The sequence below is a fragment of the Snodgrassella sp. B3882 genome (assembly GCF_026535915.1).
Classification (GTDB): Bacteria; Pseudomonadota; Gammaproteobacteria; order Burkholderiales; family Neisseriaceae; genus Snodgrassella.
This window is the reverse complement of record NZ_JAFNPF010000001.1, coordinates 1,245,295-1,360,637: the sequence shown is the minus strand read 5'-3', so window position 1 is coordinate 1,360,637 and position 115,343 is coordinate 1,245,295. Positions and strand designations below refer to the sequence as shown.

General features: G+C 40.2%; 98 protein-coding genes (1 of these 98 running past the window's edge). 35 read left to right on the top strand and 63 right to left on the bottom strand.

The features are described 5' to 3' along the window. From ubiD to gatC, 9 genes are all read right to left on the bottom strand, one after another. Positions 1 to 1,271, bottom strand: partial view of a 4-hydroxy-3-polyprenylbenzoate decarboxylase gene (gene ubiD, locus J3U68_RS05780; RefSeq protein ID WP_267375434.1) — the 5' portion only. The gene continues 211 nt to the left of window position 1, outside the view; only the first 1,271 of its 1,482 coding nucleotides appear in the window; its start codon is at positions 1,269 to 1,271; its stop codon lies off the left edge, out of view. 16 nt (positions 1,272 to 1,287) lie between these two features. Further along, complete coding sequence (gene pth, locus J3U68_RS05775) at positions 1,288 to 1,863, bottom strand: aminoacyl-tRNA hydrolase (RefSeq protein ID WP_267375433.1); 576 nt, start codon at positions 1,861 to 1,863, stop codon at positions 1,288 to 1,290. 52 nt (positions 1,864 to 1,915) lie between these two features. Continuing rightward, positions 1,916 to 2,200, bottom strand: a complete 285-nt coding sequence (locus J3U68_RS05770) for an RnfH family protein (protein ID WP_267375432.1) — start codon at positions 2,198 to 2,200, stop codon at positions 1,916 to 1,918. Then, on the bottom strand, positions 2,190 to 2,624 hold the full coding sequence (locus J3U68_RS05765) for a type II toxin-antitoxin system RatA family toxin (RefSeq protein WP_267375431.1): 435 nt from the start codon (positions 2,622 to 2,624) through the stop codon (positions 2,190 to 2,192). Before J3U68_RS05765 ends, J3U68_RS05770 begins: the two co-directional genes overlap by 11 nt. Before the next feature lie 57 nt (positions 2,625 to 2,681). Next, entirely contained in the window at positions 2,682 to 3,665 is a 984-nt protein-coding gene (holA, locus tag J3U68_RS05760; protein WP_267375429.1) for a DNA polymerase III subunit delta, read from the bottom strand. Beyond that, the gene (lptE, locus tag J3U68_RS05755) at positions 3,662 to 4,147 is read right to left on the bottom strand and encodes an LPS assembly lipoprotein LptE (RefSeq protein ID WP_267375428.1); all 486 of its coding nucleotides are present in this window, start codon (positions 4,145 to 4,147) and stop codon (positions 3,662 to 3,664) included. Before lptE ends, holA begins: the two co-directional genes overlap by 4 nt. Before the next feature lie 53 nt (positions 4,148 to 4,200). Then, positions 4,201 to 5,628: an Asp-tRNA(Asn)/Glu-tRNA(Gln) amidotransferase subunit GatB gene (gatB, locus tag J3U68_RS05750; RefSeq protein WP_267375427.1), complete on the bottom strand. Its 1,428-nt coding sequence runs from the start codon at positions 5,626 to 5,628 to the stop codon at positions 4,201 to 4,203. 30 nt (positions 5,629 to 5,658) lie between these two features. Next, positions 5,659 to 7,116 (bottom strand): Asp-tRNA(Asn)/Glu-tRNA(Gln) amidotransferase subunit GatA, encoded by a 1,458-nt coding sequence (gene gatA / locus J3U68_RS05745; RefSeq protein ID WP_267375426.1) that lies wholly within the window; start codon positions 7,114 to 7,116, stop codon positions 5,659 to 5,661. 85 nt (positions 7,117 to 7,201) lie between these two features. After that, a complete protein-coding gene (gene gatC / locus J3U68_RS05740; protein WP_267375425.1) occupies positions 7,202 to 7,489 on the bottom strand; it encodes an Asp-tRNA(Asn)/Glu-tRNA(Gln) amidotransferase subunit GatC in 288 nt (95 codons plus the stop codon). 188 nt (positions 7,490 to 7,677) lie between these two features. Here gatC and J3U68_RS05735 point away from each other — a divergent pair, with 188 nt between their 5' ends. The 5 genes from J3U68_RS05735 to rodA are packed head-to-tail and all read left to right on the top strand — an operon-like array spanning position 7,678 to position 13,274. Then, a complete protein-coding gene (locus J3U68_RS05735; protein ID WP_267375424.1) occupies positions 7,678 to 8,715 on the top strand; it encodes a rod shape-determining protein in 1,038 nt (345 codons plus the stop codon). A gap of 30 nt (positions 8,716 to 8,745) precedes the next feature. Further along, the gene (gene mreC, locus J3U68_RS05730) at positions 8,746 to 9,633 is read left to right on the top strand and encodes a rod shape-determining protein MreC (RefSeq protein ID WP_267375423.1); all 888 of its coding nucleotides are present in this window, start codon (positions 8,746 to 8,748) and stop codon (positions 9,631 to 9,633) included. Further along, complete coding sequence (mreD, locus tag J3U68_RS05725; protein WP_267375422.1) at positions 9,626 to 10,123, top strand: rod shape-determining protein MreD; 498 nt, start codon at positions 9,626 to 9,628, stop codon at positions 10,121 to 10,123. The genes mreC and mreD overlap by 8 nt, the downstream gene beginning before the upstream one ends. Then, on the top strand, positions 10,120 to 12,171 hold the full coding sequence (gene mrdA, locus J3U68_RS05720; RefSeq protein WP_267375421.1) for a penicillin-binding protein 2: 2,052 nt from the start codon (positions 10,120 to 10,122) through the stop codon (positions 12,169 to 12,171). The genes mreD and mrdA overlap by 4 nt, the downstream gene beginning before the upstream one ends. After that, entirely contained in the window at positions 12,168 to 13,274 is a 1,107-nt protein-coding gene (rodA, locus tag J3U68_RS05715; protein WP_267375420.1) for a rod shape-determining protein RodA, read from the top strand. The genes mrdA and rodA overlap by 4 nt, the downstream gene beginning before the upstream one ends. Positions 13,275 to 13,617: 343 nt before the next feature. Here the strand turns inward: rodA and clpP are convergent, their stop codons facing one another. The 5 genes from clpP to J3U68_RS05690 all read right to left on the bottom strand — a co-directional run bounded on the left by clpP (position 13,618) and on the right by J3U68_RS05690 (position 19,151). After that, a complete protein-coding gene (gene clpP / locus J3U68_RS05710; protein WP_267375419.1) occupies positions 13,618 to 14,229 on the bottom strand; it encodes an ATP-dependent Clp endopeptidase proteolytic subunit ClpP in 612 nt (203 codons plus the stop codon). An 83-nt stretch (positions 14,230 to 14,312) separates the two neighbouring features. Further along, entirely contained in the window at positions 14,313 to 15,632 is a 1,320-nt protein-coding gene (tig, locus tag J3U68_RS05705) for a trigger factor (protein WP_267375418.1), read from the bottom strand. Between the two features lie 170 nt (positions 15,633 to 15,802). Then, entirely contained in the window at positions 15,803 to 16,681 is an 879-nt protein-coding gene (locus J3U68_RS05700) for a DUF1853 family protein (RefSeq protein WP_267375416.1), read from the bottom strand. Positions 16,682 to 16,717: 36 nt separating this feature from the next. Next, the gene (locus tag J3U68_RS05695; protein WP_416384630.1) at positions 16,718 to 17,530 is read right to left on the bottom strand and encodes an RNA methyltransferase; all 813 of its coding nucleotides are present in this window, start codon (positions 17,528 to 17,530) and stop codon (positions 16,718 to 16,720) included. Positions 17,531 to 18,029: 499 nt separating this feature from the next. After that, positions 18,030 to 19,151 (bottom strand): hypothetical protein, encoded by a 1,122-nt coding sequence (locus tag J3U68_RS05690; RefSeq protein WP_267375414.1) that lies wholly within the window; start codon positions 19,149 to 19,151, stop codon positions 18,030 to 18,032. A gap of 783 nt (positions 19,152 to 19,934) precedes the next feature. Here J3U68_RS05690 and J3U68_RS05685 point away from each other — a divergent pair. The 8 genes from J3U68_RS05685 to lolA all read left to right on the top strand — a co-directional run bounded on the left by J3U68_RS05685 (position 19,935) and on the right by lolA (position 29,226). Continuing rightward, positions 19,935 to 20,726: an inositol monophosphatase family protein gene (locus J3U68_RS05685; RefSeq protein ID WP_267375412.1), complete on the top strand. Its 792-nt coding sequence runs from the start codon at positions 19,935 to 19,937 to the stop codon at positions 20,724 to 20,726. Between the two features lie 808 nt (positions 20,727 to 21,534). Then, on the top strand, positions 21,535 to 23,700 hold the full coding sequence (locus tag J3U68_RS05680) for an AsmA family protein (RefSeq protein ID WP_267375411.1): 2,166 nt from the start codon (positions 21,535 to 21,537) through the stop codon (positions 23,698 to 23,700). Further along, positions 23,697 to 25,238, top strand: coding sequence for an FAD-dependent 5-carboxymethylaminomethyl-2-thiouridine(34) oxidoreductase MnmC (gene mnmC / locus J3U68_RS05675; RefSeq protein WP_267375410.1), 1,542 nt, complete (start codon positions 23,697 to 23,699; stop codon positions 25,236 to 25,238). Before J3U68_RS05680 ends, mnmC begins: the two co-directional genes overlap by 4 nt. Positions 25,239 to 25,444: 206 nt before the next feature. After that, entirely contained in the window at positions 25,445 to 26,173 is a 729-nt protein-coding gene (locus J3U68_RS05670) for a metal ABC transporter ATP-binding protein (protein WP_267375409.1), read from the top strand. A 5-nt stretch (positions 26,174 to 26,178) separates the two neighbouring features. Then, positions 26,179 to 27,054 carry a metal ABC transporter permease gene (locus tag J3U68_RS05665; RefSeq protein WP_267375408.1) on the top strand — a complete coding sequence of 292 codons (876 nt, stop codon included), beginning with the start codon at positions 26,179 to 26,181 and terminating at the stop codon, positions 27,052 to 27,054. Positions 27,055 to 27,084: 30 nt separating this feature from the next. After that, positions 27,085 to 27,966 carry a metal ABC transporter solute-binding protein, Zn/Mn family gene (locus J3U68_RS05660; RefSeq protein WP_267375407.1) on the top strand — a complete coding sequence of 294 codons (882 nt, stop codon included), beginning with the start codon at positions 27,085 to 27,087 and terminating at the stop codon, positions 27,964 to 27,966. 138 nt (positions 27,967 to 28,104) lie between these two features. Beyond that, positions 28,105 to 28,515 (top strand): DUF1090 domain-containing protein, encoded by a 411-nt coding sequence (locus J3U68_RS05655; RefSeq protein ID WP_267375406.1) that lies wholly within the window; start codon positions 28,105 to 28,107, stop codon positions 28,513 to 28,515. A gap of 96 nt (positions 28,516 to 28,611) precedes the next feature. Further along, entirely contained in the window at positions 28,612 to 29,226 is a 615-nt protein-coding gene (gene lolA / locus J3U68_RS05650; protein ID WP_267375405.1) for an outer membrane lipoprotein chaperone LolA, read from the top strand. 672 nt (positions 29,227 to 29,898) lie between these two features. Here the strand turns inward: lolA and J3U68_RS05645 are convergent. From J3U68_RS05645 to J3U68_RS05630, 4 genes are all read right to left on the bottom strand, one after another. Continuing rightward, positions 29,899 to 30,387 (bottom strand): hypothetical protein, encoded by a 489-nt coding sequence (locus J3U68_RS05645; protein ID WP_267375403.1) that lies wholly within the window; start codon positions 30,385 to 30,387, stop codon positions 29,899 to 29,901. A 107-nt stretch (positions 30,388 to 30,494) separates the two neighbouring features. Next, positions 30,495 to 30,926, bottom strand: coding sequence for a hypothetical protein (locus J3U68_RS05640; RefSeq protein ID WP_267375402.1), 432 nt, complete (start codon positions 30,924 to 30,926; stop codon positions 30,495 to 30,497). A 389-nt stretch (positions 30,927 to 31,315) separates the two neighbouring features. After that, positions 31,316 to 31,675 (bottom strand): hypothetical protein, encoded by a 360-nt coding sequence (locus J3U68_RS05635; RefSeq protein WP_267375400.1) that lies wholly within the window; start codon positions 31,673 to 31,675, stop codon positions 31,316 to 31,318. 95 nt (positions 31,676 to 31,770) lie between these two features. Continuing rightward, entirely contained in the window at positions 31,771 to 34,062 is a 2,292-nt protein-coding gene (locus tag J3U68_RS05630; RefSeq protein ID WP_267375398.1) for a DNA internalization-related competence protein ComEC/Rec2, read from the bottom strand. Positions 34,063 to 34,426: 364 nt separating this feature from the next. Between J3U68_RS05630 and J3U68_RS05625 the strand changes: the two genes are divergently transcribed. Both J3U68_RS05625 and aspS read left to right on the top strand, forming a co-directional pair. Continuing rightward, complete coding sequence (locus tag J3U68_RS05625; RefSeq protein WP_267375397.1) at positions 34,427 to 35,143, top strand: DUF502 domain-containing protein; 717 nt, start codon at positions 34,427 to 34,429, stop codon at positions 35,141 to 35,143. A 61-nt stretch (positions 35,144 to 35,204) separates the two neighbouring features. Further along, on the top strand, positions 35,205 to 37,007 hold the full coding sequence (aspS, locus tag J3U68_RS05620; RefSeq protein WP_267375395.1) for an aspartate--tRNA ligase: 1,803 nt from the start codon (positions 35,205 to 35,207) through the stop codon (positions 37,005 to 37,007). 96 nt (positions 37,008 to 37,103) lie between these two features. Here the strand turns inward: aspS and trmA are convergent, their stop codons facing one another. Beyond that, positions 37,104 to 38,195, bottom strand: coding sequence for a tRNA (uridine(54)-C5)-methyltransferase TrmA (trmA, locus tag J3U68_RS05615; protein WP_267375394.1), 1,092 nt, complete (start codon positions 38,193 to 38,195; stop codon positions 37,104 to 37,106). 49 nt (positions 38,196 to 38,244) lie between these two features. Then, positions 38,245 to 38,961: an SDR family NAD(P)-dependent oxidoreductase gene (locus tag J3U68_RS05610; RefSeq protein ID WP_267375393.1), complete on the bottom strand. Its 717-nt coding sequence runs from the start codon at positions 38,959 to 38,961 to the stop codon at positions 38,245 to 38,247. A 465-nt stretch (positions 38,962 to 39,426) separates the two neighbouring features. On the opposite strand from J3U68_RS05610, the gene bioB reads away from it, so the two are divergent. Next, on the top strand, positions 39,427 to 40,455 hold the full coding sequence (gene bioB, locus J3U68_RS05605) for a biotin synthase BioB (protein WP_267375392.1): 1,029 nt from the start codon (positions 39,427 to 39,429) through the stop codon (positions 40,453 to 40,455). Between the two features lie 239 nt (positions 40,456 to 40,694). Then, on the top strand, positions 40,695 to 41,417 hold the full coding sequence (gene tadA / locus J3U68_RS05600) for a tRNA adenosine(34) deaminase TadA (protein ID WP_267375391.1): 723 nt from the start codon (positions 40,695 to 40,697) through the stop codon (positions 41,415 to 41,417). Between the two features lie 164 nt (positions 41,418 to 41,581). Here tadA and J3U68_RS05595 read toward each other — a convergent pair whose 3' ends face one another. From J3U68_RS05595 to lpxK, 6 genes are all read right to left on the bottom strand, one after another. Then, positions 41,582 to 42,358, bottom strand: a complete 777-nt coding sequence (locus J3U68_RS05595) for a sulfite exporter TauE/SafE family protein (RefSeq protein ID WP_267375390.1) — start codon at positions 42,356 to 42,358, stop codon at positions 41,582 to 41,584. Between the two features lie 12 nt (positions 42,359 to 42,370). Continuing rightward, positions 42,371 to 42,901, bottom strand: a complete 531-nt coding sequence (locus tag J3U68_RS05590; RefSeq protein WP_267375389.1) for a CNP1-like family protein — start codon at positions 42,899 to 42,901, stop codon at positions 42,371 to 42,373. Positions 42,902 to 43,036: 135 nt separating this feature from the next. Further along, a complete protein-coding gene (gene adk, locus J3U68_RS05585; protein ID WP_267375388.1) occupies positions 43,037 to 43,684 on the bottom strand; it encodes an adenylate kinase in 648 nt (215 codons plus the stop codon). 57 nt (positions 43,685 to 43,741) lie between these two features. Beyond that, on the bottom strand, positions 43,742 to 44,500 hold the full coding sequence (gene kdsB / locus J3U68_RS05580; protein WP_267375387.1) for a 3-deoxy-manno-octulosonate cytidylyltransferase: 759 nt from the start codon (positions 44,498 to 44,500) through the stop codon (positions 43,742 to 43,744). Then, complete coding sequence (locus tag J3U68_RS05575) at positions 44,497 to 44,682, bottom strand: Trm112 family protein (RefSeq protein ID WP_267375386.1); 186 nt, start codon at positions 44,680 to 44,682, stop codon at positions 44,497 to 44,499. Before J3U68_RS05575 ends, kdsB begins: the two co-directional genes overlap by 4 nt. 216 nt (positions 44,683 to 44,898) lie before the next feature. Continuing rightward, positions 44,899 to 45,927 (bottom strand): tetraacyldisaccharide 4'-kinase, encoded by a 1,029-nt coding sequence (gene lpxK / locus J3U68_RS05570; RefSeq protein ID WP_267375385.1) that lies wholly within the window; start codon positions 45,925 to 45,927, stop codon positions 44,899 to 44,901. 119 nt (positions 45,928 to 46,046) lie between these two features. Here lpxK and xseA point away from each other — a divergent pair, with 119 nt between their 5' ends. Continuing rightward, positions 46,047 to 47,399, top strand: a complete 1,353-nt coding sequence (gene xseA, locus J3U68_RS05565; protein WP_267375383.1) for an exodeoxyribonuclease VII large subunit — start codon at positions 46,047 to 46,049, stop codon at positions 47,397 to 47,399. A gap of 113 nt (positions 47,400 to 47,512) precedes the next feature. Here xseA and J3U68_RS05560 read toward each other — a convergent pair whose 3' ends face one another. From J3U68_RS05560 to lepA, 8 genes are all read right to left on the bottom strand, one after another. Continuing rightward, positions 47,513 to 48,376 (bottom strand): ATP-binding protein, encoded by an 864-nt coding sequence (locus tag J3U68_RS05560; RefSeq protein ID WP_267375382.1) that lies wholly within the window; start codon positions 48,374 to 48,376, stop codon positions 47,513 to 47,515. A gap of 93 nt (positions 48,377 to 48,469) precedes the next feature. Continuing rightward, on the bottom strand, positions 48,470 to 48,976 hold the full coding sequence (locus J3U68_RS05555; RefSeq protein WP_323811428.1) for a tRNA (mnm(5)s(2)U34)-methyltransferase: 507 nt from the start codon (positions 48,974 to 48,976) through the stop codon (positions 48,470 to 48,472). A 278-nt stretch (positions 48,977 to 49,254) separates the two neighbouring features. Beyond that, entirely contained in the window at positions 49,255 to 50,178 is a 924-nt protein-coding gene (gene era, locus J3U68_RS05550; protein WP_267376220.1) for a GTPase Era, read from the bottom strand. A 143-nt stretch (positions 50,179 to 50,321) separates the two neighbouring features. Further along, the gene (locus J3U68_RS05545) at positions 50,322 to 51,164 is read right to left on the bottom strand and encodes a hypothetical protein (RefSeq protein WP_267375380.1); all 843 of its coding nucleotides are present in this window, start codon (positions 51,162 to 51,164) and stop codon (positions 50,322 to 50,324) included. Between the two features lie 201 nt (positions 51,165 to 51,365). Continuing rightward, positions 51,366 to 52,274, bottom strand: coding sequence for a hypothetical protein (locus J3U68_RS05540; protein ID WP_267375379.1), 909 nt, complete (start codon positions 52,272 to 52,274; stop codon positions 51,366 to 51,368). A gap of 22 nt (positions 52,275 to 52,296) precedes the next feature. Further along, on the bottom strand, positions 52,297 to 53,022 hold the full coding sequence (rnc, locus tag J3U68_RS05535) for a ribonuclease III (protein WP_267375377.1): 726 nt from the start codon (positions 53,020 to 53,022) through the stop codon (positions 52,297 to 52,299). 185 nt (positions 53,023 to 53,207) lie between these two features. After that, positions 53,208 to 54,197 (bottom strand): signal peptidase I, encoded by a 990-nt coding sequence (lepB, locus tag J3U68_RS05530; protein ID WP_267375376.1) that lies wholly within the window; start codon positions 54,195 to 54,197, stop codon positions 53,208 to 53,210. A gap of 3 nt (positions 54,198 to 54,200) precedes the next feature. Beyond that, entirely contained in the window at positions 54,201 to 55,991 is a 1,791-nt protein-coding gene (gene lepA / locus J3U68_RS05525) for a translation elongation factor 4 (RefSeq protein ID WP_267375375.1), read from the bottom strand. A 287-nt stretch (positions 55,992 to 56,278) separates the two neighbouring features. Here lepA and J3U68_RS05520 point away from each other — a divergent pair, with 287 nt between their 5' ends. From J3U68_RS05520 to J3U68_RS05495, 6 genes are all read left to right on the top strand, one after another. After that, positions 56,279 to 56,959, top strand: coding sequence for a SanA/YdcF family protein (locus J3U68_RS05520; protein ID WP_267375374.1), 681 nt, complete (start codon positions 56,279 to 56,281; stop codon positions 56,957 to 56,959). A gap of 387 nt (positions 56,960 to 57,346) precedes the next feature. Further along, positions 57,347 to 58,477, top strand: coding sequence for a M14 family metallopeptidase (locus J3U68_RS05515; protein WP_267375372.1), 1,131 nt, complete (start codon positions 57,347 to 57,349; stop codon positions 58,475 to 58,477). A gap of 158 nt (positions 58,478 to 58,635) precedes the next feature. Next, a complete protein-coding gene (locus J3U68_RS05510) occupies positions 58,636 to 59,700 on the top strand; it encodes a lysozyme inhibitor LprI family protein (protein ID WP_267375370.1) in 1,065 nt (354 codons plus the stop codon). 74 nt (positions 59,701 to 59,774) lie between these two features. Beyond that, the gene (dinB, locus tag J3U68_RS05505) at positions 59,775 to 60,863 is read left to right on the top strand and encodes a DNA polymerase IV (RefSeq protein WP_267375368.1); all 1,089 of its coding nucleotides are present in this window, start codon (positions 59,775 to 59,777) and stop codon (positions 60,861 to 60,863) included. Between the two features lie 159 nt (positions 60,864 to 61,022). Then, the gene (gene icd, locus J3U68_RS05500; protein ID WP_267375366.1) at positions 61,023 to 62,261 is read left to right on the top strand and encodes an NADP-dependent isocitrate dehydrogenase; all 1,239 of its coding nucleotides are present in this window, start codon (positions 61,023 to 61,025) and stop codon (positions 62,259 to 62,261) included. A 206-nt stretch (positions 62,262 to 62,467) separates the two neighbouring features. Then, complete coding sequence (locus J3U68_RS05495; protein ID WP_267375364.1) at positions 62,468 to 62,770, top strand: CHY zinc finger protein; 303 nt, start codon at positions 62,468 to 62,470, stop codon at positions 62,768 to 62,770. Positions 62,771 to 62,778: 8 nt separating this feature from the next. On the opposite strand, the gene J3U68_RS05490 is transcribed toward J3U68_RS05495, so the two are convergent. From J3U68_RS05490 to ettA, 6 genes are all read right to left on the bottom strand, one after another. Further along, the gene (locus J3U68_RS05490; protein ID WP_267375363.1) at positions 62,779 to 63,543 is read right to left on the bottom strand and encodes a toxin-antitoxin system YwqK family antitoxin; all 765 of its coding nucleotides are present in this window, start codon (positions 63,541 to 63,543) and stop codon (positions 62,779 to 62,781) included. 107 nt (positions 63,544 to 63,650) lie between these two features. Beyond that, entirely contained in the window at positions 63,651 to 64,991 is a 1,341-nt protein-coding gene (locus tag J3U68_RS05485) for an aldehyde dehydrogenase family protein (protein WP_416384657.1), read from the bottom strand. A 99-nt stretch (positions 64,992 to 65,090) separates the two neighbouring features. Then, positions 65,091 to 66,626 carry a peptidylprolyl isomerase gene (locus J3U68_RS05480; RefSeq protein WP_267375360.1) on the bottom strand — a complete coding sequence of 512 codons (1,536 nt, stop codon included), beginning with the start codon at positions 66,624 to 66,626 and terminating at the stop codon, positions 65,091 to 65,093. Positions 66,627 to 66,780: 154 nt separating this feature from the next. Next, complete coding sequence (locus tag J3U68_RS05475) at positions 66,781 to 67,050, bottom strand: HU family DNA-binding protein (RefSeq protein WP_267375358.1); 270 nt, start codon at positions 67,048 to 67,050, stop codon at positions 66,781 to 66,783. 190 nt (positions 67,051 to 67,240) lie between these two features. Then, a complete protein-coding gene (lon, locus tag J3U68_RS05470) occupies positions 67,241 to 69,643 on the bottom strand; it encodes an endopeptidase La (RefSeq protein WP_267376219.1) in 2,403 nt (800 codons plus the stop codon). Between the two features lie 246 nt (positions 69,644 to 69,889). Further along, positions 69,890 to 71,557, bottom strand: coding sequence for an energy-dependent translational throttle protein EttA (ettA, locus tag J3U68_RS05465; RefSeq protein WP_267375357.1), 1,668 nt, complete (start codon positions 71,555 to 71,557; stop codon positions 69,890 to 69,892). Between the two features lie 141 nt (positions 71,558 to 71,698). Between ettA and J3U68_RS05460 the strand changes: the two genes are divergently transcribed. Beyond that, on the top strand, positions 71,699 to 72,349 hold the full coding sequence (locus tag J3U68_RS05460; RefSeq protein WP_267375356.1) for a DedA family protein: 651 nt from the start codon (positions 71,699 to 71,701) through the stop codon (positions 72,347 to 72,349). Between the two features lie 53 nt (positions 72,350 to 72,402). After that, entirely contained in the window at positions 72,403 to 74,334 is a 1,932-nt protein-coding gene (mutL, locus tag J3U68_RS05455) for a DNA mismatch repair endonuclease MutL (RefSeq protein WP_267375354.1), read from the top strand. Positions 74,335 to 74,637: 303 nt separating this feature from the next. Here mutL and J3U68_RS05450 read toward each other — a convergent pair whose 3' ends face one another. The 12 genes from J3U68_RS05450 to ubiA all read right to left on the bottom strand — a co-directional run bounded on the left by J3U68_RS05450 (position 74,638) and on the right by ubiA (position 85,811). Beyond that, complete coding sequence (locus J3U68_RS05450) at positions 74,638 to 76,218, bottom strand: YdgA family protein (RefSeq protein WP_267375352.1); 1,581 nt, start codon at positions 76,216 to 76,218, stop codon at positions 74,638 to 74,640. 58 nt (positions 76,219 to 76,276) lie between these two features. After that, positions 76,277 to 77,071 (bottom strand): TrmH family RNA methyltransferase, encoded by a 795-nt coding sequence (locus tag J3U68_RS05445; RefSeq protein WP_267375351.1) that lies wholly within the window; start codon positions 77,069 to 77,071, stop codon positions 76,277 to 76,279. A 213-nt stretch (positions 77,072 to 77,284) separates the two neighbouring features. Further along, a complete protein-coding gene (locus tag J3U68_RS05440) occupies positions 77,285 to 78,274 on the bottom strand; it encodes a tRNA dihydrouridine synthase (protein WP_267375350.1) in 990 nt (329 codons plus the stop codon). A gap of 91 nt (positions 78,275 to 78,365) precedes the next feature. Continuing rightward, a complete protein-coding gene (locus J3U68_RS05435; RefSeq protein WP_267375349.1) occupies positions 78,366 to 79,115 on the bottom strand; it encodes a PhnD/SsuA/transferrin family substrate-binding protein in 750 nt (249 codons plus the stop codon). Beyond that, the gene (locus J3U68_RS05430) at positions 79,112 to 79,603 is read right to left on the bottom strand and encodes a PAS domain-containing protein (RefSeq protein ID WP_267375348.1); all 492 of its coding nucleotides are present in this window, start codon (positions 79,601 to 79,603) and stop codon (positions 79,112 to 79,114) included. The genes J3U68_RS05435 and J3U68_RS05430 overlap by 4 nt, the downstream gene beginning before the upstream one ends. A gap of 218 nt (positions 79,604 to 79,821) precedes the next feature. Further along, on the bottom strand, positions 79,822 to 80,835 hold the full coding sequence (locus tag J3U68_RS05425; RefSeq protein ID WP_267375347.1) for a pseudouridine synthase: 1,014 nt from the start codon (positions 80,833 to 80,835) through the stop codon (positions 79,822 to 79,824). A 1-nt stretch (position 80,836) separates the two neighbouring features. Continuing rightward, positions 80,837 to 81,463 carry an SMC-Scp complex subunit ScpB gene (scpB, locus tag J3U68_RS05420; RefSeq protein ID WP_267375345.1) on the bottom strand — a complete coding sequence of 209 codons (627 nt, stop codon included), beginning with the start codon at positions 81,461 to 81,463 and terminating at the stop codon, positions 80,837 to 80,839. Between the two features lie 24 nt (positions 81,464 to 81,487). Then, positions 81,488 to 82,411 carry a ribosome biogenesis GTPase YlqF gene (gene ylqF, locus J3U68_RS05415; protein ID WP_267375344.1) on the bottom strand — a complete coding sequence of 308 codons (924 nt, stop codon included), beginning with the start codon at positions 82,409 to 82,411 and terminating at the stop codon, positions 81,488 to 81,490. Positions 82,412 to 82,502: 91 nt separating this feature from the next. After that, entirely contained in the window at positions 82,503 to 83,363 is an 861-nt protein-coding gene (gene rapZ / locus J3U68_RS05410; RefSeq protein ID WP_267375343.1) for an RNase adapter RapZ, read from the bottom strand. Beyond that, on the bottom strand, positions 83,344 to 84,306 hold the full coding sequence (hprK, locus tag J3U68_RS05405) for an HPr(Ser) kinase/phosphatase (RefSeq protein WP_267375342.1): 963 nt from the start codon (positions 84,304 to 84,306) through the stop codon (positions 83,344 to 83,346). Before hprK ends, rapZ begins: the two co-directional genes overlap by 20 nt. A gap of 16 nt (positions 84,307 to 84,322) precedes the next feature. Beyond that, positions 84,323 to 84,772, bottom strand: a complete 450-nt coding sequence (gene ptsN, locus J3U68_RS05400) for a PTS IIA-like nitrogen regulatory protein PtsN (protein ID WP_267375341.1) — start codon at positions 84,770 to 84,772, stop codon at positions 84,323 to 84,325. A gap of 151 nt (positions 84,773 to 84,923) precedes the next feature. Next, positions 84,924 to 85,811 (bottom strand): 4-hydroxybenzoate octaprenyltransferase, encoded by an 888-nt coding sequence (ubiA, locus tag J3U68_RS05395; RefSeq protein WP_267376218.1) that lies wholly within the window; start codon positions 85,809 to 85,811, stop codon positions 84,924 to 84,926. Between the two features lie 676 nt (positions 85,812 to 86,487). Here ubiA and J3U68_RS05390 point away from each other — a divergent pair. Then, positions 86,488 to 86,955 (top strand): SixA phosphatase family protein, encoded by a 468-nt coding sequence (locus J3U68_RS05390; protein ID WP_267375340.1) that lies wholly within the window; start codon positions 86,488 to 86,490, stop codon positions 86,953 to 86,955. A 42-nt stretch (positions 86,956 to 86,997) separates the two neighbouring features. On the opposite strand, the gene J3U68_RS05385 is transcribed toward J3U68_RS05390, so the two are convergent. Then, entirely contained in the window at positions 86,998 to 87,729 is a 732-nt protein-coding gene (locus J3U68_RS05385; RefSeq protein WP_267375338.1) for a glutamine amidotransferase-related protein, read from the bottom strand. Between the two features lie 1,225 nt (positions 87,730 to 88,954). Between J3U68_RS05385 and J3U68_RS05380 the strand changes: the two genes are divergently transcribed. Beyond that, on the top strand, positions 88,955 to 89,662 hold the full coding sequence (locus J3U68_RS05380) for a tetratricopeptide repeat protein (RefSeq protein WP_267375336.1): 708 nt from the start codon (positions 88,955 to 88,957) through the stop codon (positions 89,660 to 89,662). A gap of 174 nt (positions 89,663 to 89,836) precedes the next feature. On the opposite strand, the gene J3U68_RS05375 is transcribed toward J3U68_RS05380, so the two are convergent. The 7 genes from J3U68_RS05375 to J3U68_RS05345 all read right to left on the bottom strand — a co-directional run bounded on the left by J3U68_RS05375 (position 89,837) and on the right by J3U68_RS05345 (position 101,782). After that, positions 89,837 to 91,429 (bottom strand): bifunctional aspartate transaminase/aspartate 4-decarboxylase, encoded by a 1,593-nt coding sequence (locus tag J3U68_RS05375; protein WP_267375335.1) that lies wholly within the window; start codon positions 91,427 to 91,429, stop codon positions 89,837 to 89,839. 31 nt (positions 91,430 to 91,460) lie between these two features. Further along, the gene (gene aspT / locus J3U68_RS05370; protein WP_267375334.1) at positions 91,461 to 93,161 is read right to left on the bottom strand and encodes an aspartate-alanine antiporter; all 1,701 of its coding nucleotides are present in this window, start codon (positions 93,159 to 93,161) and stop codon (positions 91,461 to 91,463) included. Positions 93,162 to 93,676: 515 nt separating this feature from the next. Beyond that, positions 93,677 to 95,251 (bottom strand): patatin-like phospholipase family protein, encoded by a 1,575-nt coding sequence (locus J3U68_RS05365; protein ID WP_267375333.1) that lies wholly within the window; start codon positions 95,249 to 95,251, stop codon positions 93,677 to 93,679. A 104-nt stretch (positions 95,252 to 95,355) separates the two neighbouring features. Next, positions 95,356 to 96,852 carry a TolC family protein gene (locus J3U68_RS05360; RefSeq protein WP_267375331.1) on the bottom strand — a complete coding sequence of 499 codons (1,497 nt, stop codon included), beginning with the start codon at positions 96,850 to 96,852 and terminating at the stop codon, positions 95,356 to 95,358. Between the two features lie 21 nt (positions 96,853 to 96,873). After that, positions 96,874 to 98,001 carry an ABC transporter permease gene (locus J3U68_RS05355; protein WP_267375330.1) on the bottom strand — a complete coding sequence of 376 codons (1,128 nt, stop codon included), beginning with the start codon at positions 97,999 to 98,001 and terminating at the stop codon, positions 96,874 to 96,876. Continuing rightward, a complete protein-coding gene (gene rbbA / locus J3U68_RS05350) occupies positions 98,002 to 100,782 on the bottom strand; it encodes a ribosome-associated ATPase/putative transporter RbbA (RefSeq protein WP_267375329.1) in 2,781 nt (926 codons plus the stop codon). Position 100,783: 1 nt separating this feature from the next. Further along, entirely contained in the window at positions 100,784 to 101,782 is a 999-nt protein-coding gene (locus tag J3U68_RS05345) for an HlyD family secretion protein (protein WP_267375328.1), read from the bottom strand. Positions 101,783 to 102,191: 409 nt separating this feature from the next. Between J3U68_RS05345 and J3U68_RS05340 the strand changes: the two genes are divergently transcribed. The 7 genes from J3U68_RS05340 (at position 102,192) to J3U68_RS05310 (ending at position 109,353) form a co-directional block, all read left to right on the top strand. Beyond that, positions 102,192 to 103,061 (top strand): chorismate mutase, encoded by an 870-nt coding sequence (locus J3U68_RS05340; RefSeq protein ID WP_267375327.1) that lies wholly within the window; start codon positions 102,192 to 102,194, stop codon positions 103,059 to 103,061. A 389-nt stretch (positions 103,062 to 103,450) separates the two neighbouring features. Continuing rightward, the gene (gene ilvB / locus J3U68_RS05335; RefSeq protein WP_267375326.1) at positions 103,451 to 105,223 is read left to right on the top strand and encodes a biosynthetic-type acetolactate synthase large subunit; all 1,773 of its coding nucleotides are present in this window, start codon (positions 103,451 to 103,453) and stop codon (positions 105,221 to 105,223) included. Continuing rightward, on the top strand, positions 105,220 to 105,711 hold the full coding sequence (gene ilvN / locus J3U68_RS05330) for an acetolactate synthase small subunit (protein ID WP_267375325.1): 492 nt from the start codon (positions 105,220 to 105,222) through the stop codon (positions 105,709 to 105,711). The genes ilvB and ilvN overlap by 4 nt, the downstream gene beginning before the upstream one ends. 85 nt (positions 105,712 to 105,796) lie before the next feature. Further along, complete coding sequence (gene ilvC, locus J3U68_RS05325; protein WP_267375324.1) at positions 105,797 to 106,813, top strand: ketol-acid reductoisomerase; 1,017 nt, start codon at positions 105,797 to 105,799, stop codon at positions 106,811 to 106,813. Between the two features lie 90 nt (positions 106,814 to 106,903). Further along, positions 106,904 to 108,241 carry an MFS transporter gene (locus J3U68_RS05320; protein WP_267375323.1) on the top strand — a complete coding sequence of 446 codons (1,338 nt, stop codon included), beginning with the start codon at positions 106,904 to 106,906 and terminating at the stop codon, positions 108,239 to 108,241. A 121-nt stretch (positions 108,242 to 108,362) separates the two neighbouring features. Then, positions 108,363 to 108,809, top strand: coding sequence for an SsrA-binding protein SmpB (gene smpB / locus J3U68_RS05315; RefSeq protein ID WP_267375322.1), 447 nt, complete (start codon positions 108,363 to 108,365; stop codon positions 108,807 to 108,809). 337 nt (positions 108,810 to 109,146) lie between these two features. Continuing rightward, on the top strand, positions 109,147 to 109,353 hold the full coding sequence (locus J3U68_RS05310; protein ID WP_267375320.1) for a hypothetical protein: 207 nt from the start codon (positions 109,147 to 109,149) through the stop codon (positions 109,351 to 109,353). 319 nt (positions 109,354 to 109,672) lie between these two features. On the opposite strand, the gene J3U68_RS05305 is transcribed toward J3U68_RS05310, so the two are convergent. The 3 genes from J3U68_RS05305 to J3U68_RS05295 all read right to left on the bottom strand — a co-directional run. Then, positions 109,673 to 110,221 (bottom strand): hypothetical protein, encoded by a 549-nt coding sequence (locus J3U68_RS05305; RefSeq protein ID WP_267375319.1) that lies wholly within the window; start codon positions 110,219 to 110,221, stop codon positions 109,673 to 109,675. A 68-nt stretch (positions 110,222 to 110,289) separates the two neighbouring features. After that, positions 110,290 to 110,694, bottom strand: coding sequence for a GNAT family N-acetyltransferase (locus tag J3U68_RS05300; RefSeq protein WP_267375318.1), 405 nt, complete (start codon positions 110,692 to 110,694; stop codon positions 110,290 to 110,292). Between the two features lie 724 nt (positions 110,695 to 111,418). Further along, positions 111,419 to 115,343 (bottom strand): PilC/PilY family type IV pilus protein (locus J3U68_RS05295; RefSeq protein ID WP_267375317.1); only part of this gene is annotated, 3,925 nt, incomplete at its 5' end.

Sequence of the window (115,343 nt, the reverse complement as noted above, 5' to 3'; positions counted from 1 at the left end):
TCCATACGAGTTGTAATGGCCCATATTACTTCTTTCCAATCTCGTACATTGATGTCTTCGTCTACGACGATGATGAATTTTGTGTACATAAATTGGCGCAAATAGCTCCAGCATCCCATCATGACTCTTTTGGCATGTCCTGCGTATTGTTTTTTTATGCTGACTATAGCCATTCGATAGGAACAGCCTTCTGGCGGCAGATAAAAATCGGTAATTTCACTAAACTGTTTTTGTAATATGGGAACAAAAACTTCGTTTAATGCTACTCCTAATATCGCCGGTTCATCAGGTGGCTTGCCGGTATAAGTGCTGTGATAAATGGCATTTTCGCGCATGGTTATGCGTTCAACTGTGAATACCGGAAAATAATCCTGTTCATTATAATATCCGGTATGATCGCCATAAGGTCCTTCTAAAGCCAGCTCATCAGGATGAATAACGCCTTCTAAAATGATTTCTGCTCGGGCTGGAACATGAAGGTCATTACCGATGCATTTTACTAATTCGGTGCGTGATCCGCGGAGTAATCCAGCAAATTGATATTCACTTAAACTATCTGGAACGGGTGTCACTGCGCCGAGTATGGTTGCTGGATCACATCCTAATACGACGCTGACAGGAAATGGTTTTCCAGGGTGTTGTTGTTTGAATGCTTGAAAATCTAATGCACCACCACGATGAGCCAGCCAGCGCATTATGACTTTGTTTCGTGATAGTAGTTGTTGTCGATATATTCCTAGATTTTGACGTTTTTTATCCGGTCCACGTGTCACTGTCAAGCCCCATGTAATCAGCGGGGCAATGTCTTGTGGCCAACACTGTTGGATCGGTAACTGGTACAGATCGACATCATCAGCTTCGATGATGATTTGCTGACAAGGTGCTTTTTTTACGATATGCGGACTCATGCTCCACAAATCTTTCAGCAATGGTAGTTTTGCTAAAGCGTCTTTAAATCCTTTGGGAGGATCCGGCTCTTTAAGATAAGCAAGTGTTTTACCTATTTCTCTTAACTGACTGGTATCGCTGGCACCCATACCCATAGCAACTCTTTCTGCCGTGCCAAATAAGTTGGCCAATACAGGATAATGGTATGGTTTTTGGGACTGGTTTATGGGCTGTTTGAATAATAAAGCTGGTCCCTGTTGACGTAAAACCCGATCAGCAATTTCGGTTATTTCCAGATAAGGAGATACCGGGGTTTCAATACATTTTAATAATTTTTTCTGTTCGAGAACGGTGATAAAGTCTCTTAAATCGCGGTATTTCATAAACCGACTCTCAAGGTTATTTGCTGTGCAGTTTTTGTTGCACAACATTAAATTGACTGGTAAATAGCTCGGGCATGACTGCTAAAGATTTATCAACTGCTTGCGTAATTAAGTTTTTTTGTTGGGTAGTCGGCTTGTTTAGAACATAGTTTATAACTAAATTTCTGTCGCCAGGATGATCGATTCCAATGCGTAATCGATAAAAATCAGCAGAACCCAGACATGACTGGATATCTTTCAGCCCATTATGTCCCCCATTACTTCCCCCTTTTTTGAATCTTACCTGTCCGCAAGGAATGTCTAGTTCATCGTGAACAACCAGTATTTCATCGGGTTTGATTTTGTAGAAGTTTGCTAAGGCTTGAACAGAGGTACCCGATTTATTCATATAGGTTGAGGATTTTAGTAACCATAACTCCCCTTCGGGTAAGATGGTTTTGGCTACCAATCCATAAAATTTTTTTTCTGGTTTGAAATTGGTTTTTAAGGTATAGGCAAGCTCATCAATAAAATCAAATCCGATATTGTGGCGAGTGTGTTCATATTCTGAACCAGGATTACCTAGACCTACTATGAGCTTGATACGTGACATGTTTTTTCCTTGACCGACTTTTTTTGTTGGTTGATTGTTCAGGCTATTGGATTTAAGATTTTTTTAGAGCTCGGCGTCGCCGATTTTCTTTTGGATCGATAAGCAATGGACGATACACTTCGATTCTATCCCATTGACATAAAATATAATCATCGGAAACTTTTTTCCCAAACACTCCTATGGGCGCTAACTGAAAGTTAACATTCGGGAATTGTTTTGGTAATTCGGAGGTTAATAGTGCCTGACGTGCAGTTGTGCCCTTGTCAACTTCTCCTTGCCAAAGAAATTGGTGATCAGGGGAAGCATAGACTGCTTCTATTGAAATTTTATTCGTCATAACGCTTATCTGCTTCTTTGATAAAAGCATCTACCATTGAGTCGGCAATTAAGTTGAATACTGGAGCAATCATCGCTGATAGGATGTTACTGGTAAATTCATATTCAAGTTTAAAGTCGATTTTACAACCAATGGTATCAATGGGTGTGAATTGCCAGCATCCTTCCAATGATTTGAAAGGGCCGTCAAGTAAGCTCATTCGGATTTGATTTGGTCGGATATTCACATTGCGAGTTGACAATGATTGGCGGATTTTTAAATAGTCTATATACATGATGGCATCCAGACTATGCTCATCCTGCTTGAGTATTTCAGTATTGCTACACCATGGTAAAAATGCCGGATAATTTGCAACATCGTTTACCAGATCGAAAATTTGTTCGGTCTGATAAGGAACTAATACGCTTTTTTGGATCGTTTTCATTTACATTTAAATGGTCAATTTTAATGCCAGATCTTTCCATAAAGGAGATTTACAGGTTCAATTAGCTAATGACAGTAACAAATATTTTATTTCGGTCCATGCCTCACCGTTGTCCACTCCTTTGATCTGACGGTCAATACGAGCACAGCTTTGTAATGCACTGAGCAATCGTTTGGCACCAATTCGTTTGGCCGCAATTGGCGCTAAGGTTTGTTTTTCACCCCATAAGCGCAGAGTTTGTCTTAATTCGTTAACGGTTTTTCCCTGTTTTAAAGCTGCCAGTAGGCGTAACAGTGTACGGATATCTTCACTAATTGCCCAAAGCATTAAAACAGGTTCGCCACCTTCTGCTGCTAAACCATCGAGTAAGTGCATAAGACGAGTACTATCCCCCTTCATCCACGTTGCCGCCAGCTGCAATACATCGAAGCGAGCTACATTCGCTACTGCCGATTGGGCATCGGAAAGGGTTATCTGATAACCTTGAGGATGTATGAGAGCAAGTTTATCAATTTCTTGCTGGGCTGCCAGCAAATTTCCTTCAACCTTTTCGACAAATAAGGCTAGTGCTTCATTACTGATAGTCAGGTTCTGAGCTTTTAGACGGCTTTTTACCCATTGTGGTAACGCTGCTGGGCTAACGGTTTTTGCTTCAATCACTGTTGCGACTTTAGACCAGCTTTGAAACCATTTGCTTTGGATTTGTACTCGCTCCATTTTGGGCAAAAGCAGGATGATACACATATCTTCAGGCAAGTTTTCAGCTATTTGTTGCAACATAACGCTGCCTTCTTTGCCTGGTTTGCCTGAGGGTACATGGATTTCCAACAGTTTTTTATCGGCAAACAATCCTACTGATTGAGTGGCTTCTATCAATAAAGACCAATCAAAACCTGTTTCTACTACCAAAACTTGGCGTTCGCTGAAATTTTGGCTTCGTGCTGCTGAGCGTATGGCGTCAGCAGCTTCAATGCGCAGTATATCTTCTTCGCCATGAATCAGATATGCAGCCTTGAGAGGCTGCAATTGAAAATTATTCATTGGTCAGCGACGATGGGTAAGTAGGCCAGTCGGTGCACGATCTGTTCTGCTGCATCGGTTTGAATATCGCGCCAAATAATGCTTCGTTCGTTTTCTTTGGCTAAGACTTCGTGATCGGAATAGTCCATGTACCGTTGAACGTTAACATTAATAGGATCGCCCAATGGTTTTCCATGTCGATAGGCTTGTACTTTAACCGCTAGTACCAGCAAATATTCGCTGGTACTGCCGGATATGTCTACAGCGGAGGTTGACATATTCTGGTCAGCTGAAAGCACTTTAACCACCACATCCGGATTGGTAGCATCAACAATGACGTTGGGTTGTCGACGCAATACGGTCTCCAGAGCGCGTTGCATGCTGCCACCTTCAATTTGCCATGAGCGATATGGCAAAGGGACATCAAATAATGAGGTACCTTTTAGATGAAAACCGCAACTAGTTAGTACTAATGTAATCGCCAGCAATAACCATTTTTTCATAATGTGTCCTTAATTTGGTCGGCGCAAAACCGAGGTGGAGTTGCTCCTATAGGTTATTGAAGTTTGTCTCGTAACAATGACTGTACTTGTTGAGGATTTGCTTTACCACGTGAAGCTTTCATAACCTGACCTACCAAAGCATTGAATGCTTTTTCTTTGCCTGATTTGAATCCTTCGACAGATTTTTGGTTGTTGGTCAAAACTTCATCGATGATTTTTTCGATGGCACCGCTGTCCGTCATTTGTTTTAAGCCATCCCGCTCTATGATGTCATCTGCAGACAAGGCACTGCTCCACATGGCTTCAAAAACTTGTTTAGCCAGTTTATTACTGAGGGTATTGTCGGCAATGCGGCGGATTAAACCAGCTAAGCGCTCAGCATTAATTGGACTTTCTGATATATCTAAGGCGTTTTTATTTAAAGCGGCAGACATTTCACCTAACATCCAGTTAGCAACCAATTTGCCATGACCACTGTTACTTGCTGCTTGTTCAAACCAATCAGCTTGTGTGCGATTTGCGGTGAGTAAGCGAGCATCGTAAGTGGACACTTCGTATTGTTCGATAAAGCGTGCAGCCATTTCTTGCGGTAATTCTGGCATATTGGCTTTAGCTGCATTGAGCATATCGTCTGTAATCAACACAGGCAATAAATCAGGATCTGGGAAGTAACGATAATCGTGCGCATCTTCTTTGCTGCGCATGGCACGGGTTTCGCCTTTGTTTGGATCGAATAAACGGGTCTGCTGGATGACTTTTCCGCCATCTTCGATCAATTCAATTTGCCGTTCAATTTCATAATTTATTGCTTGTTCAAGGAAGCGGAATGAATTGAGGTTTTTAATTTCACAGCGGGTTCCAAATTCCTGTTGTCCTTTAGGACGTACAGAAACGTTGGCGTCGATGCGAAATGAACCTTCAGCCATATTGCCATCACAGATATCCAACCATGTTACGAGAGTATGCATGGCTTTGGCATAAGCGACCGCTTCTGCTGCTGAGCGCATTTCCGGTTCGGAGACTACTTCCAGTAATGGAGTGCCCGCTCGGTTTAAGTCTATTCCGGTATATTCTGCAAATTCGTCATGGATGGATTTACCGGCATCTTCTTCCATATGTGCGCGGGTCACATTAATGGTTTTAATTTCATCACCGACAACAATTTCTAATTGTCCATGTTCAACTATGGGTAAATCCAATTGGCTGATTTGATAGCCCTTGGGCAAATCAGGATAAAAATAATTTTTTCGATCGAAGACGTTTTTACGATTGATTGTAGCGTCTAGGGCCAAACCTAGTTTAATGGCTTTGTTGACTACTTCACGATTCAAAACAGGTAAAGCACCTGGTAAGGCACAATCTACGATATTGGCTTGACTGTTGGGCGATGCTCCAAAAGCGGTAGAAGATCCACTAAATATTTTTGAGCGGGTGTTTAATTGAACGTGAATTTCCAAGCCGATTACGGTTTCCCAATTCATTCTGTATTCTCTCAATTTAAAATCTGACCATTACAATGCAAATGGCGTTTTAGTATGCCAGTCACTGTGTTGTTGGATTTGGTGGGCAATACCGAGCAAGCGGCTTTCTGCAAAATAATTTCCAATCAGCTGTACACCTATTGGTAGCCCTTTGCTGTCAAAGCCTGCCGGTATAGACATACCTGGTAGACCGGCGAGGTTTAAAGACACGGTATAGATGTCGGATAAGTACATTTGTACTGGATCTTGATCATGACTGCCTAAAACTGGTGCGCTGGTGGGTGCAACTGGGGATAAAATAACGTCGCATTGATTCAAGGCGTTCTGAAAATCGTTAGCAACTAAACGACGTAATTTTTGTGCTTTTAGATAATAAGCATCGTAATATCCATGCGATAAAACATAGCTACCGATCATGATGCGACGTTTGACTTCGTTTCCAAAACCTTCTGCTCGAGTATTGCTATACATTTCATCCAGATTGTTAAAATCTTCTGCACGGTGGCCATAACGCACGCCATCATAGCGTGATAAATTGGTACTGGCTTCTGCTGAAGCTAAAACATAATAAGCGGGGATGGAAAGCTCGGTATGCGGTAAAGACACTTCGGTGATGACTGCACCCTGTTTTTTGAGTAAGTCGATGACATTATTAATAGCGGCATGAACGTCGTCAGTTAGCCCTTCTCCGAAAAATTCTTTCGGTATTCCTACTCGTAATCCATTTAATGGCTGATTTAGATCACGGGTATAGTCTTCCGACTGTCGTTCAATGCTGGTTGAGTCGCGTTCATCAAAGCTAGCCATAACATTAAGTAACAAGGCACAATCTTCTGCGGTTTGTGCCATGGGTCCTGCCTGATCAAAGCTAGATGCATAAGCAACCATGCCATAACGGCTAACCACACCATATGTTGGTTTTAAGCCGGTAATACCACAATGTGAGGCTGGCTGACGGATTGAGCCTCCGGTATCAGAACCAAGTGCAACAGGCGCCAATCGTGCCGCAACCACCGCGGCTGAGCCACCAGAAGATCCACCCGGTACGTGCTGATTTTGCCATGGGTTAAGCGTTACACCATAAAAAGATGATTCGGTAGTCGAGCCCATGGCGAATTCATCCATATTGGTGCGACCTAAAGTCACCATACCAGCATTGCGTAAATTTTGTACCACGGTGGCGGTATAAGGTGCCACAAAGCTGTCCAGCATTTTGCTTGAGCATGCGCTGCGCCAACCTTGTTGACAAAAGATGTCTTTATAGGCGATGGGCACACCGGTAAGCAAATTAGAACTGCCCTGAGCTATAAGCTCATCGGCAGCTTTTGCTTCAGCCATGGTTTGCTCATGATTCAATGTTATATAACCATTGATCGCTGCATTATTTTGTTCGATAGAATGTAGATATTCTTGCGCCAACTCGCTTGCGGATATGTGCTTTGATTGCAATAATTCGCTGCATTGTTTTAAAGTGTAATTCTTTAGCATAGTTTTATTTAATTTTTGATGTCCAGAAAGCTGGTTATCGGTTAACCTTTACTTATATAATATGAAAAAGTGATTGGTTAGAATATTATTCGATAACTTTAGGAACCAGATAAAGATCTTTATTAACCAAAGGAGCACAAGCTTGAATGGCTGAATGCTGATCAGTTTCGGTTACGGAATCTGTACGCATACGCAGCGCTAGTTCATGTGGGTGTGCCATAGGCTCTACCCCATCTGTATTGACGCTTTGCATTTTTTCTACCAGTTCAAAGATATGGTTTAGTTCCGAAAGCATATTGTTTCGTTCAGTCTCTGTCAGAGTTAAGCGAGACAGTCGCGCAAGCTTATCAACATCACCTAAAGTTAAAGCCATCAAAAATCCTTAAAATTAATTTAGCAAAACGGGCAAACTGCGGTATCATTGCGCGTTCTGATTTGGTTAATATATTAGCACCGAATTATAACCGAATTCCCTATTTTTTGGCGGATTGATTTATTTATAGTCAATACGCATAACCGTTTTTTATCGAATGTAATTCAAAAGCTCATTAGGACAGGCTCATGTTTCGCTTTTTTACTCAATATTTCTCAAATGATTTAGCTATCGATTTGGGAACAGCTAATACTTTAATTTTTATAAAGAATAAAGGCATTGTTTTGAACGAGCCTTCTGTGGTTGCGGTGCAAAATGATACAGTCAATGCCAAAAATGGCATGCTGGCTGTAGGAACGGCAGCAAAGAAAATGTTGGGTAGAACACCCGGCAGCATTCAGGCCATTCGTCCCATGAAAGATGGTGTGATTGCCGATTTCAACGTTACCGAAAAAATGTTGAAACAGTTTATTAAAAAAGTCAATAACAGCCGTTTTACAGCGCCACGCATTGTTATTTGTGTTCCTTGTGGCTCTACACAGGTAGAACGAAAAGCCATTAGAGATTCTGCTCTGGCTGCAGGCGCTTCGATTGTTAATTTGATTGAAGAGCCAATGGCTGCTGCGATTGGTGCTGGTTTGCCTATTGAGGAGCCAACTGGTTCTATGGTTGTGGACATTGGTGGTGGAACCACTGAGGTGGGCGTGATTTCGCTGTCTGGTGTTGTTTATTCGCACTCTATCCGTGTTGGTGGTGATGCTTTTGATGAAGCGATCATTAATTATGTACGTCGTAATTATGGCATGCTTATTGGTGAGTCAACCTCGGAAGAAATTAAAAAGAATATTGGTTCTGCATTTCCTGGCATGGAAGTGAAAGAAATTGAAGTTAAAGGTCGCAATCTGGCCGAAGGGATACCACGTGCTTTCACCATTAGTTCTAATGAGGTGTTAGAAGCATTGACTGAACCATTAAATCAGATTGTACAAGCAGTGAAAAATGCTTTGGAGCAAACTCCTCCAGAACTGGGTGCTGATATTGCTGATCGTGGATTGGTGCTGACTGGTGGTGGCGCATTACTAAAAGGACTTGATCGCCTGCTTTCAGAAGAAACAGGCCTGCCAGTGATGATTGCAGAGGATCCTCTGACTTGTGTAGCTCGTGGTTCAGGCTATGCACTTGATATGATCGGAAAAATGAATTCTGTATTTGTATCAAATCCATAATTTCCATTTGTTCATGTAAGATCATCCACGATGGCTGAGCCTTCCTTAAATTTCGTCAACAGTGGCCTTCGCAATACCAGCAAGCTTATCGTCTTGTCTTTAGTAGCGGTGGCTTTACTGTTATTGGACAATCGTTACAGTGTCGTCAAGGTGACACGTAATTATTTAGCGACAGCCATGTATCCTTTGCAATGGCTTGCCCAGCAACCGATTAATGCTGTATCCAAATGTTTAACTTATTTGGAAAGCCAGCAACATCTTAGTTTGGATAATAAACAGCTAAAAGAGCAAAATGCGCAATTAAAGCTACGTATTCACTTACAAGAAGTGCAATTGCAGTCTGTTGCTAAGTTGGATCAGTTAACCAGTTTACAAAAAGCCGCGTTGCCTCATGCCCAAGTGGCGCAAATTGTATCCAGCATTTCTAATCCCTTAGCTGATCGTTTTATTATTGATAAAGGTAGTCATGACCATGTTATGGAAGGCGATCCAGTTAGCGATGAGAATGGACTTATTGGTCAAATAACGGCGGTTCAGCCTTTTAGTGCAGAGGTAACGCTGATCACTAATGGTAATTCTGTGATACCGGCCATGGTAATGCGTACTGGTGTGCGCACCTTGGTGTACGGACGATCTGGTAGTCTGGATTTGCGTTTTTTTCCGGCTAACGCTAGTTTGCAGCCCAATGATTTGCTCGTGACTTCAGGCATGGATAGTATTTACCCAGCAGGTATACCCATAGCCACGGTCAAACAAGCTCAAAGTGGCAATGGTTCACCTTATTATCGTGCTCATGTGGAGCCAGTTGCTCATTTGCGTAACAGTAATTTTGTTTTGGTTATTCCGCAGAAAAAAGCGCTTAATCATGCCGTAACCGAATCATCTATAACCAATAATTCACTTAATCGCCATGACTGAATTAGACAGCCTGCATCGCCGTACTAAGAAACGGTTTATTATTTTGAGTCTGGTGATTGCTGTATTGCTAGATATCATTCCTTTTCCACAATCTGTAGCTGGATGTTTTCCAGATTTTGTCGCCATCATGGCGATTTACTGGAGCTTATTCCGCCCGCAATATGTTGGAATTGGAGTGGCTTTTATTTTGGGTTTAATCGTTGATGTTGGTACAGGCTCGCCTTTTGGGCAGCATGCACTTGCCTTAATGGCCGCAGTTTATGTGATTGACAGAAACCGGTTACAAATTCTTGGCTATTCATATGGTTACCAATCATTAATGATTTTTGTCAGCCTATTATTGATGACGCTGATATTAATCGTGGTACATTTCTTTGCTAGCCATCAATTTGCTGGTTGGAGTTTATTTATTGCGCCTGTTATCAGTGCCTTATTGTGGCCTTTGATATCTAAACTGATGCTCTACCTAGCCTATTCAAGACGTTTATGAAAGCATTGCATTTCCGTACCAAAAAAAAACGAGTACCCAAACCTGCACATAATGGCGATTTGTGGCTTAGGATTGTTGTCGCTTTCTTTTTGATTATTATCTGTTTTAGTATTCTGATAGCACGTTTTATTTACTTGCAGGTCATTAAGCATGATGAATATGTGATGGCCGCTACCAATAATCGTATCTCGCAGATACCTACACCACCCATACGTGGGGAAATCGTTGATGTTAATGGTGTGGTTTTAGCCCATAATTACCCAGCTTATTCATTAGAAGTTATTCCTAATGAAGTTCCTGGTAAATTAGATGACACGATTGAAGCCCTAAAAGCTTATGTAGACATCACTGCAGGAGATTTAAAGCGATTCAAAAAATTTCGGGCAGATTATCGTTCTTATGAAAAAGTACCTTTAAAACTCAAACTGACTATGGAAGAAGCCAGTAGGTTAAGCGCTGTACTGTACCGATTCCCAGGTGTTGAAATCAATGCTCGTACTTTTCGCGATTATCCTTATGGCGAATTATTGGCTCATATCGTTGGTTATATTGGTCGTATTAGTGACAAAGATATGGCTGCACTTGATAAGGAAAATTTAACTTCTCTATATCGAGGCAGTACGCATATTGGAAAAATGGGGCTGGAAGACTATTATGAGCGTCAGTTACACGGCATTCCCGGCTATCGAGAAGTTGAAAAGGATGCCCAAGGTCACATTGTGCGAACAATTAAAACAGTTGCTCCTGTGGCTGGACAAACATTACGTTTGGGACTTGATATCCGGGTCCAACAAGAAGCTGACCGCCTAATGGGAGACAAACGCGGTGCTTTAGTGGCCATAAATCCGCAAACTGGTGCCATCCTTGCCATGGTATCTAAGCCCAGTTACAACCCCAATTTGTTCATTGATGGCATCGACACTGAAACATGGAAAGGTCTTAATGAGGATTGGCGACATCCGTTACTCAATCGAGCTACTCAAGGAATGTATCCTCCAGGGTCAACATTCAAACCATTTATGGCCATGGCTGCTTTGGAAAGTGGTAAGTTAACTCAAAGTAGCATCTTACCTGCACCAGGCGCATGGAGTATTCCGGGATCGACTCATTTGTTTCGGGATGCCGCGCGAGGTGGACATGGCTCGGCGGATTTAAGTAAAGCTATACAGGTTTCTTCTGATACGTTCTTTTATCGTCTGGGTTATGAGATGGGTGTCGATCGCATGTCTCCGTATCTGGCTGAGTTTAATCTTGGTCGACAGACCGGTATCGATTTAAATCATGAATATGCTGGTGTTTTACCTACGCGGGAATGGAAAGCCAAGCGTTTTGCAAAATCTAAACCATCCGCCAGAGAATGGCAGCCGGCTGATAGTGTGAGTATGGCTATTGGTCAAGGTTATAATGCTTATACGCCATTACAAATAGCTTTTGCGACAGCTATTTTGGCCAATGATGGCGTAGTATACCGCCCTCATCTGGTGCAAGAGTTATTAGATCATAATACTCAGCAAAAAATCCTCATCGATCCTCAGCCGGTTAGAAAAGTACCGTTTAAATACAGCAATTTTGAATATGTCAAACAAGCGATGCAAAAAGTGTTGAAACCAGGTGGTACTGCTTCTTCTATCGGTTCAGGATTGGCTTATACCATGGGTGGTAAAACTGGTACGGCTCAAGTAGTGCAAATTAAACAAGGTGCTCGTTACAATGCAGCAGCACTGCGGTTGCAGTTGCGAGATCATGCTTGGTTTATTGCCTTTGCACCAGTTGAAAAGCCCCAAATTGCTGTTGCGGTGATCCTCGAAAACAATGGCTGGGGGGCAACGGCTGCGCCGTTGGCGCGAAAATTGGCCGATTTTTATCTTTTAAAACTGAAAAATTTACCTCAAGCATCAGAACCACATCAGTCTTCTGATCAACTTTCTAATGATTTAAGTAATAACGCAACGATGGATGCACAGCAATTCAATGGGCACAATCAGGCTACCATACCGCCCCTCTTGCGCGCTTATCGTCCTCAACCCGATATGCAGGAAACGCAATGAGAATGGAACATAACTGGTTTAAGCGTCTTTGGCACAATCTTTGGGCGCCGATGGATGTATGGATATTTTATGCCATGCTGATTATTTATGTAATGAGTCTGTTTTTGCTGTACTCTGCTGATGGTCAGGATTTTGGTCAGTTAGAAAATAAGACTTTACATACCATTCTAAGTTTTATTTTATTGTGGCTAATTGCTCGTACACCACCACAAATTTTAAGTAATTTTGCTTTGCCAGGTTATGTGTTGGGTGTGTTACTACTGATTGGTGTACACTTTGTGGGTATTACGGTTAATGGTTCGACCCGTTGGCTGAATATTGGTATTGCTCGTATTCAGCCTTCTGAAATTATGAAAATTGCCGTTCCAATGCTAATTGCATGGTTTTTTCAAAAAAATGAGACCAATATTCGCTGGTATCACTATATTATCGCATTTATTCTGATACTTATTCCAGTTGCATTGATTTTAAAACAGCCTGATTTGGGTACGGCGACCATGATCATGGCCTCTGGTCTGTTTGTCATTTTCTTTGCCGGTTTGCCGTGGAAAGTCATTATTACAGCAATTATCGGTTTTCTTGCTATGCTTCCCTTGATTTGGAACTATGGGATGCATGATTATCAGCGTATGCGGGTCATGACGCTACTGGATCCGACCAAAGATCGGCTGGGAGCAGGCTATCATATCCTTCAATCAATGACTGCGATTGGCTCAGGTGGCGTTTGGGGTAAAGGATGGTTGGAAGGTTCGCAGACGCATCTTGATTATATTCCAGAATCAACCACAGATTTTATTTTCGCCGTATTTGGTGAAGAATTTGGCTTAATCGGTAATATATTGCTGGTGTCGGTATACACGTTTATTTTGATGCGTGGGTTGTATATTACTTTTAAAGCCCCTACTCTTTATTGTCGCACATTGGCCGGAGCACTCACTCTAACGTTATTTTGCTATGCATTTGTCAATATGGGCATGGTGAGCGGGATTTTACCGGTTGTTGGCGTGCCCTTGCCTCTGGTCAGCTATGGTGGTACGGCCACGTTATCGGTCATGGTCATTTTGGCGATGTTGATGGGTATCGGAAATCAGCGTCGAAAATAAAGCTATAAATGCATTCGTTGGTTTATTTCTTTATCTTCATAACGGTTGTTGGTGAGAAAATATCTTTTCAATGGTCGAATAAAATAAAACATACACTGGAATAAAACTAAATTCAGTTATGTAACAATATATCCGTTTATAAAAAGTTGATTTGGCAGCTCAGGTGCCTGTTGTGAGCGAGATTTCATGTATTATTTTACTGCCCTGCTCGTTTATCTTTGTTATATAACAGACATTTTTTAATGTTTCCAAGGATTACGCGGATTTGGCCGTTTAAGTTTTTCTAGCAAAAAAAATCGAAACAAAGCTGTTTCGATTTTTTTGGTATGAATTGATTTTGCATCTATTTTGGGCGGTGCGTCAAAACTTCGTCAATCAACCCATAAGCTTTAGCTTCATCTGCTGACATAAAATTATCCCGATCGGTGTCTTTTTCGATCTGAGCTAATTTTTGACCAGTATGATTGGCAAGATGTTCGTTCAGTTGTTTTTTCAGTTTCAACAATTCACGTGCATGTATTTCGATATCGGATGCTTGACCGCCCAAACCACCGCTAATTAACGGTTGATGGATCATAACCCGACTGTTAGGCAAGGCAAAACGTTTGCCTTTTGTTCCAGCTGAAAGTAGAAAAGCGCCCATACTTGCTGCTTGTCCCAAGCATAGTGTAGCTACGTCGGGTTTAATGAAATTCATGGTATCAAATATGGACATACCGGCAGTCACTGAACCACCTGGTGAGTTGATATACAGAGATATATCTTTATCTGGATTTTCACTTTCAAGAAACAAAAGTTGTGCCACAACTAAATTGGCCGTTTCATCTGTTACCGGTCCAACCATAAAAACAATGCGTTCTTTGAGCAAACGAGAATAAATATCATATGCCCGCTCACCACGACCGCTTTGTTCCACCACCATGGGTACCAGACCCAGATTTTCTATATTTGACATGGATAATCCTTAATCAAAATAAAAAGCACCTAAGCAGCTAGCGTACTTTGGTGCTTTTATGTTAGCTGGAATGCCTGTAAAGCTTAAGCTTGCACTTGCTGACCCATTACTTCATCAAAAGACATGGTTTTGTCAGTTACTTTGGCTTTGCTTAAAATATAATCAACTACGTTTTGCTCAATCGCCAGAGAAGTTGGACCTTGCAGGTTTTTTCTATCGCTAAAATACCAATCAATCACTTCTTGTGGATCTTCATAGCTATCAGCAAATTCAGTCACGATTTTTTTGATTTGTTCTTCAGTTGGTTCTAGTTTTTGCTCACGAACCAGTTCACCCATGGCCAGGCTGATGCTAACACGACGTTTAGCCTGATCATTGAACATTTCCAGCGGCAGATTTAGATCTTTATTATCCATTCCCTGAGCGGCAAAATTTTCTTTCATGCGCTCAGCCAGATTTTTAGATTCTTCTGCTACGATCGTGCTGGGTACTTCGATGGGCGTTGCAGCCAATAGTGCATTAATTGCGCTTTCTTTAGTCATTTCATTGACGCGACGATTCACTTCGCGTTCAACATTTTTTTTGATTTCAGCACGCATTTTGCTGACATCTCCGTCAGCTATGCCTAAAGATTTGGCAAATTCTTCGTTGACTTCTGGTAATACTGCTTCAGATACATTCTTCAGCGTAATGGTGAAAACAGCTGTTTTGCCAGCAACATCTTTGCTTTGATAATCCTCTGGGAAGGTCACAGAAACTTCTTTAATGTCATTTTCTTTCATGCCCAATACGCCCGCTTCGAAGTCAGGAAGCATTTGTTCTTTACCCAGCATGAATGCATAATTATCAGCAGTACCACCTGCAAAAGCTTCACCATCAATTTTGCCCGCAAAATCAATGATTACACGGTCATTATTTTGTGCGGCACGTTCAACATGGTTGAAGCGAGTACGCTGTTGACGCAAAATTTCAACAGTTTTATCAATCTCAGCTTCACCAATTTCTGTGCTGACTTTGGTTACTTCCTGAGCGGCTAAGTCACCGATTTTAATTTCTGGATATTCTTCGAATACCACAGCAATTTTGTAAACTTTGTCATCGTCCTGTTCAGCTTCTTCCAATGCTGACAGGCTTTTCAGTCCAGCCACTTTTAGCTTTTCAGCTACGATAAGTTCCTCAAATGCCTTATTGGTCATTTCGTTTAAAACTTCATCACGAATGCCGTAGCCATACATGGCATCAATCATTTTTAACGGCGCTTTACCTGGGCGAAAGCCATCCACGCGGGCGCGCTTCTGTGCTACTTTCATCCGCGCATTGACTTTTGCTTTAATATCATCCCAATTCAGAGACAGTATAACTTTACGCTCCAAATTATCTAGTTTTTCTACCGTTACGCTCATCGTAAACCCTTAATAAGATGTTTAATTGATTCTATTTTGCCCATCGTGGATGTTTTGTTGGTGTATGATAAATACGGCTACTGATACAGATAGACAAAAATTAAATGGTAATTTTACCATAAGCTCTAATAAAAACCTATGTGATGCATCATTTCTTAAGCTAATTATGTTTAATTTTTGTGATTATCTATTTTCATGATGCGCTGAATTTCATGCCAATAGCCATCTTCACGACGTTCTAACACAGCCAAAATGCCCTGATTGATGCTTTTAGCTTGCTGTAAGCTGAGGCTATCTCGCTCATCGATTTTAGCTGGAGCTAATAGAGATAAACGGTGATGTAGCCAAAAACGACTATCAGGATGAATATTTAATGTAGCAGGTATTTGTGCCCAGTCATCTAGCCAGTAACCTTGCCAGCTTAAACGGTTAATCGGTGCTAGTAGCGCAGGCTGGTTTTCTTTTAGAAATAACATGCCGCGCACTATTGAAGCTCGCTGCAGGTGATGTATATCTATACCGAGTTGTTGCAATTGGGAAATGGCTGCTGGATGGTTGGATAAAGCCAGTTGCTGTTCTAATTTCACCACTTTGTTGATTAATTTGTCTTGTGGATTTAAACCGACAAATGCATTCACATCGGCTTGAGCCGCGCCAAAATATTTACAGGTGAGCTCGATATGATAAGGAACATGATTGATCTTAATCAGGAAGTCAATCGATCCAACGGTTTGTTTATTATTGGTAATAGTTAGATTGTTTTGTATAAATTGAATATGCGCCGCTGTTTGGAACCAAAAACTAAGCAATTGTTCTGCATACAAACCGAGCCGATGCTGTTTAAACGGATGGTTATGTAAAAAATCTAATAGCGGTTGAGGATGATCGTCTAAGTCGAGCAATTGCCTAAACCCATGGTTGCCTAAGAGAATGGCTACAGGAAGTTCCGCCGATGAATGCCATGGCACAGGTGCTGTTAATAAAACTGCTAAATCTCTTACTACTGGATTTTTCAGTCGCCACCATAAGGCGTCGAGAGCATAGTTCATAACAGTTGTCTTTCCTTGTGGCTACAGATTGGCGCGTTAATTCTGGCTTTTTTGTAATTGGTGACTGATAGTATTATAAAAACCACGTAGAATATCGATATCCTCTGTTGTTAGGTTGGCACGATCAAACATGGCTGCCATGCGTCGCATCAATCTGTCTTCAGTGCGACGGTGAAAAAATCCCGCTTGGTCCATGAGCTGGCGCAAATGTGCAACCATACTACTAACCTGCTGATGGGTGGCAAGGTTAGGAATTTGTTGTAAATGCGCCATGCTGATATCAACTTGACTAAATAGCTCATAACAGATGACCTGCACAGCTTGAGCCAAATTGAGTGAAAAATAATGAGGATTACCATTAATGGTCATGAGCCGATTGCATTGCTGCACTTCTTCTATACTCAATCCAAATGTTTCATTACCGAACACCAATGCTACTTTTTGCTCTGCCTGTGCTGACTGCAGTAAAGAAGGCGTGAGTTCACGTGGGGTATGCATCGGTGCGGTTAGTTCACGCCGTCGACTGGTTAAGGCGCAGGATAAGGTGGTGTCGGTTAAAGCATCTGCCAGATTCGAAACTATTCTCGCTTGATCTAATACATCTCGTGCGCCTGATGCGAGAATGTAGCTTTCTTCCGGTAAAATAAAACTTTCCGGCTGCTGCACATTAAATTGGGGTGGTTCTGGGGTCATCGGGGTCTGCATCAAGTTTGGCGCAACTAAAACTAAGTGAGTTAATCCCATGGTTTTCATGGCGCGTGCTGCAGAGCCAATATTGGCTGGATGGCTTGTTTTAGAAAGAACGATGGAGATGTTATTGAGATATTCAGGTAGTTCAGGTTTTTTCATAGAGTATCTGGCTAGCTTTGATAGACGAATAAAACCGTCCATGTGCACATAAATAGGCCTATTGTAGCAAATCATGAGTGCAGCTGCTGTAATCGTTTTAGATCAATGAGATTGAGGTATTCGAGGTTCAATTTTAAAATTTGGTTAGACATTTAGCCAAACTCTAAATTTAAGGGCTATGAGAAAAGCTCCGTTATAGTCTGATTAGAATCCATGGAATTATTTGAAGGCATACATTATTTTATTTTTGTGTTTGTATAGACCATAAAATAAATATGGTTTAAAAAATGCGCTAAAAATGTCTATTTTGGCTGTTTAAGCTTAAAAGGAAAGCCTGAGAAAATTATAGTGTTAACAACGAAAAAAATTAAAGCCAACCAAACGTGGCTTTTATATCAAAGGTTATAGGCTCAATCAATAAGCATAATTTTGCAAATGTAAATGTAAAAAGCTGTTGCCCATCAGAACATTTTAAAGAGATATGCTGAACATTTTGCACTTATTGATTATGGTTGAGGTGTCGTAGAAGTACCAATAAATCTTTATTTTTCTCTTCCGTAATGGGATAAAGCACGACGAAGTAACTGTTGTCATTAATGATTTTAATTTGATTTATAGCTAGATTAGCTAGTGGCTCAGATGAAAAATGATGGCTTTCATTAGTCAATAAATCAGTGATGGTGCCGGGCGTTTTCTGATAATAGGCTTCTAGTAAGATACCGTTTCGGATGGTTAGCCACCCATTCCCGCTTTCAGTGGTGAAGGAAGTAATGGATGTATCGTTAGTGATATGTTGAGGTTTATCGGTAAAAAATATTTGTTTGCCAATGTCAATCAATAGTTTGGCGTCAATATTTCCTTCTGATGAGATAGTAATGATGTAGAAAGCACTCTTGGCATAATGATAATCCAAAAGATAGGAATCGTTGACTAAAGATAACTTTAATACTTGTGAAGGATAATATTTATCCATATCTATTGATCTGGAATGAATAATTTTACTTAATTCATTGATCTGGCGATGTAGCCATTGGCGTTTATCTTTGCCCAATAAATGGATTTCGTTGCTTTCTTGATCAATATAAATTCTATTATCTCTAGGCTTGGAAATTTTATTGATACGTTCTTTTTTGATTTGGGTTTGGTGGTATTCTATAGATTTGATTTGATCAGGTTTTGAGTCTGACCACAGGTCTACATCAAAAAAAATAGAATATTGCTTGGTGCAACCAATAAAATCACCTAAAAATGGTTTAGCTGGTTTAGGTAAAGTAATATTGTTGCGATCGAATAAAGGTATCTGAACACACCGTTCTTTTCTAGGATGGTATACCAGTAAATCCACAAAGTATTGACCATTAGGTGATGTAAAAAAGTTAGGCATAATGCCATCTGTTTCGGGATGATAATCGATATTACTTTGTGCAAAATCGATTAGCAGGTAAGCCACATCATAAGTTTCGTTTTCTTTGTAAATGTTACAGGAAATAAGGGGTTTATCTCCATAGGCAATGGCATCTTTACCATTGATGCCATAGCGTGATTTTAAGGTGAGTTTTTCCCCTAAAGGTGTTGAGGTTATTTGAAAAGCTAAATTTTTATTTTGTAATAAAGTCTGCATATTGGTAAGTTGTTGTAATGATATGATTTACGCATTATATAATATTAACATTAACAATACCAAAAATTTAGGCTGATTTCGCATGCAAATATTTAAATTTTAATGTTATGTAGATGAGCATTTTGATTAATCAATGACTAGTAATTGAGTTTTGATTTCACAATTTGTCCTGTTTGCCTCATCAGCACAATCAGATGAGTCTTGATTGTTTATTTTGCCTTGATATGACAGTTGAACTGATGTGATAAAAAGTTGATCTGTTCATTTGTTTTAATACTTTATTTGGGTATGTTGATATTAGGATGATTACCTATTCTCACTAGAAGATAATTAGGTTTGGTTAGGATTTTATCGGTTTTGCAATAGATGAAAGGATAAAAGTTGCATTATGAGTAACATGCTTGTTGGAATTGCAGATTGTATTTGATGTTTCAAAGCAATTATTTGAGTAACAGCAAGATATTTTTTCATTCAACTTTCTGGATATAACTTTAAAATGATGTTTTTTTACCCCATAAGTGCTCATGTAGGTATTGGCTTGGACCTTAAAAGTGTGTTCAGGTGCTATAAAAAATGATCTTAATTTATTCTTTGAGATTTTGACGCTTAAAGTAAATTTTTATTTACTGTTATGGCCAATAAAGTGAATGCTCAATCAAGCTTGAATTTTTAGCGTATAATTAGCTTATTTTGGCGACCCATCTCATTTCGCCTAGTGTTCTTTAAAACTAATTTATTATTTCCACATACCAAGGCTTTTATTGCCCTATCACGAGAATCAGTATGAACCCATTTTTAACTACAGCCTGGAAAGCCGCCCGTAAAGCCGGTCAAATGATGCATCGAGCCAGCAGCAATTTAAATAATATTAAGGTTGATAATAAAGCTGCGAATGATTTTGTTTCGGAGGTAGATCGTGAAGCTGAAAATATTATTATTAATACGATTCAAGAAGTCTACCCTCATCATTCGATTTTGAGTGAAGAAAGTGGTTTTCTCGGAGAGAAACAAGCTGAATATCAATGGATCATTGATCCTTTGGATGGCACGACTAATTATCTTCATGGCCATAAGCAATATGCTATTTCCATGGCCTTAATGCATAAGGGTGTGCTATCTGAAGCATTGGTCTATGCTCCAGAACAAAATGATCTTTATGTGGCCAGTCGTGGTCAGGGGGCGTTATTAAATGATAAACGGATACGGGTTAGTAACCGCATTGAAATGTTACGCAGTCTGATTGCTACAGGTTTTCCAGTAGTCGATCAATCGATTATGGATACTTATTTGGCTATTTTAAAAGATGTGCTGGCGAAAACAGCGGGTGCCAGACGCGAAGGATCGGCGGCATTAGATCTTTGTAATGTGGCTTGTGGACGCGTGGATGGATTTTTTGAATTTAATTTAAAGTCCTGGGACATTGCTGCAGGTGCATTAATTGTTCAAGAAGCTGGCGGTATCGTTACGGATATGCAAGGTGAGCAAACATGGCTCAATACCGGAAATATTGTGGCCGCTAATCCTAAAATTTTGGCGCAATTATTGGCAATACTGGCTCAGCATTTATCTGCTTAGATTGTAATCGCTACTAGGATTGTCATTATTGAATTAAGGCAAATGTGCTTAAGCAGTCAATTTGTTGTGCTATTTAGCCATGAAGTTCATTGACATCCAAAGCCTGTATTTTAGCTAATGATGATATAAAACAGCAGTTGCGGTGGTAACTGCTGTTTTTTTATGAATCAAGTAGTGAAGAAATTACCTATTTCAGTAGTCAATGCGCAAATTGATATTTGATTTTGGATCAATGATGTTATGCGGTTGCGATGTTAGTCTACTTTTTCATTGACGATATTTCTCAATCTTTTTTTTCTGCTATTTAATTTTGCGGTATTTTGTCTACACAATATTTGGTTTTTAACACTCATTTTAATTTAAATATTGAATAATTTTTTATTGTTTATTTGTATTTAATTAAATAATGCTTCATATAATCGTGACGTGATTTATTTTTCCTGTGGCTTTTTTAAGTTTATGCTTTTTATTATCCGAAAATGCTTTTTTTTTAGTTATTCTGTTTGCCGTTGAAGTATTCATTAAGAATGGGAGAAAATTTTTGTTCTATTTGATTGTGCAGTAGAATGTACTGTTAGCTTTTTTTCACAATCTCTGTTGAAAGTATTACTTGGATCTACGTTAAAATATGAGTAGATTTGGTGATGGAATTAATTTTTAAACCAATTTTATTCACTTGTTATAACAAATAATAACGGTGTATAGTTTTGAATAAAACGGTATGATTTGTTTGGAATATTCCGTTCTAATTTTTCTTATTCATATCGTTAATGTCTCTAGTAAATTCTGATTAAGTGTATGATTATTTATGATTTCCTTGCTGCACTCTGGTAAGTTTTGGCTAAAATTTTTGGTTTTTGGTTTTGCTACACTTATCTTGCTTCTAGCAATTGATGTGGCTGTATTACATTATTTATTTAATGCCGAAAAGATTCAAAAACATGTCGATGCTTTGGTTGAAAAAAATGGTCAGCAAGTAGTATTTGATCACAAAATCAGACGCTCTTTATTCCCTCGCCCAACTGTAACGATTCAGCATCTGCGCGTAAATGATGCTGTTAATCACCTTACTGTGGCTGAGGCTGATACGGTAAAAATAGGTTTGAGTTGGCAAAGCTTATTGGGTAAGCCAGTAATCGAAAAATTACAAATATCTGATGCTCAATTCCATTTTTTCCGTACGCCACAGGGAAAATGGAATCTGGATTACTTATGGCATCGCGCTGATTCAGCCGAATCGTTTGCTGTTAACCGCTTGATTGTGGAAAACAGTGAAGTGACTGTACGTGATGTAGAGATTAATCAGAGAATTCAGAAACTCAATTTGTTGTTCAAAAAGCTGGATAATAACAGCAGCCTTTTACAGACGATGGGGTTGCTCAGCGGTGATGGCATGCATAGCTTCAATTATCAGATTGAAGGGTTATATCGACCAAATGCAGATATGCAATGGCAAGATGTGAAGTTGAACATTGCTACTAATTTGCATTCGTTGGGAGAAAGCACCAGTCAATGGAATTTTGATGCTCGAGTGTTGTCTGACCAGCAACTACTGCAAACAGGTCATGTTCAATGGCAGTGGCAAAGTCAGCGTAATCAATTTCATGTTTCGGGTACAGGACAAAATTGGCAGATTAGCTGGGGAAGCTTATTTTTGCCACAAATTAACGGTGTAGCTACAGCTCAAATAGATGACAATAATATTAATGCTACCGTTACGGCCAACAATACTAGTTGGTCAAAAAATCGCTGGTCAATAGGACAATTTCAGATAGATAGTGGCTGGCAAAATAAGCTGCATCAAACTGCATTAAATATGAGTGGTCAGCTTTCGTGGCCAGATTCTCAGCATTGGATGATTGATAATCTGGTGGTGAATAGTCATCAGGATACGGTGAATCATTTACCTAATTCCCGTTTCATGAGTGATTTAAATGGCACGATCAATGGCGATATGGCTGGCAACGGTAAGTTGAGTTTAGATGGCCAGTTTGACAATCAATCATTAAATGTTGATTTGAATTATGCGCAGCAGGCTGAGACGGCTAAATTAAGTGGAGTCATTAATCTGGCGCAGCTTAATTTACGCCCTTATTTGGAAAGTCAGATCGCTTTAATGCCTGAAAACTGGCAACAATTGTGGCAGAAGTGGTTAACAGGACGACGGGTTGAGCTAGAGTTTAATACAAATGCATTAATGACATCTACTGTGCAATTGAATCAACTTCAAGCAAGCATTACCGCTGATGCGACTAGTGTGTCAGTCAATCCGCTTAAGATTCAATTGTATGGTGGAAATTCGACCGGCATGCTGCAAATTTTTAATAATACCCCATTATCTTGGAAGACGAAGCAACAGGCAGCAGGAATACAAATCAAGCTATTTTTGCAGGATTTGTTTGGATTCAGTAATTTGGATGGACAAGGAGAAGTTGATTTAGATCTACATAGTGAGGGGCAAACGTTTAAGCAATCGCTGAAAAACATCAGTGGTCAGGCTAAAATTTTGATGCGTAAAGGGATGTGGAGCGGTATTGATATCAATAATATTTTGCAGCACAGTGATAATCAGACTACGGTTTCATTTAATGAGACTAATCATACGCCGTTTCGTTTGGTTATTTTAGATTTGCCCATCAATAATTCATTAACCCAAAATAGTCATTTGCAATTACATGCAGATAACTTTGATATTAAGGGCAATGGAATGATCAAATGGTTGCAACAGCAGATGGATTACAATGTATTGGTGGCAACGCGTAGTGGAAATAAACAGAATTATTTACCTTTACGAATCAATGGCACTTTTACTAAACCTAGTTTTACCATTGACTATCAGCGACTAACAGCGGGTTTGCATACGCCCAAGCAAAAACAGGATAGTTTGCGGCAAACGTTGCAGCAGCAATGGCAATGGCTAAATCAAGGTGCTCATACCAGTTCTGAAACCAACCATTCAGAGAAAAAACCATGAGTATTTATCTGTTTGAGCAATGGCCGTCAGTAGATCAACTGGCATTGCGGCTAGGCGATGATAATCAAGCAGAGATGGTTATTGTGGCCGATGACTGGCCTACCGATCAGCGAGCCTGCACACCGGCGGGAGAAAAAATACTGCTGCAATGGCAGCAAGCCAAAAGCTACTGGCAGCAGCAACCCGTTTTTTCTTACCCGATAAATCAGGGAAAAATGCTACTTATTCAGCCAGAATATTATCCTCAATGGCGTTTGCATAATGTGGGTGTGGATCAGCCAATCAGTAGCTCTTGTTTAGATGTTAAACCGTGGTTGATGCAACCGGATCCCTTTGCAGTGAGTTCGGTTGTTGTTATAGGTGCGGGTATTGCTGGTGCTGCGACCGCATTTGCTTTAGCGCAAAGAAATATAGCGGTGACTGTAGTTGAGCAGGCTGAAATAGCCAATGCTGGTTCGGGTAATCATCAAGGATTGCTATATGCTAAAATTTCTGCTCACTCTACGTTGCAAACTGAATTACTACTGGCAGGATACGGCTATAGTCTTGCTCTATTGGATCAGACAGCATCGCCTAAGTTGGATTGTGGTGTATTACATATAAATTTTAATGCCGCTGAAGAACGACGCAATCAACAAATTTCAGCTAAGTGGCCTGAAAGCCAATTATTTCAGTCAGTCTCCTCTGCGCAGGCTGCCGAAATTGCTGGTATAGAAATGAGCAAAGGCGGTTTATGGTGGCCACATGGTGTGACTGCTAATCCGCGTAGCGTAGTTGAAAAGCTGCTGTCGCACCCGTTTATTACGCTCATGACGCAAACTCAGGTAACACGGCTTCGTCATGATGGTCAATTCTGGCAAATACAGTGTCAGAAAAAAGGATCTCCTTGCGTGCTAACAGCCTCCCATATTGTTATCTGTGCTGGTGCTCAGAGTAATTTGCTGGACCCTATTGCAGGCTGGCCAATGCAGATGATCGGTGGACAAACTACTACTGCTACGCCTGGTGATTATGCTGGAAAATTGCGTTGTGCACTGAGTGGGAACAGTTATATTACTCCGGCGTGGCAAAATAAAATGTGTTTTGGTGCAACTTTCCATCCTCATTGCCATGACGCGGTATTGACGCAAGAAGATGAAAATATCAATTGGCAAGAATTATTTGAATTAGCACCAAAACTGGCACTCGATCTAGCTCCAAATGATGTTCCACAGGGACATGCCGCTGTACGCTGTGATACTTATGATCATTTACCCGTTGTTGGCGCCATCGGTAATGGTGGCTTGATGAAGCAGGTGTATGAGAAACTTAAATATGATAAGAATTTTCCGGTTAATACCGCTTGTCCATGGTTGCCAGGCGCATTTGTGAATACCGCTCATGGAAGTCGTGGACTGGCAACTGCACCTATTTGTGCCGAAGCTGTGGCGTCAGCTATTCTTGGTCTACCCTCGCCTTTCTCGGCGCGATTACAACAAGCTTTGCATCCTAATCGTTTATTGATTCGCACGCTAACCCATCATCGTCATTTTAACTAAGCTAGGTAGTCTAAGCATATTGTGCTCAGCTACGATTATATTGTATTATGAATGTAATGTTATATAGTAACATTAGCTTTGATTAAATCGAATAAAAGGTGCTGAATGTTTTCTTTATTACTCAGTGGTTTGGGTAAGCGTTTGGTCTGGACCAGTATGATTCTGGCTGTTTTGTGGCTGATGTATGCCTGGGCTATTGGTATTTTATGAGTATTCAATTAGATAATGTTACGGTCAGTTATCGCCATAGTCCGGCGATTCATCATATTGATGCGCAATTTAAGCATAATGAAATGTGGGCGATTATTGGTCCAAATGGTGCGGGTAAATCTACTCTACTCAAAGCAATAATGGGTTTGGTGAAAGCAGATAGTGGCAAAATTATTTGGCACAATTTACAGCGAGCTGATATCGCTTACTTACCGCAACAGTCTGAGATAGATCGTAGTCAGCCAATGACCGTTTTTGAGCTGGCCGCCATGGGCTTGTGGTATGAAATCGGTTTTTTTAAAGCGGTGAGCAAATCTATGCAGCAACGCGTTTATACCGTTCTTGATCAGGTTGGTATGCAGCATTTAGCTCATCGTCCGATTGCGCAACTGTCTAATGGTCAGTTTCAACGGGTTTTACTGGCGCGTATGTTGATCCAAAACGCACAAGTTTTACTACTGGACGAGCCGTTTAATGCTGTTGATGCGGCCACTACTTGTGCCCTTTTAGATATCATTAAAGATTATCAGCAACGACAGCAGTGCACGGTCATTACGGTGTTGCATGATTATGAACAGGTACAAACTTATTTTCCTTATGCTTTATTGTTAGCCAGAAAAATTATCGCAATAGGTGCCACTTCTGCGGTAATGACCCCTGCTCATTTGCAACAAGCCATGTGTACCATGCGGCAACGGGAACAGAATCAGTGGTGTAAGAGGTAATGTGCATGCAAATACTAGCGTTAATGATTGATCCGTTTATTGACTATGATTTCATGCGTTACGCGTTAACATCCATTGTTTTTTTGGCTGCGGGCACTGCACCGGTAGGTGTGTTTCTGATGATGCGCAGGATGAGTCTGGTTGGTGATGCGTTGGGACATGCAATTTTACCGGGTGCTGCTATTGGCTATATGCTAGCTGGATTAAGTCTACCAGCCATGAGTCTAGGTGGTTTTATAGCCGGTTTGATAATGGCTTTATTAGCTGGTATGGCCAGCCGATTTGCCAGTGTTAAGGAAGATGCAAGTTTTGCGGCTTTTTTCCTTACTTGCCTGGCGCTCGGCGTAGTATTGGTAAGTAAGGGTGGTAACAGTGTTGATTTGCTCAATCTTTTATTCGGCTCCATTTTAGCTGTTGACCAGCCAGCTTTAACTTTAGTTGCCGTTGTATCTAGTCTTACCATGGTGGTTTTAGCCGTGATTTATCGTCCTTTGATGTTAGAAAGTATTGATCCATTATTCCTGCGGTCGGTGAAGGGTAAAGGAGCAATGTGGCATATTATTTTTCTTATTCTGGTGGTGTTAAATCTGGTGGCTGGTTTTCAGGCACTGGGAACGCTGATGTCTGTAGGGTTAATGATGTTGCCAGCGATTAGTGCACGTCTATGGGTAAGGTCTATGGGCTGTATCATGATTCTGGCCTCTGTGATAGCTGCATGTTGTGGTTTTTTCGGCTTATTATTGTCTTATTATGTTGATCTGCCTTCTGGTCCAGCTATTATTTTATGTTGTGGGATAGTTTATCTGTTGTCACTGTTTGTGGGGACGGATAGTGGTGTTTTGTGGCAGTTTTATCGGCGGCGTCGCCATCATGAAGTTTAATTTTGATCTTGAATTGTGCGGATAATTAATATGAAACGTGTTTTAACTCTAATATTTTTAGGTTTATTTGGTCTGATTGCGCCGTTGGTGCAGGCAGCTGCGATACCTGTAGTGGCAAGTTTTAGTATTCTTGGCGATGTGGCCAAACAAATAGGTGGTGATCGAATTCAGGTTTATACTTTAATCGGGGCTGATCAAGATGCTCATGTGTATCAGTTGGTTGCAAAAGATCTGCGTCAGATGCGTGCTGCTAAATTGATTCTTCTTAATGGTTATGGTCTCGAATCCACGGCGCTACAACGTGCGGCCAGTCAAAGTGGTGTACCATTAGCTTATGCGGTCCAAGGGATTAGCCCAAAAATGATGGCGGATGATGGTCATCACCACCATTCTTATGATCCACACGTTTGGAATGATCCCACTCAAATGCATATATATGCACGTAATATTGCCAATGCATTGATCAAGGTTGACCCTGCGGGAAAAGCCTATTATCAAAATAGACTTGGTAGTTATGAAAAACAGCTAAATGAATTACACATTTGGGCCACCAAAAAATTTGCAGCAATTCCCATTGCTAATCGAAAAGTTCTGACCGGACATGATGCTTTTGGCTATATGGCTAAGCAATACCAAATATCTTTTATAGCCCCACAAGGCGTTAGTACCAATGCTGAACCCTCTGCCCGTCAGGTTGCAACCATCATTAATCAAATACGTAGTCAAAATATAAAAGCTGTATTTGTGGAAAATATTAAAGATCCTAAAATGATCCAACGAATCAGTAAGGAAACAGGAGTGAAGATTTCTGGACAGCTCTATTCTGACGCGTTAAGCAAAGGGTCACCAGCCGCTACTTACATAGATATGTTCCGATATAATGTCAATGCGCTTACTGCAGCAATGAAATAATATTTGTCTAGAAAACACCCTAACTTAGAGAATTAAAATAAATCGAACTCAAGCATGTTGAGTAAGATAAATTAGTATTTACCCTTATTTAGATTTACAATGATTTAAGCAGTATTTTATTAATAATGAGGAAACGGTATGAGCATGGTTAATTATGCGAAATTAATAACAATTGCCGTTGCGACAACTTTAGCATTACCCGTCCTAGCTAAGGATATCTGGCCGACTTGTGCGGAGAAAGTTCAACAAATTGAAACCCAACTTGGATATGCTAAGGCAAATGGTAATGAAGAAAAAATGGCTCGTTTGCAACAGGAAAAAGTAGAAGTTATCAATCATTGTTCCAATAAAATTTTACGTCAGCAATATGTAGAAAAGGTCAATAAATACAGTGTTAAAGTTGATGAAACCCAACAAAAACTGATCAAAGCTCAGAATAAGGGGGATGCCAAGAAAGTCAATCAAGTTCAACTAAAGTTGGCTGAGCGAAAACGTGATTTGCAAGAAGCCAAAGATAAGCTCGCGCGTTTTGATCGCGTGAGTAAATAATGCACTAATAAAAATAATTAATTTATCTATATTGGTACAGTTTCAGCCATATTTGGGATTAATATAAGCAACTTAATTCGAACAAAGGAATAATTAATGAAGATTCTAGGTAAAACGATTTTTACTGCCCTATTTTCCTTGGCTATGAATTTAGCACAAGCAAGTGGATTAGATACTTTGCATAAATTCAATAGTGATACTGATGGTATTTCGGGACAATTTACTCAGACAGTCAAAAGTAAAAAGAGAACACAGGTAACGTCTGGTACATTTGCTATTCAACGTCCAGGTTTGTTTCGCTGGGAATATGTTAAACCTTATAAACAAACAATTGTTGGCGATGGAAAAACTGTTTGGTTATATGATCAGGATTTAGCTCAGGTAACTAAACGCCCTCAAAATCAGACTATTGGTGATTCGCCAGCAGCCATTCTTTCCAATAAATCTGCCCTTAATGCCAATTATTCTCTTGCAGATGATGGTCAAAAAGATGGTATCAATTACATACAAGCTAAGCCTAAACGCAGCAATACCGGCTATCAAAATATACGTATTGGCTTTCGTGGCGATAATCTGGCGAATATGCAACTTAAAGATAGTTTTGGTAATTTGACCACGATTACTTTTACGCAGATTAATACCCAACCCAAATTTGACCGTTCCATATTCAAATTTACGCCACCAAAAGGCGTGGATGTATTAACTCAGTAATCAATTTGATGCTCATAAAAAAGTTGCCTTGCTCATCGTTAAGGCAGCTTTTTTATTCTATCCATGGATAGAAAGTATCTGCTAAATTTTTTATGCATGAATGCTGATATTCATGAGCAAATTTTTCTAATTTGATTGCTCAGATAGTTATGGTATATGTCATATATTACAAGATGTTAAAGTTAGCTTTGTATATTTGATTATTGACCTTTTATATTATGGTTTCGTTATGGCACTATTGCGCGATTAAAATGCAAATTGTTTCGCATTGAGTTGATATTTCATTCAAGTTTAAGGTCAAATATTCTGCGCATGATGGGAAAAATTCCGGCAGGCATAGAGCGAATATTCTTAATATTTAATAAGAATTTTCAATGAAGAAAAAAGTTTTAATTCGCCTGGAATTAGTTTCTTCAGAGGTCAAATTGATTTCTTCTAGAAAAGCATGTTTGTACTTGGCTTAAACTCGTTTTTAAATGAGTTGTTTAATATTCAAAATAGATGGTTTGTCGAAAAAAACAAATGTAAGCCTGTTCGGTTTTGGATGGGAAGCAATGCAGTTCTTTTTTAGAGCTTCTTTAATCAAATTTACAGTATAAATCGCTACAAGGAAAATTAAATTGGAGAGTAAAGATTTACCCTCCTTACACGATTTTCTTAATGAGCAGTTAATCACAATTGATTGATATCTATGCCAGAAAAATTTTTAACGATATCTATAAAATCGTCTTCATCACGCTCATATGTATCTTTGGACATATAATCGAGTTCGGCATCAATGGGGTCGCCAATATTCATTTGCTCTTCATACTCTTGTTCTACCCATCTACGCAGCATGTTACCATTTTGATAATACTCAAGCCAAAATGTAGTCGTAACACTTTGGGTAAAACACATAAGAACTTCGCTGTTTGCAGACAAAGTGGCTAAATTTTTCTCTATGTTATCAAAAGCATTAGAACAAAAACTTTCTTCATTCATAAAAACAGTAATGAAATCATTTTTTTTATAATAGACATTCTTTTGTTCATAAATCATTGAAAATAAGTCTTCGTCTCCTGTATAAGGTATTGGCTCAGATAAACCGAATAATTGCGTTAATTCTGCTAATTTTTTTTCATCCGAAGTTTTCATTGCTATTACGCATAGACTTAAGCCCATCCCGATGCTCCCTTAATTAAATTGTGTTATTTAAGAATTATATTAAACCAATATTATTTAAACATTACAAAACTTCAATAAAGCATAACGAAAATATATTAACATCATTAACATCGATAAACAATAGTGCGACCATTGATGAAATCGCGGCATAATCGCGGTCGAAACATCATCCAATTCATATCATCGTCCCACCGACGATGCATTTCCCAATTTTGGAGTTGTTCAACCCTAATTTGATTGATGTAGTTGTCCCATGCAAGTTTATAGCAGCTTTGAAATATGGGCAGGTTGACTTTTTGGCGGTATTCTTCAGCTATTTTGACATTTTTAGGATCAGTAAAAAATGCAGGGTTTTGCATCTGTGCCTGCATCAGTTCCGCAGTTCTTGCATCACACTTTGCGGCTAAATCCACTTGCAACTTTTGTTGCGCAGCTTTCTCTGCTGCCGCTCTGGCTGCTTTCTGTTCCGGCGTTGCACAACTGACTACCATTAGGGCCAACATAATGCTCAATACTAAGTTTTTTCGCCACTGCATAATTTCCCTCTACAGAAGATGCTAAAACATCTATATTTAATTTAGAATATATACTATTTAATACTTTTAAAGTTCATAGTTAAAGTTAATACTTTTAAAGTTGATAGTTAAAGATTCTTTTTTGTTTATCATGATAAAAATTACTTTAGTGCAATCTCAATTTTTGTGAAATTAATGTAAAAACGATAATTCATACAAAAGATAATGTGGTCGTACCGTAGGACACAAATTATAAGTAAATTTATTAAATCTCAAAAATGAAGTATAAGCTTTTTAATAATACAATAATTATAAATTATTGTATAAAAGTTTCTTATTTGAAATATTATTAGTTACGTTTTTATTTTTTAATTTCCGTTTATTGTGAAAACATAATAATTATAATCAGGTTATTTAAAATATTTTATAATTTCAGTATTTTCTTTAATGAGATTTAAAAAATTGTTTTTTTCATTCATATTCCAATCATTAAATTTATCAATCGCTTTATTAATTAAAAATGAATTATTAGAATATTCTAAAATTGATAAAAAAGGTATCCAAGCTATTTTGACAAATCCAAAAAATTTTTCGCTAAAATTTTCTTGCTTTACCATTTGTTCAAGTAAGTAATTCTCAAATAAAGGATTATTATTTGTTCTCATAGCAATTATTGGATAATAATTTACATTTATTTTGGCATTATTAGTAATGTAATTTATTATTTCTTCATCGCTTTTATCAAGTATTTCTTTTTTTATAGGAATCATTAAATTAATTATTAAGTATATTTTCTAAATTTTGTAATACTGTAGGATCATCTCTAATTATACGCCAGTCTGCAGCGGTTTTCCTAGCTCTATTCCTAGGGTTTCTCCATGGGTTTGCGTTGCCAGTAGGCTTTATTTTGATTTAAAGGCTGCCATTGCAAAGGTGTTGCGCTTAATATTGTTTGCAGACCGCCCATACGATCGGTGCGCAATAATACAATATTTTCATTTTTTATCAATTCTTGTACTTGTATGTGTGGGTGATTGTATCGATTTGCAAATCCTACACTGGCAATCGCATATTCAGGCTGTACCATGCGAATAAAGTCAATATCGCTGGAAGTTCGGCTTCCGTGATGACCCAAAAGTAGTATTTGACTAAATAATTTATCACCATATGCGGCCACCATGGCTTTTTCGCCACTTTTGCTCAAATCACCTGTGATCAATACTGACTTGCCAGCAGCAATGACTCTTAAAACACAGCTGCGATCATTTTTCTTCGCTGTGCCCTTAACTGGCTGATTAAGAAATTCAAACCATACACCATCCCATTGCCAATTCATTCCGGTCTGACAATGCTTGACGGCAAAAGGATACGCTTGGGCTTGTCCGGCAAAAATTTGCTTAGGTTGCAAATGGGTTCTAATTAATGTTGCTCCACCGTCATGATCGATATCATTATGTGATAACACTAAGCTATCCAGACGTTTTATCCCTGCTGCTTGTAAATTTGGCAGTAAGGTTGATTGCGCGGCAAAACCAGTACCTGTATCAAACAACAAATTGTGTTTGGCTGTGGTAATACTAACCGCTAAGCCTTGTCCTATATCCCATATGGTGATTCTGGCCTGATTTTCAGCCAGGCGTTTAGGTTGGTAAGTTAAGAGTAAACCCAAAATTAAAAAGCATAATGGGCGTAAGTAAAAACCACGTGGAAGCAATAAAAAGACAATTGCGGTGGTAGCCAGCATCCATAAAGCCAACGGTGCATGTGCAGGATGGAATTCTGGTGCGTATTCAGCCACAAAAAATAACCATTGCATGGTTTTTTCAGCTATCCACGCAGCCAAAGTAGCTAAAAATGGTATAGGCAGGATTAATGACAATAAAGCCAATGGAACCAATACTAATGTAAACCAGGGTATGGCTAAAGCATTGACGGGGGCTGAAGCTAAGGGTACGGAACCGAACACAAAAGCCACCAGTACTAATGAGGCAATACCTGCTGCCCATTGTGATTGAAATAGTTGCTGTAATTTTGATGTTTTCCCATTACCTTCCCCTGCCCACATTAATGCAGCCACCAATAAAAACGACAACCAAAACCCGACACTTAAAACTGCTAGTGGATCATAGAACAAAACCAGCGCTACAGTTAGCCACCAAGTTTGCATTGGTCTTAAATGTCCTCTACGCCAAGTTAAGGCAAGAATGATGATCATCAGCATGCTTCGTTGGGTGGGAACAGCAAAACCAGCTAATGCACTGTAGATAATCGCGGTGATCACCGCAACTATTCGCTGATAAATCCATGGGCGTTGTATAGGCAATGGCATAAAGTATAGTAATTTGCCGCAGAGCCAAGCAGCCAACATGGCCAGCATGCCGACATGCAAACCTGAGATGCTGACGAGATGATTTAAACCTAAAGGACGAAAGATTTGCCACGCTTCTGTTGGCAGCGCTGATTGTTCACCAACGGCTAATGCCTTAAGCAAAGGTACTCCTTGCGGATAATTTGCTTGTTGAGCTTGCCATCGATCACTGAGTCTGGCTCGCCAGCGAGATAATGCGCCAGCACAACTTCCTTCATTACTCAGAAGTTCACGTTTGCCTTTGATGGTAGCCACAGCACCGATATGATTGCTTAAGGCCCATGCTTCTCGATTGAAACCAACCGCGTTTGTTTCCCCAATTAATGCCCGTACTTTAGTTTGCACTCGCCAGCGACTACCCACTGGCCAACGTTGTTTGCCATAATCAGTGACCAACCAGTTTTGTGTCCTGCCATCACTTAATTGGACATCAGCTAAAAAACGACTACGAAAACCATCTGTTTGCGGTAAATCGATGACAGTTAAGATGACTTCTTCGGAGTCTGATTGTCCAGAAATAGGCCATTGTTGTTGTAAAACCGCTTCTGTGCGCCAGATGCCAAACAACACACCAACACACAATAGGCAGGCATAACGGCACCACCACCAACTGCGTTTAAACGCCATTGCTCCTAACACTATAGCCGCGGTTAGCCAATATGCATGATGGGTTTGAGGCAGCAAAAACGAGCCACACACCCCTATTACCCACCATGGTAACCATGCAGAAGTAGCGTGATGGCTCTGGGTACTTTTTGACGGTTTGATTATTTCTCCCAGAATACTCAAACTTAACAATCCATGTTTTTATATGTTTGATGCATTATTTAGCACAAATAAAAGATTATTGCAATGGTTTATATTGAAAATGGGATTGTTTAAATAAGATGACTTAAAGCTGTTATTTAATTTGAAAATTTCAGGTTCATTTATCCCAAAAATTACTTTTGCGCAGCGACGATTGCCAAGATTTTTGCGATTAAAAACGTGATCAGACTACTTTTGTTAAAACTTAATTTTTCATTCATAGATTAAAATTTAAACGTGACCTAATGCATTTACTAAATGTCACTGTAAAAATGACAAGATATAGGTATAATATAAAATTTGTCGCTATAAATTGACCATCATTTTCCAAGGAATAAATCCAATTATGTCATCACAGCCTGCCGAGGGCGGAAAACTGAAAAAGTCATTTAAAAAATACATGCTAATGGGTGTATTGGTGTGGTTGCCTATCATTGTGACTATTTGGGCGATCGGTTACATCATCGATCTTGCCGACCATTTGATCACCATTCTGCCTGCTCGCTTGCAACCACAGGCTTTATTTGGTTTTAAAGTTCATGGATTGGGCATACTGATTGCCATGATCGTGGTATTTTTCACTGGTCTGATTTCAGCTAATATGCTGGGTCGTAGAATTCTTGCTGTGTGGGATGCGCTTTGGGGGCGTATACCAGTGGTCAAAAGTATCTATAGCGGTGTGAAAAAAGTTTCTGAATCATTATTGTCTGATTCTCGTCAATCTTTCAAAACACCGGTGTTGGTGCCATTTCCTCAGGCCAATATTTGGACAATTGGCTTTGTTTCTGGCCATATACCGAAAGAAATCAGCAATACTCTGCCACATCATTTTGGCAGTCAATCTGGAGAAGATTACATTCCGATATATGTGCCCACTACTCCTAATCCAACTGGTGGTTACTATATAATGGTACACCACAATGATGTGCATGAAATTGACATGAGTGTAGATGATGCGCTTAAGTATGTTATTTCATTAGGAATGGTGCAACCGGATGAAAACCTACACCCGCACCTGACATTACACGAAATTTTTTCACACAAAACCAGTAAACCACACTGAAAAAAACAGTAATATTTTTTATAATCTAATTAACTGAAATGACAGTAACAAAGGCATTAAGATGCGAACAAACTATTGTGGCCTAATTAATGAGCAATATCTGGATCAGACGATTACCGTTAAAGGATGGGTACATCGTCGGCGCGATCATGGTGGCGTAATTTTTATCGATTTGCGTGATCGCGAAGGCATTATTCAAGTTGTGATTGATCCTGATACACCAGAAGCTTTTGCCTTGGCCGATTCCGCCCGTAATGAATATGTTCTGAGTATTACCGGCCGTGTACGTGCGCGTCCTGAAGGCACTAAAAATGACAAAATGATTTCTGGTGGGATCGAATTATTGGCTAAAGAGATTGAAATTCTCAATACAGCTGCTACCCCACCTTTTTTAATTGATGATGAAAACATCAGTGAAAATGTGCGTCTGACCAATCGAATCATAGATTTACGTCGTCCGGTTATGCAAAACAACCTGCGTTTGCGTTATCGCGTGGCGATGGCTGTGCGTCGCTATCTGGATGGTGAGGGCTTTATCGATATTGAAACCCCAATGTTAACCCGCTCTACTCCAGAAGGTGCGCGCGACTATTTGGTACCAAGCCGAGTTTTTCCAGGTGAATTTTTTGCCTTACCGCAATCTCCGCAATTATTTAAACAACTGTTAATGGTAGCCGGTTTTGATCGGTATTATCAGATTGTTAAATGCTTTCGTGATGAAGATTTACGCGCAGATCGTCAACCTGAATTTACCCAAATCGACCTTGAAACTTCGTTTTTAAATGAAGAAGATATCATGGATATCACGGAAAATATGGTCAAAAATGTCTTTCAGGAAGCTTTGGCTGTTGAGTTACCTAAGTTTCCGCGCATGACATGGAATGAGGCGATGTTCTTGTATGGTTCGGATAAACCGGACTTGCGCGTTAACCTGCAGTTCACAGAATTGACCGACGTGATGAAAACGGAAGAATTTAAAGTATTCCGTGCTGCTGCTGATATGAAAAATGGTCGCGTGGTAGCATTGCGTGTGCCAAACGGTGCCACATTAAGCCGTAAAGAAATTGATACTTATACTGAATTTGTGGGTATTTATGGAGCGAAAGGCTTAGCTTATATCAAAGTTAATGATATATCTAAGATCAATAATACCGAAGACAGTGGTCTGCAATCGCCTATTGTGAAATTCCTGTCTGATCAGGCTTTACAAGCAATTATTGAAAAAACCGGCGCGCAAAATGGCGACATTATCTTCTTTGGAGCAGATAAAGCCAAAGTGGTGAATGAAGCAATTGGTGCCTTACGCATCAAAATCGGGCATGAACACGGCGCCAAAAATGGCTACTTTACTGACGAATGGCGTCCATTGTGGGTAGTTGATTTTCCTATGTTCGAATATGACGAAGAGGAAAATCGTTGGTCTGCTATGCATCATCCGTTTACCGCACCGAAAACAGGTCATGAAGATTTGCTTACCACCGATCCAGAACATTGTCTGGCTAGAGCCTACGACATGGTGCTGAATGGTTGGGAAATTGGCGGCGGTTCCATTCGTATCCACCGTGCTGATATTCAGGAAAAAGTTTTTGCTGCATTGAATATCAGTCCAGAAGAACAAGAAAACAAATTCGGTTTCTTGCTCAGCAATCTGAAATATGGTGCACCTCCGCACGGCGGATTGGCTTTTGGTTTGGATCGTCTGGTAACTTTGATGGCGGGTGCAGAATCTATCCGTGATGTCATTGCATTCCCGAAAACTCAACGTTCGCAAGATTTATTGGTTGATGCACCTAATCATGTTGATGAAAAACAACTGCGTGAATTGGGGTTGCGCCTGCGCCAGAAAGTACAAACTGAAGAATAGAATTAAAATGTTTTTCAATAAAAACTGCCTGACAATGATCAGGCAGTTTTTTTATTGATATCAAATAAATAGAAAAAACATGTTCTGGATTAGATATTAACATTTCTGTAACCAGACACCTGATTCAATATGCGGCGTGAACGGAAACTGGTCAAACAACGCAGCCTGTTTTACCTGATGAGTTGTTAACAAGGTTTGTAGATTATCATGCAGAGTAACTGGGTTACAGGATACATAAATTATATTGTTGAATTTCTGTAAAAGTTGCAGCGTGTCTGCATCAATACCGGCTCGTGGTGGATCCACAAATACCGTACTGAATTCATAATCAGCCAAATTAATCTGTTCGCTGACTAGACGCTTAAAAGTTCTAACACCGGTGTAGGCTTCAGTAAATTCTTCAGCCGAAAGCCGTGCAATAGCTATATTGTGAATTTGGTTGGTATCTATATTCCAGCGGGCAGCCTGTACTGAGGTTTTGGATACTTCGGTAGCCAGTACGCGACGGAAATGACGCGCCAATGGCAAGGTAAAATTTCCATTACCGCAATAAAGCTCCAGTAAATCTCCCATATGAATAGCTTTCGCAACATTTGTCGCCCAGCTAAGCATCGACTGACATACCACTGCATTAGGCTGGGTAAAGCCGCCTTCCAATTGTTTGTACTGAAACACTTCATTATCTACGCTTAATCGTTCGATAACGTAATCGCGCTCAAGTACCACCTTTTGTCCACGGCTGCGTCCTATAATCTGAATACCCAGCTCAGAGGCTAAGACTTTAGCTGCCTGCATCCAGTCGTTATTCAGTTTTTTGTGATATATCAGGCTAACTAGCGTATCTCCAGCCAGTGTAGTCAGAAATTCTACCTGAAATAATCGTGATTTAAGTAATTCACTAGTCTGTATGCAATCAAGCAATACTGGCATCAATGAATCGATATTTTCATGAGCAACAGCAAAGTGCCGCAATTTTTGCACATTACTATTACCAGCTTTTTCTCCTGGAGCAAACATGGCATAGCTGCATGTTTCGCCATCATGCCAGATGCGAAATTCAGCACGCATGCGATAATGTGATGCAGGTGAAGTAAAAACCTGCATCGCTGGAAAAGCACAGTCGGCAAATAATTGATTTAGATAAAGTTGTTTCTCAGTGAGCTGTTGCTGGTAGGCGGCAGAAGTCATGAATTTTGTCAGTCAAAGCAAAAAGGGAGCCATTATAACAAACCCTTGTCTACTCCCGCACATCCCGTAGAATTTGTTGGCCATAATCGTCGGCAGCAATCATGGCCGCAATCTTCTGTGCGGTTTCGGCTGCACTTTGCAACTGGCTATTAGTTTTCATGTTAATAAAATTATTTACCATGGGAAATTTGGCAGCATCAGCTGCACGGATGCACTGCTGCATATTGGTATCCACAACACCGGGTGCAATACTGGCAATACGCACGCGTGGATGCTGCTCCACAGCAATTACGGCTGCATGCTGATCCAAAGCTGCCTTGGTAGCACCATATACACTCCAGCCGGCAATGGGATGGCGACCGGCACCACTGCTGATATGGGCAATGCGGATTGCAGCTTTGGTGGCAGTTGCAATTACTGCATTTGTGAGCAGCATAGGCGCAGTGATGTTTACGGCTATGGCTTTGGAAATGGCATCACAGCTTTGCTGGCCGGCCAGAGCATTTGGTTCCACTATTCCGGCATTATTAATCAGCGTGACTTCATTTTTATTTTCAAGTCCGTTTTGCCAACTGGCCGATTGCACCAATGTGGATATAGCTTCAGTATTGGCAAAATCAATAGCATATTGTAATAGCCGCTCCGGCGGATTATCCCAGCCATGGCGCGATAATCCGATCACATTAATTCCTTGATTCAAATAATATTCAGCCAGTGCGCGTCCCAATCCTCGGCTATGTCCAGTGATAATGACACAATTTTGCATATTGATTTCCCTTTCCCGTATTTTGCTCATTCCATGCAGAAAAAAATATCTACAGAGCTAATCAAATTACATTTATTCTAAAACAGCCTCAGATAAATTTTCCAGCTAAAAGATAGCAAAAACAAACTCATTTTTAACACTTACTTATAATTAATGTGTAAATAATGTTGATTTAACAATTGAACTCAATTTTAAATTAATAAATACCTATTATACCGATGAAATAAAAAGTATTTCTAACCCTTTGATTTGCTCTATTCTAATTAATCTTCTCTTATAAAACAGTAAGTATATTACTCTTACCAGTTAAGATAATTTAATGTATAGATCAAATATAATCTATTTCAAAAAGATGTCATTCATAATTTATTATTTTAAAATAATAATATTCAAAATGGTTGACAACAAAGTTTTACCTATTAAGATGCACTGTAATTATCAGATGGACACCAAAAGGAAATTGATATGTCATTAGGTGCTATTCGCCATAACTGGGCATTGCCGGAAGTGATGGAATTATTAAAATTGCCGTTTAATGATTTAATTTTTATGGCGCAAACTGTACACAGACAGAATTTTCCTGCCAATCAAATACAAATATCTACACTTTTATCCATCAAAACAGGTGCCTGTCCTGAAGATTGTAAGTATTGTCCCCAATCAGGCCATTATAATACTGGACTGAATAAGGAAAAATTGCTTGAGGTACAGAAAGTAATTGATAAAGCTAAAGCAGCCAAAGACGCAGGCTCCACTCGTTTTTGTATGGGTGCAGCATGGAAACATCCTGCCATTAAAGATATGCACTATGTTTTAGAAATGGTAAAAGGAGTAAAAGCATTGGGTATGGAAACTTGTATGACCTTGGGAAGCTTGACGCAAGAACAGGCAACCGCCCTAGCCTCTGCGGGTTTAGACTACTATAACCATAACCTAGATACTTCACCTGAATTCTATGGTCATATCATTACCACACGTACTTATAGCGAAAGATTACAAACACTGGCTTATATAAGAGCAGCAGGGGTGAAAATTTGCTGTGGCGGCATTCTTGGTATGGGTGAGTCAATTAAAGATCGAGCAAATCTGTTAATTCAATTAGCCAACTTATCCGAACATCCAGAAAGTGTACCCATTAATAATTTAGTAAAGGTTAAAGGTACCCCTCTGGAAAATGAAAAAGATATTGATCCGTTCGATTTTATTAGAGTTCTAGCTGTAGCCCGTATTATGATGCCAAAATCCTATGTTCGCTTATCCGCCGGACGGGAAAAGATGAATGAACAAACTCAAGCTCTGGCATTTTTAGCCGGCGCTAATTCATTATTTTATGGTGACAGGTTATTAACCACTGCAAATCCTCAGGTAGAAAAGGATCAGGCTCTTTTCCAAAAGCTTGGGATTATTCCTGAAAAACATGAAGATCACAGCGATGAAATTCATCTAGCAGCCATAGCTCAGGCCGTCAATGAACAAAGACAGTTGAATAACTAAAAAAACTTCAGTTTCCTAACAAGAAATCAAAACTTAAAAGTTTTACCTGAAATTAGAAAACAACTTTTTTAAATATCCTGCTGTTAAATATAAGGATGAATATTTAATGTGATATCGTTCGATTTTTATTCAAAGATAATAAAAATTTAAAATAATGAGGCATCATTTATGCACTTGAACCAAATTGATTTATAGTAGGATAAAGTACCTTAATTTTGTTTTGACTTATGAATACTTTAATGACCACGCCCCCATTACCACATAAAACGATTACTATTTTAAAACAACTTGATATACATAATGTGGAAGATTTGCAGCGCCGTGGCCCGATTACAACTTTTTTACAGCTGCGAAATATGAGTACAGGTACTACTGAAAGAGTATTATGGCAATTAATTGCTCTAGTAGAAAACTGTAGCGTTCAAAGTATAGGCACAAAAGAGAAAGAATATTGGCGACAACAACTCAAACAACATCCGCCGGTAGCGATATTTCCTGCAAAAGAAAACATGGAATCCTGGATGCGTCATGCATTAATGGCAGCGCATCAGGCTCAGTTACTGGGTGAAGTACCTGTTGGCGCGGTAGTTGTTTATAAAAATAATATTATTGGTTTAGGCTACAATCGTTGTATCACTGATCATAATGTGAGTTATCACGCGGAAATTCAGGCACTGACAGAAGCAAGCCAAAAACAAAGGAACTATCGTTTACAGGAGTGTGACGTCTACGTGACTCTTGAGCCTTGTGCCATGTGTGCTAGCGCTTTGATTCAGGCTCGAGTACATAGAGTGATTTATGGCGCTCGAGAACCCAAAACTGGTGCGGCTGGAAGTGTGATTGATTTATTTTCAAATCGACAGCTCAACAGCCATACTGCCATATTGGGTGGGGTGATGGCTGAGGAAAGCCAGCAATTGTTACAACAATTTTTTCACCACAAAAGACAACAAAAAATTTAATGTATAACCCGTACTTAACCAACGAGACAAATCAATCAGGATGAAACCAACTTAGAATTCAGTTTGGCAATTTGAACTAACTTTTTTATTGGCTAGTCATTAGATTGTGTAATCCAGAATCAGAATGCTATTTTCTTTTAAAGTTTTAGGCTATCTTCTAGCTCTTAATAGAGTAAATCCCAGCCAAATTTGCCAATCATGATGCACAACAGGATGATAAATCCTTGACGCAGTAATTTGCTACCGCCACGCATCGCTAAGCGTGCTCCTACGATGCCGCCACATAAATTAGCCACTGCCAGCGGAATTGCCCATTGCCAGATGACGAAATGATTTGGAATAAAGAAAACCAAAGCCGCTAAATTGGTGGTCAAATTAATGATCTTTGATGAAGCGGTTGCGGTGATAAAATCAAAAGCAAAGAAACGCACAAAAATAAATGACAACAGGCTGCCAGTACCAGGACCAAAAACACCATCATAAAAACCGATCAAGGCGCCCATCAATAAACCCAGCCCATGTTCCCGCCGGCTCAAATGAGTCGAACGCTGAATCTGTCCTAAATCCTTTTTTAGAAAGGTATACCCCGCCATTAAAACCAAAATGACCAGAATGGCAGGCTTCAACCATGCGGTTGGCAGATAAACCACCACATGCGATCCCAGATATGAACAGACAAAAGCCAGCGCAGCGGCCGGCAACAACATTGCCCATGGTACGGGTATTCTTCTCGTATATTGTATGGCGGCAACGAAGGTGCCACTGGCTGAGGCGAATTTATTCACCCCCATGACAGCAGGAACAGCGGTATTTGCTGGTAGAGCCCCAAACAAACCAGGTATTTGTAATAAGCCTCCGCCTCCCACTGCGGCATCCATCAAGCCGGCTGCGAAGCCAATGAGTAGCAGCCACCAGATGTGAATATCGCTTAGCCAGCTCATGGCATTTTCCTTTTAGCGCATTGCGCGCGTATTGATACGTTCTATCAACTCTTTCTGATTCATCGGCAGCCCGTCTTCGCAGAAAGTCTGATATAACACGGAACGAACTTTATCCAGTTGATTTAAGGTAGTACCGATCACTTTCCATTGGCTGTTTCTGGGTTGAATCCAGCGTTTATTCACGTCATCGCCATAAGCAAGAATTTTACTGCTGCGACTTTGGCAATGCATCGCTTCAGCAGTTAAATTATTGATGCCCTGATCAGATTGCTGATTCAAAATAAAGTGTACTGTTTTATCAGTGTTGATCACAATATTATCCAGCATTAGTTTGGGATGTCCTTTGTAGGTCTGACTAACATAAATATCGACCCATTTCTCGTTTCCCTGTGGGTAGGCTGGCAAAGGCAAGGCATTCTCTTCCCACGGCGCATCTTCATCCGGACCGATATAATGTTGATTATAAGAATCGTCTTTGCGGGCGAAGGCAAAGGCACACAAGAACAACAAAACTGCAGTCACAGCTGTTTTGGCATAACTCATTTGGTACTCTCTCCAATTATGACTACTGTGATCACTTAGATAACCTTGATTATCGATTAGCTGACACAGGCAATGAGCAAAACTAAAATAAAAAAGCTGCCATTTCACATTTGATGACTGGCAGCTTAATGGGTTTTACAATTTTAGCGCAGCTAATATTTGGGTTTTCACCGTTTCTACCGGTTGTGTACCATCTACTTTAATATACTGCGGTGCATGATCACCTTGCTGATGATCATAAAAATCAATTAAGACTTCTGTTTGCTCATGATATACCTGTAGACGTTTTTTAACGGTTTCCTCCTGATCATCATCACGTTGAATCAGATCTTCACCTGTTTCATCATCTTTGCCACTAACTTTAGGTGGATGATAAACAATATGATAAGTCCGACCAGAAGGCAGATGAACGCGACGACCAGACATTCGTTCAATAATGACTTCGTCTGGAACGGCAATTTCAATGACTGCATCCAAGTGAACCCCGGCTTTTTCCATCGCTTCAGCCTGAGCCAAGGTGCGAGGAAAGCCATCAAATAAAAAGCCATGAGCACAATCAGGTTCAGCAATACGTTCTTTGACTAAACCAATAATAATATCATCACGTACTAGCCCACCTGCATCCATAATTTTTTTGGCTTCCAACCCCAGCGGCGTCCCCGCTTTTACCGCTGCACGCAGCATATCACCAGTAGAAATTTGCGGAATATTCAGTGCGGCAGTAATAAATTGCGCTTGTGTACCTTTTCCGGCACCAGGAGCCCCTAATAATAAGATCTTCATTTGTTTTCCTGAAAAAAATTGCTAAAGATATTCAATCTAGAAATCAGACAGTAACACTTAATTTGTCCAATTGGCAATGACACGCTCCAGATCAGCAGCGGTGTCTACCCCAGCAGCGGGCGCATGAGCAGTAATTTGTACTGCGATATCATAACCGTGCCATAAAACGCGTAATTGTTCCAAAGATTCAATCTGTTCTAATGGTGAAGCAGCCAGATTAATATACTGGCGTAAAAACTCCACCCGATAACCATAAATTCCGATATGGCGATAAACTGGCATGCTAGCCGGAATGATTTGTTGACCTGAATGCATCAAATCTCTAGGCCATGGTATCGGCGCGCGACTAAAATAGATGGCATGCTGATTTTTATTGAGTACAACTTTAACGCAATTGGCATCGATAAAATCGGCATAGTCAGTTAATCGATGCGCTGCTGTTGCCATCGGTGCGTTGCTGTGTTGCAACTGCTGAGCCACTGCATTAATCAATTCGGGTTCAATCAAAGGTTCATCACCCTGCACATTGATCACGCAGGTTTCTGCGGATAAATTTAATATAGCCGCGGCTTCTGCCAGACGATGGGTGCCACTTTGATGCTCATTGCTGGTTAACACCGCCTCAACACCCTGTTGCTGACAGGCGGAGAGAATGTCCGCGTGATCAGTGGCCACCACGACACGACTGGCCTGGCTTAAAGCTGCGCGTTCCGCCACCCGAACCACCATTGGCTTGCCATGAATATCCGCCAATGCTTTATTGGGCAGGCGCGTAGAAGATAGCCGCGCCGGAATCAAAACAACAAAATCGGTCATACTGTTGCATATTCCTCATCAGTTAGCGCACGGGCTTCATTAATCAGCATATAAGGGATGCCATCTTTAACCGGATAAGCCAAACGTGAAGAGCGACACCACAGTTCCTGCTGTGGCGCATGCCATTCCAGCTTCCCACCGCATTGCGGGCACACCAAAATATCCAAATATTGTTGCTTCATGTTGATTCCTTCTAGCCATCGCAGCTGGTTTACAAACATAATATCCTTTTTTGCCAACTCTGCAATGATTCAGCACGTCTGAATGCTAATGTTATATTGGCAGTGCCATGCGTCAAAATAAAGGCTAATTTTATCATCTAGACGTGCAACAAGACATCTATTTTCACCATTAAACCTGGAACGTGGCCAAGTTTAGTCATATTTTAGCCATACTAATCAGATTAATTTTAAACGTTGTCCAATCCATTCGCCCAGATTGGGAAAAATTTCAGCCTGTAATGGTAAAACCCAAACTTCTTGCGGTAATGGTTCAGTCAGCTTAACGGCGTCTTTTTCAGTGATAAAGACCACATCTGCATCTGGCCAGTCAGCAATTGCAATAGCGGCGTGATCAGCCAGTTTTACCGTAGCACATAGTTCTATACCCAAATGAGTGAGTGCTTGAAAAAAACGCTCTGGTCTACCTATTGCGGCTATTGCAGCACAGCGCTTGCTGGCAAAATCGGCAGCAACTGCCCGTTGTTGAGGCTGATTAAGGCGATAAAATTGCCCATAAGTTAAAGTGCTGTAACCATGCCATTTACCGCTAGTCCAATTTTTAACTTGAGTATTTTGCATCAATTCTGCATCGCCTTGAGAAAATAAAATTCCATCTGCCGATTGCAAGCGGGACAATGGCTCTCGTAGCGGTCCGTTGGGTAACAAATCCAGTTTTTTTCCCACATCAGCGGCTGGAATGACCACAATTTCCAGATCACGCTTTAATGCATAGTGTTGCAAGCCATCATCGCTAATCAAAACCTGTAACTGAGGATAACGCGCTAACAAAGCTTGTCCGGCGGCCAAACGAGTAGTGGCCACAGCAATCGGTATATTGAGCTGTCGGTATAGCATCAATGGTTCATCTCCGGCAGACGCAACAGGGGTTTGCGCATCAATCACAATAGTTTCTTTGCTTACTCGACCATAGCCGCGGCTAATCACGCCGACTTGAATATTTTGATGTTGTAACGATCGAACCAATGCTGCTACGAGCGGCGTTTTGCCCACTCCACCCACATGAATATTTCCCATCACCACTACTGGACAAGGTAAACAGGCTGCTTTTAGCCAGCCATATTGATACATTTTCCGTCTTATGGCGCTAACCAACTGAAAAATGCGCGCCAAGGGCCATAAAATGATGCTGAGCAACTGATTTTGCTTGTGCCAATGCTGCTCGATAATTTGTGTTATTGCTGCCATGCTAATATTCGATTACTCCTACATATCACAACTATACCATGTCCATCATGATTACCTGAATCTGGGTTGAAAACCACGTATAATAATCTCTATCTGACTGTGTAAAATACCATGTGCTTATGTCTACCCTCTTTGATTCCACCGCTTTAACCGTTTCTGAACTCAATGCTTGTGCCCGTCAACTATTAGAAAGCCATTTAGTTGGCTTATGGGTTGGAGGGGAAGTTTCTAATCTAACCCGTGCGGCAAGTGGCCATTATTATTTTTCCCTTAAAGATGCGCGCGCGCAAGTCAGATGTGTCTTATTCAAAGGCGTGGCGCAACAACTGAGTCGTCCGTTGCAAGAAGGTGATCACTTAGAGGTGGCGGGTAAAATCAGTATCTATGAAGCCAGAGGTGAATTTCAGATTACCGTCAATGCTGTACGTCACAAAGGTTTAGGACAATTATATGAAGCTTATGAACGGTTAAAACAACAGTTGACTGCCGAAGGGGTATTTGCTGCAGAACGCAAACGCATATTACCGGCTTCACCGAAAGTGGTCGGTATCGTTACCAGTCTGGCTGCCGCAGCATTACGTGATGTGGTCACCACCCTGCGCCGTCGTCATAGTGGTATCAGGGTGATTGTTTACCCTACCGCTGTGCAAGGTGCTGGCAGTGAGCACCAAATCGCCGCCGCTATAGCAGCGGCTAACCAACATAAACAGGCTGATGTGCTGATCATTTGCCGCGGAGGTGGCAGCATCGAAGATTTGTGGTCATATAATGAAGAAATCGTGGTGCGGGCTGTGGCCAACAGTGAAATTCCAACCATCAGCGGAGTGGGTCATGAAACCGACTTTACCTTAACAGATTTTGCTGCTGATGTTCGTGCGCCTACCCCCACAGCAGCGGCAGAAATAGTTAGCCCAGACCTGAATCATTTGCGCCAGCAAGTCAAACAATGGCAAGCTCGCTTAATTCAACTTTTGCAGCAACACTACTATGATGCCTCCCAAAAATTGGATTGGCTGGCTCGGCAATTAAAACATCCACAACAAAACTTGCAGCAACAACGGCAGCAATTGCTCGAGATACAACATCAACTACAAATAAGCGTAGTCAGACAGATAAAACAGCAACAACAAAATTTAAGCGGGCTGCAACGAGCGTTACAGGCATCTCAACCGCAAACAGCCTATGCAAGGCAATATTTGCAGCAAAAAAACATTCAATTGCAGCAAAGCTGGAATAAATTATTCACCCATGCCCAGCAAAATTTACAACAACAAAGCCTGTTGTTAGCGGCTATGTCTCCCTTAAATATTTTGGCTCGAGGTTATAGCGTTGTTTCAGATCAACGAGGGCATGTGATTCGTGACGGCAGCAAGCTCAAACTGGGTCAACATCTACATATTCGTTTTGCGCAGGGTGAAAAAAATGTTCAAGTATTGCCGGATCAGCAGCAAACGGATCTATTCGATCATTAACCGGTTTCGCCCATTCATGATCTATATTAAATCTGAATAATTGATTACGTTAGTTTGTACAAAAAATAAAAAAATGATTAAGTGAGAAATCTAGGCATTGCTGCCGCAAATATCTAGTCAGTTATTCGTTGTTCAGGCGTTCTACCCGCCCAATCACAGACAAATTGCCAGGCAACTCGACCAGACCGACTGCCCCGACTCTGACTCCAGTTTAATGCGGCCTTTTTGCTGATGTCATCCATTGTTAAACCAGCATCTTCCAGCCAGTTTTGTACAGCTTGTAAATACGCTTCCTGATCAAATGGGTAAAAGCTCAACCATAATCCAAAGCGATCAGATAATGATACTTTTTCTTCCACCGCTTCTTGTGGATGAACTTCGTCACCTTGTGGGTTAGCCAGATTTTCAGTCATATATTCCGGCATCAAATGCCGCCGATTAGAGGTAGCGTACACCAATACATTATCACAGCGTTGGGACAAACCACCATCCAACGTCGTTTTCAGTGCTTTATAGCTGTCTTCACCGGTTTCAAACGACAAATCGTCACAAAACAAAATGAATTTTTCCGGACGGGCTTTTAGCATCGGCAACAAAGCCGGTAATGTCAGCAGATCACTCTTATCTACCTCAATCAGACGCAAACCTTCAGGCGCATAATGGTGCAACAGAGCCTTAACCAGTGAAGATTTACCGGTGCCCCGAGCGCCAGTCATTAAAACATTATTAGCCGGACGTCCTGCTAGAAATTGTTCTGTATTGCGGACTAATTGCCGTTGTTGCTCATCCACCGCCGCCAAACGGTCTAAAGCAAAAGTGTGAGGCCGTGGTAGACTTTCTAAAACCCCTTTACTGCCGATTTTTTGCCAGCGAAAAGCGATGGCCGACCAATCTGGCTCTTGGGTTAATGGTGGTAATACCGCATCTAAACGGCGTAATACACTAGCAGCTAATGCCAGGAAATTTTTAACATTCATCAGCCAGTTCCCCCAATTGTGGTGATCAGAATATGCTTGTGCTGGTAATAAAATACATCAATAACATAATAATACTGTTATTCTAAAGTAATATTATACCCTCTTATGCAATAGCAGCGCATAAGGTGGATCATTGACACGGTTGATAAATCGATATTGTAATACCGCAAACTCTTGTTGCGACAAACTGCTTACCCAATTTTCAATGGTTTGAGCTTCAATTTTGCCCTGTGCATGGCCGGGATATAAAACAATGCTCATCAAACCATTTTTTGCAAGCAAGCTTAATCCAGCTTTAATGGCTTGCAGACTGGTGGCTGCTTGCGTCGTGTACTGTTTATCTGCACCGGGCAAATAACCCAGATTAAACATGATTGCTTTCACACCATGTTGACAATATTTTTCCATACACTCATGTCCCGACTGAATGAGACTAACTTGTGCAGATAAATCTTGTTGTTGAAGTTTTTCCTGCGTTGAGGCTAAAGCAGAAGATTGAACATCAAATGCCCATACTCGACCTTGTCTACCAACCAATTGAGCTAAAAAAACCGTGTCATGACCATTCCCGGCGGTTGCATCAATGACCGTATCACCCATGCATACTGCCTGGCTAATCTTCTGGTGAACAAATTGCAAAATGTTGCATAACATAAAATAAATAAGCCTAAGATATCACAGTCCAGTTTGTTTAAATTCATCACTGATCATCTCAATCAGCGAGCACCAATAAAATTGAGTTAATCAGCACTCGTAAAAAATATCAAAGCGAAATAGCCATATTAGCTAATCCGCTTGGTATTTTCCAAAATTTCTAATAGTCTATATGAATGATTATAATTTCAACAACTTAGAGATTTAAAAGAAAAATGATAGCTTTACAACCCCAATTCACGTAGAAAACGTATATCGTCGGCCCAGCCAGATTTTACCTTTACCCATACTTTCAGAAATACCTTAGTTTCAAATAGCTTTTCCATATCCAGACGAGCTTCAGTAGAAATTTTCTTCAGTTTATCGCCATTTTTACCGATCAATATCCCCTTTTGGCTATCCTTATCCACCAACACAGCGATATAAATGCGGTATATCCCTTCATCCTCTTCGAATTGTTCAACTTCTACATTCATGGCGTAAGGTAACTCTTCACCCAAATAGCGAAATAGCTTTTCGCGCACTATTTCCATCGCCAGAAACCGAGAGGATTTATCCGTAACCATATCAGCAGGATACAAAGGAATGCCAACAGGTAGCATCGGTTTAAGCGTATGCACTAATTGTGCAATACCTAAACCATGTTTGGCGCTGACAATCTGAACCTTAGCAAAAGCGAATTCTTCCTTAACTTCATTGATAAAACTTTGCATCACCTCTGCATCTTTGGCCTTAGCTTTATCGGCCTTATTGATGACCAAAACCACTGGAATATGTCGCGGCAATTTCTGCAACACTTCCCGATCAGCATCTGAAAAGCGTAAAGCTTCAACCACAAATACAATCACATCCACGCCCGCTACCGCTTCAGTCACATTTTGATTTAGCCGGTCATTCAGTGCATTTCGATGATAAGTTTGAAAACCTGGAGTATCAACGAATATCAACTGAGCTTCATCATCAGTATAGATACCGTTTACTTTATGCCGCGTAGTTTGCGCTTTTTTACTGGTAATACTGATTTTTTGACCAATCAAATGATTCATCAAGGTTGATTTACCTACATTCGGCCGACCAACAATAGCAATAAATCCGCAGCGAAATTGATCCGAATGAGCAATGTAATCAGAATTGGTAACTTCAGACATCATATTTAGTCCACATAAGTAATAAATCATTCCCTTAACTAAGAATTCAAACAAAAAACAATCAAATATTCATTAAACTATATTTTCTTAAATGGGTAGCGGCGAAATCAGACACCATAACGTAGTGATAATCTTGGGCCAACTTAAGACTGAACATATTCCTTTTTAGCGGCATTCCATCTATAGATAACAGGTTTGTCCTTCTTACCTTTGCCATGTTCTGACCACTTTAAATCTTTCATTCCATTGGTAGAATGGGGCAAAATTTGAATAATATATTTATTTTCTTGAATATCACGATCACGGGTGCCATCTTCAAGCCATTCTCCGGCATAGTCGGCTAAACGATAGGTATCCGCTGCAAATACCGGACGTAATTGACCCTGAATAATTGCAAACAGGGTCATGGCTTCATTTCTCACACTGCCACCGGCATAAAAAGTATGGGCTACATATCTGATTCCAAATGCTAAGACATTCGGACTCAAACGATATGGCGCAAAATCATAGCGTACAGGCATCCCAGTGACTATATTTCCAATATCATCAGACATTAAAAATGCATTAGTCATTGGGCTATCCGACACATCGATCCATGGTTTAGCCTGCAATGAAAATGCGCCGTGTTGATCTTTTTTTACAACGGCAAGGACTATTTTTCTGTTTTGAGGATTTTCATTTTGTCTGCCAGCAATAAAAATATAAGTATTTGCTTGACTAGGCCAAGGCTTTAAACCGATAAAATCCCATTCACGCGGAGAAGATAACCGCGGATCGATAACACGTAAAATTTTACTGAAGTTTTGACGATTTTTATAAAAATCAAAGCCTAATAAATCATCGGGTTTAGCACCATACATTTCTTGTGCATAATATTTTTGCCTCGCTGAATATTTTATAGCGGCATCCACTTGATCAAGCGAACGAACCACTTTGCCGTTAACCAAATGACTTACCAGTAACAGAAATAAACATAAATATTTCATTTTTATAGTCCAAAATTTAGATCAAATTACCTATCGAAAAAGCAAATTGCTGATGAATCTAACCGATGACTTTCTAAACTTATCAGGCAAAATCACCTTAAAAATCAAAAGATTTTACAGTGAACATCATACCAGATTTAAGTTGAATGCCGAGATTTTATGCTGACAATAGAATTACCTATGATGCGGTAATTTTTCTTGTTAATCAGAGCCATAAGATATATAAATTCGATATCGATTAATACCATCCCAAACGTACCGAGTGGCCCAGAAGCCTTTTTTGCGTTGATCTATCCAATCGACAATATGCATACCTTTATAAGAATTCGACTGCACAATAAGTGGATAAATATTTTCCTCAAATACATGATTCAAATGGATAGTACCATCGTCTCCTGTTTCGGTATCAAAAGCTAAATGATAAGTAGGGACATTAATAAGTGGACGTAGATGACCGTTGATGACAGCAAAAAGCATGACGCCTTCGTCTATCGTTTTAGTAGGACGATGATAATGGGTAACAATGTATTTCAATCCAAACGCTGACACTTTGGCGCTTAATCGATAGCGGGTAAAATCAAAACCTGCTGGGCGCCCCCTACCGATAATTTCATCGCTATCACCGTCTCTTAATAAAAATGCCTTATTCCTGTCATCGCGATCTCCGGCTAGAGCTTCACCATCATTGATCCAAGGTTTAGCCGCCAGTATAAATTCTTTTTTTGCATTATATTTTAACAAGGCTATGATGGTTTTACCTTGCGCTGGATCTGGACAAAAAAACTGCTCGTCTTGGTTGGTCTGGTGATCACAAGCAATGAATATGTAATTTCCTGGATGGTTAGGCCATGGCTGGATTCCCATTGAATGCCATTTACCTTGAGCGGCTAATTCAGGATCCACCAAAGCCAAAATTTTTCTAAATTCTTGTGGATTAGCAAAAAAATGGCGACCAAAACGATCTTTTTGCTCCGATCTGCTCAATTGTTCGGCTAAGTACTCTTTACCAGCTTTATATTTTATAGTGGGATAACTATTTTGCGAAACTTTGATTGGTTTAGCCATCACCATGCTGGCGAACAGTAATAATATTATCCCAACAAATTTCATGAAGTTTACCAATGTACTTAAACTACTTTTTTATCAGTTTGCCAGATGGATAATTTTGCTCTAACCATTTGAGCGCAGTCTCTGCTGTTTGCTGTTCCGCTTCACGTCGACTATGCCCGCTGGCTTGAGTTTGAAAACCTAATTCACCCAGATCGCATTGAACAACAAATTGCTGTTCACTGATATCACCGATTTGCCCGATTATCCGATATTTGGGTAATCCTAACCGCCGAGCTTGTAAACCTTCCTGTAAACGGGTTTTGGCATCTTTGCCGCTATCATTAGGATTAATTTGTTTTACTCTTTCAGTATAGAGATGGCGTACTACCAACTCAGCAGTATTGAAATCCGCATCAAAGCTGACCGCAGCAAATAACGCTTCCATGGCATCAGCCAGAATTGAGGGTCGGCGAAAGCCCCCGCTTTTCAACTCACCTGCGCCCAAGAGTAATGCATCGCCAACATTTAATTCTGTCGCAATTTTGGCTAAAGTTTCCTGATTAACCAAATTAGCACGCATGCGTGATAATTCGCCTTCAGATAATTTTGGAAAAGCGGTGAACAACATTTTGGCAACGGTATAATTTAAGATAGAGTCACCAACGAATTCAAAACGTTCATTATGTTGAGCACTATAACTGCGATGAGTCAAAGCTTGTCGCAAAAATTGAGCTTGTTTAAATGTATATCCGAGCATTTTTTGCAAGTGGCGCAATGCATTTTGATGGCGTGCATCAGTTTTATTCATTATCTTACTTTAATATCTCTGACTTAATTAGTGGCATGAGCTGCCGAATGGGCAGCAAACTTAACTAATTGTTTAAATTTCAACTTTAACAACGAGTACGATATTAACTCAAAGTTAAAAATTATCCCTGCAAATAATATTTCAGGGCACGCCCACATCGATGAGCGTGCCCGTTTTCTGCATAGTTAATTGATTCTGGTGCCGATGCGACTAAAATCACCCAAATTCAACCAAATCAAAAATGCTTTACCGACCAAAAGCTTATCATCAACAAAGCCCCAGTAGCGGCTGTCTTCACTGTTATCGCGATTGTCACCCATCATAAAATATTTACCTTCAGGGACTTTACAGCTAAATCCACTGCCATCAGCGAAGTAAGTGCATAACTCACGATCTGGAAAATTGACGTGTACCCCTTGTAAAATGACCGCAGGCTGTTGCGGAATTTGTAAAATCGCAATCGATTTATCGTTTAATTGTTCTTGGAAGGTTTCAGCTTTTAAGGTAACCGCTCCATATCCTGGGATAGTATCGGTATACTGATACTCCCGAGGCAGGTGTTGAGGATTGATAGTTTGGCCATTGATGGTCAAAACTTTATCTTTATAAGTGACCGTATCGCCAGGCAAACCAATGACACGTTTAATATAATTAATGCGGGTGTTTTCGGGGTAATTAAACACGACCACATCTCCGCGCGCAACTTTACCGGTTGGCACCAATACATTATTCAGAATAGGTACACGAACACCGTAACTGAATTTGTTAACCAGAATAAAATCCCCGGGAATCAAACCAGGACGCATTGAGCTAGATGGGATTTGAAACGGTTCAGCAATGAAGGTCCGCAATATAAAGACCACCAGAATAATAGGGAAAAATCCACTCATATAATCGGTGAAATGATTATTGTCCTCATGCTCTGGATTCTGTTTGCGAATTTGTCGATGTCTAAACCAACTTACTCCGGTAATGAAGACAAAAAGCAATAAAACCGCGGTGAAGCTTAAAACAATAGAGAGAAGACCAAACGCACCAATCAGAATCAACAGATAGCCCCATTGCAACTGGGCACTCCATTCGCCTTTTTCATCACGCTTTTTGTTACTTTTAAAAAATAATAAAATTCCCAGTACCAGCACAACACAGGCGCCGATAATCATTGTATTTGACATCCATTAATCTCCAACTTGTAAAATCGCTAAAAAGGCCGATTGCGGAATCTCAACATTCCCGACCTGCTTCATGCGTTTTTTACCAGCTTTTTGTTTTTCCAACAGTTTTTTCTTACGGGTAATATCACCGCCATAACATTTGGCTAAAACATTTTTGCGTAATGCTTTGACGTTTTCGCGCGCAATAATTTTGCCACCGATGGCTGCTTGAACAGCAATATCAAACATCTGTCTTGGAATCAGTTCACGCATTTTAGCCACCAATTCTCGACCACGATAAACCGAATTGCTGCGATGCACAATCAAACTCAGTGCATCCACTTTTTCACTGTTGACCAGAATATCCAGTTTAACCAGATCGGCAGCTCTGAATTCGAGAAACTCGTAATCCAGAGAGGCATAACCGCGCGAAGTCGATTTAAGCTTATCAAAAAAGTCCATGACCACTTCATTCATCGGCATATCATAGGTCAGCATCACTTGCCGACCCATATACTGCATGTTCTTCTGTACCCCGCGTTTTTGGTTACACAAAGTCATCACCGCGCCAACGTACTCTTGCGGAACCAAAATAGTAGCGGTAATAATAGGTTCATAAATGGCTTCAACACTACCAATATCAGGTAATTTAGACGGGTTTTCAATTTCGATTCGTTCGCCGCTCTTGAGCATGATTTCATAGACCACTGTTGGCGCAGTAGTAATGAGATCCATATCAAACTCACGTTCCAAACGTTCCTGCACAATTTCCAGATGCAGTAAACCGAGAAAACCGCAGCGAAAGCCAAAGCCCAAAGCTTGTGATACTTCTGGTTCAAATTTTAAGGCAGCATCATTCAGTTGCAATTTTTCCAGTGCTTCACGCAACGCCTCATAGTCATGACTCTCTACCGGATATAAACCGGCAAACACCTGCGGCTGCACCTCTTTGAAACCAGGTAACGGTTCAGCGGCAGGTTCGCGCACCAAGGTAATGGTGTCTCCGACTTTAGCCGAACCCAGTTCCTTAATACCGGTAATCAGGAAACCCACCTCTCCGGCTTTCAATTCAGGCTTATGGACAGATTTTGGCGTGAACACACCCAATTGTTCCACCAGCGTTTCCGCCCCTGTGGCCATAAAACGCACTTTATCTTTAAGGCGGACTTTACCGTCTATCATGCGAATCAGCATCACTACGCCAACATAGTTATCAAACCACGAATCGATGATCAACGCTTTTAAGGGTGCTTGCTCGTCCCCGCTGGGAGCTGGTACTTTCTGAACTATTTCTTCCAGAACGTCTTGTATACCTACCCCACTCTTGGCTGAGCAGTGCACTGCATCAACGGCCTCAATGCCGATGATGTCTTCAATTTCTTCAATCACCCGTTCAGGCTCTGCTGCCGGTAAATCAATTTTATTTAACACCGGTATCACTTCAACGCCCAGATCAATGGCTGTATAGCAATTGGCTACAGTCTGAGCCTCTACTCCTTGAGAAGCGTCAACCACCAGCAATGCACCTTCACAAGCGGATAAAGAACGCGATACTTCATAGGAAAAATCCACATGTCCTGGAGTATCAATTAAATTAAGCTGATAGGTCTGACCATCGCGTGCAGTATAATTCAGAGCAGCTGTCTGAGCTTTAATGGTAATACCACGTTCTTTTTCGATATCCATCGAGTCGAGCACCTGAGCACTCATTTCACGGTTTTCTAGCCCACCACAATATTGAATAAAACGGTCAGCCAAGGTCGACTTACCATGGTCAATATGGGCGATAATAGAGAAATTGCGTATATTATTCATTTAAGCCAAATATATTTAAGTCATTCAATCAAGCACTTTCTAGAATGATGTAGACCAGAAAGTGGAAAAATACTGGCTATTTTAGCTGAATGAAGACTTTTACGCCTAAAAATTTATCATTTATAAATTTTTTTGAATATTGCAAACCATTTATTCAATACTATTTAGGTTAAATTTATCGCCCTAAGATGATTTTATTGCATATATTTTTGTGCATTGCGGTTATAATTCCTGCCACGATCTTTTTAATCCTTTTATCAACCCTTTTTTAGAAATTTAACCGATAAATGCGCGTTCATTTCCTTAAACAAAAACGAATTAAGATTATTATTATTTCTTTGCTTTTGTTGCTGATTGCTACTTTCGCCGTTGCCTTCCCCCTAATTATGCATTTGGGTAAAGAACAAACCACCAGTGATATCAATCAAATTACCCCACGATCAGTTGGATTAGTATTGGGGACCGCAAAATATCTGCGTAATGGACAACTTAATCCGTTTTATCAATATCGTATCGAAGGGGCAATTCGGCTTTATAAAGAAGGAAAAGTACAGCATTTATTATTAAGCGGTGATCATTCCAAAGCCTATTATAATGAGCCTAAAACCATGCAGCAGGATCTGATTGCAGCTGGCATACCGGCTTCAGCAATGACCTTAGATTATGCCGGTTTACGCACCCTTGATTCAATTGTCCGTGCGCAACAAGTGTTTAAATTAGATGAATTTACCATTATCACCCAACAATTTCATTGTGAGCGAGCCATATTTATTGCTAATAAATATCACTTATCTACGCAATGTTATGCTGTAGATTCTCCTTCAGGCGTCAATTATATGAAAGTCATCTCGCGTGAATTTTTAGCCAGATTGAAATCAATCATTGATTTATATATCACCCACAAACAACCTAAATTTACCGGTGATGCCTATCCAATCAAATTGGAAGATCAGAAACCAACTGATTAAATTTTTATAATATTGACCTAGAGCCATTAATGGCGCGATTTGTTGCTCAATATTCATAAGCCTATAGGCGCAATGGAAAGTGACCAACTGAAACGGCAACCTATCTAAATACCATCGATAAAAATAGATGACAAGAACAAACACAGTTTAACTTGACCCACTGCAACTTCAGTAAAATTCAGATTCATTGAGTTTGAACTATTTCAAATGATAGAGGTTAACTTAAGCAAAAAAACCTTAAAAAACAATCTTGACTATCAATTGTTAAGCCTTAACCATCCTACAACGTGCGTTTAAGCTGAGCTATAAAACCGCATTTAAAAATGCTAAAATAACAACAAAAGATCTAAGTTTTCATATTTCAACAGCTCATAGGAAATTTGCTGCATGCTTAAAATCAGTACCCAGTTTGATGGGGGCAATATTGAAATTGTTGATATCAGTGATTTAAACAATATTCTGTTAAAACTACCCAAAGATAATGCAGCCGAATATCGTCAGTGGTTTTATTTTAGAGCCCAAGGTGTAGCCTATCAAAATTTGCACTTTCATTTTATCAATGCTAAAGAATCTGCTTATCCTGAAGGCTGGCAAGATTATGCGGCCATGTGTTCTTATGACCGCATTAACTGGTTCCGAGTGCCTACCAGTTATGAAGATGGTGTTTTAAGCATTAACCATACTCCACTGGCAAATAGTGTTTACTATGCGTATTTTGAGCCCTACTCCTATGAACAACATTTAAATCTGTTGGGAGATTCTCAAAGTAGTGGTTTGTGTCAGATTAATGATTTGGGCAGTACCCTACAAGGACGAGATATTAATCTGCTGACCATTGGTAATCAGGCTGCCAGCGATTTGAAAATCTGGATCACTGCCCGTCAGCATCCGGGTGAAACCATGGCAGAATGGTTTGTGGAAGGTTTGCTCGGTCGCTTGCTTGACCATCAGGACCCTACCTCAAGAGCATTGCTGGATCGAGCTACATTTTATATTGTGCCCAATATGAATCCTGATGGTTCTGCCTTAGGTAATCTGCGCACTAATGCTTGCGGTGCAAACTTAAATCGAGAATGGTTAGAACCTTCAATTGAACGCAGTCCAGAAGTGTTTTATGTGCGGCAGAAAATGCATGAGACCGGCGTCGACCTGTATCTGGATATTCATGGCGATGAATCTCTACCCTATGTATTTTTGGCTGGAAATGAAGGCATTCCTTCGTTTAATACCCGTCTGCAACAGTTACAACAGCAATTTGTCCAAGCCTTTCTTGCTGCCAGTCCGGATTTTCAGGATCGTTATGGTTATGAAAAAGATGCGCCAGGACAAGCCAATTTGGCGATTGCCACATCATATGTCGGCGAAACCTTTAAATGTCTCGCTTATACTTTAGAAATGCCCTTTAAAGACAATCATCAATGGCCAGATGATGACTTTGGTTGGAATGGACAGCGTTCATTACGATTGGGTGAAGCAATCCTGAGTCCGATCTACGCAGTTATTGATAGATTACGCTGATATCATCAATATTTTACCGCTACTGAATGAACATATTTTGATCTGTTCAGTAGCGGTTATTATAGGTAAATAATAAAAAATTACCTTTTAAAACAGTAATCAACAAATTTTTTTTGATATTATCCCAGTTACCTATTACAACACAACTGAGGAAAAACATGAAAAAAAATTTATTTATCTACGGACTTATTGGTGCAATGGCATTGACTGCCTGTTCTAAATCAAAAGAGGAAAAAGGTCTTGAACCACTGAGTTGCGACAATCCTCAGTTAAGTAGCGAAATTCAAAAAACCTTACAGACAGTTATCGATAATAATGCTAACCAATTTGTTCAAAGCGATGCACGTCATTTTGTAGATGCTGATAAAGTGATGTCAGCGGCAAAAGAATTGACGGTATCATTATCTGCTGCTGAATTAGGTAAAGACGCCAACAACAAACAAGTTTGTAACAGCAATTTGAGTATCACTGTGCCAGAAAATATTTGGAAAGATATTCAGACTTATGCCCCATTAGTGAATGGCAAAACTGATTATGCTGCGCACATTAAAGAGCAATTGCAAAGTAATGGTTTTACTATGCAAAATAATGTGTTCACTAAACCATTTCAATACACACCATTGGGCAGTTCTATCAAAGCTGGTTCAGCTGCTTCAGCCACAGCAACATTGGGCTCAGATTACGATAAATCCGCCATTCAAAATGTAGCCATAACTCTGGGTAACGCTTTATTGGCTTATGGAGTGAAAGATACTGTCAATGTAGGTGGTCATTTATATCATCGTGCTGATGCACTGACTTTAATTCACAATCCAGGCGCACAGGTGAAACCGGTTGATCAGATTAGTGTCGAGGCACAAAAAGCCAGTGCTATTTTAAACGGTCAATCTGTGGTGACAACCACTGTGAATAATAATCGTACCAATTCAGTTGAAAATAATGTTAACGGCAATCAAATCAGTGCGCGCCAATTACAGGAAGCACGTGATAATAATGCCAATGCCAACAACAATATTAATCATCTGTGGGTTAATTTAGATGATTCAGTACGCAATACCTTGCGTCCAGAAGAACGTAAGTGGATCGAAAATAAAGTGAGTCAGTGTAAGGCTCAAGCAGCCAATGCAAAAAGTAGTGTTCAATCTGAATACACCTATCTACAATGTGAAACTAAATTAACCAACGAACGTATCAATTATTTAAAAGGCTATAGCTTACATTAAGTTTAGCTACGTGGCACAGTATGCGTGAAAACAACTGTGCCACAAAAAGCCAGTGAAACCGTTTTATCTGTGCCATGCATGAGCGAAAAATAATACATATTGATATGGATGCTTTCTATGCATCTGTAGAATTACTCAACCGTCCTGATTTAATTGGTCAACCTGTCGTGGTTGCGGGGACACGTCCCAGATCTGTCATTTGTGCTGCCTCTTATCCCGCTCGTCAATTTGGATTACATTCTGCCATGTCAGTGGCCGTGGCCAAACGTCTTTGTCCGCAGGCGATCTACCTTCCTCCGGATTTTAAAAAATATCGCCAAATGTCTCAGCAGGTGCATTCGATCCTGCAACGCTATACTAAAATCATTGAACCCGTGGCCTTAGATGAAGCCTATCTGGATGTGACAGATTATCAAGGACATTTAATTTATGCGCGTGATATTGCCAGAGAGATTAGACAAAGTATTTTCAATGAAACCGGTTTAACGGCTTCTGCCGGAATTGCGCCAAATAAATTTTTGGCTAAAATTGCGTCTGATTGGCATAAACCCAATGGTCAGTTCGTTATTGCTCCGTCACAGGTGAATCAATTTCTACAACAATTGCCATTAGGTAAAATACCCGGCATTGGAAAAGTCACGGAAGAGAAAATGCATGCTTTAGGCTGGCACACTGTGGGTGATTTAAGCCAAATCGACAGGCATATGTTGGTGCATTATTTTGGACGCTGGGGACATAGGCTGTATGATCTTGCGCATGGTCATGATGATCGAGCAGTCATGCCAGACCGAGATCGGCAGCAGATTTCAACGGAAATCACCTTAGAAAAAAATGAAGATCTGCTTCAGATTGCGAATCACATCCCCGAGCTGGCTAAGTCTATAACCACAATGGTCCAGCAAAAGAAATTATATGGTAAATGTATTACCCTTAAATTAAAAAATGCCCATTTTCAGACTTTCACACGCTCTCAAACCTATTCTTCTGCTTTAGTGGATGAACAAGTTCTGACCGCTGCTGCACTTAAATTGCTCAACCGCATGCCCAAAGATGCTCATCAACAATATCGCTTAATCGGTTTGGGCATCAGTCATTTTGATCATTTTTCTTATCAGCCTCAATTATGGGCAGACGACTCTGAATTAGATGTTTGTCAGGCTTAATTTACCAGTATTAATTAAAATTAATTAATAAAAACAATAACTAATACTTTCACATATATACCTCTGGATTAAGTTAAGAAAATAACGCATAATAAAGACTGTTAATCGCTAGAGGGAGTAGCGATTAAGTATCTTTAAGGTAACATCACAGGAGCTACCATGAGTCATATTAAAGTACCAACCGAAGGTCATAAAATCGTACTAGGTCAGGCTATTCCTAATGATCCAATTATTCCATTTATTGAAGGCGATGGTATTGGCGTTGATATAACACCTGTTATGAAAGATGTTATTGATGCTGCTGTGGCTAAAGCGTATAACGGAGCCAAAAAAATTGTCTGGATGGAAATCTACGCCGGTGAAAAGGCCACCCAACTGTATGGTGAGAATGCCTGGTTACCAGACGAAACATTGGAAGCCATTAAGGAATATAAAGTAGCCATTAAAGGACCTATGACTACACCGGTTGGTGGTGGCATCCGATCTTTAAATGTGGCCATTCGTCAGCAATTGGATCTTTATCAATGTGTACGTCCTGTACAATATTTTAATGGTGTTCCTTCCCCTGTTAAAGATCCGAGCAAAGTCAATATGGTCATCTTCCGTGAAAATACCGAAGATATTTATGCCGGTATCGAATGGCTGGCTGAAACTGACGATGCTAAGAAAATCATTCATTTTCTGCAAGGCGAGATGGGTGTAAGTAAAATTCGCTTCCCACAAACCTCCAGCATTGGCATTAAACCCGTGTCAAAAGAAGGTAGTCAACGATTGACTCGTGCTGCCATTCAATATGCCATTAACAATGATCGTGATAGCGTGACCATTGTTCATAAGGGAAACATCATGAAATTCACTGAAGGTGGATTCCGTGACTGGTCTTACGAAGTGGCTAAAAATGAATTCGGGGCTACCTTGATTGGGGATGGACCTTGGTGTGAATTCAAAAATCCAAAAACCGGTAAAAACATTGTTGTGAAAGATTGCATTGCCGATGCCTTCCTGCAACAAATTCTAACTCGCCCAGCTGAATACGATGTCATTGCCACTTTGAATTTAAATGGTGATTATATTTCAGACGCTTTGGCTGCACAGGTAGGTGGTATCGGTATTGCGCCAGGTGCCAATATTTCTGATGAATACGCCGTATTTGAAGCAACTCATGGAACTGCGCCAAAATATGCTGGTCAGGACAAAGTGAATCCGGGATCTTTGATACTTTCTGCTGAAATGATGTTACGTCATTTAGGTTGGAAAGAAGCGGCCGATTTGGTCATCAAATCTATCGAAAAAGCGATTGCAGATAAAATTGTGACATATGATTTTGCCCGTATGATGGATGGTGCCAAAGAAGTGTCATGTTCTGCTTTTGGCCAAGCTTTAATTGAACGCATGTAATTTATCTAAAAATTAATACCAGCGTAATCATCATTTGAAACCGAATCTATTATGGATTCGGTTTTTAGCTTGTTTAGCTGGGGATTTCATGTAGACCAGATCACCACGCATAGCAACAGTAATTTGGCTTTTATGTTGATTATTAAACCATTACATGATTCAATAATTTGCGCTTTTAAGTAACCAATAAATCAAATGGAAATGCCATGATAAAAGGTATTGAAATTGACTCTTGCGGACGTTGTCTGCATTATCATACTGATCTGGACATAGTTGCATTACAGTGTGGAGAATGTAAACAGTATTATGCCTGTTATCAATGCCATGATCAGCTCTGCGACCATCCTTTTAAGGCAATAGACATCAGAAATAGCAAACCGGTCATGTGTGGTCAATGTAAGAACTGCCTGACGTATGCACAATATCAACACTATCAATGTCCATTTTGTCAGGCAAATTTTAATCCTCGCTGTGGTTTACACAAAGATATTTATTTTGAGAATAAATAATATCGGAATTAATTATCATTCAAATCAACAATATTGCCATCCTCATCCCATTCAACTTTGCGCACAAGTTCATTTTTTTCAAACACAGATTCGCTTTTTTTCGCTCCGGAATCATACCAGCTTAGAACTACGCCACTAACCTGATTATCATTCACAGCCAGATCTGCGATCAAATGTCCTTGTTCATCCCATTTAGTCATGGTTTGGACGACACCATGATTAACATGCATGTCCTGCTTGATTTGTCCATTGTTGTACCAGCGCTGCCAACGTCCATGTGCCTGACCATTAACAAAATTAATTTCTCCGCGTCGTTGCCCGTTCATGTACCAACTTCTGGTTTTTCCATTAGGCAAACCCTGTTTCCACGACATTTCTAATGCCAATTGTCCATTTGCATACCAATTGCGCCAAAGCCCCACTGGTTTACCGTTTTCTAATTTACCTTGAATTTTCTTTTGTCCATCTGGGTAAGTTAATTCTACTTTGCCTTCTTTATTAGCTGGTAATAACTGCTGTAACTTGTCGATTGGCAGTGCAAATTCATCAGTGGGCTTGTCCACTATGGGGTTAACTGATGTTTGCTTAGGTTCTGATGCACTGGTTGATGTAATGGGTGGTTTATCTTCAGCTTGAACCTGTTGCACAATCTTTTCATTGCTCACTTTGGCAACAACAGGTTCTTTTGCTTCTGGCATAATCAGCCAAATTAAGGCGATAAAGCCAAAAATTATTCCTGCGATTAACCAGTAACGGTATCTGGTTACAATCATAGCTTATGTACCTTAATATTAATTAAATCAATCATTTCAGCAAAAAAATACAGATATAACATCTTACATTCATTTAAGTATAAATGGTATGGATACAGTGGAAGAAATTACTTTTGCCAATATGATTTAACATTTACAAATTCATAAATACCAAATTCTGATAATTCACGACCAAATCCGGAGTCTTTAACTCCGCCAAAAGGTAATCTTAGGTCGCTACTGGTATGTCGATTGATAAACACACTGCCCACAGTCAGTTGCCGGGCTAGATCCCAAGCATGTTGATTGTTTTGGGTGTAGATGCTGGCACCTAGTCCATAGGGATTATCATTCGCCAACGCGATGGCATGTAGCGAATCTTTAGCTCTTAAAATACTCGCAACTGGTCCAAATACTTCTTCGTGATAGACACGACAAGCGGGATTGACATTATCCAAGATGGTGGCTGGGTAAAACCAACCTTGTTCATATTCGGGTATGTTTCCACCCACTAAGCACGTTGCACCATGTTCAACTGCGTCAGTGACCTGAGCATGTACTTGTTGACGCAAATCAGCTCGGTGTAATGGACCTAGTGTGGTTTCTGCTAGCCAAGGAGCACCCATTTTCAGTTTTTGGGTATGCTTGACTAAGGCAGTAATGAATTTATCAGCCACCTCAGTACAAACGATGATTCGTTTGGCTGCATTACAAGATTGTCCAGCATCGCGAAATCGAGAGTAACAAGCGTCTTGGGCAGCTTGTTCAATATCGGCGTCATCCAGCACGATAAATGCATTACTGCCACCAAGTTCAAGTACTGATTTTCGTAAGTATTTGCCAGCCATCGAAGCCAGTTGACGCCCTGTCGCAGCCGAACCGGTAAATGCCAGTGCTTGGGTCTGTGCGATGGCTGTTTCAGTATCATCGGTATTTAACCACACTAACTCAAATGGCAACTGTTCATCGACCAATTCAAATAACATTTGACTAACTTGACCGACTGTTGGTGCTGGCTTGATCATGCAGGCGTTACCGGCACAAAGTGCAGGTATAGCAAAGCGTAAAATTTGCCAAATTGGATAATTCCACGGCATGATAGCCAGCAAGGTACCTAAAGGTTCAAACCGTACTTGACTGAGACTGGCCTGTGTAGCGATGGTTTTATTGGCTAATAGCTCGGGGGCAAGATGGGCGTAATAGCGGATTAATGCAATAGATTTATTGATTTCTGCTTCACATTCACGTAAGCAACGACCTACTTCAATGCAAATCTGATAAGCTAAAGAGTTTTTATTTAGCTCGATTTTTTGAGCCAATGCTAATAATAGATGTGAACGATCTTGAACGCTGAGTTGGGAGAAAGTGTGTTGCTTGTAGGCTAGATTCTTACATTGTCGCTGCAATTGAGCCTTGGTGACACAATCGTGGCTGAAGATGATGTTATCACTGATGGCATGGCGACTGATATAAACCACAATAATCCTTTAAATCTTTGATGTAGTGATAACATGAAAGTTGAAATGGCAATAAAGGCCTTGTTACAACACAAGGCCTATTGCTCATATTTATTGCTCATCAGTTTGCAGCTTTTGAGCACCAGTTTTAATTTTGTAATGAGTTTGTAACCATTCAAAATTGTTACTAGCTAAATTTCGAGCTAGATTGTTACTGATCAATTCTTTAGCTTGAGGCATGATGGTGGTCAAATTTTTAGGTGGTGTGATGGAATGTACTTTAACCAGAACAGGATCTGCCCCTTTTTTCAGTATTAAATAAGCCGGTTTGCCATTGATTGGCTTGGACTTGATCCATGCCAGATAGTCTTCTTTAGGCAGCAAGGCTGAAGCAAACTGTTCAGGGGTAACATCAGCAGTTTCAGACCATGATAAAGACGGATTCCGACCATTTAATAGATCATTAAGGGCTGCATTGGCTGCAGCTAAAGCCAATTTCTGACTTTCATCTTCGATATAGTTCTCTTCGACCACATCTTTTACTTCAGCAAAATTTCCTTGATGTTCTTTACGTGTGTCTATTGCACGCACAACTCTGTAACGACCGTCACCGAGATCAATTACTTCAGAATTAAATCGTTTATTAAATATGTCATTACTGAACAGAGCATCTAGTAAAGCTTGCGGCATTCGCTGGGCTTTTGCCATATCTTTAGTTGTCCATTTTTTATCGTCTTTATAGATTTTCAAACCTAGTTTATCACTGATTGGTTGTAAAGATTTTGGATTTTTAAAAGCCAAATCACTCAGCTCTTCTTTGATTTTAGCAATTGCTAAACTGGCTTTACGCATCTGAATTTGTTCGGTTAATTGTTGTTTGATGGTATCAAATTCTGGTTTAGGTTCTGATGCACTAGTTGGGATTTGATCATAAGCCATTTTCAGTTCTTCGGGGCTGACTACTTCTTTTTTGGCTAAATCATCTACAGATATTTGAACAAACTCAAATTTGATACCTTGCGGGAGGAAATACCTCTTTTTATTGGCATTATAGTAAGCCTGTAATTTAGCATCATCTACTTTGACCTGATTGGCATAAGATGCGCCATTGAAATTTACCGATTGTATTTGTCGTGTTGATTGGAGCATATCAATGATCTGCTTAGCTTGCACATCGCTGACCATATTACCGGCTTTAAGCAGATTCTGCATAGACTGTAATGCATACTGTTTGTTGATGCTATCAATTAAATTTTGTTCAGACAGTCCGCTTTGATCAAGAAACTGGCGATATTTACTTTCACTAAATTGACCATTTTCTTGAAAGCTGGGATCGCTGGCAATGATCTGTTTGATCTGATCCAATGATGCTGAGATGCCTAGATCCTTAGCTTGTTGTTGAGCATATGCCTGCTCCAGCAGGTATGCATAAACATCTTGTTTGCTAATCTCACTCTTAGAAGCATTTTGAAAGCGACGCTGCAAATCATTAACTTCATTGATGTTGATTTTAATATCGCCAACTTTGCTAATGTAGTCTGTACCCGGAGCAGCGATGGTATAGCCACCAGCAAACACAAAACTAAGGCAGATCAATCCCAAAATAATTTGGGCAGGAGTTTTATATTTTTCGACAACGTGGAACATAAGATAAGCTTACTTTTCTAAACACAATCAAGAGGGGGTTATTGTAACGTCTTTTTTCAGGCTAAACCATGCTGATTAACAGAATAATGCATAATTGCTACACACATGAAAAAGGGCGGGATAACCCGCCCTTTAACTGTATCAAGTAACCAGATTACAAAGCATCTTTCAGTGCTTTACCAGCACGGAACTTAGGCGTTTTTGCTGCCTTGATTTGTAATGGCTCACCAGTTTTAGGGTTACGGCCGGCACGGGCAGCACGTTCACCTACATAAAAGGTACCAAAACCAACCAGAGTCACTGTATCGCCACTTTTCAGAGCATTAGTAACCGCACTGATCATGCCATCTAATGCCTTAGCTGCAGAGGCTTTAGACAAATCAGCCTCATGGGCAATAGCTTCAATCAATTCAGACTTATTCACAATAAAGTCCCTTTCTGTTGTGATGTTCATATTATGGTTAGGCACAATCGCTAACCAGCACCTAATCATTACAATACCTGTACTTTATAGCAAGCTCAAATTCTGTATGTCAAGCGTTGATACTGGCATAAATGTAAATCTCAGCCAAAAATAAAGCCATTCACCAATAGTGTTGGTGAATGGCTGCATATCAGTGTTTTACAGTTTTAGTTGTTGACTTACGAGCGGTTTTAGCCATTAGCTGCTCTTGTGGTATTTCCTGCCATGGGCTGGGTGGATAAGCCAATCCTAATGTCAGGACTTCATCTATCCATTTAACCGGATGGATGGTCAGTTCCTCACAAATATTGGCAGGTATCTCTTCCAAATCCTTAACATTACCGTGTGGAATCAACACGTGCTTAATGCCACCGCGCAGTGCGGCCAGAAGTTTTTCTTTCAGTCCGCCGATAGGCAGAATTTCGCCACGCAAGGTTATTTCCCCTGTCATAGCAACATCTGCTCGTACTGGTATACCGGTGAATGCAGACACAATTGCCAACGTAATGGCACTACCAGCACTGGGTCCATCTTTAGGCGTAGCACCTTCTGGCACATGGACATGAATATCATTTTTTTCGTAGAAATCTGGTTCTATTCCAAGAGATTCAGCGCGAGAACGCACGACACTCCAGGCTGCACTCACAGATTCTTGCATCACATCGCCCAGTTTACCGGTGCGTAAGATATTGCCTTTGCCGCGGAATTTGCTTGCTTCAATGGTCAATAATTCACCACCTACTTCGGTCCAGGCAAGTCCTGTTACCTGTCCAATACGGTTTTCACTTTCTGCTACACCGTAGTCGAAACGACGTACGCCAAGATAATCATGTAAATTTTCGGCATTAATTACTGTGGTCACCAATTTAGAACTTTTTTTACGCTTAGTAGTAGAATTTTCAGCTTTTAAAGCCTGTTGCATCACTACTTTGCGACAGATCTTAGCAATTTCACGATCAAGAGAACGGACACCGGCCTCACGCGTGTAATATCGAATGATGTCTCTTATCGCGGATTCTTCGATGTTGATTTCACCTTCTAAAATTCCGTTTAATTTGATCTGTTTGGCCACCAGATATTGCTTGGCAATGTTGATTTTTTCATCTTCGGTATATCCTGATAGACGAATAATTTCCATACGATCAAGTAATGGTGTCGGAATATTTAGGCTATTGGAAGTGGCAATAAACATGACATCAGAAAGATCAAACTCTACTTCCGCATAGTGATCGATAAAGGAATGATTCTGTTCAGGATCCAATACTTCCAGTAACGCACTGGCGGGATCGCCACGAAAATCGTTACCTAATTTATCTACTTCATCTAATAAGAATAAAGGGTTTTTAACGCCAACCTTAGCCATATTTTGCAGAATTTTACCCGGCATGGAACCAATATAGGTACGACGATGACCACGAATCTCGCTTTCATCATGAACACCACCTAATGCCATGCGAACATATTTACGACCAGTGGCCTTAGCGATGGACTCACCCAACGAGGTTTTACCCACGCCTGGAGGACCAACCAAACATAAAATAGGACCTTTAAGGCGATTCATGCGTTTTTGAACGGCTAAATATTCAAGTATGCGTTCTTTAACTTTTTCCAGACCATAATGGTCTGCATTCAACACCAGATCTGCCTTGGCTATATCTTTACTGATTTTGGATTTTTTGTTCCATGGTAAGTCCAATAAGGTATCAATATAGTTGCGCACAACGGTTGATTCTGCCGACATCGGTGGCATCATACGTAGTTTTTTGAACTCTGCCAGACATTTTTTCTCGGCTTCTTTACTCATTTTGGCACGACGGATTTGCACCTCAAGTTCAGCCAAATCGTCATCTTCTTCACCCAATTCTTTTTGAATCGCTTTGACCTGTTCATTCAGATAGTATTCACGTTGCGATTTTTCCATCTGACGTTTAACCCGCCCGCGAATCCGTTTTTCAACCTGTAAAATATCCAGTTCGGTTTCCAACAGGTGCAATAAATGCTCCAGACGAGCGGTCACATCGATTAAGGTCAGGATATTTTGCCGCTGATCTAATTTAAGTTGCAGATGAGCCGCAATGGTATCTGCTAAACGGCTATTATCATCAATCCCCTGAATAGTGGTCACCACTTCAGCAGGTATTTTTTTATTCAATTTAGCCAGTTGATCAAATTGTGATAATAAGGTGCGGCGTAATGCTTCATGATTTTCAGATTCAGCAGAGGTTATGTCATTGCATGCTTGAATGTGTGCTTCAACATAAGGGCCGCTTTCATCAATATGTGTCACTTTAGCGCGATACATTCCTTCTACTAAAACTTTGACTGTACCATCAGGCAGTTTCAGTACTTGCAATATATTGGCCACTGTACCCATGTCATACATGTCATCAGCATGTGGTTCATCGGTATCAGCATTTTTTTGCGCCAGCAAAAACACTGGTTCATTGTGTTCCATCGCCGCATCTAGAGCAGCAATGGATTTTTCCCGGCCGACAAAAAGAGGCAACACCATATGCGGATAAACCACAACATCACGCAAAGGTAACATTACCATAGTGGTCGGTTGTAATTCGGGAGAATCGTAAATTTCGGCCATGCAGTGCCTCAATCTTTCTCTGTATAGATATTGAAATTGATTGTTGAGATGGTGCTAAAGAGGATATTTTCAAGTAGGCATTTAATAAAAGCCGCACTCTGTTTTTATTTATTTGGAATCGTAGCTATGGCTGGTGATAAAGACCATAGCGGGCAAGTAAACGGACAAATTAAAAATGGTTTTAATTTGCCCGTTTAGATTTGCTTAACGTGTGACTGGTTTATAGCGGATGCGTTTAGGTTTGGCACCCTCCTCGCCTAAACGCCGTTTTTTATCTGCCTCATATTCCTGATAATTGCCATCAAAGAATACCCATTTAGAGTCTCCTTCAGCGGCCAAAATATGGGTAGCGATTCTATCTAAAAACCAACGATCATGAGAAACCACCAAAACGCTTCCGGCAAATTCCAGTAACGCCTCTTCCAAAGCGCGTAAGGTCTCTACATCAAGATCATTAGAAGGTTCATCCAATAGTAAGACATTACCACCAGAAATTAACGTTTTGGCTAAATGTAGACGACCGCGCTCACCGCCGGATAAGTTGCCCACAATTTTACTTTGGTCACTGCCTTTGAAATTAAATCTGCCTAAGTATGCACGGGCGGGAATTTCAAACTGTCCCACTTGCAGAATATCTCGACCTTCAGCGATTTCATCAAACACGGTTTTTTCTGCATTCAGTCCATGTCGGCTTTGGTCAACCAGTGACATTTTAACTGTCTGACCAATTTTAACTTGCCCCATATCAGGTTGTTCCTGACCGGTGATCAGTTTAAATAACGTAGATTTACCCGCGCCATTTGGACCGATAACACCGACAATCGCTCCCGCAGGTATTTTAAAACTTAAATCATCAATCAGCAGTTTATCGCCAAAGCTTTTGCTGACATGATCAAATTCAATAACTTCGTTGCCCAGTCTTTCCGCAACAGGAATAAAAATTTCCTGTGTTTCATTGCGTTTCTGGTACTCATAGTTGCTCATTTCTTCGAAGCGAGCCAAACGAGCTTTTGATTTAGCCTGTCGTCCCTTAGCATTTTGGCGTACCCATTCCAGCTCTTGCTTCATGGCTTTGATGCGTGCTGCTTCGGCCTTTGCTTCATTTTGCAGCCGAGCCTCTTTTTGTTCTAGCCATGAACTGTAATTGCCTTTCCAAGGGATACCATGCCCTCGATCCAGTTCCAAAATCCATTCAGCCGCATTATCCAGAAAATAGCGATCATGAGTAACGGCTACTACTGTACCTGGAAATCTAACCAAAAATTGTTCCAACCATTCCACAGATTCGGCATCCAGATGGTTAGTGGGTTCATCCAGTAATAACATATCCGGTTTACTTAATAACAGTTTGCACAACGCAACGCGTCGCTTTTCCCCACCGGATAATGTACTAATTTTGGCATCCCATTCTGGCAGACGTAATGCATCAGCAGCTATTTCAAGCTGATGTTCTAGATTGTCTCCGGCTCCAGCGGTGATGATGGCTTCCAATCTAGCTTGCTCTTCAGCCAGAGCTTCAAAATCAGCATCAGGTTCGGCATAGGCTGCATAAACCTCTTCTAATCTTTTCTGTGCACCGGCAACCTCTCCCATGCCGGACTCAACTTCTTCTCGTACTGTTTTATCCGCGTCCAGTTGTGGTTCCTGAGGCAAATAGCCGATTTTAATACCACTCATGGGGATGGCTTCACCCTCAAATTCAGTATCCACACCGGCCATAATTTTCAACACTGTTGATTTTCCAGCACCATTTAGTCCTAGTAGACCAATTTTGGCTCCAGGAAAAAAGGATAAGGAAATATCTTTAATAATTTGTTTTTGCGGTGGTACAGTTTTACTCACGCGCAGCATGGAATATACGTATTGGCTCATATCATCATTATCTTCAGAAAGTTTGGCAGATGCTTATTAAAAGCTTCTAATCAATTTTGTTAGGATTTTATCACGCAAATAAAGGCTAATGAGTCAGTCTTTGCGTTAAAATAGCGATTTACATTTTAATCTGTCTGCATTATGAGTGTTACTTCTGCTTTAATTGATTTTATTTTGCACATCGATCAGCATTTACAATTTATTGTCGCACACTATGGTATCTGGATTTATGCTATATTGTTTTTATTGATTTTTTGTGAAACTGGTTTAGTGGTTACACCGTTTTTACCTGGTGATTCTTTGTTATTTGCCGCGGGCAGTATTGCTGCCGTAGGGGAAATGAATGTGCATTTGATGGTAGCACTATTGTTGATCGCGGCTATAGTGGGTGATGCGGTTAACTTTGCCTTAGGCAAGTATTTTGGTCAACGGCTATTTGCCAATCCACAGTCAAAAATATTTAAACAAATATATTTGCATAAAACTCAGGAATTTTATCAAAAGCATGGTGGTAAAACCATTGTCATTGCCCGTTTTATGCCCATTGTTCGTACATTTGCGCCGTTTGTTGCGGGTATGGGGCATATGCATTATGGACATTTTATTCGCTATAACTGTATTGGTGCTGTTATCTGGGTAGTTCTGTTTTCTTATGCAGGCTATTTTTTCGGTAACCTGCCGATAATTAAACAAAATCTTTCCTTGGCGCTGATTATTATTATTGCCATTTCCCTATTGCCTGCTGTGATCGAGATATTACGGCACAAACTAAGTGCACATAAAAATAACTGACTGCTATAGAACGGTTGATTGCTTAGCCGCAGTTGATAACCAAAGGTAAAACCATGACTCAAATCCATTTGTTACCTGACCATTTGATTAATCAGATCGCTGCTGGCGAGGTAATTGAACGTCCAGCCAATGCGTTGAAAGAAATTATCGAGAATAGTCTTGACGCTAACGCAAGCAAAATAGACATTGAATTAGAAGCTGGTGGGATCAAAAGATTATGTGTAACTGATAATGGTATCGGTATGAATGAGGAAGATGTCAGTCTAGCCTTACACCGTCATGCCACCAGTAAAATCCGCTCGTTGGAAGATCTGGAAAAAGTCGTCAGTATGGGATTTCGTGGTGAAGGATTGGCGAGTATTGCTTCAGTTAGCCGCCTAACTTTGACCAGTCGTCAGGCTGAAGCGAAACACGCTACGCAAGTTTATGCAGAAGATGGTAAGCAAAGTGCAGCGAAAGCAGCAGCTCACGCACCAGGTACAACAGTAGAAGTGGTGGAGCTGTTTTTTAACACTCCAGCTAGAAGACAATTTCTTAAATCTCCCGGTACCGAATTTGCTCACTGTCGCAATATGGTTGAGCGACTGGCGTTAGCCAATCCTGAAGTGGCATTTACATTATCACATAATAGTAAAGTCATTTTCTCTCTACCAGCACAATCATTGTCTGAACGTTGTGCAGCGATCATGGGTGAAGAATTTGTTGCAGCCAGCTTGTCCGTTGATGAGAGCATGGATGGGATTCGACTGCATGGTTTAATCGCCAAACCCACATTTGCTCAAGGAAAAAGCAATCAGCAGTTTATATTTGTTAATCAAAGATTTGTGCGCAACAAGGTAATCATGCATGCGGTGAAACAAGCGTATAGTGATGTGTTACATGTCGCACAAACCCCTGTATTCGCCCTATTTCTTAATCTACCGCCCACTGAAGTGGATGCCAATATTCATCCAACTAAAACTGAGGTTCGTTTCCGCCACAGTCAGGTTATTCATCAACTGGTTTTTCATACTTTAAATAAATCCTTGGCCGGCACCAATGCGACACAGACCGAATCAATTTCCCAGCCGGCAAAAGCGCTGAACGACATCATGCAAAATCAGCCGGATACGGTACAACGTTTGTTTAATCCAAGTCATATCGGCAATACACCATCTAAAAATGGGTCACATTCACCTGTACCCTACCGTATGAGTCGTCAGCCGGTACAAAGTTCCTTGAGTTTGCAGGAAAGTCAAAGAGCATTGGATACTTATGCTCAGCTGTATCAATCAACTGATCAGAATCAAGCCAGTGCAAATCACAGCAGCCAGAATGATCATGAATTAGATTATTTGGAACATTCACGAGGAATAACTACGCTTTCTGATCATGAAACGCAAATGCCGGTTGATGTGTCTATGCCTCCATTGGGTTATGCCATCGCGCAGTTATTGGATATTTATATCTTAGCTCAAACGGTAGATGCGTTAATTTTGGTAGATATGCATGCCTCTGCGGAAAGAGTGAATTATGAGAAAATGAAGCGTCAGCGGCAACTTAATGGACAGGTCTCCAGTCAGGTACTGTTGATTCCAGTGAGTTTTGCCGGTAGCAATGATGAGTTAGCTACAGTTGCTGAATATGCTGAAGTTTTGAAAGATTATGGGATAGATATAGCAATCCAAGAGGAAAATATTGTGGTACAAAGCGTACCGTCAATGTTAATTAAAAGTGATATAAAAAATTTGCTTCAACAAATTTTGGCTGATTTAGGGCAACTGGGTAGCAGCCATGTGATCCAGGAACAAGAAAATCATATTCTTTCAACCATGGCTTGTCATGGTTCGGTTCGAGCTGGTCGGAAGTTGACCCTACCGGAAATGAACGCTCTTTTACGCGATATGGAAGAAACTGAACGCGCTAATCAATGTAATCATGGTCGACCAACGTGGGTAAAACTACGACTAGAAGATTTAGATGCCATTTTTTTAAGGGGGCAATAACTTCTAAATGATTTGAAAATCTTGTAGATGATCGCATTGTTGTAATAGATCGATTATTAGGATCTTTTTTGTGACTGCTCTGATGGTTTAAAGCCGATTTTAAGCAAAAGCTCAATATTCGAATATTTGAAATTATAGATGGTTTAAGCCTGACTACAATAGTCAGGATGAAATTATCAAACCATTGTGATTCGGAAAAAGATGTTTGTCCGGTAACTTTATAGCCAAATATTTAATGCATTGCACTGCATGAATAAAAAAATCCCCTGCATCACAACAATGCAGGGGATTTTTTTAGATTAATTAAGGCTGCGAAGAAGATGCCGATGCAGTCTGAGCAGAAGCTTCCAGCGCGTCAGGATCATCATTATCTGACTCAAGCGTAAAGGGTTTACCATTGAGCGTTAGTTTACCCTTGGACACTTTAAGATGTGTTTTAATGATTCCATTTTCGACCGAAATAAACCCTTTAGATTGCATGGTCTTAATCACACTATCGATCATTATACGTATAGTCTGATCGATATCTTCTAAGGCTTCAGAGCTATTTTCACTTTCATCAACTGTGAATAGTGAACGAGCCTGATTAACGGCAATACTCTCTAACAAAGCTTGGGGAAAAGCGATATCCATTTCTGATTCGGTTTTATCCAGCATCAAATTTAATTGTTGCAAATCTCCTGCTACCAAATCTTTGAAAGTCAGATAGCCGTGAACATCCACCATTCCTTGTGGCATCTGGAATTTGAAGCTATTCAGTTTGAATAAAGGGTTATGAGTGAATAATCCCAATCCTTCCTGACGTACTGCTGCCACCATCGCTTCACGTAGCTGATCATTGTCCAGCTTTTGGGTAGAAAGCTGGGTGATTTTATTTTTCAAAGCAGCTAAACTGGCTGCATCAAGATGTTCTGCAGAAACATCAATATTTAATGGACCATAATCGTCATTGCCGTAGTGTAATTGGGCAAAACCGAATTTCCCAATGCTATTGATCCACTTGTCCTGCTCCGAAGTTTGGGTGGTGAAAAACAGGTCATCTACGGCAATTTTAGATGGGATAGACCCGCCATTAGGATTGATAAACGCACCTATCTGCAAGTCAGTAACAAGATTGACCAACTGATCCAGTCTGATACTGGTATCGTCAGTGTCCTTCCATTCAAACTCCATTTTTTTAATGTGTAATTCACTATTGCCCAAGGAGATGGAAGTATGACCATTTTCAGTATGGCTGTTTAATTTGAGATCCTGATAAGAAAATTGACCTTTGCTCGCCAGAATTACATCTAATTGAGGGCTTTGGGTCTGGCTATTATAACTATTGAATCCTTTAGTATAGTCTATAAGAGTATTTAACCCCTGCCAGTTTATTTTAATACCAGATAATTCTTCATAATTGAATTTCGCCACCTCCAGATGCATGACCCCACCACCTGAAAGATTAATGGTGTTCTCGAGTTTTAAGGGTTTTTCTTGCCCAAAAAAGCGCGCTAAAGTTTGTTCTGCTTGAGGAGTGAATTTAAATTCTGTCTTTACATGAGCCCGTACCGGACGTATACCATCAGCAAATAATCCATGACGAACATGGTTAACGACCGTAATCGGCTCTTGTAAAACGGTACGCACATTATCCGGCAGTTGCTGCTGTATTCCGGCAAAAAAGCTGGGCTTAAACCGCATCTGCAGCGTTTCTGTGGAGGTAAACCAGCCTCGTTGATATTGATCATTTTCAATAATCAAAAAGGAATTTTTTGCTAACAATGCTCGTTGTTCTTCCAAGCTTTCTTGCGCTTTTATCCCTAAATAATAAGGTAAAGCCAATAACACGAGCACAATGATGAGAATAATTGCACTAACTACAGATAAAATTCGTTTATTCATGCCTGAAACATCTTATGTTTGCATTTTTATTAAAGAAAGCAGGATAACATCAATCTGCTCATTTGTCCGCAGCAATACGCTGACGAAGCTGCTCAAACAAACAAACTGTTGCTGCCATGGCAACATTCAGCGATTCAGTTTGACCAGCCATTGGAATCATGACGTGCTGTGACACGATTTCTAACATTTGCGCACTCAAGCCCTGACCTTCATTCCCAAACAACCAACCTGTTGGCAGAGTAAGATCAAGTGAATACAGATTTGCAGCTTTGGGACTTAGTGCCGTTGCGTACAATTGATGCGGATAATTTTTTAACCACAAAGCCAGATTTTCGCTGGTATAGATGTGCAAATAAGCATGCGCTCCCATCGCCGAACGCAGAACTTTAGGCGACCACACATCACAGCAATCTTTACTAAGGATGATGTGTTTGATTCCAGCTGCGAGAGCAGAACGCAAAATGGTACCAACATTACCCGGATCCTGAACACGTTCTAATATTACTGTATCTTGATCAAGGTCGTGATGCTGAGCTTGGTTGATGGCAACCATAGCAATGGGTTCGGTAGAATCGGTCAGATCACTAATTCTGCTTAATAAGCTTTCTGTCACCAACACAATTTTATCGGAGGAGACGCATTTTGTTAAACCAACTATGGCCGATTGAGTAAGTCGCTCTGCAGGCAGATAAAGTTTGTGTAGACTGTGCCCTGCCTGTAAGAAGGTTTCAATTAAGTGAATACCTTCGAGCACAGCCATTTGGTTTTTTTGGCGGTATCGTGACTGACTGATTAGTTTGCTCAGATGTTTCAATTCATTGTTCTGAGCAGAGTAAATAGCTTTATAATTCATATTAACCAAAGTTTTGTTGCCTGCTTTAGCTCATTATTCATAGGATAAATGGTCACCATTCTACTTTCATTCTAATCAGATATCAGGATTGATATCATATAGAATAACGGTTTAGTTGCATACTAAGGGACATGGATGCATGAATTATACAACTTACAATAAATATTTCCGTTTTCTTACACCACAAATATTCGTTAAATGATCTGATTTAGTTCAACCCAATTTAACCTGTAGAATTTGGTTAATGTCTTCAATTGTGGTTGAAGTGCGAATAGCCTTAAATAAGTCATCGGCTTGCGGATAAGCCAGTTTAAGCATGCTGAGCCATTGTTTTAAACGTGCAATAGGGTATTTATTGTTTGCCTGAACTTTGTTACAACACAGGTTAAAAAAATCCTTTATCCAGCTACCTAATTCCTCCCATTGCATTGGTTCGATCAGTTTGCCATTATTGTAAGCAGCGATTTGTCGGGCTAAATCAGGTCGCTGCACCGCGCCACGCCCTAGCATCACATCATCGCAGGTGCTGATGTCACGGATAGTTTGATAGTCTTGCAGTGAAAAAACATCACCATTGGCTACCACTGGAATAGAAATATGATTTTTTATGCGCGCGATCCAGTCCCAATGCGCTGGAGGTCGGTAGCCTTCCACTTTAGTCCGTGCATGTACCGTGAGAAACTGCGCTCCAGCTTCTTCTATCGCGCGAGCGCAATCAAGTGCCGGACTTTTATCCTCGTATCCCAAACGCATTTTAGCGCTTAAGGTGATGTGTGCAGGAAGAGCTTGACGCACAGTTCTGACAATGTGTTCGATTTGTTTCGGCTCACGCATTAAAATAGCACCACCTGCATGTTGATTTACGGTAGGTGCCGGACAACCAAAGTTTAAGTCAATTTGCTGAGCACCTATTTCAACGGCTTTAATGGCATTACGAGCAAGATTTTCGGCATCACTACCGAGTAATTGTAGGATTACGGGCGTTCCCGCCTGAGTTAAGTTACCATGATTTAGCTCAGGCATGTGTTTTAACCAAGTGGAACGATGATGCACCGTATGAGTAATGCGGACAAATTCAGTTACACAACTGTCGAAACCACCAATACGCGTTAGTAAATCGCGCATTTCGGCATCTATTAACCCCTGCATAGGAGCCAGATACAACAATGGGAAGCTTGATTTTAAATGCAACTGAGAAGACATAAAATACAATAAACTATTCAAACAAAAAAGCAACTTATCGGATAATAAGTTGCATTGATCATTATACGCTTAAATGAGTCAGCTAATCGACTTAATCTCGTAAAGTTTCAATGATATCGATCAGTAATTCCGCATCTTCTTGATTGACCTTTGAAAAGCCATCTGCCAGTCCCAGATCTTCCAATATGACTAACCCTTCTTTAGTCTGATTCAGTTGACAGAGAACTTGCTGTAACATTCCCAATAGGTCGACTTGTCTGGGATGAATTAAGATAACATGGTTTAAGTCATTAATTTTGCTTTCAATAAGTGGTTGAAGATTATTGAGCGTAATTTTCGACAGTTTTTTATAGGCAGAAGCGAGAAATAAACCTACATCTCCACGTTTTTTGATGAGCCCATTAGCGACAGCGATAAAGGAATCACATTTTTCCCAGATTAAATCATTTTCTTGCGCATCAACCGCTTCCAATAGGCGTAAAGCCAACAATTTCACATCATAATTTTCTGTGGCTAAAACCTTCATCCCTGCTTTAATATCGGCGAGTGTTTTAATGTTACTGTTTTGTGCAGCAGCTATGACGATTTCATCATAGCGATTGATCGGCTGTGCTACCGCCAAATAACCCATTTCACGAATAAGTTTGGCTGCATCAAACGGATTGGCATAGATGATATCAACCTTATTATGATCTATAGCTTGTTGTTCTTCATCTGTGCTTGCCGGCAATAACAAATGAATATTGATCCCAAGAGATTTTTGTAAATGGGCATTCATAAAATGCCAGCCTGCAAAATATTCTGGCGGGAAATCGGGTGCAATTAGAAAATTTAAAGTCATCGTTGCGCTCGTTCTGCTTTGATTAAATCCTGATATATTGATTGGAGTTCTGCAATTTTACTTGGTGAAGGTTTGCGTCTTACAGAAGTATATCCGCGGATTTCACCATCACGGATATTCGGAATAACGGTTGCATATACCCAGTAAAATCCACCATCCTTGCGCAAATTTTTGACATAACCATGCCATTTTTGCCCAGTTTGAACAGTGTCCCATAAATCTTTAAAGGCAACACTGGGCATATCAGGATGCCGCAGAATATAATGCCCAGCACCCATCAGTTCTTCACGGTCCCAACCACTCATTTTCACGAATATTTCATTTGCATGAGTGATATACCCGTTTAGATCAGTGGTAGACGTAATAAGACAACCATCTGGAAACTGGGTTTCAACATCGGTGCAATAGACGGTACGCTTTACGCCATCAAAATGAGTTAATTCGAAAGTGCGATGGGCAATTTCGGGTTCTTTCATGGTTAAATTCATGATGACTCCATTGAAAAATGATAGGTAACAGGCTGGGAAAAGCCTTAAAACCTCTAAACATGGTTTTGTTACTATACATGATGAATGTAAATCACCCCATGCTTTAAATCAACAAAATTTCACATTTATCTAGCAAATAATGCTTTAAGTTTAATAAATGTAGTATTTTGTCAATATTAACTCAATTGACGGCAACCTTAAGCGGATTTAATGTTTAACTAACGACGCCGATTTTTGCTTGGTTGTTGTAGCCCTGCCCAGCTCATGATGCTGGCTACTTCCAGTTCATTCAGTTCATAGTATTGGCCTCGTTTTAAGCGCGCAGGCAGTGGAATAGGACCAAATCGTACGCGTACGAGCCGACTAACAGTGAGTCCTTGGCTTTCGAATAGGCGTCTGACTTCACGATTTCTGCCTTCTTTAATGATGATGTTATACCAGCGATTAACCCCTTCACCGCCCTGCTCCCAAAGCTGCTGAGCTTTGGCTGTGCCGTCTTCTAGTTCCACCCCAGTCAATAAGTTTTGTTTTTGCTCATCTGTTAGCTCACCCAATACTCTGACCGCATATTCTCGTTCTACCTCAAAGCTTGGATGGGCAAAACGATTCACTAGCTCACCTGAAGTAGTCAATATTAATAACCCACTTGTATTGATATCTAATCGTCCTATCGCCACCCAACGGCTGCTGGCTGTTTGAGGTAGACGATCAAAGATACTTACTCGTCCTTGCGGATCATCACGACTTACAATTTCACCTTCTTGTTTGTAATAAACAATAATTCTGGGCAGGCGATCAGGCCATTTGATATTGATGGTAGAACCTCGCACCATAACTTCATCTTCAGGCGTAATACGATCACCTAACTGAGCTGGTTTACCATTTACTCGTACCAAACCTTGAGAAATCCATTGTTCCATTTCTCGTCTTGAGCCTACACCTGAAGCAGCCAAAGCCTTTTGAAGTCTGACTGGTTCCATCTGCTCTAGGTCGATTCGTTGCGCTTTGAGATTTCGTGCTCGCTGCTGAACCTCTTGATTAGGTGAACGTTGAATCAGTTTTTTTGCTTTTTGAATTTTCGGCTTAGGTGCCATATTTTGTTGGCTTGTACCAGGCTGATTTTTACCTTTTAGCGGACGTTTACCTGTGCTTTTAGCACTTTTGTCGTGGTTTTTAGCTGAGATGCCATCTCGTAGCTGTCGCTTAGTGAGTTTTTTCTTGCTTTGGCTCATTTTATACCTCTTCCGTTTTCGTTAACGGCTCTTCTGCGGTAGGTTCATCTACGGCAGGATCATTGATATCTGGAAGAATTAACTCTCCCAGTTCGGTTAATGGGGGTAGCTGACTTAAATCATCTAGCTGCAGATCACTTAAAAATGTTGTGGTGGTGGCCCATAGATTAGGTCGACCAACACTATCTCGTTGACCGATAATTTCTATCCAGCCTCGATCTTGTAAAGTTTGTAATACATGGCTAGAAACCGTGACGCCTCGAATGGCTTCGATATCGCTACGGGTGACAGGTTGCTGATAAGCAATGATGGCTAAGGTTTCCAGAACAGCGCGCGAATAGCGCGGAGTACGTTGCACATCCAATTTAGCCAGATGATTAAGTGCTTCACCCATTACTTGAAAGCGCCAGCCTTCCACTGTCAAGGTCAAACTTAAAGCTCGTGCATGCCAGCGCTCTTTTAGTGCCGTCAATATGCTCTTTAGCTCTTGCTCACTCAAAGGTGGTTCACATAAGTTGCGCAAGGTCATTTCGCTTAACGCTTCACTTTGCGTTAATAAAGCCGCTTCAATTATCGCTTCCGGCGACAGCTTATTTTCGTCAGTTTTGTTAATATCCAATTGATTCAATCGTCGTTTACCATTATTCAAAAATTATTTTTTTCGTGCTTCTTTTTTAGCCAGACGTTCAGCTTTTAATTGTGCTTCATGTTGTTGCCCTTTTTTTAGCCAAATTGCCCATTGATTAGGCGTCTCTAGGGTGATGCGCCCGATATAACCATCACGAAAGTCTGTGAGAACTCTTTCTGCAGCTTTCTGATAATCAATCCGTCCTCCACTTAAAAGTGCACCACGTTTTTGACCAATCCAATTTAGCCACTCATCGTCATGCCAGTGTGGGCTAAGACTTAAATCAGCATGATAGCGTTGTTGCAGCATGCTTAAATAATGTCGGCGCAGATAATCCAGAAGTTCTAAGGCTACGGTTTCTTCATCTAGAGCATTACGACCTACAGCACCACTGGCTGCCAGATTATAACCAGCCTCTTCAACGATAATTTTTGGCCATAACATACCTGGAGTGTCGTAAAGCCAGAAATCATCCGCCAGAATCAAACGTTGTTCAGCTTTGGTGATACCAGGTTCATTGCCAATTTTGGCACTTTTTTTGCCCAGCATGCCATTAATTAAAGTTGATTTACCTACATTTGGAATGCCGCAAATTAACACCCTTAAAGGTCGCTCCAAACTTTGCCGGTTCGGAACCAATTTACGGCTGGCAGCAATGACTTTGCTCGAAGCTTGACGGTCTGAAGCATCTAAAGCCAGAACATTGGTATCTGGACGCGAGCGATATTCGGCCAACCATAGCTCTGTTCGCTCAGGATCAGCAAGATCTTGTTTATTTAGGATTTTAAGCTTCGGTTTACCTGATGACAACTTTGCCAGCAATGGGTTTGCACTCGAAGCGGGTAAACGAGCATCCAGAACCTCAATAACCAGATCGACACTTTTAATTCGTTCGGTAATGGCTTTCTTGGCTTTATGCATGTGCCCGGGATACCACTGAATAGCCATAAACTGTCCTTCATTCAGCAAATAGAAAGATTATTACATAAAAACACACAGGCAGCCTGTTATCAGGCTGCCTGAATAAATTTAATGAGGATTATAACCCTTTTTTCGGCGTTTTGCTGATTTCCAACTGTCGATGGCGGGTAATAATGGCGTAGTTTTTTAGTTGTCGCGCTAATTCTTCCACCACATATACGGAACGATGTTGTCCACCCGTACAACCAATGCCAATATTGACATAACTGCGACTTTCTTCTTCCATTTTGGGCAACCAACGTCTTAAAAAATGGGACAGATCATTGATCATCTCTTGCATAATAGGTTGCTGATCAAAAAAAGCCTTCACTGGTTCATCCAAACCAGTATAGGGACGCAGCTGATCGTCATAAAAAGGATTGGGCAAACAGCGCATATCAAACACAAAATCCAATCCAGTTGGAACCCCGTATTTGTAACCGAACGATTCAAGCACAATATGCATTGGTGCCATGGGCAAATCAACCCATTGTTGTACCTGTCGGCGCAGTTGTTGCACATTTAATGAGGAAGTATCAATTACATATGCATGATTTTGTAATGTTGACAGATATTGACGTTCAGCAGCGACACTTTCTTTTAAAGTTTTTTGTTCTTGTATTAAAGGATGGCTTCGACGCGTTTCAGAAAAACGACGCAGCAAAACATTTTCAGAGGAAGTTAAAAATAGAATATCTATTTGATGCCCCTGTTGCCGCAGATGATTGATCAGCTCACCCACTTCAAGAGGGTTAAAACGCGAACGAATGTCAACACTGATACCCAGTTGAGCTACCTGATTATTGGTATAATAAGTAATTAATTCTGGTAATAATTTAATTGGCAGATTATCAATACAGATAAAGCCAATATCTTCTAACAATCGCAAAGCTATGGATTTACCTGATCCAGATAATCCACTAATCAATACTATCCTCATCACTCACCGTATTTTCTTCCAGCATGGAATTATGCCGATCCAGAAATTCCTTGGTACTGTCTTTGCCACGAAGTTGCAAAATATATTTACTTACAGCTGCTTCTACCAACACCGCCAGATTTCGACCGACCGCCACAGGTAGAGTAACACTGCGAATCGCCACATTAAGAATGGCCTCTGTTTCACTCTGAATACTTAGCCGATCAATATTTTGCATTTGTGCGTCATCTGCCAGTACCAGATTAATAATCAGCTGTAGTTGTTTTTTAGGTCGTATCGCTGTTTCGCCGAATATGGCACGGATATTCAGCACACCAAGACCACGAACTTCCAAAAAATCTTTCAGCATGGGTGGACATCGTCCCTCAATGGTTTCCGGACCAATTCGATACAGCTCAGTGGCATCATCAGCAACCAAACGATGACCGCGTGAAATCAATTCCAAAGCGAGCTCACTTTTACCTAAGCCGGATTGACCAGTTAGCAAAACACCCACTTCAAAAACATCCAGAAATACCCCATGTTTTACAGTTGAAGCAGCCAGCACACGCTGTAAATAAATACGCAATACATCCATTAAAAATGGACTTTCGGCTTTAGATGTCAGCAAAGGAACATTATGCGTATGACAATAATCCCGCAACATAAATGGTACAGGCAAATCATTGGCTACAATAATCAGTGCCATGGTTAAATCAAACAATTCATTTAACGTTGTTTTGATTTCACCAGCTTCAATTTTATTGAGATATTCTACCTCAGCAACACCGATAACCTGAACTTGATTGGGGTGAATAAAATTCAGATGACCAACCAAAGCTAATACTGGTTTATCAGCCTCAATACTGATCCGATTATCTGCTCCGGCTGTTCCTGCCGACCAGGCAAGCTTAAGTTTAGTTTGATTGTCCTGATATAAACGGCGTACTGAAATACTAGGCATAATTAGCTTTCTAAATTCATTCTGCGCTTAATATGTCACGTATTGCTTCGGCGCTAGTCGCATTCAACAATGCATTACGTACTGCTTTCTGCGAAAATTTACCGGCTAAATCGGATAAAACATTCAAATGCTGCGTGGAAGCATTTTCCGGAACCAACAAAATAAAAATTAGATTGACGGGTTGTTCATCCGGCGCATCAAAGGGTATCGGTGTTTGTAAGCGAATAAAAGCACCAATCGCTTCTTTAACAACATTAGTACGGCCATGCGGAATCGCCACGCCCTTACCTAAGGCAGTGGAACCCAATTTTTCACGCGCAAACAGACATTCGAAAACGGCTTCCTGTTGCAAACCTGCTTGCTGTTGCAGTAATTGACTGGCTTCTTCGAACAGCCTTTTTTTACTGCTAACATTTAAATCCAGCACGATATTGGTAACAGGTAAAATTTCACCAATTAAACTCATATGGTTATTCTCTAATCAAATTTAAGTTACAACTATCAATTGCAACAGATAAAAATATTAATATGGTTCAATGAATTTCTTGGTTAACTTATCAATAATTATATAAGGAGATATAAGCATTTAACCAGATTCGAGATCTAATTTAGTTGCTTTACCCCATCGCATTACAATAGTTTAACAACAACCCAACGAACCAGATCACGCCCACCCTATTATTGCGACAAAACATCTTAAAACAAGCCAGGCGATTGCGGCTGCAAATACCAAGATATTGTTGATATTGTAGCCAAATAACTATGGGTACGACCAACCAGAATGGCCAGCGGGCATGAATCAAACAGCCCGTAATGATCATCAGAATATCGAACCCCAAATGACAAAATATGACTGCGTACAGATCATATTGCCCAAAGGTAATGGCTGAAGTTCGAATACCGATTTTCAAATCATCTTCTTTATCAGCCATGGCATAAATTGTATCGTAAGCCAATGTCCATAAGGTATTAGCAGCCATTAGAACCCATGCTACCAGGGGAATATTTTGGCAAACCGCAGCAAAGGCCATAGGTATACCAAAGGAAAAGGCCAGCCCCAAATACAATTGTGGAATTGGGAAAAACCGTTTAGTAAACGGATAAGTCATCGCCAGAAAAAGAGCGGGCAAACTCATTTTCCAGGTTAAGCTATTCAGTGGCAACAAGCATAAAGCAGCCAGAATACAGATAAGTAACGTTAATACTAAAGCTTCTTTAGTGGAAACTTGTTTTAAAGCAAAAGGGCGTTGGCATGTTCTAGCTACGGCACCATCAAAATCACGATCTGCAAGGTCATTGATGACGCAGCCTGCACTGCGCATTAAAAAAGTTCCTAAAGTAAACATCAGCACAATTAGCCAGTTTGGTCGACCATTCCCAGCTATAAGTAATGCCCACCAAGTTGGCCATAAAAGTAATAACGTTCCGATTGGTTTATCCAAACGCATTAAACGAGCATAAACCCCTGCACGCTCCCTGAGCTTGGCTACCCCCTTATTACCCACTTCTCTAGATGCTGATATTTGAATCACTACAGCCTTTCCATGCCACGACAAACTAGATAAAAATAATTATTACCTATTTAAAAATGTCGGTACGGTTATTATCTGAATACACTAAACCGAGTTATTGTATCATAAGCATGAGTATGCATATTTTAGCAGATTAGCAATGTTAATACTGTTATTGATTAAGAAGATATTGTTGCTTAAATACGTTAGATATTAATATTTGAAAAACCATTTTAATCGCACATCATGCCATACGCTTGATTAAACATATCATGAGTTTTTGATAACACATTAATAATCATAATTAGACATTGTCTATTATAGTATGGGTATCAATTAAATTTGATGCAGATTAAACGATCATGCCAAGTTTATTCTAAATATTAATTTTTTTTATCAAAGTTTGTTTAATTAGATTATATAAGATGTTTTCTGATGAATTCGCTAAAAAGTTGGGTGATTGATTGAAAAAACATTTGATCTACTTTTGTCTAATTTAATGTTCCTCAATAGATTGATTCATTTTTCCTTGATATTGGTTAGCTATAATACCAACTCTATCATCGCTGACTTGTCCAAACCCCTTTTAAATCAGATATAATTTTTAGAGAGAAGCTTTTGTTCATTGAATTTACTTTTAAAAATATCTGCACTTGATATTACAGAAATTATGAATCTTATTTTATGGCGCCATGCTGATGCTGAATATCAGCATAACGATAAAATGCGCAAATTAACTGATAAAGGTTGCCGGCAAGCACAAATCAGTGCTGATTGGTTGCTGGCTCATTTGCCCATCGATAAATATCGGGTCTATACATCTGAGGCGGTGCGCAGCCAACAAACTGCATCGTATTTGCATCAATCAATCTCGATTGAGCCTCTTCTCAATCCAGATACTGTTCCACAGAATTTAACGACATTATTATTGCAGCAAATTGATTATGGCAATTGTATCTGGGTAGGCCATCAACCATGGTTGGGTCAACTATGCAGTTATTTACTCAATGGTATTTGGTTACCCCAACAATATTGGTCGGTAAAAAAATCTTCATTCTGGTGGTTTGAAGTCAGTTTTTTTCACCATCAACCCTCAGCTCGTCTGAAAGTGGTGTTAAATCCTGGGGTGCTGAAATAAATCTGCTCCAACTTCAAATGCAGAAACCCAGCTAACATTGCGCTAAATTATTGGATTCAATGATAAATAGTGCTCACTAATTTTATCTAAAAAAGCATACAGTTTTCCGTTCATCTCTGCATAATCCTGTGCTCTTAATTCCGTTTTGCTTTGAATATACGGATTAGGATTGATGAGATCGGAATTAACGTATGCATGAGCAATCAAAGTTTCCACCAGATCATGGGTAAATTCCAAATGACATTGGAAACCATAGACCAATGGCGCATAAGTTATGATCTGTCGAGGACAGCCGGCACTATAAGCCAGCACTACTGCCTCCGCTGTTAAACCCGGCATATCGCCATGCCAATGCCCTACTGTCAATTCAGTACCAAAATGGCTGACAAAAGAATTATTTAAACCTTGTTCCGTTAAGAAGATGGGAAATGATCCGATTTCTTTTTCCGGGCTATGTTCCACCATTCCTCCTAGAGCCTGCCCGATCATTTGAGCACCCAGACAAACACCAATAACAACTTTGCCCGCGTCTTTGGCTGCGATAATCAAATTTTGTTCAGCCAGACTATCAAAATAAGGGCATTCTGTCAGACTGGTTAAAGGAGATTGCGGTCCGCCCATCACAATTAACATATCCATATCATTCACGTTCTCAGGCAAAGTTTCACCATCATATAAGCGGGAATAAGCAATGGTATGCCCTTTATTCTGCGCCCAACGCTCATATGCACCAGGTAGTTCAAAATCTGCATGAATAATAAAATGAATATGCATTTTCATCTCAACATTTTAAATGGAAAAATTAAACTTATTTCAATAATTTATGCAGTATTTTAACAAAAAATATTTGCATTAGGATGACTTGCCATACAAAAAATTTGCAGTAGTAGATATTTAAGTAGATGTTTTGCTGAGCAGCTTGTCTTAAGAGTCCTATTGCAACTAAAGCCATAAAATAAAAGATATAGAGAATATCTAACAGGTTTTGCTTTAAAAATTGGTTTCTAGTTCAACTCTTAACTGAATAAGCACATTTCAACTTGCTTGGGATATGACGCAATCGAGCTGTCATCATTAACATAGCGTATTGAGCGCCATCTATGGAGCCGATTGAGTAACTAACATTTTGAGCATGGAATAGCCATCATTTTGCTATAAATTTAGAAGAAATTCCGCCTTTCAAAACTTCTGTGTTCATGCAGAAATTTGATGATAAATTCAACTGATTACTTGTACTTTTTCTTAGATGCCATCAAGCAGAATCTACCAAATGAATAAGCTTAAACCATATTTATTTTAATGATAATGAGGAATAAGCTAGGATCATAAGGAAATCAATTGAGAAACGATCAATATTATGCCAATCTCAAACAGGATAAGTACAACATGGTCACCCTTTTATCCAAGATTAGCAATGAAGAAACTCTTACCGTTACTTTAACCTTAAAATTTGCAGCACTTTAAAAAGGTAATCTAGCTGATTTATAGTTAATTAATCTGCAAAAGTGAGGCTATTTAGCCTGTTTGAAAATTGAGTTTGATGTTTTTTGAAAAGCTTTTTTTTCCTATTCTTCGAGCTTATTTATAATCATCCTAAAGCCCAGATGACTATGCCAGTCTGTTTGCTGCAAAAAGGTTATTTAAAAGACCATTTGTATGTAGATACTTGATAACGAATTAAAAAAATAATACTATTATTTGATGATTTGAGAAAAAACCAACTCAAATCATAAAGATGTTTTGCAAGAAATGATTATTAGTTCTAGATAAACTTATTGTTTATCTTCATCAACTGTCACTTTTTATCTAGATTGGTTCGACAGACATACTTGGATGAGAATAAATTTATTTGGTCGATGTAGCAACAATTTTATCAACTCCATTAACCGATACTGTTAATCTATAAAGAAATGCTTAATAAATAGTTAGCCTATTTTTGATCTTTTGAGTCTGTGGATAAAATTAATAAATATCATATTTTAGTTGGTTAAGGGAAATAATGAAAAAAATACTTTTGCTTGTATTAACAGCATTATTATCGACGACAATTTACGCTAATAATTGTTCTACCTTTTATGATCAAAATAATTTTGCTAAAGCTTTTAGTGCATGTAAAGCGGAGGCTGAACAGGGAGAAATGGAATCTCAGTTTCTTCTAGCTTATATGTATCAATACGGCGAAGGCGTCGAAGAAAATAATCAAAGAGCATTATATTGGTATACTAAAGCAGCTAAACAAGGGGATGGTAAGTCGAGAAATAATTTAGGTTTGATGTATTCCGAAGGTAATGGTGTCAAAGTTGATAAAGAAAAAGCGGTATACTGGTGGACTCAAGCAGCTGAACAAGGTATTGATGCATCGCAATATCAATTAGGGGTGATGTATGCCAAAGGTGAAGGCGTCAAAGAAGATAAAGAAAAAGCATTATACTGGTGGACTAAAGCAGCTGAACAAGGTATTCATTACGCGCAATATAACTTAGGGATTATGTATTTCTGGGGTGACGGAATCAAAAAAAATAAAGAAAAAGCGTTATATTGGTGGACTAAAGCGGCTGAACAAGGTTTTGATTACGCACAATATGAAATAGGTATGATGTATAAAAATGGGGATGGCGTAAAAAAAAATAAAGTGTTAGCAAAAAAGTATTTTATGCAAGCTTGTTCGCATGGTTTAATATCTGCTTGTGAGAGGATTATTCCCTGAAATAAACATTGTTAATAAATATACAAATAAATACATGCGTAATACTGTCTTATAATATGAAGATAGTTTCTTATTTAAATATGCATTATAAAATTTTTACAAGTATTGGTTTATCCAATAAAAAAAACGCCGTATTGATTAAATACGGCGTGGTCAATGAAAGCCAAAAATTATTTATTTACTGGCTTTAAATTCTTCATAATATTCACAAGCTAGTTTGTGTAATGACGCACCAATAGCTTTGTACTGGTATTCATTTAAGTTAGCCAGTGAAACGCGACCAGACGGATGCTGTACAGCAAAACCTTTACCCGGTAACAGAACTACGCCAGATTCATCTGCAATTCTGAACAATAATTCGTTCGGGTTTTTGGTTTTAACAACCCATTCCGCAAACTCATCGCCATGTAATTGACGCGCAGTATCTTCCATGTCAACCAGAGTATAATAATCAACACTGTTTTCATTGAATTCGTGTTTAATACCCAGTTTTTTATACATAGCAGCACTACGATTGCGAATCAGAGCCATCAATGCATCTTTATACTGTTTCTTAGTATCCATCATCTCTGCAAGAGAGAACAATACCATCTGAACCTGCTGAGGAGTAGACAAACCAGCTGTGTGATTTAACGCTACAGCACGGCTATCTGCCACCATACGGTCGATCAGTTTCAATTTTTCTGGTTCAGGAGTGATAGACAGATAACGTTTGTGCAAAATCTGACGCTCAGCTTCTGGCAATTCAGCAATTTTCTTATCCAATACATTCTCTTTAGCCATGGCAATCACACCCAAGCGCCAGCCTGTGGCACCAAAGTATTTAGAGAATGAGTACACCAAAATGGTGTTGTAAGGACACAGTGTAAACAGAGATTCGAAGTTTTCAGCAAAAGTACCGTAAACATCGTCGGTCAGAATAATCAGATCTGGTCTTTTCTTCACGATATCGGCGATGATTTGCAGACTGCGATCGTCCATTTTTACTGATGGCGGATTAGAAGGATTAACCAGATAGAATGCTTTAATAGAAGGATCTTCCAGTTTACGCAATTCGCTTTCTGGATATTGCCAGTCTAATTTAGGATCCGCATTGATCAACACTTCTTCCAGTTCGTAATCGTTCAATTCTGGAATTTCAAGATATGGTGTGAAAATCGGTGCGCCTAAAGCAATTTTATCGCCATGACGAATCAGACCGTTTTCTTTCAAAGAATTGAAGATATAGGCCATCGCAGCTGTACCACCTTCAGTGGCAAACAGGTCGATATCTTCATTGGACATGGATTTTGCACCCATCTCTTGCAGAATGTATTGTTTAACAATCTCTTCAGATAAACGCAACATACGATCAGGTACTGGGTAATTGCAGCCTAAAATACCTTCAGTCATTTCCAGCAAGAACTGATGCTGATTGTAACCTAACTGGTCACGAACATAAGACATGGCTTTACTTAGAAAATCCACGCCTGGTTTCGTGCGATTACGACGAATATAATCATCAAAGCGTGCCATCAAATCGTCCTTAAATGGCATACCACCGATGTTTTGATCCAAGAAAGAGAAAGAAATTTCTGATTCTTCAGCAGCAAATAAACCTAACTCAAAAAAGGCATTGCGTGGCAAAGTTGCTAAGAAATTTGGGTTACCACGACCTGCATTTAACATCATGCGATCATTACGGCTCTGAGCCAGATCGATTAGATGATTTTTCAATTCGAACGGACTTAGATTGGCATATTTTTCAAAATCAAGTTTTGAATTCATAGTTGTTTCCTCAGGAAGTTAAGACCACATATCAAACAAGAGCCACGATCAACGGCCCTAACAGGGTCAGGAACACATTGGCTAATGCATATGTAATTGCAAATGGTGTGGTTGGAATTGAATTGCCTGCTTTATCCAAAACTTCACCAAATGCCGGATTTGCACTACGTGAGCCTGACAAGGCGCCAGCAAAAATTGCGGCATTGTCATAACGGAGCACATAGCGACCAAAAAAGATAGCCAGTATCATCGGTACTAATGTCACCACCACACCGATTAAGAATAGAGTTATCCCCTGCTCTTTGATGGTGGTGATCGCCTGTAAACCAGATTGCAAACCAACCACAGAGACGAAACCGGCTAGACCAAAGTCTTTCATGAATTGAGATGCGGCAGCTGGCATATTGCCAAATGTTTGTTTACGGGCACGCAACCAGCCAAAAAACAGACCAGACAGTAATGCGCCACCACCTGCACCCAGCGTGATAGGAATATTGCCGATGCGGATAACGACCCAGCCAATAATCAGACCTAGAACTACGCCCAGACCGTGATAGGCCCAGTCAGTTTTACTATTAACAGTGATCGGAGCACCAATAATATGCACGACACGATTAATATCACTGGTAGAACCGTAAATGGTCATGACATCGCCCAGTTTGAATTGAGTATCTGGAGTCACCTCTAATTTCTCGCCATTACGATGTAAGGCTATTAAATAGATGCCATGCTGAATCTCAAAGGCATTGTCATCTTGGTGAACTTTGGAACGAATTTCTGCCATGGTTTTATTGGCATATTCGCTGTTGCGGAAGACCACATCTTTGGTATCCACAATCAATTCCAAACCAGGTTCAGAATCCAATTCACGTCCAAATAAACCACTAACAGCAGTCACGGCTTCACGACGACCAACAATCAAAACAATGTCACCAGATTGAAGGACTGTCGAAGCAGTACAATCAATCAAATTACCGTGGCGTTTAATCCGCTCAATGGTCACACCTATGTTTTGCAATTCAATATCTTTAATCGTTTTATGGATATCTTTTTCAACAACATAGATACGTCCCACCATTTGGGTAATCGCCATGCCCTGATTACCTTCCAGAGCCATTGCACCTTTCAGTTGCTCAGCCTCAGCAGCCACGGCATCATCACGAATATCTCGTTTCATGACTTTTGGCAGAATATTCATACAAATGATAATTGCGCCAAGAGAACCGAAGATATAAGTCACTGCATAACCGATCGCCACATTCGCTTGCAATTTCTGCAATTGGTCAGGTGGAAGTCCCATATGACTTAGCGCATCAGCAGCGGTACCCAGAATGGCAGATTGGGTTAATCCCCCAGCAGCCAGACCAGCGGCTAAACCTTTATCGAGATGGAACCATTTGGCCATGATCATCACAGTGATAAAACCTGTGATGGCAATAAAGAGCGCCAAAAAGATTTCACGTAGGGTTTTTACCCCCAGTGAACGGAAAAACTGCGGACCACTTTCATAACCAACCGCGTATATGAATAATGTAAACAGCAGCGCTTTGAGACCTGAATCAATGTGTACATTCAGCAAGCTGAGTACAACAGCGACCAGCAAAGACCCAGCTACTCCTCCAAGTTGGAATTTACCAAAACGAATACTGCCTAATAGGTATCCCAAACTTAATGACAGGAAGAGAAGAATAACTGGTGATTCTTTTATATTAGTTAAAACCCAATTCAACATAAGTTCACCTTCTCCAGAAAGAACGGAGAATAGTGTGCGCTTGTCTGATTTTAATTCCTGTCTATATTTATATTTATTTGAAAATAAATGATAATTTTAGTTTTTTGTTAACGACAATCGAATATTTATTGATGTTTTAAGCTCAAAAAATGTAGCAATGTAAAAGAGAATGTACTTGAGAAAAATATTTTTATGGCATATAACTTTGGCATAAAATTGATTATGAAATATACAGGACAAGAGCATTTAATTATTTAGATGAAAACAATTCAATCCTAAAACTGGCTTGGTTTTATCCTCATCAACGTCATTTTCAACCCTGCTTACTCATCCTCACCAATAAATATTATCAAGTTAATAATTATATTCAAAAGACATAAAAAAAAGGGGCGCTTTCCCCTTTTTTGTTAGACTTTGAGTGAAAAATGTTACACCAAACATTGATAATGAGAACTTGAATCAATTATCTTTGTTTACGCGGTCAATCTTGTCTCTTTCACACAACATAAACCTCTTTAGCGTCCTAAAGGAATAGATTCAACATTAATAAAATTTACAAATGATTTAGTATTGTCTTCGAGGTTCTTTACTGTCTCAAGATTAATGCGTTCATTTTCACTGGGATTTACCTCTTCAGAGTTGTCATTATCGTCAGGATCAAATATAGGATTGGATGCAATATCAGCAGGTACCTCTGCGATACCTATATCTTTTACCAATCGCTTATATTCGCTGGATCGAGTTAACAGTATATTTGCGGCTTGGCGTAGATTATTGACTTCGTTGCGAGCCAGATAAAAAGTGGTTGGAATATGAATAACTTTATCTCGCAATGGCGAATCTGGCAGATCCAAGAGATTGACACTGATATAGTAAACTAAAGGTGTGTCACCAGTACGTGTACTGTTCCACCAATCAACGTATTTTTGAAACTGGCGTTGCGTATCTTCTGAATACTTCTCTATTGGAATACTGGTTAAAGCTCTGGCTACATCAGCCGTTCCTGGTACATTAGCACTGCTATCAATCTCATTGCGACGTTGTGTCTGCGCATTAACGTTAATAATAATGATTTTATGGATTCGTGCGTTTTCCAGGCGGTCGTACAGCGTTTTATTACTGTAGAGTTCACTGGCATCAAGTAAACTACGTAAACCTAAATTATCGGTTAAACCACCATCCAGTAGATGAATATACGGGCGTTTTTGACTATCTTGATATTGTTTCAAATTTGCCCGATAGGCTGCTCTCGTTTTGGCTCTAAATTCAGATGTTCCAGCTATTTCCACATTGTCATGGTGTTCATCTAGTAAATTATCCGGTAAATGATACTGGCAATTCCCACCATTATTATTCAAAGTAACCGGAGAAAACACCAAAGGAACAGCACTAGAGGATGCGACTGCTCGTGATATGGGTAGACTGCTCAAATCTAGGCAAAGTAAATCAAAATATTCTTGCGTAAAATCCAGTCGGCTGCCCAAACTCATATCGGTGGCACTGATCACCACAAATGGCCCCTTACGCCGTTCAGCTAAATCGGCATAGGTAGCGCCTTTGTAAAGATGCAGATCAAATTGCTCTTGCAATAGATCCCCTCGTCCGAATTCAGGGGAAGCCAAGCGTGACCAATTTGCCATGGAAAACACCTGTCCAATCATCATTTTCTGCAAATTTAAACTCAGAAAATTTTGCTTAAATAATGGTATGGTTTCTTCGCCATGTAAACCAAAATAAGTTGCTAGAACTGAACCACCTGAAATTCCATAGACCAAATCGATGGTATTCAATAAATTAGTTGATTTACCATTTATTTTTACCTGCTGTTTTTTTAATGTTTCCAGAACCCCATAGCCAAAGGCAGCTGCACGAGTACCCCCTCCCGAAAACATCACTATGCCAATTACATTGTCTTCTTTTTCACTATCTCTATTGAGTAATGCATTTTGTAGGCGATAACCTTTAGTGGTATCGATATGGTCAATAGTCGCTATAGGTTGGTATTGCAAATTGGAACAGGCACTCGTTCCTAAAACAGCAAGCAGCAATAATGACCGATACATAGAAATGATCGAAAAAACGAAACGCATGCTTGCTCCTAAAATTTAGTTATACCATTTACAAATTATGACACATTATTCACCAGATAATCTTCTGGTTAGTTAACACAGTTAAGAAAGGGGTAACAGAATATTTACTCTATTTCCGCCGAATCCTTTTGCCAACCTCCACCTAACGCTTTGTACAAATTAATTAAGTTTTGTGCCTCAGCTAATTTACCCTGAACTTCTTTCTCAAAAAGATTTTGCGCATTCAACCGTGATCTCAACGCACGATCAAGAGTCATATCCCCATAACGAAACAGTTTTTCCGCAGCATTAGCCTGCTTATCGGCTTCACGTTGTGCTTGGATCAGCAAAAGAGATTGTTTATTTAAACTATATTGCATCTGATAAGCATTATCCACTTCTGCTAACGCTTTTAAAATTCCTTGATCATAGGCAGCGATGGCAGCTTTCAAGCGCGAATCGGCCATTTCAATATTATGTTTGATGCGACCGGCAGTAAAAATGGGCAAACTGATGCCTAAATCAACTATCCCCCCATTTGTTTTCAAATGAGATAAATCACTGTCTAATTTGATTCTGCCCGTTTGCCATAGAAAACTGATGTCAAATCGGGGGTATCGATCAGCCTTGGCGCTGCCTAATTTCGCACTCATTGCCTTCACCTGATTTTCTAAACTACGCAAATCAGGACGGCGGGTAATCACATCCAGTGGGAGCTGACCGGCGGGAGCAGCGGGTAAGCGTTGAAAAACATCAACAGATGATTCAGGCACATAAAAACCTTGTGGCGTCTGACCGGTTAATACCGCCAGATTACGCTGATAAGCGTCAGCTTGAGCTTGATAGGTAGCGATTTGCGCTTGCATGGCAGCAAGATTTGAAGACACATCTTTGACATCAAAGGCAGTTGCCTGCCCCGCTCTAAAACGCCCTTGTGCATAACGCAGCAAGTGTTTTAAGGTAGTCACACTTTGTTGACCAATCCTGATGCGTTGCTGCATTGCTCGCATTTTCAGATAATTATCAGCAATATCCGCACTGAGCATTATTTGTGCTCCGTGCCACTGTTCTGTCACACTCAAACTGAGATAACGTGCCGCTTCTGCATCGCTGCGCTTACCCCCAAAGACATCAGGTTCCCAACTGGCAGCAAAGCCTAATTGAATATGATTACCCTTCCAATCCAATTTATTGTCACCTAGAGGTGAACCAGCTGATTGCAAAGCTTCACGAGCATTACCCATGCCTGGAATAGCAACATTTTTTAATGGATTATCATTTTTGAGGCGATGTACCGAGCCATTAACGTCTGTCCAAACCTGCGGCCCCAAATCAGATTCAGCTAAAGCTGCACCCGCACGAGCCGCATTCATATTGGCCTTCATCTGCGCCAAGTCATGGTTATTTTCTAAGCCTGTCGTTATTAAATGGCGTAAGACCGGATCAGACCAGCTATCCCACCACCTACCCATTTCCATCGCTCCACGTGCTTGTGCTGCGCGGTCAAACCTTTGTGGAACGGATACATTTGAATTTACCTTAACATCGGTAGTATGACATCCGCCAAGCAACATCATGCTGAGCAAGACCGACAACCATTTATTTTTCAGGACTAATTTCATTGCTGTTAACCTTTTATTCAATTATGAATGCTGCGCTAGCATGCTGCGAAAACGGGATAAGGCCAGTGTTAAAAACAAAGCACCAGCCACAGACATCATCAGAATTTTTGGCCAAACTGTGTGAAATCCGGCGTCGCGAAACAGAACATCCTGACTAAACTGAGTAAACTGTGTTTCCGGTGATAACCAAGTAATATATTGAAAAAATTCCGGCATACTCTCCAGAGGCGATTCTGCACCGGAAAGTAACCGCATCACCACATATATAGGCAACGTAAGCAAACCAAACTGCGGCATCGTGGGTGCCAACGTAGCCAGCCAGATTCCCAGTGAAGAGACAGAAAACAGATAAATAATCATTCCTGCTGTAAACAGTGGTATCGACCCATTGATCGGGACATCCAGCCAATAATGCACTACTAGCCACAATGACATTAAAGCTGCGATGGCAATGACTGCACCATTTGTCAAAATTTTGGCCATGACGATCTCACTTGGGCGCACCGGCATCACCAGCAATTGTTCAATCGTACCGTGTTCTCTTTCACGTATTACCGCAGCGCCGACCAAAATAATGGCCAGTAACGTTAAATTTGATACTACCCCCATCGTCGAAATATACCAGTGAGACTGTCCATTTGGATTGAACTGAATATTCACCACCGGCGCAACCGGACTAAGAGAACTTGCGTCGGGTTGTTGCAGAAAACTACTGGTTTTGCCTTGAATGATTTGGGTTAGATAATTGATCCCTATCCCAGCCTGAGTAACAGATGTAGCATCAGCCAGTACCTGTATAGTAGGAGATCTGCCAGCCAGGACATCCCGTTGAAAATGAGCCGGAATATCCAGTACAAAAACATAGTCACCCTTATCCATCGCCTGATCTATTTCTTCACGATTAATTTCAACCGGCGTTTGAAAATAAGGAGGTAATAAAGCATCCCGAATCTGATAAGACAAAGTGCTGTGATCTGCATCAAGTACTGCAACTGAAGCATGGCGTACTTCTGTCGTAATACTGGTCGCTACTGAGTAAATAGCTACCGAAAGCACCACTACCATCAAACCCATCAACACCAAATCACTCAGCAAACTTTTTAATTCCTTGATGCTCAGTACCCATACATTTTTAAACCAGCGCAGCATTCACACCTCCTGCTTTTTCAAAAAGCAGCCTGCCAGTAATACATAAAAAAGACAGAATGCTAGCAACACCAGATAATAATTAATGAAATCCACAAAACCCAACCCTTTTGTAAACCCGCCTAGACTGATTAGCTGATACCATGCTGTTGGAAACCCCCAGCCAATCCAGTAGTTCAAACCGGTTAATGTTGAAAGTGGATAAAGCAGACCAGAAAAATTTAACGCTGGAATTAAAGACAAAATGGCGGAGCCAAAAATAGCGGCAACCTGAGATTTAACAAAACTGGAAATCAGCAAACCAAATGCCGTGGCGGCGCAAATCAAAGCTAAAGCGCCAAGACTCATCGCAAAGAAACTTCCTTGTACTGGCACGCCTAACACCACCACAGCTAGCCAGACGAGAATCAAATAACTGACAAAAGAAACCACCACATAAGGAATTTGTTTGCCTACCAAAAACTGCCGCACGGAAGCTGGAGATGTATACAAATTCGTGATCGAGCCAATCTCGCGTTCACGTACTACCCCTAAAGCTGTCATCATGACAGGTATGAGCATCATGGCCATCATAATCATGCCGGGTGTAATGGCAAAAATACTCTTGAAATCCTGATTATAGATATATCGTGGCGCCACATTAACCGAAGGTTTTAACGAAATGGGCAAACCACTGGCGCGCCATTGTTCAGCCGTGTAATTACTGAGAATCAACACAATAAAACTTTTAATATTTTCCGTCATAAATGGCATTGTGCCATCAACGTAGAATCCAATCTCTGGCTTATCTCCTCGCAAAAGATCGCGACCAAAATGTGGCGGAATATCGATCACCAAGCGTGCACGGGAAACCTTCAAAGTTTCATCAATTTCATCGGCATGATGCAGATTTTCTGTAAACGTAAAGTAGCGTGAACCACGGAAATATTCCACCAATGCACGGCTTTCAATTGTTTGATCACGATCCAAAACCGCAAATTTAACATGCTCCACATCGAAAGAAACTGACCAGGCTGCCATCATCATCAAAACGACAGGACCAAATAAAGCAAAAAACAACCTGATTTTATCGCGTAGTAATTCTTTACCTTCCCTGACAGCAAAAGTCCACACTGTTCCAAACCAGTAGCGCAGACTCTCCGTATTATTGTGACTACTGGAGTCATCAGTTTGATGCGTTACACTTTCCTTGTTGGCCGAAGATACATCAGTCTTACCCGTGCCAGCCGCTTCTTCTAAATATTGGATAAAAGCTGTTTCCAAATCATCGGTATTTTTTTGTTCACATAATTGTTTTGGTGTACCGATAGCCAGCACCCGTCCTTGGTGCATAAACGAAATACGATCACAACGTTCTGCTTCATTCATAAAATGGGTCGAAACAAAAATTGTTGTACGATTATCGCGCGATAAATGCAGCAAATGTTTCCAGAACATATCGCGAGCTATTGGATCTACTCCGGAAGTTGGTTCATCTAAAATCAGTACTTCAGGATGATGCAGACAGGCAGCAGCCAATTGCAATCGTTGCCGAATACCCAAAGGTAATTCACCTGGTTCAGTTTCAGCAAAATCAGCCAGATCAAATTGTTGCAACGAATCTTCTACCGCTGCAGCAATTTGTGAATCGTCCATTTGATATAATCGCGCTGATAAAACCAAATTTTGTCGTACCGTCAATTCTTCATATAACGAAAACGATTGCGACATATATCCAATTTTCATACGGGTTGTCATATCATTGGCATTCACCGTATGACCAAGTAACTTAGCAGATCCGGAGCTGGCGTCCAACAGCCCGGTTAGCATCTTCATCGTCGTTGATTTACCACAACCATTTGATCCCAGAAATCCAAAAATTTCACCACGCTCAATAGTAAAATTGACATTATTGACCGCAATAAAATCACCAAATCGCTTAGTTAAATCTTTGGCTTCAATCGCAGGTGGGGCATCTTTTTCTGCCACAAAAGGCGTTAGTTGCAACCCACCACCCTTATCTTGTTTAGCAGGTGGCAATAACTTAACATAAGCCTCTTCCAGCGTTTCTGCCTGAGTATCTTTTAACACCTGTTGCGTTAGCGCATTGACAATCAAACGTCCATCATCCATGGCCAACAAATATTCAAAGCGTTTTGCTTCATCGAAATAAGCCGTGGCCACAATAACCGTCATATCAGGATTTTCCGCCCGCAATTCATCAATAAGGGCCCAGAATTGCCTGCGCGAAAGAGGATCTACCCCTGTAGTGGGTTCATCTAAAATCAAAAGTTCCGGATTATGTACCAGTGCACAACATAAACTTAACTTCTGTTTCATCCCCCCGGATAACTTACCGGCTGGACGATCGGCAAAAGGTGATAAACCCGTTGATTGTAACAACCTGTCAATCCGTTGCTTGCGCATTGAACCACGTAAACCAAACAAACGAGCATGAAAATCAACATTTTCAGTTACAGAAAGCGTAGGATATAAATTTTGTCCCAGTCCTTGAGGCATAAATGCAATACGGTGACTTAACAACTGACGGCTGGATTTATCAGCCATATTGCCGTCAAAAACCAAAACCTCTCCCTGCTGGATCACCTTAACACCAGCTATCAAAGACAAAAGCGTCGATTTTCCGACACCATCTGGACCAATTAAACCAACCGTTGCACATCGCTTAATTTGTAAGGAAACATCATTTAAGGCAACTGTCTGCCGGTAATGATGGGAAACATGACGCAAATCAACAGCCAACTCACCTTCTTGTTGCCGCTGCTGCTGAGTTTGAGCGTTCATATCATTGCCCTTTAGTTACTTGTGTTGTCTGCGGAAGTTTTACCTGCCAGTCCGTCGGCCATCCTTTTCCAGAATCAACACGAATATAACCATTTCCCGTCATACCGCCTTTGAGCAAACCACTATAACGTAAGGCTAACTCAGGAGAAATCTTCAACTTCACCTTATACATTAACTTTTGTCGCTGATTCGAAGTTTCCACGAACTTAGGCGTGAACTGAGCATTAGCATCAATAAAATTCACCTGAGCTGGCCATACTGCATCCATGCCATCTAAAATAATGCGCGCCTCATCACCCAACTTTAACTTACCTATGGTATCAGTCGGCAGAAAAATAGATAAAGTGACATCCGATGGATCAAGAAGTGTTACCACCTTACTGCCTTCACCCAGTACATTTCCGGCTTCTGCAATCCGGTATTCAACCCTTCCATCTTTGGGAGCCTTGATTAACATATCATTATTGGCTGAGCTGGTTGCATCAATCTGTGCCTGAGCCTGTCTTACTGCAGCCAATGCTTCAGAGCGAGCCGCTTGAGCTGCCTTTACCCGTGCAATTGCACTATCACGCTCAGCTACACGTCTTTTCACTTCTGGAGCCGAAACCAGATCATCAGATTTCAACCGATGAGCATTGTCCAAATCCATTTGAGCAACCTTATGTACTTGTTGTTGCGCCGCGATTTCCGCTTCGGCTCTGGCTACCGTTTCTTCGGCACGTTGCTTATCTGCGCGTGCCGCAGCAAGACGACTGCTGGTTTGGTCAGAAGACAATTCAGCCAAAACCTGATCTTTCTTAACCACGTCCCCTTCATCCACCTTTACTGCCAACACTCTTCCGGCATATAACGTTGCCACATCAAGTCGTTTTAATTCCATCCGTCCATTGCCACCCACAAACCCATCGGGTAAATCAACGTGATTACGAATATTAACCCAAACTGCAACACCTGCTAAAACAGCAACCACCAGCAAAAATAACAGCCACTTTTTTTTCATAACACCATTCCTGATTGCATCAACAGCGACATTAATAATTTCTTGATAATCATATCAGCTTAGAAAAATTTAACATCAGAATAAAACATAACACAAACAAATAACATTAATTTACTGTTACTGTTGCAAACAGGCAGATTTATAAAACCTGAAATTATGAAACCAAAATATCTTCTCCGAACATCTTAATCAGCCTATAAAGGCAAAACATCTCAATAGTTCCTGTTATGTACCAATACCTGCATGACTGCAAATACATCCACAAGGTTTCTGTGTTTAGAATTCAAATTGAATCCGTTCATCGATTCATCATGATCAAATTTAGTTACATCAACAAAACCACAACGAATACTTGTCATTCTTGATATTTTTATCGACAATCAACCTTACTTCGACAAGGATATGACGCATGATCATCGTAATGCAACGAAACGCTACCGATACAGAGATAAATCAGGTAATTCATTTCATCCATCAACGAGGATTAACTGAACATTTATCTAAAGGTAAAGAGCGCACCATTATTGGCGCAGTTGGGGATGAAAGAGTGTTTCAGCCCAGAGAGCTGGAAGCCTTGGATGGCGTTGAAAAGGCCATACGCGTTGTACAAGATTGGCGCATTATCAGTAGAGAAATTCAAGCAGAAAACACCATCATTACCGTACGTGGTCTGAAAATCGGTGCAGAACAAAATCAATGTGTCATGACCATGTCAGATTTTAACCTGCCTAATAGCAACAGTGTATTCATCGATCCCTTTTATCAGTCCACTTCACCATACACCATCAAACAACCTGATAGCCAGCAGCAGCAACAAACCATGCAACAGCAAATAAATTTGGCGCATCAAGCTGGTCAACCTGTTTGGCTACGAATTCGTGATGTTAGACAGCTAGAATATGCCTTGCAAGCAGAAGCAGACATAATTTATTTAGGCGGAGAACTCATGTCAAATCGGACACTACTTAATGAAGTGGGATGCCTGAATATTCCAGTAGTATTATGTAAAGATAAACATCATCAAGTTGACGATTGGTTAATAGCGGCGGAACACATTGCCCTCAAAGGAAATCATCATCTTATGCTGGGCGAAGCCGGTACACTTAGTATGGAGCGCCAGACACCTTACCGACTAGATATTGAAGCAATTGTCAAAGCAAAGTGCATCAGCCATTTACCCATCGTTGCCAATATTTCTCATCTTAGTCATGCTTACATGGATAAAAACACCTTGCTGGCTCTTGCTAGCGCAGCTGGAGCTGATGTAATCATTCAATGATACAGACAATTTGTCCAAAAATAAAAAAATGTCAAATACCTACTTTTTTAAAAAAATTAGACAAATTAATTGAATGAAATGATATTTTTTGTCTAAATTAAACATTTAATTTCGTACTATTGTTGTTTTTTAGCTATAAATTGCTTTCATGTAACATAAAAAAACAAACTATTCACAATTTAACGCTTGATTAACAAATCCACCTGTTTTATTGTAGCTACTTCTTTTGCTAACCCAACCTGCTATTCCGACTATCGGACGCAGTACCAATAGTTCATCACAGTATGTGCATTCGCGTACCCTAAATCGCTGTTTGCATGTATTAGTCTTACCAGACATAGATGCGTTGGTTCCGTGTCAGTTGGACTACATGACGATAAGAGGTTCATATGCAATTATCTGGAGCACAGATTCTGGTTCAAAGTCTCAAGGCTGAAAACGTCGAATATGTTTTTGGTTATCCGGGAGGAGCGGTTATTGAGATTTACGATGCCATCTTTCAACTTAAAAAATTTCAACACGTATTAGTTCGGCACGAACAGGCTGCAGTCCACGCTGCAGATGCTTATTCCCGTGCCAGTAATGGGGAAAAAATTGGTGTAGCCTTAGTGACTTCAGGTCCGGGAGCAACCAATGCCATCACAGGTATCGCGACAGCCAATGCCGATTCAGTTCCATTAGTCGTTATTTCCGGTCAAGTCGGTTCCCCCGCTATCGGCACCGATGCCTTTCAGGAAGTTGATACCATCGGTATCAGCCGTCCTTGTGTCAAACATAACTTCCTCGTCACCCATATTAATGATTTGGCCAAAACGGTAAAAAAAGCATTTCAGCTTGCTAAAACCGGACGCCCAGGCGTCGTGGTTATTGACGTCCCCAAAGATGTTACTCAGGCTATGGCTAAATTTAGCTATCCGCAGGAAGATATCAATATTCGTTCATATCAGCCCATTACTCATGGCCATACTGGACAGATCAAAAAAGCAGTACAAGTATTGGCTGCGGCCAAACGCCCAGTTTTACTCTTTGGAGGCGGTGCAATACTCTCCAATGCCAGTGAAATACTAACAGATTTTATCCAACATACTGGCATCCCTACGGTCAGCACATTAATGGGTTTAGGCGCATACCCTTCTACCAACAAACAATTTCTTGGCATGGTTGGTATGCATGGAAGTTATGAAGCCAATCTGGCTTTACAAAATGCAGATGTCGTTGTAGTCGTCGGGGCTCGACTGGATGATCGAGTTATTTCCGCACCAGAGAAATTTACCCAAGACGCTAAAAAAATAATTCACATCGATATAGATCCTTCAAGTATCGCTAAACGCGTTAAAGTTGATGTGCCCATTGTTGGCGATGTTAAAAACGTATTAATTGATATGTTGGCATTATGGCAGAAACAAAATCTGGCATTTAACAACAATGCATTGGATAAATGGTGGAAGACCATCGAAAACTGGCGCAGCTCGAATAGCTTATGGTTTGACAACAATGGCGAAACCATCAAACCACAGTTTGTCATCCAGACCCTGGCAAAACTCACCGCCAATAATGCCATTATCACATCAGATGTTGGGCAGCATCAGATGTTCACCGCTCAATACTATCCCTTCATAAGACCACGTCAATGGCTTAATTCCGGTGGTTTAGGCACCATGGGCGTAGGACTTCCCTATGCTATGGGAGCCAAATTGGCAAAGCCTAATGAAGATGTTTTCTGCATAACTGGTGAAGGTTCCATTCAAATGAATATTCAAGAACTTTCTACCTGTTATCAATACCGAGTGCCTATTAAAGTCATCAACTTGAATAATGGCTTTCTCGGCATGGTACGCCAATGGCAGGAACTGTATTACGAAAATCGCTATTCAGAAACCTACATGGACTCACTGCCAGATTTTGTCAAACTGGCTGAGGCATATGGACATGTCGGAATCAGAGTAGAGAAATCATCCGATGTTGAAGGTGCACTGAAAGAAGCCATATCCCTCAAAGACCGACTCGTATTCATGGACTTCATCACCGACCGTACCCAAAATGTTTTGCCCATGGTTGGCAATGGTCAAGGTTTAGATGAAATGGTGTTGCCGGTACATATGCGCTCAAACACAACCGGTAATGTACATGATCAGTCTGAAAAAACAGGGAGCACATCATGAGACACATACTTTCAGTTTTGATGGAAAATCAGGCTGGAGCCATGAGCAGAATTGTCGGACTTTTTTCCGCCCGTGCCTACAACATTGATTCCTTATCCGTTTCACCAACTGAAGATAAAACCCTATCGCGCATGACCATTGTCACCAGTGGTGATGCCAGAGTGATCGAGCAAATCACCAAACAGTTAAACAAACTGATTGAAGTGATTAAAGTTATCGATCTGAACGATAGTCAATATGTAGAACGTGAGCTAATGCTGGTTAAATTGCGTGCCACCGGTAAAGATAGGGATGAAATCTTGCGTCTGACCGACATATTTCGCGGTCAAATAATCGACGTCACCGATAAAACCTATACCGTCGAAATTACCGGCACAAGCGACAAACTGGATGCCTTTCTGGAAAATACCGGAAAAAACATCATACTGGAAACAGTTCGTACCGGTGCAGCAGGTATTGGTCGTGGCGAACGTATGCTACGCATCTGAGCGGAGCGGAAATAACCAGTCCAACCCAAGCAACAATCAACCCATTTCTATACTACAAAATAGATAAAAATTAAGGATTAAACAAATGCAAGTTTTTTATGATAAAGATGCTGACCTGTCATTGATCAAAGGTAAAACCGTAGCCATCATAGGCTATGGCTCTCAGGGACATGCCCATGCAGCTAACCTAAAAGATTCCGGTGTTAAAGTGATTGTCGGTCTGCGGAAAAACGGACAGTCTTGGCAAAAAGCAGTCAATGCTGGCCATGAAGTTATGGAAGTAGCAGAAGCTACCAAAGCAGCTGACCTAATCATGATCCTGACTCCAGATGAAAATCAACCAGCTGTCTACGCCAATGAAATAGCGCCAAATCTGAAGGACAATGCAACCTTAGCTTTTGCTCATGGCTTTAACATTCATTATAACCAAATTACGCCAGCTAAAAACCTTGATGTAGTCATGATTGCGCCTAAAGGACCTGGTCATACCGTTCGCAGTGAATTTCTTAAAGGCGGTGGTGTACCCAGCTTGATCGCAGTACATCAGGATGCCAGCGGACGTGCCCGTGACATCGCTTTGTCTTACGCTGCGGCTAATGGTGGTACCAAAGGTGGCGTGATTCAAACAACCTTTAAAGAAGAAACCGAAACCGACTTATTTGGTGAACAGGCTGTATTGTGTGGCGGTTTGGTTGAACTAATTAAAACCGGTTTTGAAACCCTTGTAGAAGCAGGTTATGCGCCAGAAATGGCCTATTTTGAGTGTTTGCATGAAATGAAACTGATCGTAGATTTAATTTACGAAGGTGGTATTGCCAACATGAACTACTCCATTTCCAATAATGCAGAATATGGCGAATACTTCACTGGTCCTCAAGTGGTCAACGATCAATCACGTCAAGCCATGCGTGAAGCCTTAAAACGCATTCAGAATGGCGATTATGCCAAATCATTTATCGTTGAGGGAGCGACTAATTATCCATCAATGACAGCTAGACGTCGCCAAACAGCCGCTCATCCAGTGGAAGTCATTGGTAAACAACTACGCAGCATGATGCCGTGGATTGCCAAAAACAAGCTGGTAGATCAAGACAAAAATTAAATGACAAAATCATTTAAAGAGATCTTTAATTAAAAGCTTGTATGTCTATATATGCAGGCTTTTTTTTCTCCATATTGAATAAGAAATATTATGACAAAACCATTAACTACGACACATACTACTGCAGCATCCGTACAAAACTCGCCAACAAAAGTGGCCGTGGCCAGTCTGGTTGGTACAGCAGTTGAATTTTATGATTTTTACATTTATGGTTTAGCAGCCGCATTGGTACTGAGTGAACTGTTTTTTCCCAAAACCGATCCAAATATAGCCGTCATGAATTCATTTTTGACCTTTGGTATTGCTTTTGTAGCTAGACCAATTGGTGCCGCGCTATTTGGTCATTTTGGAGATAAAATCGGCCGCAAAACAACCTTAATTGCTTCATTACTTATTATGGGTATCAGTACCACATTAATTGGATTGTTACCAACATATCAACAGGCAGGTATTGTCGCGCCCATCTTATTATGTATTTTGCGATTTTGTCAGGGATTGGGTTTAGGTGGCGAATGGGGTGGTGCCGCTCTGTTGGCTACAGAAAATGCCCCTAAAGGAAAACGCGCCTTTTTTGCCATGTTTCCGCAAATGGGTCCTCCCATCGGTTTTATAGCAGCCAGCCTGATTTTCATTGTCCTGTCTAAATTATTAACCGCTGAGCAAATGATATCATGGGGATGGCGCATCCCATTTATCTTAAGTATTGTGCTGGTTGGAGTGGGAATGTATGTACGCATGTCCATCATCGAAAGCCATGCTTTCCGCAATATGGTGGCCAAACAAACTCAAGCCAAAATCCCTCTGGCAAGTACTGTTCGTCAGCACTATAAACCCTTAATTCTGGGTTCTTTAGCTGCCATGTCATGCTTTACCCTATTTTTTCTGACAACCGTATATTCATTACAATATGCCACTACCAAGCATTCATGGCAAGATGCCGCTTTATTCAACAAAATCGATTACCTAACCATGCTGATGGGCGCCATTATTTTCATGGCTGTCGCCTCTCCAATTTCTGCAAAACTGTCTGATCATATCGGCCGTAAACCAGTATTTTTGATTGGTGGTGCCATTACTATGGTCATAGGTTATTTTTTTGGTGATTTAATCAATTCTGCCAGCATGACCACTGCAGCCATTTTTTTATCATTCGCCCTGTTTATCATGGGTATCTTGTGGACACCTTTGGCTGCATTTTTACCTGAGATATTCCCGACTAACGTGCGTTACACTGGTGCCGCTATCTCCTTCAGCTTTGGTGGCATTCTTGGTGGATCACTTACACCCTTTGCGGCTGCATACATGGTTAAAGTGTATGGCATGTTAGGAACCACCTATATTGGTTGGTTCCTGATGACTGCTAGTGCCATCAGCATACTTGCAGTCTTATTACTGCCCGAAACCCACAAACAAGAACTGGAACACTAAAATAAAAAAACCGATTGATCAAATCGGTTTTTTTATTTTGCATCAGCAATCACATCAATTCTTCCCTGTCACAAACTTTCTGCTAAAATAGACTCCTAAATACACATAACGCCTGAATATTATGAGCATCATCAACAATAAAAAAGCTTTTCACGACTACTTTATCGAAGAGCAGATTGAAGCCGGGATAGTACTGGAAGGATGGGAAGTGAAAGCCATTCGCGCCGGTCGTGTTCAAATCAAAGAAAGCTATATCCAATGGAAAAAAGGCGCTTTTTACTTGGTAGGTAGCCACATAACAGCATTACCCACCGCCTCTAACCATGTTAAACCTGACCCAACTCGGCAGCGCAAACTGCTTTTAAAACAAACAGAAATAAATAAATTAATTGGCAAAGTTGAGCGCAGTGGCTATACCCTGGTTCCTGTCAACATGCATTATAGTCATGGCTATGTCAAAATAGAAATGGGCTTGGCCAAAGGCAAAAAACAACACGATAAACGCCAAAGCAGTAAAGAAAAAGATTGGAACCGCGAAAAACAACGGTTAATGAAGCAATCACGCTAAACATTTACGTATGAGCAAAAATAAAACAGGGCAATTATTGGATAGCATTGCCCTGCTCCATGATTTAAAATATCTAAACATACCGTTTTCAAAACCATCGTTTTAACTTATTCCATATTAAGCAACTTCATCACCAACTTAAATCTATCTATAATTATCTTCTGCTTTTATCTGCATTGCCATATTACCGAAACAATAAAAAACATGATTTTCCTTAATTAAAAATGTTTACCATTTAAGTAAATACCGCTACTATATGCCATATAATTAATTCTAGACAAAATTCAACATGATAAAAAACTTTCTGATTATGGCTAGCTTATTTCTAAGCGGATGCATGACATTGACTGGAGACTATCGCATCGAAGCTCAGGATGAAAATGGACAAAATTTACTACCCAAAGTGAAATTGGTGGCACAAGGCAGAGGTTTAACCACCACCAAAATTTCACTATGTAGAACCTTCCCTAAAGCAACTATTCGTGTTTATGATCTGCATACTAATGAAGAGATAAAAGGACAAAGTCCACGTAAATGTCGATAAACAATAAAATATTATTCAAACAGAATAATAAATAAAATTTTGGCTTGAATCGGATTGAAGTAACAGCCATCTTTGGCTGTTACCTAATTCTGCAAAATAGAAAAATCATCAAACCTACACCAAAATTTTTTATTTAAGAATTGGCAATATTAACCAAACCTCAGCATCACCAGACAGTTCACTTTGTCTCGAAAAATAAACATGACAAATAGCTATTTTTAAATGAATCATACTCACTATAAGCTTATAAACGAATATAGTCAGAAAAAAACTAAATGACTAAATTACACGCTAACAACAATGTAACAACAACAGCATTCTAAACATTATCTTGGGCGTTCATGGACCTCCTATTTTGCGCCCAGCTTTCAATCACTTTGATAAATCTCTGTTCATAATCATAAATCTGATAATTCTCATCCATATGATTTCTTGGAAAAGTTAAACAAAACAAAACTTTGCTTAAATGATATTTATTTGGCAAAAAAGTCATACAAAATTTAATTTTAGAATAACCGACATTTTTTCCACATTTGTATAATTTAACAAAAGCAATGGAATCGACAAAACATAGATCCAATTTTATATTTTCTATATAGACATGACTTCTGGTGAAAGCAACATGTTTGATCGTAAACTTCTTATAAACATATAAAAATAAGGCAATAATGGCAGCAATCCCCCAAAAGATCGGAATAATTATGCTTAAATAAAATTGTTGCCATTTATTAAAAAATGCAGAGGTAAATACTATAAAAAAAATAGTATAGATTACCAAATGCATTAAAATAAGATATCTTTTTGATCTAACCGAACATCCCCATTCATGTAAAATTTCTAATTCTTCCGAATTATCATCGTACAACATGGTTTTCTTTCTCTATTATCCCATATTGATAAATATAGCATATATCAATAAAAATTCTCAATATTCATTTATAATGTTTTGTTCAGAACCCAAGCTGAATCATGCTGCTCAAAACCAATATGTCCATAATAATTTTTTGCCTGAGGAGCTGCTAACAAAGTAATTTTACATTCTTCAGCGGTAGATTTTTGTACTTGCCTAATTAATTCAATGCCAATTCCTTGACGTTGATAACGTTCATCAACCAACAAATCTGCTATAAAAGTTATAAACGCAAAATCAGTCAAACATCGAGCCATGCCAATTAACTCAAGCTCATTCCAGGCAGTAATCAGCAGATTAGCATGATTAAGCATAGCTTCGAATCTGCTTTTATCCTCAATAGGTCGTCGCTCACCTAATGAGCAACGGCGATATAATTCATTCGCCTGCTCAAAAGTGGGTATTTTGTCATTATAATAGACAATATTCATCGTTCCATTCCTAACAAATTTTCCTAAATTATCAAAACTAATAATACGATTCAATTTATCGCTGAGTTAACAATCACAACACTCAGAAAAAGCCTATTATCGTTATCTAAATTGTGTCATGCTAACCAAATTATAGCTTGCCAAACTAAACACATTATAATAACAACAAGATAAAGATATAGAACTGAAAGCATACTCCCAATTATCGCCTTCTAAAACTTTAATTATTCATCCTCATTAATAAAAACATCATTAATAATCAATGATTATTTAAAAGCCCAATTTGAATATCATTCCTTATTGCCTTTACCATATCTATATTAATTGCATAACCATAAAATCATCTATTTTTTCTCATCCAATCAAATAACAGCACAAAACTATTTTTCTTATAACAATAATAGAAGCTTTAACGTTCTTAATAGATAAAAAATAAATTGCGCAAAAATAAAATTGATTTTAAATATCTCAAACTTTAGCTATTACGGAAATGTCATGCGACAGCCAACATAAAAACTAAAGTCTTGCTTATATAAAAAACTCTATTCAGCCCAACCAAAATATTCACGAAAAAATGATTAAACCAAACTTGATGAATAGAAAAAACATAATTTGCCATGGTGAAGCAAATTATGTTTTATACCCATTCTAATGGCTTAAATTGATTTTATAATTAATATAAAACCCCATTAAACCATCTGCACCCGCTTCTTAAGGAAGTTTATTATTGATAGTAGGCTTCTTTGATTTCCCGCCAAGCTAGACGTTTGAATGTCAGCTTATCTTTTGCACAAAGGACATTTTGAATATCTTCTGACTCAATTAGTCCCTCTGTTGTTGCAACAACCGGAAGTTTTTCCATACAACTATCTGGTGAAGGTGGTGTCTCACCCAATGGCCGCCAGTTACCGGTAGCACCAATATTTTGTGTGATTTCCGAAAGTATCTCAAAACCAGTTAATCCTTCTTTAGTCACAATTCCCAGCGGATTATTTTTGTCAAAAACAATATGTGGGCTCTTGTCTGATAATCCTGAACCTGTTCTTAGGTTAAATTGGATCAGTCTGGTTTTGGCTGATACATCCTGTGTATGAATTAAAGAAGTACATGGATCCGCAATCTCTGGTTTTATTTCACCTTTTACTACAGTAAATATTCTTGTCGGAATAATACCTGTGGTCAGCAAGCGCGAAAAATTCGATACCACACGCTCACCATCCTGAGGATCTAGATTGATATACCAGCCTTTATGTAACGCCTGATCAAATTTGTTCTTACTTATCGTGCGATATTGACCAATTATACTGATTCTCTGCTCAAGCAGATCATTTTGGAACACCTCTGATTGTCCATCGGCCAATTCATAGTCATCATAAATGCCATAAATGGTTTGCTGATCAACGTTTTCTAAATCGTCCTCATATATATCACTGCCTGTACCAAACACCACAATCAGTTTGGCGTTGCTGTTTGCCTCACGATCAGCTTTGACAACCAATGGTGCTGTTGTAATTGGCTTATGGGCAGAGAATATCTTCACGCCCTTCCAGGTGCTCGGATCTGGATTACGAATATCGAAGCGGAACATATCACCTGCATAGTCACCGGCATACACGATATCGGCAATATTATCGCCATCAATATCAAAAGCTGTTGGGCTGGATAAGCCACCTTTGCCATTAACCGCTATAATTTTTTGGATTAAATCCCCTTTGTTACCTAAGGGTTTATATCCGTCAGTACCTACATCAGCGCCCAGTACATTGTAGACATATAATGCGCTTTCTTGAGCTTCTTTTCTTGCGGTATCCTGAGCCAGTGTGTCAGTGTAGTTGTAACCATTACTGATAAAGGCTGCCGCAACGATATTATGTTTATATGACTTAGTATCGGCCAAACTGGTTCCATAGTTGACTCTGATACGTGCTACAGCAGGGGTTCCTACGGTGTAACCTAATTTATTGTTGAAGCCATCTTCGGTACGGAATAACTGTAAATTTTTATACCAGTCAGGCGAGTTCATATTTTCAACGCCAATATTAGCTCTGGTCAGAATATCTTTACCACCAATATTGATGGCAAACGCGCCTCGTCCTCCCTGTCCCATGGTTGATACCATAAAGGTTTGCTTAATACCGTCACCACGATCATCTGTCTGCTGCACAATCATGCCACCATTTAGCAAATAACGGTGTGGCTTGTCGGTGGAGAATTGTCCATATTCATTATCTGTCAGATCTTTAAAATAATGGGTGTTCAGATCACTGTTGTCGTTACTTTGCCGTTGCATATTCAAGGGCATGTAATTGAACTTCAGATCATAGGGTTTGGTATTATCATTGGTGGCACCAAAGACATAAACCAATCCATCATTAGATGAGGTGATCAAGTATTTCTGGTGCCGTGCATTCGGTAGTGCATCACCAAAAGATAACAAAGGATTATCTAGAATATCGCCAATATTCCGACTGCTGCCAAAATCTTTCACATCCTGTCGATCGCGATAGTTGAGTACAAATAAATCATTATCGCCAACTCTAATCAGACTGTCTTCTTTAGCTCGCGCCATCCATGTTAACAATCCATCATGCCACTCGGCTGCGTTGGTTAAGTTTTTTTGTGCATTCGGATGTTTAACATCGCGTATTTTAAAGGTGGCATTATTCATACCACTGCTTTGGATTGAATCGGTGGAATACAGATAGCTCTGCTTACCATCATTCACCACGAGTTGGCGATTTTGATAGGTTGGCTGCACGCTACATGAATTTGGATCATCACCTCGATTATGGATACATATCTGACTGCTCCAAGTGCTGGTATCCACTTTTGCCGTAAATGAAGTATCCCCTTCGGTGGTACTGGAAATACCAACTGTTGAAGCGACTGTTTCAGTCATGGCAATGGCCGTAGAGGCAGCAACAATTTTCTCCAGAATATTTTCAAAAGCCGCCAATATGCTGGCTTTGTCTACCGTAATATCATAAAAACGACCATCCGGATTTGAAATTGGATCATATTTACCTGTTCCTGCCGGTGTAGCTGCATAAAATAATATATCACTGGTGTCAGCTTCCAGCCTTGGGTTATTGGGGTCCCAGTAACTATAGCGCTCTAGATCCATGCCAACAGTAAAGGTTTCCGCTATCTGAGTATAGGGTTTGCCGGTCAATGGATTGATCGAATCCCAAGCTTTACCCGCATCATCTGTCAATCTTCTTGGTCTTTGTGTAAGAGGATTAGGATCAGTTCTGCCAGTGCATAACAATTGGTTATGGTAAGTTGGCATAGTATAGTTATAACCTCCAATACCATCTTGACTACCGGATACTCTATCTATAGTTACCCATCCCTTGTTGCCCCATCCCATAGACTGCAATGCACTACAAGCCTGATAATAATCATCTTGATAAATATAGTGGCCAAAATTTTTCGTTGCCAGGCGATTGGTAAAATAACCCATATATATGTCATTATTGCTCGCAGGTGGAGGCACTGGTTTATCGCGGGCATATTCACATCCTGGCGTATTAATATTTTCAGGTCTGTAACAATCTGGCAGTGCTCCAAATGAAGATCTTCCTCGGTTACTATCGAAATAGCCATCAAAAATCTCTCCGCCTGGTTTTTCATTTTTGTTACTAAAATGACCATAACGGTCTTCCCATACACCCTCAGTATCTGATACATGAACATCGTTTAAGCCACCGTTAGTTATCTGATAACCATTGGTTAACAATATGACATATGATCTCTGACAACGATATTTTTGTCCTTTCATTACAACATGTTTGAAAATTTTCGGAAGTGTCGGAAATATATCGGTAAGTCCAGACACGTTTAATTTATCGATATCGTTCAGCATCGTTTTTAATTGCTGGTCATCAGATAAATCTAGATATTTGTGATCTTTTTTTCTTGTGTCTTCCTGCACACCATAGATCCAAGGGTATTTATCATAATGTTCAAATTTGCTAAATCTGGTATTGAAGAATGAACCAATTACATTCTGGCTTTTAAAATAGGCATCAAACTTATCACCCTCCTCCTTTGAATATGCGTATCGCATACTTACATCTTTATTAAAATCCGAAAAAGGAGCGAGTGAAAAATAAATATCATTGCGATATTTGTTGATGATGAGCTTGGTCACTTCCTGAACTTGTTCCATGGCTGATTTATTGGCAGGAGCCCAGAAGACAGCTGTTCCGGGTCCAGCTGCGCGTGGATCATGATAGGAAGCGCCATGTGGATTTCCTTCTACCTTGTCTTTTTCAACTTGAGCAATCAGATCTTGTACGCTGGGAAACCAAGTACACATTCTCCAGTCAGTATTAGGATAGCCTCCAAACTGAGGTATTGCACAAATGCCTTCATTTGGTGGTTCCCTACGCCGCCATAACATTTCGGTATTATTATCAATCGCTAAAACGAGATTTGGTTTAACTTTTTGTGGAGTGGTGGTTTTTTTATTTTGTAATACTAACGGTACATCAGCAAAGATATTGGGGACAGCAAAGACCGGTAATGAAATTAATAGTCCTGCTAGCAGCAATGCGGTGAGCGGTGAGCGGTGAGCGGTGAGCGGTGAGCGGTGAGCGGTGAGCGGTGAGCGGTGAGCGGTGAGCGGTGAGCGGTGAGCGGTGAGC

What these genes read in the sequence shown, in the direction of transcription:
- pth (WP_267375433.1), bottom strand. Translation starts at nt 1,863, where the DNA reads ATGTCACGTATCAAGCTCATAGTAGGTCTAGGTAATCCTGGTTCAGAA.
- J3U68_RS05770 (WP_267375432.1), bottom strand. Translation starts at nt 2,200, where the DNA reads ATGACGAATAAAATTTCAATAGAAGCAGTCTATGCTTCCCCTGATCAC.
- J3U68_RS05765 (WP_267375431.1), bottom strand. Translation starts at nt 2,624, where the DNA reads ATGAAAACGATCCAAAAAAGCGTATTAGTTCCTTATCAGACCGAACAA.
- holA (WP_267375429.1), bottom strand. Translation starts at nt 3,665, where the DNA reads ATGAATAATTTTCAATTGCAGCCTCTCAAGGCTGCATATCTGATTCAT.
- lptE (WP_267375428.1), bottom strand. Translation starts at nt 4,147, where the DNA reads ATGAAAAAATGGTTATTGCTGGCGATTACATTAGTACTAACTAGTTGC.
- gatB (WP_267375427.1), bottom strand. Translation starts at nt 5,628, where the DNA reads ATGAATTGGGAAACCGTAATCGGCTTGGAAATTCACGTTCAATTAAAC.
- gatA (WP_267375426.1), bottom strand. Translation starts at nt 7,116, where the DNA reads ATGCTAAAGAATTACACTTTAAAACAATGCAGCGAATTATTGCAATCA.
- gatC (WP_267375425.1), bottom strand. Translation starts at nt 7,489, where the DNA reads ATGGCTTTAACTTTAGGTGATGTTGATAAGCTTGCGCGACTGTCTCGC.
- J3U68_RS05735 (WP_267375424.1), top strand. Translation starts at nt 7,678, where the DNA reads ATGTTTCGCTTTTTTACTCAATATTTCTCAAATGATTTAGCTATCGAT.
- mreC (WP_267375423.1), top strand. Translation starts at nt 8,746, where the DNA reads ATGGCTGAGCCTTCCTTAAATTTCGTCAACAGTGGCCTTCGCAATACC.
- mreD (WP_267375422.1), top strand. Translation starts at nt 9,626, where the DNA reads ATGACTGAATTAGACAGCCTGCATCGCCGTACTAAGAAACGGTTTATT.
- mrdA (WP_267375421.1), top strand. Translation starts at nt 10,120, where the DNA reads ATGAAAGCATTGCATTTCCGTACCAAAAAAAAACGAGTACCCAAACCT.
- rodA (WP_267375420.1), top strand. Translation starts at nt 12,168, where the DNA reads ATGAGAATGGAACATAACTGGTTTAAGCGTCTTTGGCACAATCTTTGG.
- clpP (WP_267375419.1), bottom strand. Translation starts at nt 14,229, where the DNA reads ATGTCAAATATAGAAAATCTGGGTCTGGTACCCATGGTGGTGGAACAA.
- tig (WP_267375418.1), bottom strand. Translation starts at nt 15,632, where the DNA reads ATGAGCGTAACGGTAGAAAAACTAGATAATTTGGAGCGTAAAGTTATA.
- J3U68_RS05700 (WP_267375416.1), bottom strand. Translation starts at nt 16,681, where the DNA reads ATGAACTATGCTCTCGACGCCTTATGGTGGCGACTGAAAAATCCAGTA.
- J3U68_RS05695 (WP_416384630.1), bottom strand. Translation starts at nt 17,530, where the DNA reads ATGAAAAAACCTGAACTACCTGAATATCTCAATAACATCTCCATCGTT.
- J3U68_RS05690 (WP_267375414.1), bottom strand. Translation starts at nt 19,151, where the DNA reads ATGCAGACTTTATTACAAAATAAAAATTTAGCTTTTCAAATAACCTCA.
- J3U68_RS05685 (WP_267375412.1), top strand. Translation starts at nt 19,935, where the DNA reads ATGAACCCATTTTTAACTACAGCCTGGAAAGCCGCCCGTAAAGCCGGT.
- J3U68_RS05680 (WP_267375411.1), top strand. Translation starts at nt 21,535, where the DNA reads ATGATTTCCTTGCTGCACTCTGGTAAGTTTTGGCTAAAATTTTTGGTT.
- mnmC (WP_267375410.1), top strand. Translation starts at nt 23,697, where the DNA reads ATGAGTATTTATCTGTTTGAGCAATGGCCGTCAGTAGATCAACTGGCA.
- J3U68_RS05670 (WP_267375409.1), top strand. Translation starts at nt 25,445, where the DNA reads ATGAGTATTCAATTAGATAATGTTACGGTCAGTTATCGCCATAGTCCG.
- J3U68_RS05665 (WP_267375408.1), top strand. Translation starts at nt 26,179, where the DNA reads ATGCAAATACTAGCGTTAATGATTGATCCGTTTATTGACTATGATTTC.
- J3U68_RS05660 (WP_267375407.1), top strand. Translation starts at nt 27,085, where the DNA reads ATGAAACGTGTTTTAACTCTAATATTTTTAGGTTTATTTGGTCTGATT.
- J3U68_RS05655 (WP_267375406.1), top strand. Translation starts at nt 28,105, where the DNA reads ATGAGCATGGTTAATTATGCGAAATTAATAACAATTGCCGTTGCGACA.
- lolA (WP_267375405.1), top strand. Translation starts at nt 28,612, where the DNA reads ATGAAGATTCTAGGTAAAACGATTTTTACTGCCCTATTTTCCTTGGCT.
- J3U68_RS05645 (WP_267375403.1), bottom strand. Translation starts at nt 30,387, where the DNA reads ATGGGCTTAAGTCTATGCGTAATAGCAATGAAAACTTCGGATGAAAAA.
- J3U68_RS05640 (WP_267375402.1), bottom strand. Translation starts at nt 30,926, where the DNA reads ATGCAGTGGCGAAAAAACTTAGTATTGAGCATTATGTTGGCCCTAATG.
- J3U68_RS05635 (WP_267375400.1), bottom strand. Translation starts at nt 31,675, where the DNA reads ATGATTCCTATAAAAAAAGAAATACTTGATAAAAGCGATGAAGAAATA.
- J3U68_RS05625 (WP_267375397.1), top strand. Translation starts at nt 34,427, where the DNA reads ATGTCATCACAGCCTGCCGAGGGCGGAAAACTGAAAAAGTCATTTAAA.
- aspS (WP_267375395.1), top strand. Translation starts at nt 35,205, where the DNA reads ATGCGAACAAACTATTGTGGCCTAATTAATGAGCAATATCTGGATCAG.
- trmA (WP_267375394.1), bottom strand. Translation starts at nt 38,195, where the DNA reads ATGACTTCTGCCGCCTACCAGCAACAGCTCACTGAGAAACAACTTTAT.
- J3U68_RS05610 (WP_267375393.1), bottom strand. Translation starts at nt 38,961, where the DNA reads ATGCAAAATTGTGTCATTATCACTGGACATAGCCGAGGATTGGGACGC.
- bioB (WP_267375392.1), top strand. Translation starts at nt 39,427, where the DNA reads ATGTCATTAGGTGCTATTCGCCATAACTGGGCATTGCCGGAAGTGATG.
- tadA (WP_267375391.1), top strand. Translation starts at nt 40,695, where the DNA reads ATGACCACGCCCCCATTACCACATAAAACGATTACTATTTTAAAACAA.
- J3U68_RS05595 (WP_267375390.1), bottom strand. Translation starts at nt 42,358, where the DNA reads ATGAGCTGGCTAAGCGATATTCACATCTGGTGGCTGCTACTCATTGGC.
- J3U68_RS05590 (WP_267375389.1), bottom strand. Translation starts at nt 42,901, where the DNA reads ATGAGTTATGCCAAAACAGCTGTGACTGCAGTTTTGTTGTTCTTGTGT.
- adk (WP_267375388.1), bottom strand. Translation starts at nt 43,684, where the DNA reads ATGAAGATCTTATTATTAGGGGCTCCTGGTGCCGGAAAAGGTACACAA.
- kdsB (WP_267375387.1), bottom strand. Translation starts at nt 44,500, where the DNA reads ATGACCGATTTTGTTGTTTTGATTCCGGCGCGGCTATCTTCTACGCGC.
- J3U68_RS05575 (WP_267375386.1), bottom strand. Translation starts at nt 44,682, where the DNA reads ATGAAGCAACAATATTTGGATATTTTGGTGTGCCCGCAATGCGGTGGG.
- lpxK (WP_267375385.1), bottom strand. Translation starts at nt 45,927, where the DNA reads ATGGCAGCAATAACACAAATTATCGAGCAGCATTGGCACAAGCAAAAT.
- xseA (WP_267375383.1), top strand. Translation starts at nt 46,047, where the DNA reads ATGTCTACCCTCTTTGATTCCACCGCTTTAACCGTTTCTGAACTCAAT.
- J3U68_RS05560 (WP_267375382.1), bottom strand. Translation starts at nt 48,376, where the DNA reads ATGAATGTTAAAAATTTCCTGGCATTAGCTGCTAGTGTATTACGCCGT.
- J3U68_RS05555 (WP_323811428.1), bottom strand. Translation starts at nt 48,976, where the DNA reads ATGGGTGATACGGTCATTGATGCAACCGCCGGGAATGGTCATGACACG.
- era (WP_267376220.1), bottom strand. Translation starts at nt 50,178, where the DNA reads ATGTCTGAAGTTACCAATTCTGATTACATTGCTCATTCGGATCAATTT.
- J3U68_RS05545 (WP_267375380.1), bottom strand. Translation starts at nt 51,164, where the DNA reads ATGAAATATTTATGTTTATTTCTGTTACTGGTAAGTCATTTGGTTAAC.
- J3U68_RS05540 (WP_267375379.1), bottom strand. Translation starts at nt 52,274, where the DNA reads ATGAAATTTGTTGGGATAATATTATTACTGTTCGCCAGCATGGTGATG.
- rnc (WP_267375377.1), bottom strand. Translation starts at nt 53,022, where the DNA reads ATGAATAAAACTGATGCACGCCATCAAAATGCATTGCGCCACTTGCAA.
- lepB (WP_267375376.1), bottom strand. Translation starts at nt 54,197, where the DNA reads ATGTCAAATACAATGATTATCGGCGCCTGTGTTGTGCTGGTACTGGGA.
- lepA (WP_267375375.1), bottom strand. Translation starts at nt 55,991, where the DNA reads ATGAATAATATACGCAATTTCTCTATTATCGCCCATATTGACCATGGT.
- J3U68_RS05520 (WP_267375374.1), top strand. Translation starts at nt 56,279, where the DNA reads ATGCGCGTTCATTTCCTTAAACAAAAACGAATTAAGATTATTATTATT.
- J3U68_RS05515 (WP_267375372.1), top strand. Translation starts at nt 57,347, where the DNA reads ATGCTTAAAATCAGTACCCAGTTTGATGGGGGCAATATTGAAATTGTT.
- J3U68_RS05510 (WP_267375370.1), top strand. Translation starts at nt 58,636, where the DNA reads ATGAAAAAAAATTTATTTATCTACGGACTTATTGGTGCAATGGCATTG.
- dinB (WP_267375368.1), top strand. Translation starts at nt 59,775, where the DNA reads ATGCATGAGCGAAAAATAATACATATTGATATGGATGCTTTCTATGCA.
- icd (WP_267375366.1), top strand. Translation starts at nt 61,023, where the DNA reads ATGAGTCATATTAAAGTACCAACCGAAGGTCATAAAATCGTACTAGGT.
- J3U68_RS05495 (WP_267375364.1), top strand. Translation starts at nt 62,468, where the DNA reads ATGATAAAAGGTATTGAAATTGACTCTTGCGGACGTTGTCTGCATTAT.
- J3U68_RS05490 (WP_267375363.1), bottom strand. Translation starts at nt 63,543, where the DNA reads ATGATTGTAACCAGATACCGTTACTGGTTAATCGCAGGAATAATTTTT.
- J3U68_RS05480 (WP_267375360.1), bottom strand. Translation starts at nt 66,626, where the DNA reads ATGTTCCACGTTGTCGAAAAATATAAAACTCCTGCCCAAATTATTTTG.
- lon (WP_267376219.1), bottom strand. Translation starts at nt 69,643, where the DNA reads ATGGTAATGTTACCTTTGCGTGATGTTGTGGTTTATCCGCATATGGTG.
- ettA (WP_267375357.1), bottom strand. Translation starts at nt 71,557, where the DNA reads ATGAGCCAATACGTATATTCCATGCTGCGCGTGAGTAAAACTGTACCA.
- J3U68_RS05460 (WP_267375356.1), top strand. Translation starts at nt 71,699, where the DNA reads ATGAGTGTTACTTCTGCTTTAATTGATTTTATTTTGCACATCGATCAG.
- mutL (WP_267375354.1), top strand. Translation starts at nt 72,403, where the DNA reads ATGACTCAAATCCATTTGTTACCTGACCATTTGATTAATCAGATCGCT.
- J3U68_RS05450 (WP_267375352.1), bottom strand. Translation starts at nt 76,218, where the DNA reads ATGAATAAACGAATTTTATCTGTAGTTAGTGCAATTATTCTCATCATT.
- J3U68_RS05445 (WP_267375351.1), bottom strand. Translation starts at nt 77,071, where the DNA reads ATGAATTATAAAGCTATTTACTCTGCTCAGAACAATGAATTGAAACAT.
- J3U68_RS05440 (WP_267375350.1), bottom strand. Translation starts at nt 78,274, where the DNA reads ATGTCTTCTCAGTTGCATTTAAAATCAAGCTTCCCATTGTTGTATCTG.
- J3U68_RS05435 (WP_267375349.1), bottom strand. Translation starts at nt 79,115, where the DNA reads ATGACTTTAAATTTTCTAATTGCACCCGATTTCCCGCCAGAATATTTT.
- J3U68_RS05430 (WP_267375348.1), bottom strand. Translation starts at nt 79,603, where the DNA reads ATGAATTTAACCATGAAAGAACCCGAAATTGCCCATCGCACTTTCGAA.
- J3U68_RS05425 (WP_267375347.1), bottom strand. Translation starts at nt 80,835, where the DNA reads ATGAGCCAAAGCAAGAAAAAACTCACTAAGCGACAGCTACGAGATGGC.
- ylqF (WP_267375344.1), bottom strand. Translation starts at nt 82,411, where the DNA reads ATGGCTATTCAGTGGTATCCCGGGCACATGCATAAAGCCAAGAAAGCC.
- rapZ (WP_267375343.1), bottom strand. Translation starts at nt 83,363, where the DNA reads ATGAGGATAGTATTGATTAGTGGATTATCTGGATCAGGTAAATCCATA.
- hprK (WP_267375342.1), bottom strand. Translation starts at nt 84,306, where the DNA reads ATGCCTAGTATTTCAGTACGCCGTTTATATCAGGACAATCAAACTAAA.
- ptsN (WP_267375341.1), bottom strand. Translation starts at nt 84,772, where the DNA reads ATGAGTTTAATTGGTGAAATTTTACCTGTTACCAATATCGTGCTGGAT.
- J3U68_RS05390 (WP_267375340.1), top strand. Translation starts at nt 86,488, where the DNA reads ATGAATCTTATTTTATGGCGCCATGCTGATGCTGAATATCAGCATAAC.
- J3U68_RS05385 (WP_267375338.1), bottom strand. Translation starts at nt 87,729, where the DNA reads ATGCATATTCATTTTATTATTCATGCAGATTTTGAACTACCTGGTGCA.
- J3U68_RS05380 (WP_267375336.1), top strand. Translation starts at nt 88,955, where the DNA reads ATGAAAAAAATACTTTTGCTTGTATTAACAGCATTATTATCGACGACA.
- J3U68_RS05375 (WP_267375335.1), bottom strand. Translation starts at nt 91,429, where the DNA reads ATGAATTCAAAACTTGATTTTGAAAAATATGCCAATCTAAGTCCGTTC.
- aspT (WP_267375334.1), bottom strand. Translation starts at nt 93,161, where the DNA reads ATGTTGAATTGGGTTTTAACTAATATAAAAGAATCACCAGTTATTCTT.
- J3U68_RS05365 (WP_267375333.1), bottom strand. Translation starts at nt 95,251, where the DNA reads ATGCGTTTCGTTTTTTCGATCATTTCTATGTATCGGTCATTATTGCTG.
- J3U68_RS05360 (WP_267375331.1), bottom strand. Translation starts at nt 96,852, where the DNA reads ATGAAATTAGTCCTGAAAAATAAATGGTTGTCGGTCTTGCTCAGCATG.
- J3U68_RS05355 (WP_267375330.1), bottom strand. Translation starts at nt 98,001, where the DNA reads ATGCTGCGCTGGTTTAAAAATGTATGGGTACTGAGCATCAAGGAATTA.
- rbbA (WP_267375329.1), bottom strand. Translation starts at nt 100,782, where the DNA reads ATGAACGCTCAAACTCAGCAGCAGCGGCAACAAGAAGGTGAGTTGGCT.
- J3U68_RS05345 (WP_267375328.1), bottom strand. Translation starts at nt 101,782, where the DNA reads ATGAAAAAAAAGTGGCTGTTATTTTTGCTGGTGGTTGCTGTTTTAGCA.
- J3U68_RS05340 (WP_267375327.1), top strand. Translation starts at nt 102,192, where the DNA reads ATGATCATCGTAATGCAACGAAACGCTACCGATACAGAGATAAATCAG.
- ilvB (WP_267375326.1), top strand. Translation starts at nt 103,451, where the DNA reads ATGCAATTATCTGGAGCACAGATTCTGGTTCAAAGTCTCAAGGCTGAA.
- ilvN (WP_267375325.1), top strand. Translation starts at nt 105,220, where the DNA reads ATGAGACACATACTTTCAGTTTTGATGGAAAATCAGGCTGGAGCCATG.
- ilvC (WP_267375324.1), top strand. Translation starts at nt 105,797, where the DNA reads ATGCAAGTTTTTTATGATAAAGATGCTGACCTGTCATTGATCAAAGGT.
- J3U68_RS05320 (WP_267375323.1), top strand. Translation starts at nt 106,904, where the DNA reads ATGACAAAACCATTAACTACGACACATACTACTGCAGCATCCGTACAA.
- smpB (WP_267375322.1), top strand. Translation starts at nt 108,363, where the DNA reads ATGAGCATCATCAACAATAAAAAAGCTTTTCACGACTACTTTATCGAA.
- J3U68_RS05310 (WP_267375320.1), top strand. Translation starts at nt 109,147, where the DNA reads ATGACATTGACTGGAGACTATCGCATCGAAGCTCAGGATGAAAATGGA.
- J3U68_RS05305 (WP_267375319.1), bottom strand. Translation starts at nt 110,221, where the DNA reads ATGTTGTACGATGATAATTCGGAAGAATTAGAAATTTTACATGAATGG.
- J3U68_RS05300 (WP_267375318.1), bottom strand. Translation starts at nt 110,694, where the DNA reads ATGAATATTGTCTATTATAATGACAAAATACCCACTTTTGAGCAGGCG.